This window comes from Frondihabitans sp. PhB161 (assembly GCF_003814635.1).
Taxonomy (GTDB): domain Bacteria; phylum Actinomycetota; class Actinomycetes; order Actinomycetales; family Microbacteriaceae; genus Frondihabitans.
Map to the genome: position 1 here is coordinate 389,818 of NZ_RKQW01000001.1, position 115,343 is coordinate 505,160.

At 63.0% G+C, this 115,343-nt stretch carries 97 protein-coding genes, 2 tRNA genes and 1 pseudogene (1 of these 100 running past the window's edge); 58 read left to right on the plus strand and 42 right to left on the minus strand.

What is annotated here, in order from left to right; all coding sequences use genetic code 11:
• The first annotated feature begins 58 nt into the window (after window positions 1-58).
• Entirely contained in the window at window positions 59-322 is a 264-nt protein-coding gene (locus tag EDF39_RS02050) for a cell division protein CrgA (RefSeq protein ID WP_123940056.1), read from the plus strand.
• Between the two features lie 230 nt (window positions 323-552).
• On the opposite strand, the gene EDF39_RS02055 is transcribed toward EDF39_RS02050, so the two are convergent.
• Both EDF39_RS02055 and EDF39_RS02060 read right to left on the minus strand, forming a co-directional pair.
• The gene (locus EDF39_RS02055) at window positions 553-1,233 is read right to left on the minus strand and encodes a rhomboid family intramembrane serine protease (protein ID WP_123940057.1); all 681 of its coding nucleotides are present in this window, start codon (window positions 1,231-1,233) and stop codon (window positions 553-555) included.
• A 172-nt stretch (window positions 1,234-1,405) separates the two neighbouring features.
• A complete protein-coding gene (locus EDF39_RS02060; RefSeq protein ID WP_055964294.1) occupies window positions 1,406-1,945 on the minus strand; it encodes a peptidylprolyl isomerase in 540 nt (179 codons plus the stop codon).
• Between the two features lie 121 nt (window positions 1,946-2,066).
• Here EDF39_RS02060 and EDF39_RS02065 point away from each other — a divergent pair, with 121 nt between their 5' ends.
• On the plus strand, window positions 2,067-2,690 hold the full coding sequence (locus tag EDF39_RS02065) for a hypothetical protein (RefSeq protein WP_055964291.1): 624 nt from the start codon (window positions 2,067-2,069) through the stop codon (window positions 2,688-2,690).
• A gap of 347 nt (window positions 2,691-3,037) precedes the next feature.
• Here the strand turns inward: EDF39_RS02065 and EDF39_RS02070 are convergent.
• From EDF39_RS02070 to dnaA, 10 genes are all read right to left on the minus strand, one after another.
• Window positions 3,038-3,110 (minus strand) — tRNA-Ala (locus EDF39_RS02070).
• Window positions 3,111-3,184: 74 nt separating this feature from the next.
• Window positions 3,185-3,258 (minus strand) — tRNA-Ile (locus tag EDF39_RS02075).
• Between the two features lie 73 nt (window positions 3,259-3,331).
• Window positions 3,332-3,739 (minus strand): DUF3566 domain-containing protein, encoded by a 408-nt coding sequence (locus EDF39_RS02080; RefSeq protein ID WP_055964288.1) that lies wholly within the window; start codon window positions 3,737-3,739, stop codon window positions 3,332-3,334.
• Window positions 3,736-6,423, minus strand: a complete 2,688-nt coding sequence (gene gyrA / locus EDF39_RS02085) for a DNA gyrase subunit A (protein ID WP_084816301.1) — start codon at window positions 6,421-6,423, stop codon at window positions 3,736-3,738. The genes EDF39_RS02080 and gyrA overlap by 4 nt, the downstream gene beginning before the upstream one ends.
• A 106-nt stretch (window positions 6,424-6,529) precedes the next feature.
• Window positions 6,530-8,536 (minus strand): DNA topoisomerase (ATP-hydrolyzing) subunit B, encoded by a 2,007-nt coding sequence (gene gyrB / locus EDF39_RS02090; protein ID WP_123940059.1) that lies wholly within the window; start codon window positions 8,534-8,536, stop codon window positions 6,530-6,532.
• A gap of 158 nt (window positions 8,537-8,694) precedes the next feature.
• A complete protein-coding gene (locus EDF39_RS02095; RefSeq protein ID WP_055964282.1) occupies window positions 8,695-9,204 on the minus strand; it encodes a DUF721 domain-containing protein in 510 nt (169 codons plus the stop codon).
• Window positions 9,201-10,397, minus strand: a complete 1,197-nt coding sequence (gene recF / locus EDF39_RS02100) for a DNA replication/repair protein RecF (RefSeq protein ID WP_123940061.1) — start codon at window positions 10,395-10,397, stop codon at window positions 9,201-9,203. Before recF ends, EDF39_RS02095 begins: the two co-directional genes overlap by 4 nt.
• A gap of 46 nt (window positions 10,398-10,443) precedes the next feature.
• The gene (gnd, locus tag EDF39_RS02105) at window positions 10,444-11,334 is read right to left on the minus strand and encodes a phosphogluconate dehydrogenase (NAD(+)-dependent, decarboxylating) (RefSeq protein ID WP_055964276.1); all 891 of its coding nucleotides are present in this window, start codon (window positions 11,332-11,334) and stop codon (window positions 10,444-10,446) included.
• Between the two features lie 62 nt (window positions 11,335-11,396).
• A complete protein-coding gene (gene dnaN, locus EDF39_RS02110) occupies window positions 11,397-12,545 on the minus strand; it encodes a DNA polymerase III subunit beta (protein ID WP_055964273.1) in 1,149 nt (382 codons plus the stop codon).
• Between the two features lie 743 nt (window positions 12,546-13,288).
• Window positions 13,289-14,704, minus strand: coding sequence for a chromosomal replication initiator protein DnaA (gene dnaA / locus EDF39_RS02115; RefSeq protein WP_233572933.1), 1,416 nt, complete (start codon window positions 14,702-14,704; stop codon window positions 13,289-13,291).
• Window positions 14,705-15,085: 381 nt separating this feature from the next.
• Here dnaA and rpmH point away from each other — a divergent pair, with 381 nt between their 5' ends.
• The 9 genes from rpmH (at window position 15,086) to EDF39_RS02160 (ending at window position 21,003) form a co-directional block, all read left to right on the plus strand.
• Window positions 15,086-15,223, plus strand: coding sequence for a 50S ribosomal protein L34 (gene rpmH / locus EDF39_RS02120; RefSeq protein WP_043595303.1), 138 nt, complete (start codon window positions 15,086-15,088; stop codon window positions 15,221-15,223).
• Between the two features lie 43 nt (window positions 15,224-15,266).
• Window positions 15,267-15,635, plus strand: coding sequence for a ribonuclease P protein component (locus EDF39_RS02125; RefSeq protein WP_123940065.1), 369 nt, complete (start codon window positions 15,267-15,269; stop codon window positions 15,633-15,635).
• Window positions 15,632-16,054 carry a membrane protein insertion efficiency factor YidD gene (gene yidD / locus EDF39_RS02130; protein WP_123940067.1) on the plus strand — a complete coding sequence of 141 codons (423 nt, stop codon included), beginning with the start codon at window positions 15,632-15,634 and terminating at the stop codon, window positions 16,052-16,054. Before EDF39_RS02125 ends, yidD begins: the two co-directional genes overlap by 4 nt.
• 5 nt (window positions 16,055-16,059) lie before the next feature.
• Window positions 16,060-17,043: a membrane protein insertase YidC gene (gene yidC / locus EDF39_RS02135; protein ID WP_055964265.1), complete on the plus strand. Its 984-nt coding sequence runs from the start codon at window positions 16,060-16,062 to the stop codon at window positions 17,041-17,043.
• A 110-nt stretch (window positions 17,044-17,153) separates the two neighbouring features.
• Window positions 17,154-17,702, plus strand: a complete 549-nt coding sequence (locus tag EDF39_RS02140) for a R3H domain-containing nucleic acid-binding protein (RefSeq protein ID WP_233573026.1) — start codon at window positions 17,154-17,156, stop codon at window positions 17,700-17,702.
• Window positions 17,703-17,757: 55 nt separating this feature from the next.
• Window positions 17,758-18,396: a 16S rRNA (guanine(527)-N(7))-methyltransferase RsmG gene (gene rsmG / locus EDF39_RS02145; RefSeq protein WP_123940071.1), complete on the plus strand. Its 639-nt coding sequence runs from the start codon at window positions 17,758-17,760 to the stop codon at window positions 18,394-18,396.
• Window positions 18,397-18,477: 81 nt separating this feature from the next.
• Window positions 18,478-19,407 carry a ParA family protein gene (locus EDF39_RS02150; protein WP_123942212.1) on the plus strand — a complete coding sequence of 310 codons (930 nt, stop codon included), beginning with the start codon at window positions 18,478-18,480 and terminating at the stop codon, window positions 19,405-19,407.
• Window positions 19,407-20,357 (plus strand): ParB/RepB/Spo0J family partition protein, encoded by a 951-nt coding sequence (locus tag EDF39_RS02155; RefSeq protein WP_123940073.1) that lies wholly within the window; start codon window positions 19,407-19,409, stop codon window positions 20,355-20,357. Before EDF39_RS02150 ends, EDF39_RS02155 begins: the two co-directional genes overlap by 1 nt.
• Window positions 20,358-20,418: 61 nt before the next feature.
• Window positions 20,419-21,003, plus strand: coding sequence for a GNAT family N-acetyltransferase (locus EDF39_RS02160; RefSeq protein ID WP_123940075.1), 585 nt, complete (start codon window positions 20,419-20,421; stop codon window positions 21,001-21,003).
• Between the two features lie 390 nt (window positions 21,004-21,393).
• Here EDF39_RS02160 and EDF39_RS02165 read toward each other — a convergent pair whose 3' ends face one another.
• From EDF39_RS02165 to EDF39_RS02190, 6 genes are all read right to left on the minus strand, one after another.
• Window positions 21,394-22,368 carry a D-alanine--D-alanine ligase gene (locus EDF39_RS02165; RefSeq protein WP_123940077.1) on the minus strand — a complete coding sequence of 325 codons (975 nt, stop codon included), beginning with the start codon at window positions 22,366-22,368 and terminating at the stop codon, window positions 21,394-21,396.
• A 53-nt stretch (window positions 22,369-22,421) separates the two neighbouring features.
• Complete coding sequence (locus tag EDF39_RS02170) at window positions 22,422-23,726, minus strand: PLP-dependent aminotransferase family protein (protein WP_123940079.1); 1,305 nt, start codon at window positions 23,724-23,726, stop codon at window positions 22,422-22,424.
• Between the two features lie 99 nt (window positions 23,727-23,825).
• Window positions 23,826-24,152 (minus strand): thioredoxin, encoded by a 327-nt coding sequence (gene trxA, locus EDF39_RS02175; RefSeq protein ID WP_055964244.1) that lies wholly within the window; start codon window positions 24,150-24,152, stop codon window positions 23,826-23,828.
• Window positions 24,153-24,211: 59 nt separating this feature from the next.
• Window positions 24,212-25,195, minus strand: a complete 984-nt coding sequence (gene trxB / locus EDF39_RS02180) for a thioredoxin-disulfide reductase (protein ID WP_055964242.1) — start codon at window positions 25,193-25,195, stop codon at window positions 24,212-24,214.
• A gap of 170 nt (window positions 25,196-25,365) precedes the next feature.
• A complete protein-coding gene (gene murJ, locus EDF39_RS02185) occupies window positions 25,366-27,090 on the minus strand; it encodes a murein biosynthesis integral membrane protein MurJ (protein ID WP_123940081.1) in 1,725 nt (574 codons plus the stop codon).
• Entirely contained in the window at window positions 27,087-29,318 is a 2,232-nt protein-coding gene (locus EDF39_RS02190) for a DUF6049 family protein (protein WP_123940083.1), read from the minus strand. The genes murJ and EDF39_RS02190 overlap by 4 nt, the downstream gene beginning before the upstream one ends.
• Window positions 29,319-29,426: 108 nt before the next feature.
• On the opposite strand from EDF39_RS02190, the gene EDF39_RS02195 reads away from it, so the two are divergent.
• The 7 genes from EDF39_RS02195 to EDF39_RS02225 all read left to right on the plus strand — a co-directional run bounded on the left by EDF39_RS02195 (window position 29,427) and on the right by EDF39_RS02225 (window position 36,298).
• Window positions 29,427-30,851: a CCA tRNA nucleotidyltransferase gene (locus EDF39_RS02195; protein WP_123940085.1), complete on the plus strand. Its 1,425-nt coding sequence runs from the start codon at window positions 29,427-29,429 to the stop codon at window positions 30,849-30,851.
• A gap of 126 nt (window positions 30,852-30,977) precedes the next feature.
• Window positions 30,978-31,367, plus strand: a complete 390-nt coding sequence (gene rpsF, locus EDF39_RS02200) for a 30S ribosomal protein S6 (protein ID WP_055964237.1) — start codon at window positions 30,978-30,980, stop codon at window positions 31,365-31,367.
• A 2-nt stretch (window positions 31,368-31,369) separates the two neighbouring features.
• Window positions 31,370-31,942 carry a single-stranded DNA-binding protein gene (locus EDF39_RS02205; protein WP_123940088.1) on the plus strand — a complete coding sequence of 191 codons (573 nt, stop codon included), beginning with the start codon at window positions 31,370-31,372 and terminating at the stop codon, window positions 31,940-31,942.
• Between the two features lie 43 nt (window positions 31,943-31,985).
• Window positions 31,986-32,246 carry a 30S ribosomal protein S18 gene (gene rpsR, locus EDF39_RS02210; protein WP_055964231.1) on the plus strand — a complete coding sequence of 87 codons (261 nt, stop codon included), beginning with the start codon at window positions 31,986-31,988 and terminating at the stop codon, window positions 32,244-32,246.
• Window positions 32,247-32,264: 18 nt separating this feature from the next.
• Entirely contained in the window at window positions 32,265-32,717 is a 453-nt protein-coding gene (gene rplI, locus EDF39_RS02215; RefSeq protein WP_055964228.1) for a 50S ribosomal protein L9, read from the plus strand.
• A 563-nt stretch (window positions 32,718-33,280) separates the two neighbouring features.
• On the plus strand, window positions 33,281-34,690 hold the full coding sequence (gene dnaB / locus EDF39_RS02220; protein WP_255410104.1) for a replicative DNA helicase: 1,410 nt from the start codon (window positions 33,281-33,283) through the stop codon (window positions 34,688-34,690).
• A 147-nt stretch (window positions 34,691-34,837) separates the two neighbouring features.
• Window positions 34,838-36,298 carry a restriction endonuclease gene (locus tag EDF39_RS02225; protein WP_158613124.1) on the plus strand — a complete coding sequence of 487 codons (1,461 nt, stop codon included), beginning with the start codon at window positions 34,838-34,840 and terminating at the stop codon, window positions 36,296-36,298.
• A gap of 49 nt (window positions 36,299-36,347) precedes the next feature.
• Here the strand turns inward: EDF39_RS02225 and EDF39_RS02230 are convergent, their stop codons facing one another.
• Window positions 36,348-36,668: a hypothetical protein gene (locus EDF39_RS02230; protein WP_123940092.1), complete on the minus strand. Its 321-nt coding sequence runs from the start codon at window positions 36,666-36,668 to the stop codon at window positions 36,348-36,350.
• 342 nt (window positions 36,669-37,010) lie between these two features.
• Here EDF39_RS02230 and EDF39_RS02235 point away from each other — a divergent pair, with 342 nt between their 5' ends.
• The 5 genes from EDF39_RS02235 (at window position 37,011) to EDF39_RS02255 (ending at window position 44,708) form a co-directional block, all read left to right on the plus strand.
• Window positions 37,011-38,018, plus strand: coding sequence for a TnsA-like heteromeric transposase endonuclease subunit (locus tag EDF39_RS02235; RefSeq protein ID WP_158613125.1), 1,008 nt, complete (start codon window positions 37,011-37,013; stop codon window positions 38,016-38,018).
• Between the two features lie 422 nt (window positions 38,019-38,440).
• On the plus strand, window positions 38,441-40,633 hold the full coding sequence (locus EDF39_RS02240; protein ID WP_123940096.1) for a DDE-type integrase/transposase/recombinase: 2,193 nt from the start codon (window positions 38,441-38,443) through the stop codon (window positions 40,631-40,633).
• A 9-nt stretch (window positions 40,634-40,642) separates the two neighbouring features.
• Window positions 40,643-41,944, plus strand: coding sequence for an ATP-binding protein (locus EDF39_RS02245; RefSeq protein ID WP_123940098.1), 1,302 nt, complete (start codon window positions 40,643-40,645; stop codon window positions 41,942-41,944).
• Window positions 41,941-43,974, plus strand: coding sequence for a TniQ family protein (locus EDF39_RS02250; protein ID WP_123940100.1), 2,034 nt, complete (start codon window positions 41,941-41,943; stop codon window positions 43,972-43,974). Before EDF39_RS02245 ends, EDF39_RS02250 begins: the two co-directional genes overlap by 4 nt.
• Before the next feature lie 20 nt (window positions 43,975-43,994).
• The gene (locus EDF39_RS02255) at window positions 43,995-44,708 is read left to right on the plus strand and encodes a hypothetical protein (protein WP_123940102.1); all 714 of its coding nucleotides are present in this window, start codon (window positions 43,995-43,997) and stop codon (window positions 44,706-44,708) included.
• 151 nt (window positions 44,709-44,859) lie between these two features.
• On the opposite strand, the gene EDF39_RS02260 is transcribed toward EDF39_RS02255, so the two are convergent.
• From EDF39_RS02260 to EDF39_RS02270, 4 genes are all read right to left on the minus strand, one after another.
• On the minus strand, window positions 44,860-45,819 hold the full coding sequence (locus tag EDF39_RS02260) for an FRG domain-containing protein (protein WP_123940104.1): 960 nt from the start codon (window positions 45,817-45,819) through the stop codon (window positions 44,860-44,862).
• Between the two features lie 1,243 nt (window positions 45,820-47,062).
• Complete coding sequence (locus EDF39_RS17410; RefSeq protein WP_158613126.1) at window positions 47,063-47,203, minus strand: hypothetical protein; 141 nt, start codon at window positions 47,201-47,203, stop codon at window positions 47,063-47,065.
• A gap of 109 nt (window positions 47,204-47,312) precedes the next feature.
• Complete coding sequence (locus tag EDF39_RS02265; RefSeq protein WP_123940106.1) at window positions 47,313-47,885, minus strand: hypothetical protein; 573 nt, start codon at window positions 47,883-47,885, stop codon at window positions 47,313-47,315.
• Between the two features lie 10 nt (window positions 47,886-47,895).
• The gene (locus tag EDF39_RS02270; RefSeq protein WP_158613127.1) at window positions 47,896-48,987 is read right to left on the minus strand and encodes an ImmA/IrrE family metallo-endopeptidase; all 1,092 of its coding nucleotides are present in this window, start codon (window positions 48,985-48,987) and stop codon (window positions 47,896-47,898) included.
• Window positions 48,988-49,602: 615 nt separating this feature from the next.
• Here EDF39_RS02270 and EDF39_RS02275 point away from each other — a divergent pair.
• Together EDF39_RS02275 and EDF39_RS02280 are read left to right on the plus strand one after the other, a co-directional pair.
• Window positions 49,603-50,196 carry a hypothetical protein gene (locus EDF39_RS02275; protein WP_123940110.1) on the plus strand — a complete coding sequence of 198 codons (594 nt, stop codon included), beginning with the start codon at window positions 49,603-49,605 and terminating at the stop codon, window positions 50,194-50,196.
• A complete protein-coding gene (locus EDF39_RS02280; RefSeq protein WP_123940112.1) occupies window positions 50,193-50,660 on the plus strand; it encodes a hypothetical protein in 468 nt (155 codons plus the stop codon). The genes EDF39_RS02275 and EDF39_RS02280 overlap by 4 nt, the downstream gene beginning before the upstream one ends.
• A gap of 75 nt (window positions 50,661-50,735) precedes the next feature.
• Here the strand turns inward: EDF39_RS02280 and EDF39_RS17760 are convergent, their stop codons facing one another.
• Both EDF39_RS17760 and EDF39_RS02285 read right to left on the minus strand, forming a co-directional pair.
• The gene (locus tag EDF39_RS17760) at window positions 50,736-50,858 is read right to left on the minus strand and encodes a hypothetical protein (protein ID WP_255410105.1); all 123 of its coding nucleotides are present in this window, start codon (window positions 50,856-50,858) and stop codon (window positions 50,736-50,738) included.
• A gap of 185 nt (window positions 50,859-51,043) precedes the next feature.
• Window positions 51,044-51,685 carry a TetR/AcrR family transcriptional regulator gene (locus EDF39_RS02285; protein WP_123940117.1) on the minus strand — a complete coding sequence of 214 codons (642 nt, stop codon included), beginning with the start codon at window positions 51,683-51,685 and terminating at the stop codon, window positions 51,044-51,046.
• 183 nt (window positions 51,686-51,868) lie between these two features.
• Here EDF39_RS02285 and EDF39_RS02290 point away from each other — a divergent pair, with 183 nt between their 5' ends.
• From EDF39_RS02290 to EDF39_RS02325, 8 genes are all read left to right on the plus strand, one after another.
• Complete coding sequence (locus tag EDF39_RS02290) at window positions 51,869-53,269, plus strand: MFS transporter (protein ID WP_123940119.1); 1,401 nt, start codon at window positions 51,869-51,871, stop codon at window positions 53,267-53,269.
• A gap of 73 nt (window positions 53,270-53,342) precedes the next feature.
• Window positions 53,343-55,820, plus strand: a complete 2,478-nt coding sequence (locus EDF39_RS02295; protein ID WP_123940121.1) for a glycoside hydrolase family 2 TIM barrel-domain containing protein — start codon at window positions 53,343-53,345, stop codon at window positions 55,818-55,820.
• Window positions 55,817-57,958, plus strand: a complete 2,142-nt coding sequence (locus tag EDF39_RS02300) for a hypothetical protein (protein WP_123940123.1) — start codon at window positions 55,817-55,819, stop codon at window positions 57,956-57,958. The genes EDF39_RS02295 and EDF39_RS02300 overlap by 4 nt, the downstream gene beginning before the upstream one ends.
• The gene (locus EDF39_RS02305; protein ID WP_123940125.1) at window positions 57,951-59,048 is read left to right on the plus strand and encodes a family 43 glycosylhydrolase; all 1,098 of its coding nucleotides are present in this window, start codon (window positions 57,951-57,953) and stop codon (window positions 59,046-59,048) included. The genes EDF39_RS02300 and EDF39_RS02305 overlap by 8 nt, the downstream gene beginning before the upstream one ends.
• 110 nt (window positions 59,049-59,158) lie before the next feature.
• A complete protein-coding gene (locus EDF39_RS02310; RefSeq protein ID WP_123940127.1) occupies window positions 59,159-60,184 on the plus strand; it encodes an SDR family NAD(P)-dependent oxidoreductase in 1,026 nt (341 codons plus the stop codon).
• Window positions 60,185-60,218: 34 nt separating this feature from the next.
• Window positions 60,219-60,461, plus strand: coding sequence for a LacI family DNA-binding transcriptional regulator (locus EDF39_RS02315; RefSeq protein ID WP_123942216.1), 243 nt, complete (start codon window positions 60,219-60,221; stop codon window positions 60,459-60,461).
• Window positions 60,462-61,132: 671 nt separating this feature from the next.
• Window positions 61,133-62,308 carry a sensor histidine kinase gene (locus EDF39_RS02320; RefSeq protein ID WP_158613128.1) on the plus strand — a complete coding sequence of 392 codons (1,176 nt, stop codon included), beginning with the start codon at window positions 61,133-61,135 and terminating at the stop codon, window positions 62,306-62,308.
• Window positions 62,305-62,967, plus strand: coding sequence for a response regulator transcription factor (locus EDF39_RS02325; protein ID WP_123940131.1), 663 nt, complete (start codon window positions 62,305-62,307; stop codon window positions 62,965-62,967). The genes EDF39_RS02320 and EDF39_RS02325 overlap by 4 nt, the downstream gene beginning before the upstream one ends.
• 102 nt (window positions 62,968-63,069) lie before the next feature.
• Here EDF39_RS02325 and EDF39_RS02330 read toward each other — a convergent pair whose 3' ends face one another.
• Entirely contained in the window at window positions 63,070-63,477 is a 408-nt protein-coding gene (locus EDF39_RS02330) for a helix-turn-helix domain-containing protein (protein WP_123940133.1), read from the minus strand.
• 110 nt (window positions 63,478-63,587) lie between these two features.
• Between EDF39_RS02330 and EDF39_RS02335 the strand changes: the two genes are divergently transcribed.
• Window positions 63,588-64,454: an SDR family oxidoreductase gene (locus EDF39_RS02335; protein ID WP_123940135.1), complete on the plus strand. Its 867-nt coding sequence runs from the start codon at window positions 63,588-63,590 to the stop codon at window positions 64,452-64,454.
• Between the two features lie 238 nt (window positions 64,455-64,692).
• On the opposite strand, the gene EDF39_RS02340 is transcribed toward EDF39_RS02335, so the two are convergent.
• Both EDF39_RS02340 and EDF39_RS02345 read right to left on the minus strand, forming a co-directional pair.
• Window positions 64,693-66,912, minus strand: a complete 2,220-nt coding sequence (locus EDF39_RS02340; protein ID WP_123940137.1) for an MMPL family transporter — start codon at window positions 66,910-66,912, stop codon at window positions 64,693-64,695.
• A 394-nt stretch (window positions 66,913-67,306) separates the two neighbouring features.
• The gene (locus EDF39_RS02345) at window positions 67,307-67,981 is read right to left on the minus strand and encodes a TetR/AcrR family transcriptional regulator (RefSeq protein ID WP_123940139.1); all 675 of its coding nucleotides are present in this window, start codon (window positions 67,979-67,981) and stop codon (window positions 67,307-67,309) included.
• Between the two features lie 87 nt (window positions 67,982-68,068).
• On the opposite strand from EDF39_RS02345, the gene EDF39_RS02350 reads away from it, so the two are divergent.
• From EDF39_RS02350 to EDF39_RS02360, 3 genes are all read left to right on the plus strand, one after another.
• Window positions 68,069-69,634, plus strand: a complete 1,566-nt coding sequence (locus EDF39_RS02350; protein ID WP_123940141.1) for an MFS transporter — start codon at window positions 68,069-68,071, stop codon at window positions 69,632-69,634.
• Window positions 69,635-69,683: 49 nt separating this feature from the next.
• On the plus strand, window positions 69,684-71,726 hold the full coding sequence (locus tag EDF39_RS02355) for a hypothetical protein (RefSeq protein WP_199726117.1): 2,043 nt from the start codon (window positions 69,684-69,686) through the stop codon (window positions 71,724-71,726).
• 448 nt (window positions 71,727-72,174) lie between these two features.
• Entirely contained in the window at window positions 72,175-72,501 is a 327-nt protein-coding gene (locus tag EDF39_RS02360; protein WP_123940143.1) for an ATP-dependent DNA ligase, read from the plus strand.
• 325 nt (window positions 72,502-72,826) lie between these two features.
• Here the strand turns inward: EDF39_RS02360 and EDF39_RS02365 are convergent, their stop codons facing one another.
• A complete protein-coding gene (locus EDF39_RS02365; RefSeq protein ID WP_123940145.1) occupies window positions 72,827-73,858 on the minus strand; it encodes a LacI family DNA-binding transcriptional regulator in 1,032 nt (343 codons plus the stop codon).
• Between the two features lie 297 nt (window positions 73,859-74,155).
• On the opposite strand from EDF39_RS02365, the gene EDF39_RS02370 reads away from it, so the two are divergent.
• The 9 genes from EDF39_RS02370 to EDF39_RS02410 all read left to right on the plus strand — a co-directional run bounded on the left by EDF39_RS02370 (window position 74,156) and on the right by EDF39_RS02410 (window position 87,164).
• The gene (locus tag EDF39_RS02370; RefSeq protein ID WP_158613129.1) at window positions 74,156-75,421 is read left to right on the plus strand and encodes an ABC transporter substrate-binding protein; all 1,266 of its coding nucleotides are present in this window, start codon (window positions 74,156-74,158) and stop codon (window positions 75,419-75,421) included.
• An 88-nt stretch (window positions 75,422-75,509) separates the two neighbouring features.
• The gene (locus EDF39_RS02375; protein ID WP_123940149.1) at window positions 75,510-76,439 is read left to right on the plus strand and encodes a carbohydrate ABC transporter permease; all 930 of its coding nucleotides are present in this window, start codon (window positions 75,510-75,512) and stop codon (window positions 76,437-76,439) included.
• Window position 76,440: 1 nt separating this feature from the next.
• A complete protein-coding gene (locus EDF39_RS02380; RefSeq protein WP_123940151.1) occupies window positions 76,441-77,262 on the plus strand; it encodes a carbohydrate ABC transporter permease in 822 nt (273 codons plus the stop codon).
• A 78-nt stretch (window positions 77,263-77,340) separates the two neighbouring features.
• Window positions 77,341-79,734: an alpha-L-rhamnosidase C-terminal domain-containing protein gene (locus tag EDF39_RS02385; RefSeq protein ID WP_123940153.1), complete on the plus strand. Its 2,394-nt coding sequence runs from the start codon at window positions 77,341-77,343 to the stop codon at window positions 79,732-79,734.
• A complete protein-coding gene (locus EDF39_RS02390) occupies window positions 79,731-82,028 on the plus strand; it encodes a glycoside hydrolase family 3 N-terminal domain-containing protein (RefSeq protein ID WP_233572934.1) in 2,298 nt (765 codons plus the stop codon). Before EDF39_RS02385 ends, EDF39_RS02390 begins: the two co-directional genes overlap by 4 nt.
• 208 nt (window positions 82,029-82,236) lie before the next feature.
• Entirely contained in the window at window positions 82,237-83,403 is a 1,167-nt protein-coding gene (rhaI, locus tag EDF39_RS02395) for an L-rhamnose isomerase (RefSeq protein ID WP_123940155.1), read from the plus strand.
• 71 nt (window positions 83,404-83,474) lie between these two features.
• Window positions 83,475-83,636, plus strand: a complete 162-nt coding sequence (locus tag EDF39_RS17870) for a LacI family DNA-binding transcriptional regulator (protein WP_370275169.1) — start codon at window positions 83,475-83,477, stop codon at window positions 83,634-83,636.
• Window positions 83,569-85,653, plus strand: coding sequence for a bifunctional aldolase/short-chain dehydrogenase (locus EDF39_RS02405; RefSeq protein ID WP_123942222.1), 2,085 nt, complete (start codon window positions 83,569-83,571; stop codon window positions 85,651-85,653). Before EDF39_RS17870 ends, EDF39_RS02405 begins: the two co-directional genes overlap by 68 nt.
• Before the next feature lie 29 nt (window positions 85,654-85,682).
• A complete protein-coding gene (locus tag EDF39_RS02410) occupies window positions 85,683-87,164 on the plus strand; it encodes a rhamnulokinase family protein (RefSeq protein ID WP_123940157.1) in 1,482 nt (493 codons plus the stop codon).
• A 345-nt stretch (window positions 87,165-87,509) separates the two neighbouring features.
• On the opposite strand, the gene EDF39_RS02415 is transcribed toward EDF39_RS02410, so the two are convergent.
• Window positions 87,510-88,748 (minus strand): alpha-hydroxy acid oxidase, encoded by a 1,239-nt coding sequence (locus tag EDF39_RS02415; RefSeq protein WP_123940159.1) that lies wholly within the window; start codon window positions 88,746-88,748, stop codon window positions 87,510-87,512.
• Between the two features lie 352 nt (window positions 88,749-89,100).
• On the opposite strand from EDF39_RS02415, the gene EDF39_RS02420 reads away from it, so the two are divergent.
• On the plus strand, window positions 89,101-91,233 hold the full coding sequence (locus EDF39_RS02420) for a beta-glucosidase (protein WP_123940161.1): 2,133 nt from the start codon (window positions 89,101-89,103) through the stop codon (window positions 91,231-91,233).
• A gap of 406 nt (window positions 91,234-91,639) precedes the next feature.
• On the opposite strand, the gene EDF39_RS02425 is transcribed toward EDF39_RS02420, so the two are convergent.
• The 4 genes from EDF39_RS02425 to EDF39_RS02445 all read right to left on the minus strand — a co-directional run bounded on the left by EDF39_RS02425 (window position 91,640) and on the right by EDF39_RS02445 (window position 96,143).
• Complete coding sequence (locus tag EDF39_RS02425) at window positions 91,640-92,230, minus strand: hypothetical protein (protein WP_123940163.1); 591 nt, start codon at window positions 92,228-92,230, stop codon at window positions 91,640-91,642.
• 1,121 nt (window positions 92,231-93,351) lie between these two features.
• The gene (locus EDF39_RS02435; protein WP_199726169.1) at window positions 93,352-94,203 is read right to left on the minus strand and encodes an alpha/beta fold hydrolase; all 852 of its coding nucleotides are present in this window, start codon (window positions 94,201-94,203) and stop codon (window positions 93,352-93,354) included.
• Between the two features lie 59 nt (window positions 94,204-94,262).
• On the minus strand, window positions 94,263-95,258 hold the full coding sequence (locus EDF39_RS02440; RefSeq protein ID WP_123940169.1) for an NADP-dependent oxidoreductase: 996 nt from the start codon (window positions 95,256-95,258) through the stop codon (window positions 94,263-94,265).
• A 39-nt stretch (window positions 95,259-95,297) separates the two neighbouring features.
• Window positions 95,298-96,143, minus strand: a complete 846-nt coding sequence (locus EDF39_RS02445) for an alpha/beta fold hydrolase (protein ID WP_199726118.1) — start codon at window positions 96,141-96,143, stop codon at window positions 95,298-95,300.
• Window positions 96,144-96,295: 152 nt separating this feature from the next.
• Here EDF39_RS02445 and EDF39_RS17875 point away from each other — a divergent pair, with 152 nt between their 5' ends.
• The 4 genes and pseudogenes from EDF39_RS17875 to EDF39_RS02455 all read left to right on the plus strand — a co-directional run bounded on the left by EDF39_RS17875 (window position 96,296) and on the right by EDF39_RS02455 (window position 98,273).
• Window positions 96,296-96,643, plus strand: a complete 348-nt coding sequence (locus EDF39_RS17875) for a helix-turn-helix domain-containing protein (RefSeq protein ID WP_123940171.1) — start codon at window positions 96,296-96,298, stop codon at window positions 96,641-96,643.
• Window positions 96,541-96,906, plus strand: coding sequence for a hypothetical protein (locus tag EDF39_RS17595; protein WP_199726183.1), 366 nt, complete (start codon window positions 96,541-96,543; stop codon window positions 96,904-96,906). The genes EDF39_RS17875 and EDF39_RS17595 overlap by 103 nt, the downstream gene beginning before the upstream one ends.
• Window positions 96,890-97,075 (plus strand): FAD-dependent oxidoreductase, encoded by a 186-nt coding sequence (locus EDF39_RS17880; protein ID WP_370275152.1) that lies wholly within the window; start codon window positions 96,890-96,892, stop codon window positions 97,073-97,075. The genes EDF39_RS17595 and EDF39_RS17880 overlap by 17 nt, the downstream gene beginning before the upstream one ends.
• Before the next feature lie 228 nt (window positions 97,076-97,303).
• Window positions 97,304-98,273: pseudogene (locus tag EDF39_RS02455) on the plus strand (FAD-dependent oxidoreductase).
• A gap of 111 nt (window positions 98,274-98,384) precedes the next feature.
• Here EDF39_RS02455 and EDF39_RS02460 read toward each other — a convergent pair.
• The 3 genes from EDF39_RS02460 to EDF39_RS02470 all read right to left on the minus strand — a co-directional run bounded on the left by EDF39_RS02460 (window position 98,385) and on the right by EDF39_RS02470 (window position 101,019).
• Entirely contained in the window at window positions 98,385-99,095 is a 711-nt protein-coding gene (locus EDF39_RS02460) for an SDR family oxidoreductase (RefSeq protein ID WP_123940173.1), read from the minus strand.
• 97 nt (window positions 99,096-99,192) lie between these two features.
• Window positions 99,193-99,906 carry an SDR family oxidoreductase gene (locus EDF39_RS02465; protein WP_123940175.1) on the minus strand — a complete coding sequence of 238 codons (714 nt, stop codon included), beginning with the start codon at window positions 99,904-99,906 and terminating at the stop codon, window positions 99,193-99,195.
• A 33-nt stretch (window positions 99,907-99,939) separates the two neighbouring features.
• Complete coding sequence (locus EDF39_RS02470) at window positions 99,940-101,019, minus strand: alkene reductase (protein WP_123940177.1); 1,080 nt, start codon at window positions 101,017-101,019, stop codon at window positions 99,940-99,942.
• 144 nt (window positions 101,020-101,163) lie between these two features.
• Between EDF39_RS02470 and EDF39_RS02475 the strand changes: the two genes are divergently transcribed.
• From EDF39_RS02475 to EDF39_RS02490, 4 genes are all read left to right on the plus strand, one after another.
• The gene (locus EDF39_RS02475; protein WP_123940179.1) at window positions 101,164-101,778 is read left to right on the plus strand and encodes a TetR/AcrR family transcriptional regulator; all 615 of its coding nucleotides are present in this window, start codon (window positions 101,164-101,166) and stop codon (window positions 101,776-101,778) included.
• Window positions 101,779-102,190: 412 nt separating this feature from the next.
• A complete protein-coding gene (locus tag EDF39_RS02480; protein WP_158613131.1) occupies window positions 102,191-102,880 on the plus strand; it encodes an HAD hydrolase-like protein in 690 nt (229 codons plus the stop codon).
• 620 nt (window positions 102,881-103,500) lie between these two features.
• Window positions 103,501-104,496, plus strand: a complete 996-nt coding sequence (locus tag EDF39_RS02485; protein ID WP_123940183.1) for an alcohol dehydrogenase catalytic domain-containing protein — start codon at window positions 103,501-103,503, stop codon at window positions 104,494-104,496.
• 35 nt (window positions 104,497-104,531) lie between these two features.
• Complete coding sequence (locus EDF39_RS02490; protein ID WP_123940185.1) at window positions 104,532-105,896, plus strand: MFS transporter; 1,365 nt, start codon at window positions 104,532-104,534, stop codon at window positions 105,894-105,896.
• Between the two features lie 82 nt (window positions 105,897-105,978).
• Here EDF39_RS02490 and EDF39_RS02495 read toward each other — a convergent pair whose 3' ends face one another.
• Window positions 105,979-106,761: a GntR family transcriptional regulator gene (locus tag EDF39_RS02495; RefSeq protein WP_123940187.1), complete on the minus strand. Its 783-nt coding sequence runs from the start codon at window positions 106,759-106,761 to the stop codon at window positions 105,979-105,981.
• Between the two features lie 339 nt (window positions 106,762-107,100).
• Here EDF39_RS02495 and EDF39_RS02500 point away from each other — a divergent pair, with 339 nt between their 5' ends.
• Entirely contained in the window at window positions 107,101-108,453 is a 1,353-nt protein-coding gene (locus EDF39_RS02500; RefSeq protein WP_158613132.1) for an L-fuculokinase, read from the plus strand.
• A gap of 18 nt (window positions 108,454-108,471) precedes the next feature.
• Here EDF39_RS02500 and EDF39_RS02505 read toward each other — a convergent pair whose 3' ends face one another.
• From EDF39_RS02505 to EDF39_RS02515, 3 genes are read right to left on the minus strand one after another with little or no spacing between them, the layout of a single operon-like run.
• A complete protein-coding gene (locus tag EDF39_RS02505) occupies window positions 108,472-109,953 on the minus strand; it encodes an FGGY family carbohydrate kinase (RefSeq protein WP_123940191.1) in 1,482 nt (493 codons plus the stop codon).
• A gap of 52 nt (window positions 109,954-110,005) precedes the next feature.
• A complete protein-coding gene (locus EDF39_RS02510; protein WP_123940193.1) occupies window positions 110,006-111,451 on the minus strand; it encodes an L-fuculokinase in 1,446 nt (481 codons plus the stop codon).
• 14 nt (window positions 111,452-111,465) lie between these two features.
• Window positions 111,466-112,305, minus strand: coding sequence for a class II fructose-bisphosphate aldolase (locus EDF39_RS02515; RefSeq protein ID WP_123940195.1), 840 nt, complete (start codon window positions 112,303-112,305; stop codon window positions 111,466-111,468).
• Window positions 112,306-112,597: 292 nt separating this feature from the next.
• Between EDF39_RS02515 and glpX the strand changes: the two genes are divergently transcribed.
• Together glpX and fbaA are read left to right on the plus strand one after the other, a co-directional pair.
• The gene (gene glpX, locus EDF39_RS02520) at window positions 112,598-113,584 is read left to right on the plus strand and encodes a class II fructose-bisphosphatase (protein ID WP_123940197.1); all 987 of its coding nucleotides are present in this window, start codon (window positions 112,598-112,600) and stop codon (window positions 113,582-113,584) included.
• A gap of 51 nt (window positions 113,585-113,635) precedes the next feature.
• Window positions 113,636-114,664: a class II fructose-bisphosphate aldolase gene (fbaA, locus tag EDF39_RS02525; RefSeq protein WP_123940199.1), complete on the plus strand. Its 1,029-nt coding sequence runs from the start codon at window positions 113,636-113,638 to the stop codon at window positions 114,662-114,664.
• A 204-nt stretch (window positions 114,665-114,868) separates the two neighbouring features.
• Here the strand turns inward: fbaA and EDF39_RS02530 are convergent, their stop codons facing one another.
• Window positions 114,869-115,343: the final stretch of a cytochrome P450 gene (locus EDF39_RS02530; RefSeq protein WP_123940201.1), read on the minus strand. Its footprint extends 788 nt past the window's final position; only the last 475 of its 1,263 coding nucleotides appear in the window; its start codon lies off the right edge, out of view — the gene reads right to left on this strand; it ends in the stop codon at window positions 114,869-114,871.

Here is a 115,343-nt window from a genome sequence, read left to right on the forward strand (position 1 = left end):
GGCGCGAAGTTGCAACGCAGAGGCTATCCACAGACCCCCTACCGGTACACTTCTGCCCATGGCCAGAGAGAAGAAGACCACCGCGAGCACCTCGCGAGCCGTCGGCACGACCGCAACCGACTCCCAGTCGAACGCCAACCAGCCGAATGCCGTCTGGTTCAAGCCCGTCATGTTCGGCTTCATGCTGCTCGGTCTCGCCTGGATCATCGTCTACTACGTCAGCCAGACCGTCTACCCCGTGCCGTCGCTCGGCACCTGGAACATCCTCGTCGGCTTCGGCATCATGTTCATCGGCTTCCTGATGACGACCCGCTGGCGCTGACCTACCGCCCAAAGTCTGACCAGTTCGGCCGGGTTCGGCCCGACGCGAAGCCGGCCCTGTGGCCGGTGCGATCGCGGTTTTGCCCGGATCCTTGTCATTCATAACGGGGTGTCTTACACCGGTGTAACTATCCCCAATGTGGATGAACCTGTGGATAACTCTGCCAAGCACCCTGCGAACAAGAAACGCCCCGCTCCTCATTGAGGAGCGGGGCGTTTTCGCGTGACGACTTAGGCGGCCAGGCCGACCAGTGACGCCGAACGGACCAGCAGGATCGCGAGCAGGGCGACCGCCAGCCCACCGGCAAGCAGGCGTTGCTGCATCGCCTGCGACCGGTGCTGAGTACGCATGTAGATGAGGGCCGTCAGGGCCCCGATCGCGGCGGCACCGATGTAGTTCTGCCACGGAGTACCGAAGAAGATGCCAATGACGACGTTGAGGGCGATGATCACCAGAATCTGAACCGCCTGCTCGCCGCGAGACCGCAGAATCACGTAGAACGCCCCGAAGAGGCCGAACATGGCCGCTCCGCTAATCAACACGGGCTGATACGGGAAGAACAAGGAGGCCGCGACCTCGGCGCCCAAAGCACCGAGCAGGTAGAGCCCGATGTAGCGAACCCGGCCGAGCTGCTGCTCGATCATCTGGCCGAACGCCCACAGCATGTAGACGTTAAAGGCCAGCTGGATGATCGAACTCAGACCGCCGTAGACGAAGATGCCCGTGAGCATCCGCCACGGTTCGGTGAGAGCGCCCGCTCCATAGAAGAGCAGAGCGCCCTGGGCCGACGGGACGAGGCTCACCAGGAACCCGAGCACCGACAACCCCATCAGCGCATACGTCGCCGTAGGGCCGCCCGAGGTGGCGAGGCTGTTCATGCGGGTGACGACCTGCGGCCTCACCTTGGGCATGTTGCCGCGTGCCTCGCGGACGCACTCCGGGCAGTGCACTCCCACTGCGGCTGGCGTCTGGCACTGCGTGCAGATCGTCCGGCCGCACCGCTGGCAGAGAATGAAGCTCTGCCGATCGGGGTGGCGATAGCAGAAGTTATCGGAGTTGCGCGGGATGTTCGTCACCGAAGGGTCAGACCTCGTCGATCGTGACGCTCTCGATCACGACGTCTTTCAGCGGCTTGTCGCGCGCGTCGGTGTCGACGGCCTGGATGGCATCGACGACCTTCTTCGACTCGGGGTCGGAGACCACGCCGAAGATGGTGTGCTTGCCCTGGAGCCACGGGGTCGCGACGGTGGTGATGAAGAACTGCGAGCCGTTGGTGCCCTTGCCGCCGCGGGTGCCCGCGTTGGCCATGGCGAGGATGTAGGGCTCCTTGAAGGTGAGCTCGGGGTGGATCTCGTCGTCGAAGTTGTAGCCGGGGCCGCCGGTGCCCTGGCCGAGCGGGTCGCCGCCCTGGATCATGAAGTCAGGGATGATGCGGTGGAAGACGACGCCGTCGTAGAGGTTGTCTTTCGACACCTTGCCCGTGCTCGGGTGAGTCCACTCGATGGTGCCGGTGGCGAGGCCGGTGAAGTTGGCGACGGTCTTGGGGGCGTGGTTGCCGTACAGATCGACCTTGATGGGGCCGAGGGTGGTGGTGATGGTGGCGACAGCGGTGTGCGTAGACATGTGTCCGATTCTTTCACAGCGACATGATGATTCAGTCGTCCCCCAGACATCATCCTGTGACCTATCAGGGGAGCCCGTGCCAAGATAGGCGCAACGCCGCAGGAACCATAAGGGAGAGCACATGGCCACGTCACGCAAGAGCACACGCGAACTGAAGAAGCTCCGGAGCGACGCCGCCGGCATCTGGGGTGAGCAGCGCGAGCTTCTCGGCCACGCCGGTGAATTCTGGAAGGCCGCAGGCGCCGAAGCCGCCGAGCGCGCTAAGAACGACCTGGCACCCCGAGTCAAGGCCGCCTACGACGCTCAGGTCAAGCCTGCCGTGTCGACCGGTGTCGCCAACGCCTCCGTGGCAGCCACGCACGCCAAAGACCGTCTGAAGAACGACGTGGCTCCGGCTGTGTCGGCCGCCGTGGCCTCGAGCCCGCTGGCCGAGCACATCGACCTCGACGAGCTCCTCAAGAGCGGCAAGAAGCTCAGCAAGAAGGCCAAGCGCAAGGCCCTGAAGAAGGCCGCGCAGCAGGCTCGCAAGCACCCCAAGGCCACGAAGAACATCGCGAAGACGGTTCTCAAGGCCAAGAAGCTTCAGAAGAAGACGCAGAAGAAGAAGGGCCTGGGCAAGGGTGGGGTCTTCCTCATCATCCTGGGCGTGGTCGGCCTCGGCGCCGTCATCTATGCGGCAGCTCAGACGCTCCGCGCCGACGACGAGCTGTGGGTTGCCGACGACGAAGACAGCCCCAAGGCCTGATCGTCGCGTCACCGCATCGAAGGCTCGCATCCTCACAGGGGTGCGGGCCTTCGTCGTTCCCAGGGCAGTCTCCGACCTCAGGATCCGGCGGCCCCGCCCCCAGGCCTCTGCCCGCCGGGCGCTGCCCCGGGACTGCCACCCCGCCCCCGCCTCGCCTCGCCTCGCCTACGCCCCGCGCCTCTGCCCGCCAGGCCGCGAGAGTGCGCAATGGGGCCCTCCGGCGCTCCCTGGGCCCCCATCTATGTACTCTCGCCCGCACGAGCGAAGCGAGTGCGGCGGCGAAGCCGCCAGACCAGCACAGAACCTACTGCGAGCCCGAGCGAAGCGAGGGCGAGTAGAACAAACTGTGGAGCCTGGGAGAATCGAACTCCCGACATCCTGCTTGCAAAGCAGGCGCTCTACCAACTGAGCTAAGGCCCCGGTCACTGACCAGGAGCGGCACCGAATGGTGCCTGGTCTTGGGGGTGTTTCTTCAGTGTCGTGAAGAGACACCGTGGGGCTAATAGGACTTGAACCTATGACCTCTTCGTTATCAGCGAAGCGCTCTAACCGCCTGAGCTATAGCCCCCTGGACCGAATAAGACAGTACCTTATTCGGCCCGATTCACTAAATCGAGCGGGGCCTCTGAGTCCCGGCTGGATCAGTTGTTCGTGAAACCGACGAGCAGACCGCCGGTGATGCGCACGCTCAGGTTGTACAGGAGCGCGGCGATGGCACCGAGGACGGTGCCGATCACGATGTTGAGGATCGCGACGACGATCGCGAACAGCATGACCTGCCCGATCGAGAGGGTGTCTTGGAGCGTGAAGCCCTTGTCGCCGAGAACCTCTTGGAGCAGCTTGTCGACGGTGTCGAAGATGCCGAGACGCGTGAGGATCACGTACACGAGGAACGTGGCGACGACGGTGATGATGCCGAGGGCGACGGCGATCAGGAACGACAGCTTCACGGTCGACCAGAAGTCGATGTAAACGAGCTTCAGTCGCACCTGCTTTGTTCCGACTGGCTTCTTGGCTTTGCTCTGCAGTTTTTCTGCGACGCTAGTCATGCTTCGGTCGTGTCCTCTCCGGCGGTCTCACCCGTGGTGTCGGGCGATGTGTCGGTGCCCTCGACGCTGTCGGCGTCGGAGGACACTGTATCTACAGTGTCACCTTCCGCGCTGGCAGCGCCTCCGTCTACGGTCGCATCTTCGATCGCCGTCTCGTCGTCGGGCCCCTCGAGGTTTCGCTCGGTGTTGCGCGCGACGGCGATGATCCGGTCGTCGGCGGCGAACCGCGCGAAGACGACTCCCATGGTGTCGCGGCCCTTGGCCGGCACCTCAGAGACCGCCGAGCGGACGACCTTGCCGCCCGACAGAACGACCAGCACCTCGTCGTCTTCGGAGACGATCATGGCTCCGGCCAGGTCGCCACGCGCCTCGGCCAGCTTGGCGACCTTGATGCCCAGCCCACCGCGGTTCTGGATGCGGTACTGGTCGGCGGCAGTGCGCTTGGCGTAGCCGCCCTCGGTCACGACGAACACGAATCCTTCTTCGCCGACCACCGATGCGGAGAGCAGCGAGTCGTCGTCGCGGAAGGTCATGCCCTTGACGCCGGAGGTCGAACGACCCATCGGCCGGAGTGACTCGTTCGTCGCGGTGAAGCGGAGCGACATGCCGTGACGCGAGACAAGGAGGAGGTCGTCGTGCTCGTCGACCAGCAGCGCGGACACGAGCTCGTCACCCTCGCGGAGGTTGATGGCGATGATGCCGCCGGTGCGGTTGGTGTCGTACTCGGTGAGGGCCGTCTTCTTGATGAGACCCTCGCGCGTCGCGAGCACGAGGTAGTCTGCGACCTCGTAGTCGGGGATGTCGAGCACCTGCGAGATCTCTTCGTCGGGCTGCATGGCGAGGAAGTTTGCCACGTGCTGGCCCTTAGCGTCGCGGCCGGCCTCCTGCAGCTCGTAGGCCTTGGCGCGGTAGACGCGGCCCTTGGTCGTCAGGAACAGCAGCCAGTGGTGCGTGGTCGTGACGAAGAAGTGCTCCACGACGTCGTCTGCGCGCAGCTGGGCACCCTTGACGCCCTTGCCACCGCGGTGCTGCGAGCGGTAGCTGTCGCTCTTGGTGCGCTTGACGTAGCCGCCGCGCGTGAGCGTGACCACCATCTCCTCTTCGGGGATGAGGTCTTCGACGCTCATGTCGCCGTCGAACCCGAACATGATCTCGGTGCGACGGTCGTCGCCGAACTTGTCGGTGATGGCCTTGAGCTCGTCGCCGATGATGGTGCGCTGACGCTCCGGCTTGGCGAGGATGTCTTTGAAGTCGAGGATCTTGCGCTCGAGCTCGTCGTGCTCGTCTTGGATCTTCTGGCGTTCGAGAGCCGCGAGGCGACGGAGCTGCATGGCGAGGACGGCGTTCGCCTGGAGCTCGTCGATGTCGAGCAACTCGATGAGGCCGGTGCGGGCCTCGTCGACAGTCGGCGAACGACGGATCAGGGCGATGACCTCGTCGAGGGCATCGAGCGCCTTGATGTAACCGCGGAGGATGTGCGCGTCGGCCTCGGCCTTGCGGAGTCGGAACGAGGTACGACGCACGATGACCTCGACCTGGTGGTCGACCCACGCCGAGATGAAGCCGTCGAGCGGAAGCGTGCGGGGCACGCCGTCGACGATGGCGAGCATGTTCGCGCCGAAGTTCTCTTGGAGCGAGGTGTGCTTGTAGAGGTTGTTCAGCACAACCTTCGCGACGGCGTCGCGCTTGAGCACGATCACCAGACGCTGGCCGGTGCGACCGGAGGTCTCGTCGCGGATGTCGGCGATTCCGGCGACACGACCCTCGCGAACGAGGTCGGCGATCTTGATCGCGAGGTTGTCGGGGTTGACCTGGTACGGCAGCTCGGTGACGACGAGGCAGGTGCGACCCTGGATCTCTTCGACGCTGACGACCGCGCGCATGGTGATCGAACCACGACCCGTGCGGTAGGCGTCGTGGATGCCGCGAACGCCGAGGATCTGCGCTCCGGTCGGGAAGTCGGGGCCCTTGATGCGCTGCATGAGCGCCTCGAGGAGCTCTTCGCGCGTGGCCTCGGGGTTGTCGAGGTACCACTGCGCTCCCGCGGCGACCTCACGGAGGTTGTGCGGAGGGATGTTCGTCGCCATGCCGACGGCGATGCCGACCGAGCCGTTGACGAGGAGGTTCGGGAACCGTGCCGGGAGAATGGCGGGCTCTTGCGTGCGACCGTCGTAGTTGTCTTGGAAGTCGACGGTGTCTTCGTCGATGTCGCGGACCATCTCGAGCGCGAGCGGGGCCATGCGCGTCTCGGTGTATCGCGGAGCCGCGGCGCCGTCGTTTCCCGGCGATCCGAAGTTGCCCTGGCCGTGGGCGAGCGGGTAGCGGAGGCTCCACGGCTGAACGAGACGCACCAGCGCGTCGTAGATCGCCGAGTCACCGTGCGGGTGGAAGTTGCCCATCACGTCGCCGACGACGCGGGCGCACTTCGAGAAGGCGCGATCGGGGCGGTAGCCGCCGTCGAACATCGCGTAGATCACACGGCGGTGAACCGGCTTGAGGCCGTCGCGCACCTCGGGGAGCGCTCGCCCCACGATCACGCTCATCGCGTAGTCGAGGTAAGAGCGCTGCATCTCGAGCTGGAGGTCGACCGCTTCGATGCTGTCGCGCTTCAGCTGCGCCGCGAACTGTGCCGGCTCGACACCCTCGGGGATGCCGCCGGTGGTGTCGTCTGTCTCGTCTGCCATCAGGTGTTTTCTTTCGGTAGCCGGCCCATCGGATCCTTCGATCGGCCTGAGCGCCCCGCCCGGGGTCGCGCGTCAGTCAGAGACGCGACCCCGCTCGGGGAGCGAATCAGATATCGAGGAAGCGAACGTCTTTCGCGTTCTGCTGGATGAAGTTGCGTCGGAGCTCGACGTCTTCGCCCATGAGGGTGTTGAAGATGGTGTCGGCCGCGACGGCGTCGTCGAGAGTGACCTGACGGAGGGTGCGGGTGTCGGGATCCATGGTGGTCTCCCACAGCTCTTTGTAGTCCATCTCGCCGAGGCCCTTGTAGCGCTGGATTCCGTTGTCTTTCGGAATCCGCTTGCCCTCGGCCTTGCCTGCGACCAGAAGAGCATCGCGCTCGAGGTCGCTGTAGACGTACTCGTGCGGCGCGTTCGACCACTTGATCTTGAACAGCGGCGGCATGGCCAGGTAGACGTAGCCCAGGTCGATGAGCGGACGCATGTAGCGGAAGAGCAGCGTCAGCAGCAGCGTCGTGATGTGCTGACCGTCGACGTCGGCATCGGCCATCAGCACGATCTTGTGGTACCGAGCCTTCTCGGGGTCGAAGTCGTCGCCGATGTCGGCGCCGAACGCCTTGATCATCGCCTGGACCTCGTTGTTGCCGAGGGCCCGATCGAGCCGCGCCTTCTCGACGTTGAGGATCTTGCCGCGGAGGGGCAGGATCGCCTGCGTCTCGGGGTTGCGGCCCTGAACGGCCGAGCCACCGGCCGAGTCGCCCTCGACGATGAAGATCTCGCTGAGCGCCGGGTCTTTCGACTGGCAGTCTTTGAGCTTGCCGGGCATGCCGTTCGACTCGAGCACGCCCTTGCGGCGGGTCGAATCGCGGGCCTTGCGAGCGGCCATCCGGGCCTGCTGCGCCTGAATGCCCTTCTTGATGATCTCTTTGGCCTGCACGGGGTTCTTGTCGAACCAGTCGTTCAGCTGGTCGTACGCGACCTTCTGCGTGAACGACTTTGCCTCGGTGTTGCCGAGCTTCGTCTTGGTCTGACCCTCGAACTGCGGCTCGCCGAGCTTGATCGAGATGACGGCGGTGAGGCCCTCACGCACGTCGTCACCGGTGAGACGCGCCTCTTTGTCTTTCTCTTTGTCTTTGTCGTTCGTCTTGATGAGGCCCTTGGCGATGCCGTACGAGTTGACCACCGTCGTCAGCGCGGCGCGGAAGCCCTCTTCGTGCGTGCCGCCCTCGTGCGTGTTGATGGTGTTCGCGTAGGTGTGGACGCTCTCTTGGTACGAGTAGTTCCACTGCATCGCCACCTCGAGGGCGATCTTCTTCTCGGTGTCTTCGGATTCGAACGAGATGATGTCGGGGTGAACGACGTCGACCTTCTTCGACGCGTTGAGGTACTCGACGTAGTCTTCGAGCCCATTCTCGTACATGAAGTCGTCGCTCTTGGCCTTGGTGCCATCGGGGGCGTCGTCAGCCACGGGGCGCTCATCGACGAGCGTGATACGCAGGCCCTTGTTCAAGAAGGCCATCTGCTGGAAGCGCGCCCGCAGGGTCTCGTAGTCGAACTCGACGATCTCGAAGATCTCGGCGTTCGGCCAGAAGGTGATCGTGGTGCCGGTGTCGGAGGCGTCTTCGCCCTGGGCGAGCGGGGCCACCGGAACACCGTTGGTGAAGCTCTGACGCCAGACCGATCCCTGACGGTGCACCTCGACGTCGAGCTCGGTCGACAGCGCGTTGACGACCGACGAGCCGACACCGTGAAGGCCACCGGAGACCGCGTAGCCGCCGCCGCCGAACTTGCCACCGGCGTGCAGCACGGTGAGGACGACCTCGACGGTCGACTTCTTCTCGACGGGGTGGATGTCGACGGGAATGCCGCGGCCGTTGTCGACGACGCGGATGCCGCCGTCTTCGCGCATGGTGACGTGGATCGTGTCGCAGTAGCCGGCGAGTGCCTCGTCGACGGCGTTGTCGACGATCTCGTAGACCAGGTGGTGGAGGCCGCGGGGGCCCGTGGAGCCGATGTACATGCCGGGGCGCTTGCGAACGGCCTCGAGGCCCTCGAGTACCTGGATGTCGCTTGCTTCGTAAGAGTGGTCGGTACCGTCAGGCGAATTCGGTGACATGCTTTGTGGGGCTCCTGCCGTTTTTCTCGTGACGCCTCCGTCACCTGCGCGAAACAGGCCTCCGGACGACCTTCCGAGTCTACCGCAGGAGGCCCTCCTCCGGGGCGAAATCGGCCCTCAGAGCGATTTTCACGAGTGGGTTGACCGATTGAGCCCTGTCAACCGTAAGTATCGCGAGGACCACGCCCTGGAACAGATCTGGGACCGCGTTTCCAGGTGGGGGCGTTCGGGCCGAGAAAACGCATTGACTGGATGCCAGCCTCGGGGTAGGTGCCCATGATCGACGTGGTGATCTGAGCGCGCATCAGACGCAGCTGCGTGGCCCACGCCGTCGAGTCGCACTGGACGGTCAGCGTGCCGTCTTCGATACCGACCGGAACGGAGTGGTCGGCGAGCTCGACCCCCACCATGTCGGGCCAGGCCGTCATCAGGTCGGACTGCGCCAGGGTGCTGTTCCAGCCGAGCTCGGTGGTCACGCCCAGGATCACGTCGGCAATCCCCTTGGGGTCGCGCCCCGACGAGAACGGCTGGCTCGGCGCACCCGCCCGCGCGATACGCCGGCGGGCATCTCGGGAGCGGGTCGACGGATCGCCGAAGACCTTGCGAAACCGGAGGTAGACGCGCTGCGCTTCGTTATCGTCTTTCGGCCCGGTGGGCCGCGGGCTCACGACGAGACCTCGGGAACGACTTCAGGATCCGACCCGGTCACCTGGTCGACGATGGTGCCCTTCGAGATCCGCACGGTGTGTGCAGCGAGACGCTCAGGCACGTCCTCCTCGACCGCCGCCGTGATCAGCACCTGCTCGTAGTCGGCGACCGCATCGGCCAGACGCTCGCGCCTCGACCGGTCGAGCTCGGCGAACACGTCGTCGAGCACGATCACCGGATCGCCCGTGGACGAGTCGCGGCGGAGGACGGCGGCGGATGCAAGCTTGAGCGCCAGTGCGAACGACCACGATTCGCCGTGACTGGCGTAGCCGCGGGCGGGAAGGCCGTTGAGCGCCAAGAAGAGATCGTCACGGTGCGGGCCGACGAGCGTCACCCCGCGATCGAGCTCCGATCGCCGGACACGCGCGAGCGCCTCCTGGAAGACCGGCTGGATCTCCGCGGCCGGAACGGCCGCGTCGGGCTGCTCCACCGGGTCGTCATCGTCGCGAACCGTGCCGCGAATACTCAGGACGGAACCGAGGTCGGCCGCGTGGTCGTCGCCGGCGACTGCACGGTAGGCCGCACGCACCTCCGGCCGCAGCAGCTCGACGAGGTGTTCTCGAGACGCGATGATCTCGGATCCTAGAGTCACCAGCCGTTCGTCCCAGATGTCGAGGGTCGAGAGCTTGTCGCCCTTGAGCCCGGAGGCCCGGGCCGACTTGAGCAGGGTGTTGCGCTGGCGGAGCACCCGGTCGTAGTCGGAGAGGACTCCGGCGAGGCGAGGGTTGCGGGCGACGAGAAGCTCGTCGAGGAACCGCCGCCGGCCGCCGGGATCGCCGCGCACCAGCGCGAGATCTTCGGGGGCGAACAGGATGCTCGAGAAATAGCGGGGCAACTCGCGAGGCTTGATCGCCCCGCGGTTGATCTGGGCCCGGTTCGGTGACGAGCGGTTGATCTGCACCTCGGCGAGCAGCTCACGGTCGCCGCTCTCGATGCGGGCACGCACGATGGCCGAGTCGCGGCCGGCCCGAATGAGTGCCGCATCGCTCGACACCCGATGGGAACCGAGGGTGGCCAGATATCCGAGACTCTCGACCAGGTTGGTCTTGCCCTGGCCGTTGCGGCCGACAAAGAGATTGGGCCCACGCGCGAGGGTCAATTCAGCCGACTCGTAATTGCGGAAGTCGGTCAAACTGAGGTGGAGTACTCGCACGCGGGCCCATCCGGCGCAGCTGCGCCTGCTCAAAATCGAGCGGTGGCTAGTCGGCCTTCTTGACCGCGTGGCCGCCGAACTGGTTGCGGAGGGCTGCGACGGCCTTCATCGTCGGCGATCCGTCGCCCTGGCGGGAGACGAAGCGGGCGAAGATCGAGGCGGAAATGGTCGGCATCGGAACGGCGAGCTCGATGGCGTCGGCCAGAGTCCAGCGGCCCTCGCCCGAGTCTTCGACGTAGCCCGAAATCTCGTCGAACTTCGGGTCGGCCTCGAGGCCGACGACCAGGAGCTCGAGGAGCCAGGAGCGCACGACGGTGCCGCGCTGCCAGGCCTTGAAGGTGCCGGGAACGTCTTTGACGAGGTCTTTCTTCGCCTCGAGCAGCTCGAAGCCCTCGCCGTACGCCTGCATGATGGCGTACTCGATGCCGTTGTGCACCATCTTCGTGTAGTGACCGGCACCGACGGGGCCGGCGTGCACGAAGCCCTCGGCCTTGGGGCCCTCGGGGCGGAGCGCATCGAAGATCGGCATGGCCAGCTCGATGTTCTCGTCGGAACCGCCGACCATGAGGCCGTAGCCGTTCTTCAGGCCCCAGACGCCACCGGAGACACCGGCGTCGACGTACTTGATGCCCTTTTCGCCGAGCAGCTTCTCGTTGTCGAAGTCGCTGGTCCACTTGGAGTTGCCACCGTCGATAACCATGTCGCCCTCGGAGAGGACTTCGGAGAGCTCTTTGACGACGCCCGCGGTGATGGCGCCCGACGGGACCATGGCCCAGACGATGCGGGGAGCGGGGAGTGCGGCGGCAAGCTCTTTGAGGCTGGCGACGTCGGAGACATCGGGGTTGTGGTCGTACCCGGTCACCTCGATGTCGTGCTCGCGCAGGCGGGTGCGCATGTTGTTGCCCATTTTGCCGAGACCGATGAGGCCGATGTGCATGAGAATCCTTCGTTCAGGTGACGCGCGGCCGGTGTTCGGGAGCGCGGCGGTGGAGTGCGCGGCTAGCGCAGCAGGAGATTGGGCTGGAGGAGGTACTTGTAGCTGTCCGCACCGGGCTGATCTTTCGAGGATTGGCTCGTGATCAGTACGGGCCCCGGTTTGTTGGGGTTCTCGGTCTTGGTGAACGAGATGCGGACGAACTCCGAGTGAACGGCTCCCAGTCCGTCCAGGAGGAACTGCGGTTTCAACGAAACCACGGTGTCTTCTCCGGTCAGGAGCGCGTCGATCGACTCTGACGCCTGCGCTTGCTCGCTACCGATCGCCTCGAGGGTGAGGCCATCGATCGTGAACGTGAATCTCAAAGCTGCTTCGCGCTCGAGGACGAGCGACACACGACGGGTCGCCTCCACGAGATCGGCGGTGTTCATCACCGCGTAGTTCTCGACCGTCTCGGGGAACAGTCGCTTGACCGGGGGGAAGTTGCCCTTGATCAGGAGCGAGGTGACAATCTTGTTGTCGGCCTGGAAGGCAATCAGCTCTCGGTCGTCGGAACCCGTGATTGCCACGGAGAGCGTGGACGCGTTGCCGAAGGTCTTGCCGACCTCCTGAAGGGTGCGAGCCGGCACAAGGGCGGTGAGCGTCTGGGTCGAGGCGGCAGTGCCGGGATCCCAGTCGATGCCGCGGACGGCGACGCGGTAGCGGTCGGTGGCGACGAGCGACAGGGCGTTCTCGGTGACCTCGAGCTGCACGCCCGTGATGACCGGTGTGACGTCGTCGCGGCTCGCCGCGACAGCGACCTGCGCGATGGCCAGCGAGAAAGCATCGCCGGGAACGACGCCCGACTGCTCACCCGGTGCCGGCAGTGTGGGGTACTCCTCGACGGGCATGCTCAGCAGCGAGAAGTTGGCCGAGCCGCACGAGACGCTGATGCGCGTGTCTTCGGTGGTGAATGTGACGGGTGCGTTCGGAAGGCGGTTGGCGATGTCGGCCAAGAGCCGGCCGGAGACGAGGATCGTGCCGGGTTCGTCGACCTCGGCCGCGATGCTCGTCTGAGACGAGACCTCGTAGTCGAACGACGAGAGCGTGAGGCCACCCTCGTGAGCCTCGATGAGCACACCACTGAGGATCGGCAGGGTGGTTCGCTGAGGCAGCAGCTTCACAGCGAACGAGACGGCGTCGCTGAAGACGTCGCGGTTGACCTGGAACTTCACGCGGTGACCCCTATTCGAAAACTGCAGTCGATGCCCGACAGAGCAAGGGCCCTGCGAGTGCAGGGCTCCGCCCGTGCAAACCGTGCCCGTGCAGAGCGCTGCCCGGCGGTTAATACTGGCACAGCAATTCTCCAGGTGGTTTCGGTGACTCCCAGGCTGCTCCGGGGTGCCGACTCATCCACAAGGTTGCTTTCTCCCTCATTCATTTCTAAGTAGGAGTAACAGTCTTAACCGTTGTGCACAGTGTGGATAACTTGTTAATAACCGCCTGGCCACTGGGAACTACATCCGTGTGACTTGTTGATGGATTGTGGGATCGAGGCCCCCTACCTGTGAGCGCGACCGACTGACAAATTCGTGTCATTCACACCCGAGGCGTCGGAGTGAACAATCCGTCCCCCGATTCTCCCCAAGTTTCCACAAGTTATCCACACTGGGGGAAACGCCCGAAACCGTGGGGGCGCGTCAGTGGCGCGTGGAGGGGGCGTGGGGCCTCCAGGAGGAGGCGCTCAGGCAGGGGTTAACACTCGAGCGCGAGGCCGGGACGTCGGATCCTGGGGCTTCGGCTCGAGTGTTTCAGTTCGGGGGCCTCGCCGAATTTGAAGGAGAAACCTCGGCCCGGCGACGGATTCATCGCGATCGGGCGGGGTCGACCGGCGGTTTTTCCTTCGAATTCGGGGCCGGGCGGGGCCGGGGCAGGGCTAGAGCGGGGCGGGGCCAGGCGCCGCCGGGGCTAGGACGGCCTACTTGTAGCGGTGATCCTGCTTGATGCGGCTGGTGAGCTCGGTGACCTGGTTGTAGATCGACCGGCGCTCCTTCATCAGCTCGGAGATCTTCTTGTTCGCGTACATGACCGTGGTGTGGTCGCGATTGCCGAACAGCTGCCCGATCTTGGGCAGCGAGAGGTTGGTGAGCTCGCGGCAGAGGTACATCGCGATCTGTCGTGCGGTGGCGATTGCCTGAGAGCGCGACGACCCGTAGAGGTCGTCGACCGAGAGCTTGAAGTAGTCGGCCGTGTGATTGATGATGTCTACCGGCGCGATGACGTTGTCTTCGTCGAGGGTGATCAGGTCTTTCAGGACCGTCTGAACCAGAGCCATGTCGACGGCCGTGCGGTTGAGGCTGGCGAACGCGGTGACGCGGATGAGGGTGCCCTCGAGCTCGCGGATGTTGCTCGACACCTTCGAGGCCATGTACTCGAGGATCTCGTCGCGCACCTGCAGCTTCTCGCTCTGCGCCTTCTTACGGAGGATCGCGATTCGAGTCTCGAGGTCGGGCGCCTGCACATCGGTGATGAGACCCCACTCGAAGCGCGACCGCATTCGGTCTTCAAAGCCGGTGAGATGCTTCGGCGGCAGGTCGGAGGTGATCACGAGCTGCTTGTCGTGGTCGTGCAGGGTGTTGAAGGTGTGGAAGAACGCTTCTTGGGTGGAGTCTTTGCCCTGCAAGAACTGGATGTCGTCGATCAGCAGGATGTCGATCTCGCGGTAGCGCTGTTGAAACTGGCTCGACCGGTTGTTCGCGATCGAGTTGATGAAGTCGTTGGTGAACTCCTCGCTCGAGACGTACCGGACGCGGATGCCCGGATACATGCTCTCGGCGTAGTGACCGATGGCGTGGAGGAGGTGGGTTTTGCCGAGGCCGGATTCGCCGTAGATGAAGAGCGGGTTGTACGCCTTGGCCGGTGCCTCGCTGACCGCGACCGCGGCGGCATGGGCAAAACGGTTGGAGGCGCCGATGACGAAGTTGTCGAAGCTGTACTTCGGGTTCAGCCGCGAGTCGGTGCGTTTGCCAGCGGAGGTCTTCTGGACGGGCGCCGGCACGAAGGGCGCTTCGACGTACTGGGCCGGCTCGGCGATCTCGTGCGGCTGGCTGAGCGTGTCGGGCGTGATGTCGGGGTTCACCGTGATGGCGAAGCTGGCGACCGGGGAATCGTCGAGGGTCGCGATCGCGTCGAGGAGGGGCTCGCGAATACGCTGCTCGAGCATTCCGCGCGTGAGTTCGTTCGGCACCTCGAGGTACAGGGTGTCGCCGAGCACGCCCTTCGGCTCGACCAGACTCATGAACCCGTGCAGCTGCGGCGTGATCCGGTCGTCGGTGGTCAGGCGCGCGAGAACCGTTCTCCAGAGGCCCTGAACCGGGTCGATGGTGCTGGTCACTGTGTTCTCGCTTCGTGTCTGGGGGTGACGGGGGCGTGGTCGCGCGGGTGGAGTTCTCCACAGGGTTTTCCACCGGTGGCAAAAAGACCCGAGGATCCGCGCCCACCGACTGCCACCCCTGATGTTCCGCGGCGGAATACGCATTTACAGAGCCCCCGCCGCTGCGGCTCCCCCACCTTAGTTCGACACGGCGGGCCGAACACAACCCAGGTTTTCCACACTGTGGATAATGAGTGTTTTGCTCGTCGTTTGACCCCGAGGCCCCGCTCGCGTAGTTTTAACCAGTTGATTTCAGTCACTTTGGGCTGACAAGACTTCTCGGACTGCGGCACGTGTCTCCGGCGCGTTCAGCTCGGTCCCTTTCCTTCTGGAGACAAAACCATGAGCAAGCGCACCTTCCAGCCGAACAACCGTCGTCGTGCCAAGAAGCACGGCTTCCGTGCCCGCATGCGCACGCGTGCCGGTCGCGCCATCCTCGCCGCGCGTCGTGGCAAGGGCCGCACCGAGCTCAGCGCGTAAATCGACACGGTCTAATCGACCGGTCTGAGCCGGACGGGACCTCATGTTGGCTAAAGCCAATCGGATCGTCCGCGCTGACGACTACCGCAACACTGTGCGCCGTGGCCGCAAGTCGGCTACGGCGCACTGTGTCGTGTACCTGAGGGTGGTTTCCGCGGATCCTTCTCTTTCGGGGGCGTCGGCGCCTAGTCGTTTCGGCTTCATCGTCGCGAAGAACGTCGGCAACGCTGTGGTGCGCAATACCGTGCGGCGACGTCTCAAGGCAGTCGCCCACACGCTGCTCGGTGACGACGCGTTCCCCCTCGAGCGAACGGACATCGTGATCCGCGCACTGCCAGGGTCGGATGCAGTTCAGTGGTCTACCCTGCTCGAAGAGATCACCGGAGCGGTGAACAAGGGTGTGAGAGCGTGAAGATCGTCCAATTCGTGGCACTTCTCCCGCGCAACGTCTGCGTGGCGCTTCTTCGTGCCTACCGCGCGGTCATCTCGCCGCTGTACGGCGATGTCTGCCGCTACTACCCCTCGTGCTCGACCTATACGCTCCAGGCGATCCAGAGTCACGGAGCCCTCAAGGGGATCGCCCTTGGTTCCTGGCGAATCGCGCGATGTAATCCGTGGGCGGCAGGCGGGATCGACGATGTTCCCGAGCGTCACGCGGCTCATGGGCACGACATCAGCGTCTTGACCAGCGGTTTCGTTGTAGCCGCTGACAAAGAGTCGTCCTCTGGTGCGACCAGCCCGCTCCCCCTTAGTCCCCGGCTGCGCTTCGGCAGCGAAAGGCTGCACTTCAGCAGCGACAGGCTGCACTTGCGCAGCGAAAGAAAGGCCTGACCCGCATGCTCGATTTCATAGGCACGATCCTCTGGCCGATCCGCTGGGTCGTCGAAGCGATCCTCGTCGGGTGGCACTACGTGCTCACCTCTGTCGGCCTCGACGCCGACGCCGGTGTGACCTGGGTGCTGTCGATCGTGCTGCTCACGATCGTCGTTCGCGTCTGCCTCATCCCCATCTTCGTGCGCCAGATCAAGAATCAGCGCCGAATGATGGAGGTAGCGCCCCAGCTCAAGAAGATCCAAGACAAGTACAAGGGCAAGAAAGACCAGTTCTCCCGCGAAGCCATGTCTCGCGAGACGATGGCTCTGTACAAGGAGACGGGCACCAACCCTCTCTCGTCGTGCCTTCCGCTGCTGATTCAAATGCCCGTGTTCTTCAGCCTTTACACGGTGCTCCACAATGCTCAGCTCGACAAGGTCGGCATCGGCCTCCTCAACCGTGACCTCAGCAACGCGTTCGCGACGTCCACCCTGTTCGGCGCTCCCCTCAAAGAGACCTTCACCAACTCCGACGTCATCTCGGTCAAGATCATCGCTGGCGCGATGATCGTGCTCATGACGGCCTCGCAGTTCTTCACGCAGCTGCAGCTCACGACGAAGAACATGTCGCCCGAGACCAAGGCGAGCCCCATGTACAAGCAGCAGAAGATGCTTCTGTACGTGCTCCCGCTGGTCTTCCTCTTCTCCGGTCTTTCGTTCCCCCTCGGCGTCATGTTCTACTGGCTGACCTCCAACTTCTGGACCATGGGCCAGCAGTACGTCGTCATCCGCAACAGCCCGACGCCTGGCTCCGATGCCGCTCTCGCGCGTGAAGCGCGGCTTGCCAAGAAGCAGCAGGACCGCGAGGCGCGGGGCAAGGGAAACCCCCTCAAGTCGCTCACCGAGATAACGGTGACCGAGATCGAGACCCCCAAGCGAGTGACCACCCAGCGCAGCCAGCCCGTGGGCAAGGCGCGCTCCAAGAAGCAGAACGGCCAAGCACGATGACTTCCGCTCCCCTCCCCGCTGACGAGTCAGCCGACGACCGCCTCGCCGCGGCATCTCAGACCACCGACGAGGCGATTGCTTCGAATGGGGCGCTTGAGGTCGCGTCGGTTGTGTCAGACGCCGAATCCTCGACCGGCGACGTGTCAGATGCCTCCGAGGGCCAGAGCGACGTGCGCGACGACGATGATGTCGACGCGGGCGACGATGCAGGGCCTGACGAGGGCGACATCGCTGCCGACTACATCGAAGAGCTGCTCGACATCCTCGATCTCGATGGCGACATCGACATTGAGACCCGCGGTGGGCGTTCCTACATCTCCGTCGACTCATCGGGTGAGAACGACCTCCGCGTTCTGTCCAAGCCGGAGACGGTCACAGCTCTCCAGGAGTTGACGCGTATCGCCGTCCAGGCCAAGACCGGCGAATTCTCCCGCTTGATCCTCGACGTCGGCGGCTCTCGCGCGACACGTGAACAGGAGCTCGCCGCCCTTGTGGAGCGGGCTGCTGAACGCCTCGAAGAGGGAGCCACGTCGGCGTCCCTGCCTCCCATGTCGTCGTACGAGCGCAAGCTCGTCCATGACATCGTGGCCGCGCGAGGTTTCACCTCGGAGTCAGAGGGCGAAGGCCGCGACCGGCACACTGTCGTGACCCGCCCGTGATCGCAGCTTTCACGCTAATAAGCGTCACCTCCGCTCGCATGTTCCACGTGAAACGATGACCGCCGTCCTTCCCGATCTTGAGCCTGAGCCGGCATTCGCGGCTGATCTCTTTGGCGACCGCATTGACGTCGTTCGGCAGTTCACCGCGGACCTCGCTCAGTACGGCGAGGAGCTAGGGCTCATCGGGCCCCTGGAGCTCCCCCGGCTGTGGACTCGTCATGTGATCAACAGTGGCCTCCTGGCGCCTCTTCTCGTCGCCGGGCGAGTGGGAGATATTGGTTCTGGGGCAGGCTTGCCCGGTCTCGTGTTGGCCGCGGCACGACCGGATTCGACGTTGATCCTTATCGAACCGATGGAACGCCGCACGGACTGGCTGCGCGCCGAGGCGGATCGCCTCGGGCTCACCAATGTGGAAGTCGTTCGCGCTCGCGCCGAAGAGGCCGAGATCTCTCCGTGGCTCGATCAGGCAACCGCCCGCGCTGTGAGCGCCCTCTCGAAGCTCATCCCGCTCACTGTTCCATTGGTAAAGACGGGCGGTCAGTTGCTCTTCCTCAAGGGTGCTCGAGTGGCTGACGAAGTGACAGCAGCGCGCAAAGTAATCGCCAAGAACCACCTCAGTGACGTCGAGGTACTGGAGCTTGGGGTCGGTGTACTCGACGAAACCACGAGAGTCTTTCGGGCTACAGTTGACTGACTTGCGGTAACGAGCTGGCTGTTTTTGCGCCACTCTCAATGACCGTTTCACGTGAAACACAGCGATTCGGAGACGCATCCGGTGACTACTGCCTCCACCCCTTCTGAGCCCAAAGGGCCGGTCGCTTTTGACGCCACCACTCCCCTGGCTCGTGAGTTGGCCGATTTGTCGCGACGCCGTGAGGCCCTGCGGGCGGATCACCTCCCCCGGCCCGAGCGCACGCGTGTGATGACGATCTCGAATCAGAAGGGCGGCGTTGGTAAGACGACGTCAACCGTGAACTTGGCCGCGGGTCTGGCGCGCGGAGGAGCTCGAGTCCTTGTGATCGACCTCGATCCGCAGGGTAACGCCTCTACTGCACTGGGAGTGGAGCATCGCGCTGAGACCGCGAGCGTCTACGACGTTGTGGTGGGCGAATCCGCCATTGCCGACGTGATTCAAAAGAGCCCCGAGTTCGATCTCCTCTTCTGCGTGCCCTCCACAATTCACCTCGCGGGAGCGGAGATCGAACTTGTCTCGCTCGTGGCGCGTGAGCAGCGACTTCGCACGGCTCTAGATGCCTTCCTGGCGGCCACCGAGGAGGCCGGAGAGCGCTTCGACTACGTTTTCATCGACTGTCCGCCGTCGCTAGGTCTCCTGACGATCAACGCCTTTGTTGCCGCTCAAGAGGTTCTGATCCCCATCCAGTGCGAGTACTACGCCCTCGAGGGCTTGAGCCAGTTGCTCCGTAACATCCAGCTCATCGAGAAGCACCTGAACCCGACGCTCACGGTCTCGAGCATCCTGCTGACCATGTACGACGGTCGTACCAACCTGTCGCAGCAGGTTGCTGCTGATGTGCGCGAGCACTTCCCGAGAGAGGTGTTGAAGACCATGATTCCGAGGTCCGTGCGCATCTCTGAGGCACCGGGATACGGCCAGACAGTAATCAGCTACGACACCAACTCCCCCGGCTCGCTCTCGTATCTCGAAGCCGCCGCTGAAATCGCACACCGAGGAGCACCCGCCTGATGGCAACAAAGAGAACTGGGCTCGGCCGCGGAATCGGCGCCCTCATTCCCGTTACCGATGAGACTCAGGGTCGCCCCGTCGACGTGTTCTTTCCGACGCGTGAGCAGACGGCCGAAGAGCTGGTAGCCGTTCCCGGAGCCCGTCTTGCGAACCTCAACCCGCTCGACATCGTGCCGAACGCGCAGCAGCCCCGGACGGAGTTTCGCGACGAAGAATTACGCGAACTCGTGGCGTCGATCCGCGAAGTCGGCGTTCTCCAGCCGATCGTTGTTCGAGCCATCAAGGATCCGGCACAAGGTTCTGCCCCCTATGAGCTCGTCATGGGTGAGCGGCGCCTGCGAGCCACCAAGGAGCTCGGCCTTGCGACGATTCCCGCGATCGTCAAAGACACGGCCGACGACGCAATGCTCCGTGATGCCCTTCTGGAGAACCTGCACCGTGCACAGCTGAACCCTCTGGAAGAAGCATCCGCATACCAGCAGCTACTGGCTGACTTCGGGATTACCCAGGAGGAACTGGCCGGTCGCATCGGCCGAAGCCGACCGCAGATCACCAACACCATTCGTTTGCTTCGACTCCCCTCCCCCGTGCAGCGCCGGGTGGCGTCGGGTGTTCTCTCGGCCGGTCACGCTCGGGCAATTCTCTCGGTCGGGGATGCTGCCGGCATGGATCGGCTGGCCGACAAGATCGTCAACGAAGATCTCTCCGTTCGAGCGGCAGAGGCGGCCGCAGCCGGAATCTCGACCAAGCCGAAGAAGGCCAGTTCGACGTCGGGGGCAACGCAGGGTCATCTGAACGAGGTCGCTGACCGACTCGGCGACCGACTCGACACGCGAGTAAAGGTGACCCTGGGTGCTCGAAAGGGCTCGATCACGATCGACTTCGCTTCAGTGGGAGACCTCAACCGAATTCTGAGTGAAATCGGGCAAGACCCCTTTGGTGTGGCTTAGTCAAGTTGCCGTTGATCAGGGTTTTTACCCACTTCGTAGCCCTGCGTCGATCTGAGGGTCGATGACTCAGACCGAGACTGTGCTTTACGGCTCGAGCCGGCACGACGAGCTCGTCGAAAGCGGATTTCTTCCCGTGGGCGAGTCATGGGGTGCGCGACTCGAGGTGAGCTTGTCGGTCTTGTCGCTGTGCAGAGAGATTGTGATTGGAGCCGAGGACAGCGGCTTCGTGTGCGGAGAGCTCGGGCGGTCTGATCTCGGGGATGTCGTTCATCTCGAATCACTCGTTGCGGGAGACTACCCGAGTACTCCCGCAACAGTTCACGAGGTACCGAGTCTTCTTGACTTGGAGGCGATGGGCGATCGAGGTGTTCGGTCCTTTGGAATTCGCCACGAGGGATCCTTGGTGGCTGTCACTCTCGTCGGCTCGGTCGCAGATCGCGCGGAGACCGAGTTTACGTCTGTGCACCCCGAGTACAGACGCCGAGGTCTAGCCAAGGCCGTGAAGGCGTCGTCGATCTTGGCCTTGGCGGTCGAGGGTGCGGAACTCTTTGGAACCGGGGGTGCGGCGGTGAACGAGGCCAGTATCCGGATGAACGAGGCCTTGGGCTATCGCATCACGGAGCGTTGGATGAGTCTCGAGCGCTAGGCGCGGCAGTGTTTCACGTGAAACAACTGCGAGGCGGTGGGGTAGGCGGGCGGCGGTGCTGGCGCCGAACCTCGATAACGACTGGGGCCCGCGGTAGCGGCGCAGGGCCGCTAGATCGGCAGACACCCGCTGGGCCGGGACAGACCCGTAGGCCGGGACAGACCCGCGATGTCGGCACAGACCCGCTAGGCCGGCATAGACCCGCGGTGCCGGCACAGACCCGCAAAGGCGGCGTAGACACCGAGCCTAGGGCGGGTGTTTAGGCCGGTTGTGCGGGTTTGGGCCGAGTGGGCGTGTCTAGGCCGGGCGCCTGGGTTAAGGTCGAAGGGGCGAACCCAACGTCAACACAGAAGGCAGCGCCACTACCAGCGCCACCCCCAGCACCGAACCTCAAGCGCTGTGGTCGGCGATCGCCTTCTGCGCCAGCTCGGCGTAGACCCATCCAAGGTCGTAGCCGGCCGCCTCGAGGGCCTGTGGCACCAACGATGTCTCGGTGAGCCCGGGCAGCACGTTGACCTCGAGGAACCACGGCGTCCCGGCCGCGTCGACGATGATGTCGATGCGTGACAGGTGGCGAAGCCCGAGGGCCGCGTGCGCGGCCACCGCAGCCGCGGCGGCAGCCTCGGCAACCGAGGACGACAGGCGGGCGGGCGTGAAGAAGCGGGTCTCCCCCGCGTTGTACCGCGCCTCGAAGCCGTAGAACCCCGACGTCGGCACGATCTCGACGGCAGGCAGGGCTACGGGGCCATCGCCCGTGTCGATCACTCCGATGGCGATCTCGGTGCCGACGATCTTCTGTTCGACGATGACATCTTCGCAGTACGTGTAGGCATCGACCATGGCGCGGGGCAGACCGGCGGCGGTGTCGACGACCGTTACACCCTGCGCTGATCCGCCGCGGGCCGGCTTCACGACGACGGGCACCGGGTGCTCCTCGGCAATCGCCTCGAGCACGCCGGCGGCGCCAAGCTCGCGGAATGAGTCGTGCGACAGGGTGATGCTTCGCGGCGTGTGAATGCCGGCGCGGGCGACGAGGGCCTTGGCTGTCGGCTTGTCCCAGGCCAGCCGCGCTGCCGTCGCGCGAGATCCGACGAACGGGATGTCGACGGCCTCGAGCAGGCCTCGCAGTGCACCGTCTTCGCCGCTCGCCCCATGCAAGACCGGCCACACCACGTCAGGGCGGGTCGTGCGGAGGTGCTCGAGCAGGGAGGCGTCGGGGTCACGCAGCTCGACCTTCACCCCGTGCGACACCAGGCTGTCGGCAACGCGTCGGCCGGAGCGGAGCGAGACGTCGCGTTCGTGGCTGATTCCGCCCGCCAGGACGGTCACGGTGCGGAGTGAGGCGGGGACGAGGGGCGTGGTCATGAGAGTGGCGCCTTCATTTCGGTGCGTGGGGCTGGATCCTGCGTTTTTGCTGGTCAGAGGGTGTTCGGTGGCGGGTTGCCGACGCTCTGACGCGTAGGAGTCTGCGTGGTCATCGACGCACCCGAGAAAGTGCGCAGCAAATCGAGCTCGCCATTGATGACGGTGGCGAGTCGAGAGACTCCGAGGCGGATCGACTCGGGCGTCGGGTAGCAGAACGAGAGACGGATGTTGTTGCGACCCTGACCGTCGGAGAAGAATGCCGTGCCGGGCGTGTACGCGACCAGCTCTTTCACCGCGCGCGGCAGCATTGCCTTCGCGTCGAGCTCGTCGGGCAGGGTGACCCAGACGAAGAAGCCGCCGTCGGGTTTGGTCCACGAGAGGCTCGGCAGGTACTCCCCCAGCGCCGAGAGCATCGCGTCACGACGTTCGGCGTAGATTCCGCGGAAGGTGTCGATCTGGCCCTTCCAGTCGGTCTGGTCGAGGTACTCGGTGATCACGAACTGACCGAACGACGACGGCGAGAGTGTGGCCGACTCGTTGGCGAGAATCAGCTTCTCGCGGATGGCGTGGGGGGCGAGTGCCCAGCCGACCCGGAAGCCCGGCGCGAGCGTCTTCGAGAACGAGCCGAGGTAGATGACTCCCTCGTCGTCGACCGAGCGCATCGCCTGGGGTGCCGGCTGGTCGAAGTAGAGCAGACCGTACGGGTTGTCTTCGAGCACGAGGATGCCGTGCGAGCGGCAGATGTCGAGGATCTCGAGGCGACGAGCCCAGGTCAGAGTGACGCCAGCGGGGTTATGGAAGTTGGGGATCGTGTACAGGAACTTGATCGGCTTGCCCGCGGCTTCGAGGGCGGTGATCGCTTGGCGAAGGGCTTCAGGATCCAGCCCCTCGTCGTCCATCTCGACGTGAACGACGTCCGCTTGATAGGCGCGGAACACGCCCAGCGCACCGACGTAGCTCGGAGACTCGGCCAGCACCACGTCACCGGGGTTGATGAACAGTCGCGTGACGAGGTCGAGGGCCTGCTGCGAGCCGGTGGTGACGACGACGTTGTCGGCACTCCCCCGGATGCCCTCCATGGCCATGATCTCCATGATGTGCTCGCGGATCGCCGGGGTGCCCTGGCCGGAGCCGTACTGCAGGGCCATGGCGCCGTTGTCGCGCATGACCTTCTCGATCGAACCCATCACCATCTCTTTGGGCAGGGCCGAGACGAAGGGCATTCCGCCGGCCAGGGAGACGACCTCGGGGCGGGAGGCGACGGCGAACAGGGCCCGGACCTCAGAGGCGCTGAGGCCTGCGGTGCGGTCGGCGTAGCTGTCGTACCACGGATCGAGGTTGGTGCCCTGGTTGGTCATGCGATGCCCTGTCTGTGTGAGGGGTTTCGGTCAAGGTTAGTGAGTTAACAAAAGAAAGCCCGCCCAGCGTGGTTGCTGGGCGGGCTTTCTGACGGTTGTCTACGCCAGGAAGTCCGCCAGGTCGGCCTCGAGGGCCGGCTTGGGCTTGGCGCCGATGACGGTCTTGACGACCTCGCCACCGCGGTAGACCTTCATCGCGGGGATGGAGGTGATCTGGTACTTCATCGCGGTCTGCGGGTTGTCGTCGACGTTGAGCTTGACGATCTTGATCTTGTCGGAGTGCTCCGACGCGATCTGGTCGAGGATCGGCGAGACGGCGCGGCACGGGCCACACCATTCGGCCCAGAAGTCGACGAGGATCGTCTCGTCGGAGTTGAGGACTTCGGCCTCGAAGTTGGCGTCGGTGACTGCTGTTGCGGTGCTCATAGTGTTCCCCTTTCGTGGAGAGTCAAAGATGGTGAAACGAGAGGGTCAGGCGGCCTGAATCAGGCGCTGACGGTGACGGGCTCGGCGGGCTGCTCACCCAGGGCCTGGGCCACGAGCTGCTGGTCGAGACCGGCAAGGTAGTGCTCGACGTCGAGGGCGGCCACGGTACCCGAACCGGCGGCAGTGATCGCCTGACGGTAGGTGATGTCGATCACGTCGCCCGCGGCGAAGACGCCGGGGAGGTTGGTCTTCGACGAGCGACCCTGGACCGCGATCGTGCCGTCTTCGGTGAGGTCGAGCTGGCCGTGCACGAGGTGCGTGCGAGGGTCGTTGCCGATCGCGATGAAGAGGCCCTCGAGGTCGAGGTGCGATTCGGTGCCGTCGACGGTGTCGGTCAGCGTGACGCCGGCCGCCTTCTCGTCACCCGTGATCGCCGTGACCGTTTTGTTCCAGAGGAACTCGATCTTGTCGTTGGCAAACGCGCGGTCTTGCATGATCTTGGAAGCACGGAGGGTGTCGCCGCGGTGGATGACGTAGACCTTGGTCGCGAAGCGCGTGAGGAACGTCGCCTCCTCCATAGCCGAGTCGCCGCCGCCGACGACCGCGATCTCTTTCTGCTTGAAGAAGAATCCGTCGCAGGTGGCGCACCACGAGACACCGCGGCCCGACAGACGCTCTTCGTCGGCGAGACCGAGCTTGCGGTAGGCCGACCCGGTCGCGTAGATGACGGTGAGCGCCTCTTCGACGGCTCCGGAGCCCAGCGTGACCTTCTTGACGTCACCGGACAGGTCGACGCTGACGACGTCGTCGAGCAGAACCTCGGCGCCGAACTTCTCCGCCTGCTCCTGCATCTTGAACATGAGCTCGGGGCCCTGCAGACCGTCGGGGAAACCGGGGAAGTTCTCGATCTCGGTGGTCTTCATGAGCTCACCACCCGCCTCGACGGAGCTGGCGACCACGAGGGGCGCGAGACCGGCTCGACCGGCGTAGATCGCAGCGGTGTAACCGGCTGGGCCGGAACCGATGATGATGACCTGGCGCATTCGGAACCTTTCGATTGGGTGGCAGATCGAATTGGCCGATCGCCTGTGCGGTGAAACCCATCCTAACTTCCGGTTATTCCGCGCGTCCGCGCGCTCACAGGCGGCGTCAAGACAGCGGGCCAGGGCGCAGGATCCGGGGAACGCCGCGGGTGGTCAGCGCGAGGAGCCGCTCAGCGCCGCAGCAGCCGCCGAGCCTTACGGAACACCGGCTGCGTCATGGCCGACAGCTCGGGAATCCGGGCGCCGGTCAGCAGGAGGAAGTACACGAACGCCATGATGAAGCCGGCGACCAGCATCGTGATCAGGGCACTGGCCGGGTTGGATTGCCCGAATCCGTCTGGGCTGTAACCCCCCATACCGGATACGACGACGAAGCCGATCGCGCCGGCGATGAGCGAGAACAGCAGGAACTGCACGTGGCGGCGCAGCACCCAGCGGCCGTCCATGCCACCGAGCTTGCGGCTGACCAGGCGGAGCGCCACGACCGTCTGCGCGCTGCCGGCGATCGAGGTGGCGACGGCGATCGCGACGGCGATGCGATCGGCCGGCACCGTGACCGAGCAGACCACCACGATCGCGACGAAGACGCCCGACTGGATGAGCTGCAAGAAGAAGACGGTGCGCTGATCGTGGAACGCGAAGAAGACCCGCTGCACCAAGAACAGGATGCTGAAGAGGATGAGCCCGGGCATGAACGCCAGGATGACGTGGGCCATCGACTCGACGTTCGCGAACTCCGACTCGTAGATGCGAGCGAAGGGGAAGGCGACGACCGAGATGGCCACGGTCGCGAAGACGATGAAGAGGCCGATGGTGCGCATCGAGTCGGAGAGGTTGTTGCGGACCGCCCGACGGTCGCCCCGATCGGCATGCTTCGTCATGCTCGTGAAGTAGGCCGTGGCGATCGACACGGTGACGATGCCGTGCGGCAGGAAGAAGATCAACCACGACGCCGCGAGGGTCGCGTTGGACGCGCCGACGTCGGTGCCGAGCGACGCGACGCGACTCTGGATGATGCCGGCGAGCTGGGTGACCAGGATCAACGCGAACATCCAGCCGGCTGCCCGACCGGTGTCGCGGAGGCCCACCCCGCGCCAGTGGAAGTCGGGCGAGAACGTCAGGCCGGCCTTCTTCCAGAAGAAGAGGAGGAACCCCGCCTGAGCCGCGACTCCGAGGGTCGCCGTGCCCGCGAGCACGACGGTCTTGGCGACCGTCCAGTCGTCGACGAGGGTGTTGCGCGATCCGAACAGCACGATGAAGACGACGAGCCCGAGGATCGCGACGACGTTGTTGACCACGGGAGCCCAGGTGAAGGGGCCGAAGACCTGGCGGGCGTTGAGGATCTCGCTGAGCAGCGAGAAGACCGCGTAGAAGAGGATCTGTGGCAGACACCAGTAGGCGAAAGCCGTGGCCAGGACGATGCCGCGCTCGGTGAAGCCTGCTCCCCCGTCGGCCCCTCTCGACGAGGCGTAGAGGTTCACTAAGAAGGGCGCTGCCAGGGTGGCTATCAGCGCGACGGCGACGAAGGCGGCGAGACCAAGCGTGACTATCTTGTTGATATACGTCTGACCACCGTCGGCGCCCTTGCTCGCGCGGACGATCTGCGGGATCAGGACTGCGCTCAGGAGGCCACCCGCGACCAACGCGTAGATGGTGTTCGGCAGCTGGTTCGAGACGGCGAAGGCGTCTGCCACGCTGCTCCCGCCCTGGCCGATCGCGACGGCGAGCACGGCCGTCTTCGCGAAGCCGAGCACACGCGAGATGATCGTGCCCGAGGCGAGCAGGGCGCTCGCGCTGCCGAGGCTGCGCGGAGCGGGCGTGCGGATGACGGGGATGACGCCGGTCGAGGGGTCAGGATCCGACGCGGACGCGCTGGTGGGATCGATGGCGGTCACTCGTCGGTCACTTTCGCCGTGGGATCCTTCGTGTCTGCTTGTGCGGGTGCCTCGGCGGCGCCGGCGTTAGCGCCGCGCCCGCGGCGACGCCGGCGGATGTTGCGGTAGATGCCGCCGCCGAACAGGGCGATGACGGCGGCTGCGAAGACAAGGGTGATCAGGGTCTCCCAGCCGGCACGCACATTGATCTCGACCTGCGAGGGCGTGGAGATGGTGGTTCCGTCGCTGCTCGACAGCGTGAGCGTGAGAGTGACCTTGCCGTTGGCGACCGACTGAACCGGCACGGTCACGCTCGTGCGCGACTTGGCCTGGATGGTCACGGCGACGTCGTTCTTCTCGACGTTGAGGTAGCCGTTCGAGGGGACGACGCGGAGCTTTACGACCGCTGCCGAGTCGGTGTCGTTCTGCAGCGAGATCGGGAGCGACGACCGGTCGCCGAGCACATTGATGGGGCTGCCGTCGACGACCGAGATCTGGCGGGTGATCGCATCGGCCCGCGTGACGGCCTTGGTGATCTCGGTCTTCAGGCCGCTGATGTTGCCGCTCCACGCGTTCGACGACAGCGCGAGCATGCGCAGGCGCTCTTTCGCGGTGACGACGGCGGGCTCTTTCAGAGCGGAGGCGAATTCGGCGACGTCTCTGTCGGCCTCGATGAGAGGACGGAGGGCGTCGACCCGGGCCTTGGCAGCCGACTTCGACTGGAGCGACGCGCTGGAGGACGTCGCACTCAGGGCTCGGGTCAGCGTGTTCGGCTTCGTCCAGGTCAGCTTCGACAGCGCGCGGAGCGTCGACTCGAGGCGGGAGCCGGTCGTGGCCCAGTCGCGACCGACCGTCGCGAAGAGCGCGCGGGCGTCGCTCGGCCGCTCGTGCGTGAGGGTGGCGAGCTCTGCCGACAACTCGGCGATGTCGCCGCGCCACTCCGGGGTCGTCTCGGCCGAGACGGCGTCGCGCAGGAGGCCCGAGAGAGTGGAGTCGGACACGAGCGTCGAACGCCCGCCGATCGTCGTGGCCGCGTTCTCGGTCGCAGTGCCACGCGACTTGACGTTCGCGCTGGAGAGGATCGTCGTCGAGTAGCCGCTGGAGGAGAAGACGGGGAGGTCGTCGGATGAGACGGTGCCCTCGATCGGCCAGGCGACGCCGTCCTGGGTGTAGTCGAAGGCGAGGAGCGAGTCGGTAGTGGGCACCTCGGAGGTCGGCGGGATCGTGGTCGCGGTGGGGTCGGGCGTCGCGGTGCTGCCGGTGCCGGTGGAGTCGGGGGCGGTTGTGCCGGATCCTGAGGTCGCTGTGGCGGAGGGAGTGTCGGACGCCGGGCTCGCCGACTGCTCGGAGGTATAGGAGTCGGGCTCGCTCTTCTGCTGCGCGGCGATCTCGGCGTCGAAGTCGATGGGAGTGGCGAGGGTGGTGGCTCCGGCCTGGCGCGTGCCCGAGATGTCGGAGTCGGCGTAGGCGAGGGCGAACGTCTGATTGGGAGAGGTCTCGAGCCGGTGCAGCCACTCGACGGCCGACGGCGGAGCGACGTTGCCGAGGATCCGGATGGAGGCGAGGATCATCGGGTCGATGCCGAGGGCCACCGTGCGGCCGCGGACGGCATCGAGCTCCTGCGTCAGGATGCCGTTGCGCGAGGTGTACGACGCCAGAGCCTCGGCCGAGATGAGCCCGCTGGTCGACTCGGGCACCGTGATCGGCACGGCGATCGCCAGACCCGTCGGCTCGAAGCTGTCGTTCGGGTAGTAGACGACGCTGGAGTGCGCCTCGGTGATGTCGATGCCGTCGGCGCTGTACCGTGCGCCGAACGCCTTCGCGCCCCAGTCGGATCCGGCGAACGACAGCGTCGACTCGGGGATCGTGACAGGAATCGAGGCGCTGGTGCTGCCGGCAGAGAGAGCGGGAACGGTGACGGTCGTCATGAACGAGCCGAGGGCATCGGTCACGTCAGAGGGTGAGCGGTCGAACCACGACTCGATCTGATCGCGGCTGGCAAAGGTCGCCCGGTCGAGATAGAGACGAACCGCCCCCTCGCCCAGATCGTCGTCGGTGCTGTTGGTCACGGTGATCGTGGCCTTGAGGTCGTCGCCCTCTTCGATCACGCCGCTGGCCGCGGGCGCGACCGACACCGTGACGTCGTCGCCGGTTGCCGCGTCGGCAGGGCTCGACGACATGCCCGGCAGACCGGCCACGAGGGCGACGGCGGCCAGGAATGTGACGGCGGCGGCGGCAATTTTTCTCATAGATAAGGAGTGCGCCCTGCGAGCGGTGGATCTCGTGCGGGCAGGCACGAGTCTAGAGAAAGACTCCAAGGAACCCTGGGCGCCGTGCCTATGGCAAGCTTGGTCGTCATGGATTCCGTCGCGGAAGCACTCGAACGACTCGGCCAGCTCGCCGAGACGAGCCGTGTCGACCGCCTCGCTTGGGCCTTCCACAAGGCCGGTCACGAACTGGCCCTCGTCGGCGGACCGGTGCGCGACGCCTTTCTCGGTCGCCGGGTCAACGACCTCGACTTCACCACCTCCGCGACCCCCGACGAGATCCTCGCGATCGTCGTGCCGATCGCCGAGGCCCACTGGGATGTCGGTCGAGCTTTCGGCACCATCGCCGCCCGCATTGAGGGCGAGACCGTCGAGATAACGACCTACCGCAGCGACGTCTACGACGGCGAGACGCGCAAGCCCGAGGTCGAGTTCGGCGACACCCTCGAGGGCGACCTGATCCGCCGCGACTTCACCGTCAACTCGATGGCGCTGCGCCTGCCCGAGCGGGTGCTGGTCGACCCGTCGGGCGGCGTCGAGCACCTCCTCGCACGCACCCTCGAGACCCCGGGCACCGCGGTCGACTCGTTCCGCGACGATCCCCTGCGCATGATGCGCGCGGCTCGCTTCACCTCGCAGCTCGGCTTCACCGTCTCCCCCGCCGTGCTCGCGGCGATGATCGACCGCGCTTCGACCCTGTCGATCGTGTCGATCGAGCGGGTCAACGACGAGCTGTCGAAACTCCTCAAGACGAAGGATCCCGTGCCCGGCGTCCGCCTGCTCGTCGAATCGGGCATAGCCGACCTCGTTCTCCCCGAACTCCCCGCGATGATCCTCGAGCGCGATGAGCACCACCACCACAAAGACGTCTTCGAGCACAGCCTCACCGTGTTGACCCAGGCGATCGGCTACGAGGCCGAGCGCCACCCGGGCGACGCCCCCGACCTCACCCTCCGCCTCGCGGCCCTGCTGCACGACTGCGGCAAGCCGGCCACCCGCCGCCTCGAGCCGGGCGGAGTGGTCACCTTCCACCACCACGACGTCGTCGGGGCGAAGCTCGCCAAGAAGCGCCTGAAGGCGCTCCGCTTCGACAACGACACGATCGCGGCCGTCTACCGGCTGATCGAGCTGCACCTCCGCTTCTTCGGCTACACCGAGGGCGCCTGGACCGACTCGGCCGTGCGGCGCTACGTGCGCGACGCCGGCGATCAGCTCGAACGCCTGCACATGCTGACCCGCGCCGACGTCACCACGCGCAACCGTCGCAAGGCCGACCGCCTCGGCTTCGCCTACGACGACCTCGAGACGCGGATCGCCGAGTTGCGGGAGCAGGAGGAGCTCGACTCCCTCCGCCCCGACCTCGACGGCGTGCAGATCCAAGAGATCCTCGGCATCAAGCCGTCGCGCGAGGTGGGCGAGGCGTACCGCTACCTGCTCGAGCTGCGCACGGAGGAGGGGCCGCTCGGCGCCGAAGAGGCCACGAGGCGGTTGCTCACCTGGTGGTCAGAGCGCTGACCCGGTAGGCTGTCAAGGTTGCTTACGGTGGCCGCGGATCCTTCGCGCCTTGCCCGAGCAGCTATGCAACTACCCTCCTGCCACAGAAATACTGTGGCCGTTAAGTCCGAAGGAGGTGGGTTAGACATGCATCAGTACGAATTGATGGTGATCCTTGACCCCGAGATCGACGAGCGCACTGTCGCTCCGAGCTTGGACAAGTTCCTCAACGTCATCCGCAACGACGGTGGATCGATCGACAACATCGACATCTGGGGCCGTCGTCGCCTGGCCTACGAGATCGCGAAGAAGACCGAGGGCATCTACGCCGTCGTCAACCTGACCGCGAACCCCGACGCCACCAAAGAGCTCGACCGTCAGCTCGGTCTCTCCGAGGCCGTTCTGCGCACCAAGGTCCTCCGCGCTGAAGAGGGCATCGAGATGGTCGCCAAGGCCAAGAAGCTCGCCGACGAGAAGGCCGCCCGCAAGGCTGCCGCTCCCGCCAAGGCGCCCGCCGCAGCTACGGCTGCCGAGTAGTCATGGCCGGCGAAACCGTCATCACCGTCGTGGGCAACCTGACTTCCGACCCCGAACTGCGCTACACGCAGAACGGTCTCGCAGTCGCGAATTTCACGATCGCGTCGACCCCTCGCACGTTCGACCGCGCGTCGAACGAGTGGAAGGACGGCGAGGCGCTCTTCCTGCGTGCCAGTGTGTGGCGCGAGTTCGCCGAGCACGTCGCCTCCTCGCTGACGAAGGGCTCCCGCGTCATGGCGCAGGGTCGCCTGAAGCAGCGCTCGTACGAGACCAAAGAGGGCGAAAAGCGCACCTCGATGGAGCTCGAGATCGACGAGATCGGCCCCTCGCTCCGCTACGCCACCGCTCAGGTGACTCGTGCCTCGTCGTCTCGCGACGGCGCCGGCGGCGGGTCGTTCGGCGGCGGTCGTCCGCAGGGCCAGGGTGCAGTCGGCGGAGGCCAGCAGGCCCCGGCCGGCGAGCCGTGGGGTCAGCCCGCGGGTGCCGGTGCGTCACAGGGCGGCAACACATCGTCCGGTGATGTCTGGAACACCCCCGGCGGTGGCGGCACCTACAACGACGAGACGCCTTTCTAGGCCCTCGATCCTCTTCACTTCTTAAGACTGAAAGCAGAACACAATGGCTGGAAAGAGCAGCGGCGACCGCCGCAAGCCCCTCCGCGGAAAGGGCGGCAAGAACGCCGCTCCCGCGAAGGCGATCCGCGTCGGCGTCATCGACTACAAAGATGTCGCGACCCTTCGCAAGTTCATCTCCGAGCGCGGAAAAATCCGTGCCCGCCGCATCACCGGCGTCTCCGTCCAGGAGCAGCGCCTCATCGCCCGTGCCGTGAAGAACGCCCGTGAAATGGCGCTCCTCCCCTACGCCGGCTCCGGCCGCTGATCCGCTAGGGAGTAGCGAATGTCCAAGGTAATCCTCATCCACGAGGTCTCCGGCCTCGGTTCGGCCGGCGATGTCGTCGACGTCAAGAACGGTTACGCCCGCAACTACCTCGTGCCCCAGGGCTTCGGTGTCGTGTGGACCCGTGGCGGCGAGAAGCAGGTCGAGCAGATCAAGTCGGCCCGCGCCTCGCGCGAGCTCAAGACGATCGAGGAGGCGAAAGACATGAAGGCCCGCCTCGAGGCCGTCAAGATCACGCTTCCTGTCAAGACCGGTACCGGCGGGCGCCTCTTCGGCTCCGTCAAGCCGGCTGACGTCGCCAACGCCGTCTCGGCGCAGGGCGTCGGTACGATCGACAAGCGCAAGGTCGAGATCCCCAACGCCATCAAGCTGACCGGTGAGCACGAAGCCACCATCCGTCTGCGTGAAGACGTTGTCGCCACGATCGCCCTTCTGGTCGTCGCAGCGAAGTAACACCTCCTCTGCGCCTCGCAGAGACCCAGTAGCGGCAGACACTCCGGTGTCTACCGCTACTGGCGTTTAAGGGCCCTGCCACCCGGTCTGATCGACGGGTACAGACGTGCTGGAGCTACCCCCGCAGGGGACAGGCTGTCAAGTGTTTTGTGCACAGGGGCGTCTTGTTTCCGCAACCTTCAACCCCGCATTCACACAACTTTGCGCACAGCCTCTGTGGAAATAGAAACCCCAGGTCAGGATCCTAAATGGTCACCAATATTCTTTTTTCTCCACAGGTCTGTCCACAGTTCTCCCCAGGTTGCCCCGGCGTTTCTCCCACATTTTCCACAGAGTTATCCACAGGGGCATTTGGTCTCGCGGGGGCCAAGTCTCTAGTGTGTGACAGCGCCCCTCAGCGGGCCAGCGATCATCGCCCGACACGATGGCTCAGGGGTGTTTTCTGCCTGTTATCTCGGGGAGTTCTGCCGTGCCCGGCGGCGTGGTCGTCGTGCTCTCCGGCTGTGGTGTCGGAGGGTGGCGGTAGAACGGTTTTTGTTACTCAACGTTTGCAGGAGGCCCCCGTGTCGATAGCCCATCTTGGTCTCGCGCCCAACGCTTCCGGCGACGGTCGAGGCGACAAGCCGGGTTACGACGGCGGCAACGGAGGCGGCTACGACCGCCGCACTCCCCCGCACGACCTCCTCGCCGAGCAGAGCACCATCGGTGGCATGCTGCTGTCGAAAGACGCCACCGCCGACGTGATCGAGACGGTGCGCTCGGCCGACTTCTACCTGCCGAAGCACGAGGTCATCTTCAACGCGCTGCTCGGGCTGTACTCGCACGGCGAGCCGACCGACGTGATCGCGGTCACCGACGAGCTCACCAAGGCCGGCGAGATCAGCCGCGCCGGCGGGGCCGAATACCTGCACACGCTCACCGGGCTTGTGCCGACCGCGGCGAACGCCGGGTACTACGCGTCGATCGTCGCCGAGAAGGCCGTGCTGCGCCGCCTCGTGGAGGCCGGCACGCGCATCGTGCAGATGGGCTACGCCAGCGAAGGCGAGGTCATCGACCTCGTCAACAACGCGCAGGCCGAGGTCTACAACGTCGCCGGTGGCGTGCAGACCGAAGACTATGTGCCGCTCACCGACGCCGTCACGGTCGCCATCGACGAGATCGAGGCCGCCAAGGGCCGCGACGGGCAGATGACGGGCGTGCCGACCGGCTTCGCCCAGCTCGACGCCCTCACCAACGGCCTGCACCCCGGGCAGCTGATCATCGTCGCCGCGCGCCCCGCCCTCGGTAAGTCGACGCTCGCCCTCGACCTGTGCCGTGCCGCATCGATCAAGTACGACCAGCCCTCCGTCTTCTTCTCGCTCGAGATGGGGCGCTCCGAGATCGCGATGCGCCTGCTCTCAGCCGAGTCGAGCGTGCCCCTGCAAAACATGCGCAAGGGCACCGTCGACGCCCGCGACTGGACGACCATCGCCCAGACCCGCGGCCGCATCAACGACGCCCCCTTCTACATCGACGACTCCCCCAACATGACGCTCGTCGAGATCCGCGCAAAATGCCGTCGCCTCAAGCAGCAGGTCGGCCTCAAGCTCGTCGTGATCGACTACCTCCAGCTGATGACCTCGGGCAAGAAGGTCGAGAGCCGCCAGCAGGAGGTCTCGGAGTTCTCGCGTGCCCTCAAGCTGATGGCGAAAGAGCTGCAGGTGCCCGTCATCGCCCTCTCGCAGCTCAACCGTGGCCCCGAGCAGCGTGCCGACAAGAAGCCCGCGATCAGCGACCTCCGCGAGTCGGGCTCGCTCGAGCAAGACGCCGACATGGTCATCCTGCTCCACCGCGAGTCGGCCTACGAGAAAGACAACCCGCGCCAGGGCGAGGCCGACTTCATCGTCGCCAAGCACCGCAACGGCCCGACCGACACCATCACCGTGGCCTTCCACGGCATGTTCTCGCGGTTTGTGGATATGCCTAGCGCTTAGTTAGTTTGTCCGATCTAAGCGGGCATGTCCACTTCCAGTCAGACGTGTCCTCCGCCTCAGTAATTGTCGGGCGGACCGGTCTTTGTGATCGTCCATTGCGGGGACGGGAATGGCCGGCCTCAAGCGTCGACTGAAAGGGAACGTAGCTTGCTGATTCTGGGAAAGACCGCTGATGACAAAGGATCGCAGCTTGAGGCGCTGGTTCACACCACGCTCGCGGCTGATGGTTATCGGAACATTGCGCGCAATCGGATCACCTCGGGCGGCAACGAACTGGACGTTGTAGCCGAGCGCGTCTCGAAGGTGCTCGGGCAGGATCAAAACACGCCAGTTCTCTGCGAGGCCAAGGCTTATGCGGACGCGGTCTCCATGCCCGTTTGGCAGAAGTTTCTGGGCAAAGTGTTCTTAGGGCGTCTGGACGATTCGAGCACAGTTGGTGTGCTGATCGCGCTGAACGGGCTGAATGGCAACGCTGCCGGAAGCTATGACGCCCTGAAGAAGCGCGACAAGGGCGTCGTAGTTGTGGATGGAACGATGCTTGAGGTCCGCGCTGCCGAGACGGGCGAGCTGGCTGATGAACAGACTGTGTTGGAGACCGTTGCAGCTCTGTTTCAACGGCATCCGCAAAGGATCGAGTCTGCTTACTATGGCGGCGCGTACTTGTGGATCGTTCGCTGGCAGGGAGATGACTACTCGGTCGTAAACGGCCAGGGTGGCCTTATTCCGTTGAACGCGATAGAAAATCTTCGACTTGCCATGAACGAGTCGGTAGGAGGACACCTCCTCGAGGCTGATGAAGCTCGAGTCCGGGCCGAAGCTCGCCACGCAACGCGGATGCAAGTGTTCAATAGATTGTTCGGTGGGGAGGTCATTGCGCTTCATTCCTCGGACAACGAAGTTGACGCCATCGTCGATGAGATGACCAGAGTTCCGTTCTGCAAAGTCGGGTACGAGGGGCTCGCGTTGAGGCTCGCCGAAGAGCTTGACGCTGTGGGCATTGCGGAGCTGTTTCAGAGTCTGTTCCAATCCACTGTCCGAGTGGGTGCCCTTCATTTCATCGCCGAGAGCTTCCACGAACCGTACGTCGCCCGAATGCTCGACCTGCTGCCGGAGCTGCAGCCTGGAGTGGTTCTCGGCGACTCGCACGAGGCGACTCTGCGGCTGATCGCGCCGAACTTTCCGAGCCTGTGGGTTCTAGTGACTCGCCCCATGGAGTTCATTGCATCCCACCAGTCTGATGAGGGTGATTTGCCAGACTTGACGGCGACGGACCGGAATGCATTCCTGGAAGAAGTGGCAAGAAGCATTCGTGCGGACTTCGCCAATCCGTTCTTGCGTGGCTTCCTATTCGATCATCTCGGCGTTGTCGAGATCGAAGAGCGCCGAGAAATCACCGTGAAGTCCAATCAGTCTTCTCTTGGGACGATTCGTCTCGAAACTCGCGACTCCATTGGCCAGCTCTCGGATGAATTGGCTGGCGACGGCGATCTCCGGCACATCCTTATTCGTGTGTACGAAAGTGCCCCACAGCCTTGGGACCAACCACAGCCCGAGCCTGTTGTTGAACTCGATAGCCTGATTTTGGCCGGAGATGAACCGGGCGACTGAGGTGCGATCAAGCAGTTACAAGTGGGAGGTTTGCCAACTTGGGGCGGACCTATGACTCCTTGACCTTCTCCTGGCGGGGCCGAATCCAAAAACCCACTGTCGAGTGGACGGCACGGACATTGGCAGCGATCTCCCGCTGTGTCCATCCGTTCTCACTGGCGCGTCGGGCAACGATACGGCGCAGCGCATCGGTCTCGCGGTTCAGGTCGTCGAGCATCCTGATGATGCGGAGCAGCTCGGGATTTCTTGAGTCGCCACTCGCACCCTCGTCAACCCTTGCCGTGGCAGAGGCTGCTACAAGATCCTTTGCCTGCCTGTACAGCTCGACCACATTGGTGACGAAGCGTTCAGGCGGGGCAATAATGCTCATTTCTGTCCTTCCCGGCTACCGACAACGACTACATAGCTAAAACGTTATCACCTGGGTGTGTACGTCAGAGCGTCCGTGCTACAGTACACGCAAGTAACTTTTGCGTCTCTATGGCCGAGAATCATCCAAGATTGCATATGTCTGTCCCCATCCAAAGCATGAACTATAAAAGTGTTACTTGATGCACTCGGAAAAAAATGCAAAAAAGGTTGAGGACGAACCAGCACCACGTTATGGTTCACGTGTGACTTCCAGCCGGAAGGCGCCGGCGAGTCGAATAGGCATACGATTTGGCTGCTGCAGGTCTCAGCTCGCAAGGCGAGCTTGTTATCAGGAATGAATATGATCATCCGCCGCCACAAGGCGGCACCTGTCCTGGGAAACGAAAAACGCCCACCCGGAGTTCGTACCTCCGTTGAGTGGGCGCATCTCGCAGCCGTACAACTGACTTATCGCGAGAATACCCCGTCTCTCTCCGCCGAGCAACGCTCGACGGCAGTGCAGCGTGTCGCTGACACCATTTCCACGCCCTATATCCCCAGTCGCCGCCGTCGTCGACTGGTCGACATCAGCGTCCTCAAAAGGAACCGCTCGAGAACAACGGCTACTCCGCCGCTCATCACGAAGTCTGATCTCGCCAACGGTCCGGTCGTTGCTGTGAAGGTCGGCGACAGGGTGGAATTGTCGCCGCTGATTGATGTCAGCAGCGATCTTCTTCTCAAAGGCGTGCCAATTCGGCACCTCGCTCGTCGAAGGGAGATGCCGCACCGCAATGGCGCTTACTTCTCCATCACGGATGACGACCTGGTTGTCTACGAATCGCAGCTGGAGCTTCAACAACTGATGCTGGCCGACTTTGATCCGACGGTGACTGCCATCCGTGCGCAACCATTCCGGCTCTACGCACTCCACGATGGCCTCGTCCGCCGACACGTCCCGGACTACTGCCTCTTCCACGGCGACGGTTCCATGCGCATCGTCAATGTCAAGAACCCTCAAATGGCGGCCACTCCCGACGTCATCGCATTCCACGCGTGGGTCGCGGAGCAGCTCGCGCTCGGCGGATTCCCTCACGAAGAGTTCACGGGCGTCCCTCGAGTGGTCGAGCAGAACCTTCGGAATCTCGCGGGGTGCCGGTCACGACTGTGGCTTCACCGATACCCGTTAGCGGACTCCTACCTTGCGTGGGAGGAAGGCGACACCATCGGGTCCCTCGAATGGCGCCTGAAACGTGAATGGCCTAAGTCCCTCCTTCGGCCCGCGATCCGCCACCTCATCTGGCACGGATGGCTCACGACAGATCTCACCGTGACACTCTCGGATCGGTCCGTCCTGGAGCGCGTGGCATGAGACACCCACCCCCTGTCCCCGCGTCGACGCGCGAGTGCTAGCCAGTCTGCACGGCATCGAGATGGAGCAATTCCACAGATCGACAGGCCAGCGCACGCTCATGCGACTCGTCGCCCTCGATCTCCAATACTCGACGGCAGTGATCCCCAGGACTTTCACCCTTCGTTGACTGTTCCACCACCTTTACGGGGAACCGACCGATTCCTCGTGGCAATGCGACGCACTCGCCTCAAGCCGACGTCGCGCTAACACGTTCCGATTGCCCCTTGAACACCTGAGGGTGCTCTCGAAACGCCAGGGTCGGCCCACCAAGCCGGTCCTTCAGACGACCCCAAACGCTGACGCCATACGGCAGCCGCCCTGGCTGCCGATCCTCCGGCGCTAACTGCGCCCCGAACACACCAAACTCAAGGAGTTCCACCATGAGCACCATCGAGAAGACCCGCCCCACGTCCAAGCCCGCGGAAAAACCGGCACAGCCGAGACACCGTTCCACGGGACGCAACTGGCTCCGAAGCGGCTTCCGCTTCGTCCGACTGTTGCGAGGCCGAGCCAAGGGCCAGCACGTGGAAGGCTTCCGCGGCGAGACCGTCGTCATCCGCGACCAGTTCGGGAACACCACCGAACAGCACATCGTCGACTTCGTCCTCGACGAGTCAACAAAACTCCCCGAACGGCTGGACCTCTCCAGGTCCGCATCGCCGCGCATCCTGGAACTCCTGCCACCAGAGCAGCAAGCAGCGCTCCAGCAACTGGTCGACGACACAGAAGAGGTACTCAACGGACACCCCTCCGGAGACCGCAGCCTCCCCACCCGAAAGGGCTACGAACGGCACCTTCCCCTCGGCATCCGCCAGGCGAACAAAGCGAAAGAACGACACTGCGACCCGCGCACCATCCGTCGCAACTGCAAGGCCTACACCGAGGACGGGCGGGAAGGGCTAATCAACAAGAAGTATCTCCGCCCACGCTCCCGGTTCCAGTCAGTCGACTACCGACTTCGCGACGCCCTCATGTCCGAAATTGCGGCTAAGCGCATCGAGGGAACGACCACTTCCAAGCTCGTGCTGAAGACCCTTGCAGAGGCCCGACTCGAACGGGACATCGGGTTGGGGGTCGTGCCCCTGGTGAGTTATTCGCTGGTCTGCCAAGTCATCGACGAACTTCAGGCCGGCAACCCAGTGACTCGCGGTTCAGCGAAGACACGCAAGTCGATCACGGGCCGGCCAAGTGAACGGTTCGCACCCAGAGAAGTGACCCGCCCAGGCGAGTTCGTCCAGTTCGACAGCACTGTCCTGGACATCTTCTGCCGCGACCGTGTCTCCGGCCGCGTCTTCCGCCCGGAACTCACCGTCGCCATGGATCGCTACACCCGCTGCATCGTCGGCCTCATCGTCACAGAACACACCCGCAAGGAAGACGTGGCTGCAGTGATCTCGGAGATCATCCGGCCCGTGAAAGTGAATCCGGAATGGGGACCGAAAGCACGATGGCCGTACCACGGGCTCGTCGAGCGCATCCAAGGACCCACGAACCCGCGCTTTCCCATGCAGCTCGACACACCCAACGCGCCTGTTATCAATCCCGAAACCTTCATCGTGGACAACGGTGCACCCTTCATCAGCCACCACGTCCGAAGCATCTGCGCCCAACTCGGGGTCTCAATCGAACCCACTCGCCCGTACCGGGGAACCGACAAGGCACAGATCGAAAGATTCTTCGGAACCCTCAGCCGAGGTCTGCTTGCCTACCTTCCCGGCTACACCACGGGCAGCGTCGCGGGCAAAGGCGACGGCGCCATGGGTGACGCCTACTTCTTCGTCGACGAGATCAGCGACGTCATCCGCGAATGGATCGCCCGCGTGTACCACGTACGCCCCCACCTCGGAACCAACGTTCCCGAGGCCGGCGTCAGCAAGCTGTCGCCCTACGAGATGTACTGCGTCGGAGTCGAAAAGGCCGGCCTGATCGTGCCCCAGGCAAACCCGGATCTCTGGATGCGACTACTGCCCCACGTCGCCCGAAAGATCACGGCCAAACCCCTCGAGATCCGAGGGCTCCTCTACGACGCGCCCATCCTGAAGGACTACGCAAACCTCTCCAGCGCCGAACCCGACGGCAAATACACGTTCCATTACGACCCCAATGACCGACGGCAGGTGTACTTCTCCACCGGGCCGGGCGTCTGGCACGAGATCCCGTGGATCCTCCGGGAACGCGTCGATGTGCCTTTCGGTGACGACGCCCTCGACATGGTCCGACGGCTCAACCTCGACAACCGCGTCAAAAAGAAGGTCCTCGACCGCACGATGCTTGACCTGGTCCAAAAGTTCAGGCTCGGCAACGCCACCACCGAACACGAGCGAGCTGCCGCCACCCGGATGGACCTCTACCTCCGCAAGCTCTGGAACGAGAACAAGGGCCTCGAGTCCACACCCGTATCGACCGTCGCCAGCGATGCCCTGCACGCTCGGACAGGATCAGACGACCTGAACGCGATCGACCTCGAGGACCAGCCGGCACCAGAGGACGACATCATCGTCGACGCCGAGCACGACCCCGACGGTTTTGACGACCTGAAGTACGAGATCAGCGAATTCCTGCACACCGCTTAGGAGCACATCATGACCACCGAACTGGCCTTCCTCGCCCCGACCATTTCACTCGACGACGTCGACACCAGCTGGCTCAACGACCCCGACCCCATCCGCGCCATCCTCCCGGGACCCGCGCCTCAGCGCCTAGCGCCCCAAGAAGAGAGTGTTCCTGGCGACTTCGACGAACGAGTGCCGTCGGTCTGGTCAGAATGGCTCGAACTCTCCATCCCACGCCGCCTGACGAAACCGGAGCAACTCACCCTGGCCCAACTCGACGACCTGAGCGACCGGGATTTTGACGCATACAACCAACGCCGAAACCGCTGGCACGCCAACCCCGGAATCATCCCCACACCCCAGATGACCTACATCAAGGACAACCTGCGCGACATCGTCAACACGAATCACCACACCGGCGAGAAGGTCCGTGGAGCGATCGCGATCGATGGCCCTCCCGGTCATGGAAAATCCACCATCGTCAACTCCTATCTCATGGACTTCCAGGCGACCGAGCTTGTGAAAGGAGCACGCACGCCGGACGGCAGCGAACGTGTGCCAATCATCCGGATCTCACTGAAAGAACGTTCAACAGACAAGGAGATCGGGCAGAAAATGTGCACCTTCCTGGGCCTGCCCACCAACGGAAGCTCCAAAGAGATCCACGACAGGCTTCTCCGCGCGGTCAAGGCCTGCCGAACCCGCATCATCTTCATCGACGAGATCCAGTTCCTGTCCATGGAGGGTGCATCAGGCAGGCGAATGCAGAACTACTTCAAGTTTCTCGCCAACGAGTTCCCCGTGACGCTCGTCTTCGCAGGCCACGGCGTGCGAGCCGCCAACTCGATGCTGGAGGGGGGAGCACGAGACGCCGCCAGGGAACAGACGGAGAGTCGCTGGACCTACCTCGACGTCGCCCCGTTCCGCATCGACACCGAAGAGAACCGGCTTGCCTGGTGGGAGCTTTTGCTCAACCTCGAAGACCGCCTCGTCCTCTCGGACAAATACCGAGGGATGCTGTCCGAGGAGTTCGCAGACTACGTCTTCGCACGCACCCAAGGGCGCATCCAGAGCGTGTTCACGCTAGTCAACCGGGCCGCCGGACGAGCGATCTACACCGGCGAAGAACGATTCAGCCGCGCGCTGTTGGACGCCGTCAAAATCGAAGCGGTCGTCGAGAAGAACCGCGAGGCTCACCTTCACGGGCTCCGCGCTGGCATGTTCGAGTCCAAGCCATCCCAGGCAACCCGGGCCGCGGTTGCCGCAGCACGCCGAGCTGAACGCGAACGGCCCGCGCGCCGCTCTGCCTCGCTTGAACGGCGCAGCGCATGACCGCATCACTGATGGCCACCCGGTCCACAGCGCCGGCGATCGAACCCGCCAAGACGGTCCAACCCTCGGCGTTGCGTCTCGACCCCGCTGCTGGCGAGTCCCTCGAGAGTTGGCTGACGCGCTTCGCGCATCACCTTTTCGCGAGCCGGCAAAGCCTGTTCGAGCACTTCCAACTAACGGCTGATGAAGCAAAGGAAAGCCGCACCTGGGGCGACTACCTCCCGGAGAGAGCCGCTGAGAAAATCAGCACCGTCAGTGGCATTTCCGTCGCCTCACTGCGGCACATGACGCTGGCCCGGCACGATGGCCGCGTGGTGCAGTTCGACGAGAACCACCGCATCAGGAGACTCCGCTGGTGGGCACGTGCTGACGGCACCCGTTACTGCCCCGACTGCCTCAAGGAGAACCGTGGCGCATACAAGCTGGACTGGAGACTGAGCTGGAGCTTCGCGTGCACCACACATCGATGCCTTCTGCGAGATGCCTGCCCCAGCTGCCAAGAGCCAGCCAAGTCCCGCGAGGGACGCAACAGGTACCTTCTCGCTCCGGGCTCCTGCACGACACGTGTGCCCGCCAACGTCGACAAGATCTGCGGCTTCGACCTATCCACGACAGAGGCGGAATACCTTCCGGAGGGCCACCCGATCCTCCGCACCCAGAGCCTCCTCGACGACGTCATCGGCGTGATGCCCAACGCCGAAGTCACCGGTGTTCTTGGAGATCTTCGTTCCACAGGCAAAGGCATCATTGCAGCCAAACTCTCCGACGACCTCGAGGACAACTCAGGCCTCGAGCGGGCCATCCTCCGAGGATTGGAACCTACAGAAGAACGCATCGGCGCGACAGCCCCCAAAGATGCGCTCTACATGGCCGCCATGACCACCTGGGCGCTCCGACTCATCGCCGCGCCCTATGCGGAGGTACACCAAGATCTGCGCCGAGTGATCCTGAGCTACAGAGAGGGTGACAACCCGACGAACAACTCCAATGGGCTCGGCAGCCCACTCGAACTCATAGAGCGCTGGGGAGACTGCTCACGCGAGCTTCGTCACCGAATGCTCTGCTCCCTTGACCGGGACTTCAAAACCAGCGATCGGCTTGCCCTTGGAACCGCAGTGCACCGACAGACCGACCAGCAACCGCGCCGCGAGACGCTCGACGAGAATGAGGTCCCTGTTGTCCTTTGGCCGGAGTGGACGGCAGCTGTCGACTTTGGCGGGCACTACAACTTGGACGCTTTTCGAGTCGCGATGTCCGTCGGCACCAAGCTTGCGAACAATGACAAACTGCTGACCCGCCCAGGACCGAGCTTCGTCAGAGACCGGCCATGGCGCACAATGCGCCCCGAATTCTTCGGAAACGAGGCCCAAACACGCGGCGTTCTCACCACCCTCACCCTGCTGAACGACCTACTCCGCCAGCACCCTTCAGCCATCGATTACGCCCGCCGCCGCCGCATCGCCTCAGACAGTCGATTCATGCACCCCGAGCACTGGCGGCGGATCAGCGAACACGTCGGCATCAACCCCGGAGGCGGCACGCGCGCCCTCATGGCCTACCGGTACGCCTACATGCGATTCGTCGGGACCAACGACGTCGACATTCCGAGGGAATGGATGCGCGGTAGTCGCCGAGACGACGCAGCCCTCTATACAGCCTTCACTCTTTCCATCACCGCGCCACTTGCCGAGGAGATCGACAACTACCTGTCGAGCTGGCTGGCACACAGCGGAGTCAATGAGCCAGTCACATGGTCGCCCCCGATCTCGGAAGTCGAATCCGCCTCCTTTCCGGGACGGCCTCTCGATGACATCGACACCGCCCTGCTCCACGAATCGATCTCCCTTGGCGTATCGACTTTGGGCTCCCTCGCGAAGAAGGTCAACCGCAGCATCCGCCACGTCCGCCTGGCTATCGAGAGGTACCCGCTACCGGCGCCTGGGCCCACCCGTCCACTTGACTGGACCCAGGCCCTCGGCCGAGTGCCCAGCGCCGCCAGCAACCAGACAAGTGCGAATTGGAACGAGTGACGCGGACGTCGATCCTGCTGGTGGATCACGAGAACATGTACCGCCACGGCACGGAACTGTTCACCGCCCCGGCCGCCGGAGCCCCGCGTGGGTTCCTCGACCCAAACATCCTGGGCACGATCATCGACGAGCGAAACCTCCAGCTTGGCCGTCGGCTCCGCCCTGTGGACCAGACAGTGGTCTACGCGGGGCTCCCCGGAGGCAGCCGAGAACCCGACGCGAACGCTCGCGCCAAGTCTGTGGCCTCCGGGTGGACCAAAAGAACGGCCACCACCACGGTCCACAGCCCCCTCGACTACTCGCGGAGCTGGCCGAGCCAGCCGCCCCACGACCATCGCTCCACCATCAAGCTCGGAGTCGACTTGATCGAGGCGGTCCTCAGTCGGCGGTACGACACGATCTACCTAGCCTCCGCCTCCACGGCACTGCAACCCGCGTTGACGCTCGCCGCGCGGCACCACTCCGGCCACTTCCAGATCGTCAACTTTGCCGCCCAGCGCCTGAGAATTGCGGGGCACGTTGAAGGACTCTCCACATCGACGCTCTCCCTGTGGGACGACGATTACGCACTCGCGCTCATGGCAAGCCCCGATGCCTCCTGTACCCGGTTAAGGAAAAAGCCCCACCAGGCCCGGAGGACGGTGGGGATCAATAGGACAAAGGTATGGGTACCCGAGGAACCTGGCCTTATTCGACACACGGTTGATCGGATTCAAATCGACGTTCTCGATTGAGGGCATGTCAAGGACAGAGGATCGAGTTCCACGGAACCCACTTTCCTGCGTCGCGTTTGACGCAGGAGGCAATCGCTAAGGAAAGCCGGCTGGAGCATCAAGGTCAGGTTCAGCGAGGCCCGGTCGAATGAACGCTCTTGCCGGGATTTGGTTAGGCGTGCGCCGCGGATGCTTGCATCACGATGTGCCTGGCGAGTCTTGCAGTTTCGGTGAAGGCGGGATAGATCGTGTCGGAGGAGATGTCCCGTTCCGCCTTCAGCCTGCGCAACAAGCCTCGCTTCCAATCGCCGGGGATACGGATGACCCAGCCAGCGCCACCCCATTCTTTACCAAGCTGAGTTGGCCGGTTGATGAGGAATTTGAGCGCGAGATTGGAGACATCCGATCTCAAATCGGCGGGCACCACGTCGTCTGCCGTGACAAAAACGAGTCCCGGATAGGAGCGGAACAATCCGCCGGCTAAGAACGTACCGTCCTGAGCGCGCATCCGCGGATCCAAAGCGTCATGTTGCATCAGAGCGACGTGATTTGTCCACCGACTATCGCCATTGACCTTGCCGGTGCGGAAGTGGGCCCATGGCAGCCCCTTACCTTCGAAGTCAAGCGCCTTTGCGCCAAAAGGATTTATGAGGAACAGAATTCCATCGACGCTGTGATTGTTCTCGACTGCGAAGAACAGGCTTTCCCAGGGACTGCGGGAAACGTCGATAAGACGGGTGGGCATGAGGTGGTGCTGCAGGACTGTCACCAACTCGAAGTCTGAGAGGTTGCGCCCAAGCCCCTCATCTCGCACCGCCTTAATCAGCGCCGTTTCGGCCTCACGTAGATCTTTCTCCGTGATCGCACCCGTGCGCTTGGCCGCTCGGACCTGCCGGTACAAGCTCGACGTCAGGCCGTAGGAGATATCCGACTGACCACGGAAAAAAAGATTGTCGCCCGCGGAAAGGGGCCAGGTTGCCAGATCCTCGAACTCTCTGGCTTCAAGCCAATCCCAAAGGGCCTTGGCATCGTCGATTCCGAGACGCTCGTTGTTCTCGTGGCGTCGCCAGACGCTCTCACGAACATCATTCTGAACTTCAGTCGTATTCGCTTCCGTTGTGGCTATAGTCACGCGCGGCCCCCCGTTTTGCGTATGTCGCGGGTCTCAACCCCGCTCAGCAATGCTAGGCCGGCTGCAGATGTCTTTGCGACCCGCAAGAGGGGGGCCGTAGTTTCGACAATGCCAGGCATTTCATGGGCGAACTCCTGACGAGAAAGTCGGTTGCGAGACGCGTTGGCTCGCTGCAAGACCTCACTGGCGGGTGCCTCCGCTTCGGACCGGCGAACGGTCGTGTGTCGCATTCAGGAAACGATTCAGTCGTTCCTTGATCTTCCTGTCTGTGAAATGGTCGATCCACCACGTGATCGCCCTTCTCTCGGCAGGGCTTCTACCTGAGTATCTCGATCAGTCCTGGTGGAACAACACCCTCGGCTGCATGAGGCAGGTCCGGCAATCGGACGCGCACAAGTCAGTCGAGTCGGCAGCAGTCCCAAGCCTCTAGGCTCGTTCTCTGATTCTGCGGGCACTCTGGTCGTAAGCCCGGCCTGGTGGGATCTGGGCAGAACACCAGACCGGGAGCAAGTGGGAGCCGAACGTCTCACGACGGTCGACTACGGCAATAGAGCCCTGACTCCCGGTTAGAGAGTTTGACAACCTGCCGGTATGTAGGAACCTACATCGAGAGGCAAATCGAGGCTCACCCCCCTTTCGGGGGCGTCGTGGGGCGAAGCCGAGGGCTCCCTAAAAGAGTTGCGCCAACCCGACTTGCTCGCCGGCCTCGGCGGCAACGGCGATCCTGCGAGCCGGTCGGATGCCCATGTTCTGGTCAAGCCGTCAGGATCGTTGACGAGGCGGAGGCCGATGTCGGTGACTCGCATTCAAGAATCTGAAGACGGCGTCAGACTCAGGCAGCCGTGCGCCCTGAGCTAGGGCCAGGCATCTGAAAGGCGCTCGATCAGCGTTGAGAGATCCGGTTCATCCCGCAAGTTCTCCAAGGCCATGATGAGCGAATTCGATGGTTAAGCGGTCCCGATTCCGTTCGCGCGGAGGACGAGGAGGGCAAGTTCTGGCGTGGCACTCGACCGTCATCTCCGCTGTGATGGGCCCCTCGTGTGTCATTTCCTCAGCGTAATTGGCCGGATTTCGTGATGCGGATGCGCCCGACGCCCTGCGAGTCTCGATGCCGTTTGCCCCGCATAAGTCCGGGCTCGCCTGTCGCAGCATCGACAAGATTTCTGCCGCTTCTGGAACTCCCATCCGGCGCCACTCACGAAGCGCTATCGGGCCGCGACGGTTATCTACTCGTCGATCTGTCTCAGTCGAGCGTTGAGTTCTTCGTGGCCACGCTCAGGGCGATCTGAGCAATGGCATCCTTGCCGTCCGGATCACTTGGACTGCGGACATCAAATCCTTGGTCACCCGAGGGAAGGTTATCTTCGGGCGTCGTGTCAGCCATCATCTCGTAGCCATGGTTGTAGGCAGGGTCCAGGTGGCGACGCGAGGGCGGGAGGACGCCACTTCGTCGCTTGGCCAGGAACTTGGGAGGCTGTACGAACGCGGCGCATCTACGACGCCTTGGAGTCCTCTTGTCGGCCGTGTTCTGTTCGCCGGCGATTAAGAACGGCACGGAAGCGGTTGAGGCTGATTCGTTTGCGCTTCTGTGCGACGAGCGTGGCGATGTGTTCAATAGCCGTGGCTTCATCGAGCATCTTGGCGTTCACGGCAAGAGCGAGGATGTCCGTGGTTGAAAAGACCTGGATGGGCAGATCCTGCTCTTCGATGTAGTCGACCGCCCCGCCGTCGTCGGTGATGAAGACGGCGGGAGAGATGCGGCGGTTGGTGATTACGGCGATGGTCTCGGCCTCGCCGAGGCTCTTGGTGGGTTTGTCGGTGGGGTCGGCGATGTATTGCTGCATGTGGCGGGCTTCACGGCGCTCGAAAGTGGTCAGCATGATGGGGTCCAGCATGAAGTCGAAGGCCGCCTCGATGCCGGGGTAATAACCCTTGTCGCTCGACTCTTCGCATTCGGCGTGGACCGCGCCGACCCACGTTCCGCGCCCTTGCAGGAGAGTTTTGAGGAGTTCCATCTCGCCGATGATGGCGAAGTTGATCAGGACTGTGTTGTCGGGAAAGTACACGAGATCGCCGTCACTCGGTCTTCATCCCGAACGCGGCGGCGACATCGTCGATGGCGGGCCAGTCGTCGGACTCGTGCTCGTCGTCACTGTCGATTCCTGACTCAAAGGGCGCACCAAGCAGCCATTCGAGTGTGCGGGCGGTATTTGGGTTTGCTTCGTGCGCTGCGATCAAACGGGCGGGGAATCGGCGAGAGGCGGCATCCTGCATGCGCTCGGCAAAGGGGTTTTCGAACACGGTCTCGCCCGTGATGTGCTTTCTGACCAGCCACGTCGTCTTGGACAGAGCGGGCGGGTTCTGGATTCTGAGGTACGAGAATCTGTTAGCCAGAGCCTCGGTCGACGCTCCGGAGCGCCACAGGTACGCGGCAAGATCTGCTTCGGAGACGTGGGCCCAGTCAATCGACTTGATCTCCTCTGCGGGCAACAGTAGCTCTGCCGCGAAATTGTTCGCCGCATTCTCCTGCGCCTTCGTCAGGTCACCGTCGTGGGAGAACGCTCCGGAGGCGATGTGCTCCAGCTCGTGCGCGATGGTCCAGTTCTGACGCGCCCAGAACGCCTCCATGGGCACGACGATGACGATAGCGTTCGGCAGTCGCAGAGTCAGGCCGGACTTGTGGGGAAGGGTCACTCGGACGACGTCGATGCCGAACGTGCGCTCCACTGCTTCGGCGAAGTGGCGCTGCCAGCCTGCGCCGTATTCCTGCTCCAGGAGCTGGCGTGCTGCTGCGGGGTCCTTGGGGACTGCCCGCTTGGTCGGCCACTCCTGAAGGTCGGTGGCTTGTTCATAGGCGACGGCAATGCCTCGGACAGTCGAATCCTCGTCGTCGGACTTGTCGAGGAAGTAAATGCCATTTCCGAGGTAGTTGTGCCGCGCCGCGATCTCGACCGGGAACGGCTCCTCGCCGAGAAGGATCCAGTCCGTGCTGGTGCGCAGCTCCTTCGCGAGGGCGATCAACTCGCGCTCCGAGAGGCCCCGCTTGCCGTTCATGACGCGCGAAAGGGCACCGCGGTCCATATCAACTCTGCGGGCGAGTTCGTTCTGGGAGACGCCGGGATGGACGTCTTCCAGGCGCTGGAAAAGGCGGTCGCCAAGTTCGGACATGCTCTCACCGTACATGAGTGTTGTGATTTTCACATCAGTTCAAGTATTGTTCGCCTCCGCGGGAAGCGAACACTCTTCCGCATGACCGACCTCCCGTCGGCGACCTTTTCACACGACTCGCGGTGTAGTTGATGCTGACCGGTGCGGGGCACCGAGGGTCCTGAAGGTTACGTAGAGGTCGCCGGTAAACTTGCGGGACGATCACGATTTGCCGTTGCGGGGCGGCCAGGAGGAACACATGGGGGGCTATCCCCAAGACGCAGATGCCAAGAAGGCGATCAAAGCGCTCCGCAAGGATTTCCAGTGGATCTACGACGACAACGTTGGGTCGAGCGCACACATCTGCGGATGGTTGCTCTGCCGAGATGGCTGCCGTATGAGGGTCTTCTCTACGGCTCGCAACTCGGCCCGTGCCATCTGGTCCGGTGCCCGGAAATGCACGCACGGACACGCGCCCACTCGTCCGCATTGGTAGTCAGGAATTGCCACCCTCGAACTGGTGTTACACCACCAGGTGCCACGAGGTTGGCAATTGCCAACTCCGGCGTGTAACCTCGATAAGCACTCGATCAGAGGAACAAAGTGGAGTTCACCTTTAGCGTGCGGTCTTCTGGGTTGGACATCTCCAACGATGCCCAGGTCGATCGCCTGTTCAATCCCGACATCAGCATTCTCATCGCCGAGCGCGACTCGGAGATCTGGCTGTCCGTCGACCTCGACGCATCATCCGAAGCCGACGCGTTCCAGCAGCTCGTCACCCATATCGATGTCGCCGTACCCGGCGTTCACATCGACCGTATCGACCTCGACCTCGTCACCGTCACCGAAATCGCGACCCGCCTCGACATCAGCCGCGAAACCGTGCGTCTATGGACGACCGGTAAACGACGTCAGGACTTCCCCGTGTCGTTCGGTCAGGCGGGCGACTCCCGCATCTGGGCGTGGGCCGACGTCTATGAGTGGGTCCTAGAACAGGGCATTGTCTTTCCCGACGTGTACGCGCTTCGTCCACTGGGCCTTCGCTTCACAGAGGCGAAGAACGTCTCTCTTGCGAAGGCGCGCGATGCAAAGCGTCACGGCTGGATCATCCAGACGCAGACGGTGAAGCCCGTGGCCGCTCAGGCCTCGGGCTTTGCCGCTGTCGTCGCCAGCCTCGAAGACCGCGTGTACCCGGCGGAGTCCCGTCGCGTCCGGGAGTTCGCGGCGTGAGCGACAGTACGGCAGAAGCAGAACCCAAAGTCATCGCGGACATCCACGAGATGCTCGCCACCCTCGAACTCGTCGGCATCAAATTCTTCGAGATGAGCGCCAAGGTCGACGAAGACCCCATCGAGGGCGAGCCGCTTCCAGAAGCGAGCCCGTCGTATTCGCTAAAGCTGATGGGCGACCTCGACTCCCTCACCGTGCGCCTGCGCGCTGAGATGTTTACGCCGGAAGGACGCATTGTCGCAGACGCCGGTGCGCAGTACCGATCCCAGGTGCCCTACACGGCCGAGGAATCCATTCGCCTGGAGTTCGCGAACAGAGTCGGCATCATGGCCCTAGCACCGTTCCTCCGCGAAGCAATCGCGACGACGTCGCTGCGCGTGCTGGACAAGAGCTATTTGCTGCCGCTCCTGCGCGCCGGCGACTTGGAATTCCTCGCAGGCCCCGACGACTCCACAGAGGGCTAGTCAGGCCTCGTCAGCTCCGGCCGGAAGCCCTGCCGTCCTGACGATCGTCTGCAAGGTCCATAAATACCCATCGGGTTACGCGAAGAGGGCGTAGGAGATACCGTCTCCGATGGAGTACGGTTCGTTGATTTTGACCCCTCGCCCCGCCAACTCGTCACGGGCGGCGACGTCGTCGACGACGAGGTGGATGCCTTGCACGGGTGACGCATCGCCTGGAAGCACCCCCGTGCCGACGACGATCGAGCATCAGGATCCCTGCGGAGTGAGCTTCACCACCGCATCCCGTTTCCCCGGGGACACGTCGTGGTCGAGACCGAAGCCGACCTGGTCGACGTAGTGCCGTCATGAGGTCGGCATCTCCTCCGACCAAGTCCCTGCATTGGTCAGGCGGGAAAGGCGACTGCCTTCTTGCTCAGCAGAGCAAAGTCTGGGATGACCGCCTCGAGGAAAGCGCGAAGGATCACGTCGATGCGGATCGCGTCCGGGTTGTAGAGCCACTGCACCTGGAGCCCTTCGAGGAGTCCCACAAAGCCAGACGCCAATGAACTCGAGTCGAGTTCTGAGTTGAGGTCCCCCGACTCCCGGAGCTGGTCGAACGCCGTTGCGAAGTAGTGGCGCAAGCCGTCGTACCGCTCTTGGTAGTGCTCGTGCGCTGGGTGCTCGCTTGACGCGCCTTCCGCAACCAAAAGACTGTTCAGCTCGATCAAGCCCGGCCGTTCGCTGTCGTGGGCAAGAACAGCAAGCATGCTTACGAAAGATCCGATCGCGTCGCCCAGTGGAGCCATGACGGGCGCGAGTTCCGCTTCGCGAGCTTCGATGACGGCGGCCAGGAGTTCTTCCTTTGAACCGAAGTGGTGAACGAGGCCACGCTGGCTAATTTCGGCGCGCTCCGCTATTTCCTTCATAGTCGTCGCCCGGTAGCCAGATTCGGCGAATACCCCTGTGCAGGCTTCGATGATCCGTGCACGGACGGCAGCCGTCTTGGCGTAGGGACCCCGCATGTTCCCTACTTTGGCGTCGGCCATAGCGGCTCCTTACTCCGGTCTCGCAAGTTCAACAAAACTACCACCAGCGCGCGAAATTCGTGTTACTGTCATCGAAACTCGCGCTGCGAAGGCAAATTGAGGCGTTGCGGCCCCCAAGCGGTCAACCAGCCACGCACGTATCGGCGTGAGTTCCCCCACTTGCGAAACGACAAAGGAGTCAGCATGAAAGCTTCTGAACCCCAACCGCCCAGCGGTCCGACGCCCGGCACAGTTCGGGGCGCCGCCGACGTACCCCTAGGAGTGCCTAGCGCGCTCGAGACCGAGGCCGAGTTGATCGGCTCGCAAATCCGGACCACTGGTGAGCCGCTCAAGAAGATCAGCAAGCGCTACATAGTGGGCCTAGTCGCGGCCAACTTGGCGCTTTACGTTGCTTGGGTCACTCCGATCGGCTACTCACTTTCCATTCGGGTCGAGCAGATCGACCCCGCGGGCAAAAACGGTGCCATCGCGTTAGCCATCGCCATCCCAGGCATCATCGTCCTCATCACCAGCCCCCTTGCCGGCGTGCTCAGTGACCGCACCAGGTCCCGCTTCGGGAGGCGCCGCCCCTGGTTCATCGGGGGAATCGTTCTCGGCCTCGTCGGGTCCGCAATCGTTGGCCTCGCTCCGAGCATCCTGGTGCTGATCGTCGGCTGGTCCATCGCGTACGTGGGCTTCTCGATCTCCGGAGCGATGCTTCTCACACACCAGAGCGAGATCCTCCCTGAAGAACAGCGCGGTCGAGTTGCCGGTCTCGGAGGTGCGGTCACTCAGATTGGTCCCATCGTCGGCATCGTCTTCGCCGGCGCATTCGTTCACATTCCCCTCGTGATGTTCCTTGCACCGGCTCTTCTAGCTCTGGTCGTCGCGCTCATCTTTGTCGCAGTCATGAACGACAAGGCGGTAACTGAAACTCCCGGCCCCATCGACTTCAAAACCCTCTCACGCGGCTTCTACTTCAACCCTCGCAAGTTCCCCAATGTCGGATGGGTGTGGATCAGCCGAGCACTGGTGTTCCTCGCTCTTTCGTTCTCCACCACGTACGGCGTTTACCTAGTTAGTCAGCGCCTTTCGACATCACCTGCGGAGACAGCAGGGATCGTCGCCACGGCGGGCGGCCTTGGAATCATCACGGCGATCCTTGGTGCCGTTCTCAGCGGGTACATCTCCGACAAGCTCCACAGTCGTAAGCCCTTCCTCGTCGGCGCCGGCATCATCCTCGCTGCGGGAATGCTCACGGTCGCATTCATGCAGAGCGAACTTCAATACCTCATCGGAAGCGCTATCAGCACGCTCGCCGTCGGAATCTATGGCGCGGTGGACCAGGCCATTCAGCTGGACGTTCTCCCGAGCGAGGAGAACCAGAACGGTCGCTTCATGAGCATCATCCAGCTCGCAAACCAGGTTCCGCAGGCGTTCGGTCCGCTTATCGCTGGTGGAATCATCGCAATTGCCGCCGGCGGGTACACCGCCGTCTACGTCGTCGGAGCGATCATCGGCGTCGTCGGTGCTGCCGCGATCATTCCGATCGCCGTCGGCCGGCGCAGCCAAGATTCGACAACGAGCATTCACGTTCCCCGCTAGCCCGATTCCCGCAGCGCCCGACGCATGGCACGGGCGTTGCGGACAAGTCCAGCCGAATAGAAAGTCGTCTTTCATGACCACGCTCGCCTTTAACGAGAACTGGACCGTCCGTCCGAAAAAAAGCATCTTCGCCCAGATCGGCGGCGGGGGAGAGCCGGCTATCCCCGTCACGCTCCCGCATGACGCCCTCATCTCGCAACCGAGAGTGGCAGACGGCCAGGGTAAATCTGCCTACTTCCCGGCGGCGGCGTCGTTCGAATACGCCAAAGATCTCGACGTACCCGAGGACTACCGCAACAAGAAGATCACCCTCGAGATTCAAGGGGCCTACCGCGACGCCGTGGTGTACGTCAACGGAAACTACGCCGGGCAGCGGCCCTACGGGTATTCCAGCTTCACCGTCCCTCTCAACGATTTCTTGAACTACGGAGACACCAACTCGATCCGCGTCGACGTACGCGCGTTCGACGACTCGCGTTGGTACACCGGCGTGGGAATCACCAGAGACGTCCTGCTGCACGTCACCGACCTAACTCATCTCGACTCCGTGCACGTCACCACGCCCACGATCGACGACGACCTCGCCGTTGTCGAGCTGGACATCCAAAGCAGCAATGACGGCCTGCAGTCGACGACCGTCTCCATCGACAGCAACCTCACGGATGCAGATGGAAACTCCGTTGCGCACGAGTCATCGCTAGTGACTCTCAGGTCACGGGGCTCAGCGACCTCGCGACACCGCATCTATCTCGAGAACCCGCACCGGTGGAACGTCGACGACCCGTACCTGTACACCGCCAGGGTCACGGTTCGCTACGGCGACGACGTCATCGACGAAACCAGCACAACAGTCGGCGTCCGGGACCTTCGCCTCGACCCGCACAACGGTCTTCGGATCAACGGCCAAAGCATCAAGCTCCGTGGTGCCTGCATTCACCACGACAACGGACTGCTGGGGGCAGCCACCATCGGCCGGGCAGAAGAGCGCCGAGTGGAGCTTTTGAAGGAAGCCGGCTTCAACGCCATCCGTAGTGCCCACAACCCCCTCAGTACCGCCATGCTCGACGCGTGTGACCGGCTCGGAATGTTGGTCATGGACGAGACCTTTGACATGTGGACCGAAGGTAAGTCTTCGTTCGACTACTCGTTGTCGTTCCCCGAGTGGTGGGAACGTGACGTGGAAGCCATGGTTGAGAAGGACTTCAATCACCCGAGCGTCATCTTCTACTCGATCGGGAACGAGATCCCCGAGACCGGCCAGGGCCTCGGGTCCGAAATGGGTCGCCGCCTCGCTGAGAAAGTCCGCCAGTTGGACAGCACTCGGTTTGTCACCAACGGCATCAACGGGTTCGTGTCCGCGCTGACGGACGTGATGGCCATGATGCCCGCAAGAGACGGCGGCGCCGAGGGCGTCAACGACGCCATGGCCTCCTTCGGCGACATGATGAACCGCATCAGCGCCTCCCCGCTCGTCACATCCAAGACCGCCGAGTCGTTCTCGGTGCTCGACGTCGCCGGCATCAACTACGGCGACGGTCGCTACGAGGTCGACCGGGAGCTGAACCCGAACCGCATCATCGTCGGCACCGAAACTTTCCCCAGCCACATTGACGTCCTCTGGGACCTCGTCGAGAGCAACTCCCGCGTCATCGGGGACTTCACCTGGTCCGGCTGGGACTACCTCGGCGAGGTCGGCATCGGACGCACCCGCTACCAGGGCGAGCCCCCGGAGTTTGAAGCGCCTTTCCCCTGGCGGACCGCCTGGTGCGGTGACCTCGACATCACCGGCCGCCGACGCACCATCTCCTACTATCGCGAGACGATATTCGGCCTCCGCAGTGCGCCCTACATCGCCGTAATCCGGCCGAAGCTTCACGGTAAGACCGCCATCACCGGCGGTTGGGCCTGGTCCGACTCGGTCAGCTCCTGGACCTGGTCCGCCGAGGCTGGCGCGCCTGTCACCGTCGAGGTCTACAGCGACGCCGACGAAGTTGAGCTTCAGCTCAACGGCGAATGCATTGCACGCACCCCGACGGGGCTTGCTAAGAAGTTCTTGGCGACGTTCGACGTGACGTACAAACCGGGTGAGCTGGTTGCTGTCGCGATCCGGAACGGCGAACCTGCAGAGAGCACGCGCCTAGTCACTGCTCGAGGGCAAGTGCTCCTGAAGGTGGAGTGCGATCGCCATGAGATCAGCAACGACACGTCGGCCTTGGGTTTCGTGACCATCGAATTCCGTGATGAGAACGGCGTCCTGTTCACCGACTCCGACCGTCAGGTCTCCGTCACCGTTAGCGGTCCCGGTGTTCTCGTGGGTCTGGGGACGGGTCAACCGGATTCGGCCGAACCATTCGACGGCACCACGTGCACGACATTCGACGGGACCGCCCTCGCAATCGTCCGGCCCACGGGAACGGGCACGATCACCGTCGAGGTCACCGCTGACGGACTCGCGACGAGCCGCACCACCATCGCAGTCACCGGCGACACCGAACAACTGAGCGCTGACTTCGACGATATGACCAAACTCGAGGAAGAACTCCAGCCGTGACGCACCCCGACCTGCCCGCCACGACTCCGATTGACCGGGAGGCGCTCGTCCGCCGGCACAATGTCGTCCTCCACGAACCGAACCCCGAGCATGTCCTGACGGTGGGCAATGGCAACTTCGCCTACACCGCCGACGTCTCGGGCATGCAGACCTTCGCGGGCTACTACGACCAGCTGTCGGCTGTCATGGAAGGCCGGACGGCGATTAACACCGCGACCATGAGCAGCTGGGGCTGGCACGAGATGCCTAACCCTGAGGGCTACGTTCTTGAGGACGCCATGTCCGCACACGCCACCCGACGCGGGTCCGTCCGCTACCCCGACCGTCACGATCTCGAGGGTGCCATGCGTGGCCAGATCAGCGACGAGAACCTGCCTGGAGCCTGGCTGAACGCCAACCCGCAACGCCTCGACCTCGGACGCATCGGATTACTCTTCCGCGACGCTGACGGTGCCGCACTCCCGGTCTCTCCGGCGGACTTGAGCGAGATCGACCAGCGACTCGACCTCTGGACCGGCACCATCGAGACGCGGTACGTCTACGCCGGCGAGAACATGCGAGTCACCACGGTTGCGTCGCCCGACGCCGCCACCGTGGCCTTCCGGATCGAGAGCAACCTGCTCACCTCCGGTCGGCTCGCGGTCGGCTTGAAGTTCCCTTACGCGCACCAGGGCTTCTTCCAGACCTCCGACTGGACGCGACCCCAGAGACACAGCTCCACGCTGACAACGACGCCCGGTTCCGCCACCATCCACCGCGTCGTCGACACCACCACGTACGACGTCGACCTCGCTTTCAACGGAGGAGAGATCACGTCGGCGCAGCCGCACGAGTTCGAGCTTTCTGGCACCGAGTCAAGCCTCGAACTCGTCGTCAGCTTCCGGCACAATCAGACGCAGATCGAAGTGACGTCGTTCACGGAGGTGTCCCACAACGCCGCTGACTACTGGAGCGCTTTCTGGGCCTCGGGTGCAGCAATCGATTTTGGAGGCACCGCTGACCCTCGCGCGGCGGAGCTGGAGCGGCGCATCGTCTTGTCGCAGTACCTCACCACCGTCAACTCGGCCGGCGACATGCCGCCTCAGGAGACTGGGCTCATAACGAACTCTTGGTCGGGAAAGTCGCACCTGGAGATGCACTTCTGGCACGCCGCGCACTTTGCAGCGTGGGGACGTCCTGAGCTTCTCCGTCGGAGCCTGTCCTGGTACAACGCGATCCTGCCCCAGGCCCTCAGCACCGCGAAACACCAGGGCTACCCCGGCGGACGCTGGCCCAAGCAGGTCGGACCCGAAGGGCGAGAAAGCCCCGACCCGATCGGGTCGTTCCTGATCTGGCAACAGCCGCACATCCTGTACCTGCTCCAACTCGTCTTCGAAGCTTCGACGGCCACAGACCGGGCCGCCCTGGTCGATGAGTTCGCCGATGTCGTAACCGCGACCGCCGAGTTCATGGCCGCTTTCGCCGAAGAACGCGACGGTACGTTCCACCTTCTGCCGCCCGTGATGCCCGCGCAAGAGTTCTACGACGTCAGCGTCACCGAGGACCCCACCTATGAACTCGCCTACTGGTGGTGGGGATTGGAAATCGCTCAACGATGGAACGAGCATCAAGGTAAGCCTCGAAACTCTTCCTGGGCGGCGGTACAGCGCGGCCTCGCCGCTCCCCATGTCGAGGACGGCCACTACACCGCCATCGCGACGGAGCCGTACCTCCGTCGAGACGACCACCCGGCGTTGCTCGCGGCGTACGGCGTCGTTCCGCCGACCCCGATCGTTGACACCGACCTGATGACGGCCACCCTCCTGGACGTCCTCGAGAACTGGGATTGGGCCTCCGCCTGGGGGTGGGACTTCCCGGTCATGGCCATGACTGCGGCCCGTCTGGGACGCCCCGACATCGCCATCGACGCTCTCATGAAGGACGAGGTCAAAAACCGCTTCACCGCGGTGGGTCACAACCCGCAGATCCACTCGATCCTGCCGATCTACCTCCCCGGCAACGGCTCCCTCCTCGCTGCCGTCTCCCTTCTCGCCACCACCGGCGAGGGGCACACCCCCGCCTTCCCCGAAGCGTGGACCGTCCAGGCAGAAGGCTTCATCCCGTGGCCGACCACCCAACTAGGAAAAGTTGATGACTGACACCATCGACACCCATACCTCCATCCGCCCCGGCCTGGTGTGGCTCGATACTAACGGCAACCGAATCCAGGCCCACGGCGGCTCGGTCCACTATGAGGACGGCGTTTACTACTGGTACGGCGAAAACAAGGAGAAGACCGTCCCAGGCAGCGGCATCTGGCACTGGGGCGTCCGCGCCTACTCATCAACCGACCTCTACAACTGGGAAGACCGCGGCCTCATCATCCCGCCCGTGGAAGACGACCCCGAGTCCCCGCTGCACCCGACCCAGGGTATGGACCGCCCGCACATCATCTTCAACGAGCTGACTCAGAAGTACGTCTGCTGGATCAAGGTGATGGGCAAAGACAACCAGCAGACGCAGGCGTCCACGATCCTGACTGCTGACTCCTTCCTCGGCCCCTACGACATCGTCCGTACCGGCCTCCTCCCGCTCGAGATGAACGCCGGCGACTTCGACCTCACGGTCGACCCCGAGACGAAGAAGGCGTACTACTACTTCGAGAAGGTCCACACCGACCTCGTTTGCGCTGAGCTGACCGACGACTACACCGACGTCAACGGAAAGCACTCGACCCACATGCACCACCCCGGACCGCCCTTCACCCGCGAGGCCCCGGCCTACTTCTCACGCGATGGCGTCCATTACCTGGTCACGTCGGGTACCACCGGCTACTTCCCGAACTTCTCCGAGTTCGCCAACGCCCCCGACTATCACGGCCCCTGGACCGTGCTCGGAGACGCACACCCGACAGACCCCACACGGACGTCGTTCCGGTCGCAGATCACCTCTGTCTTCAAGCACCCGGACAAGTCGGACCTGTACATCGCCCTGGCCGACCGCTGGCTGCCACAGCTGCCGGAAAATATGCCCAACGTCTTCGACTCCGTCGCCACCATGGCCTCTGGCGCCGAGCGCCCCGACCCTGCCACGCAGGCACCAACCGACGTGGACATGGGCGCGGTCATGGCCGCCGGCCGAGGTGAGAACACCGCCATCGCCGACTACGTCTGGCTGCCTATCCGATTCGACGGAGACATCCCCGAGATCGAGTGGCTTGAGGAATGGCGCGTCGAGGACTACTCGTAACGCACCTCCAAGGCGCCCCTGACGCCGCCACCAAATGACCCCAACGTCTGGGCCGTCGCCCACACCGGGAAGGGCCTGAGCCCTGGCCATGATGAGCAAAGGAACCCTGAATGTCTGCTACCAACACACCCCTCACCGGCCGTTCAACAATCGGCCGCTGGCTCGACGACGCCTCCGGCGGGCCAATCTTGAAAAAAGCCCTTTCAACAACAGGAATTGACACCGACTCGTTGTCGCCTGCCCGCCAGCTTCCCCTGGAGCAGCTCGCCGCTATGTCGCAGGGACGCGTGACGGAGTTGCTCATCGACCAGGTGGTCCGAGATGCCAACGGCGGAGAACTGCCCGACGACATCGAAGACGAGTCGGACGCCCACAGCTGGAAAGAGAAAATCACTTCCAACCGGTTCCAGGGCAAGACCGTCATCGTCACTGGCGCTGGCTCCGGAATTGGCCGAGCAACAGCCCTTCGCGTCGCCAAGGAGGGCGGTCGCGTTATCGCCGCCGACATCAGCGGGGACCGCCTTGATGCGCTCGTGGCAGAGCACCCCGACCTGGACCTCATCGCGGCAGCAGGAGACATCGCCGACGACGCCGACGTAGCAAACATCATTGCCCTGGCCGGGCCCAGGATCGACGGGCTGGCCAACGTCGCCGGAATCATGGACAACATGACACCGCTTCACGAGGTGTCCGACGCTGTCTGGGAACGCGTCTTCCGCGTCAACGTCACGGGCCTGTTCAAGCTCTCCCGTGCGGTCATCCCTATCATGCTCGCTGCGAGCCGAGGCGCGATCGTCAACGTCGCCTCCGAGGCTGGCCTCCGCGGATCTTCGGCCGGCCTTGCGTACACCGCATCGAAGCATGCAGTCGTCGGCATTACAAAAAGCTCGGCATTCATGTACGGGCCAAGTGGACTCCGGGTCAACACCGTCGCCCCAGGCAGCACAATCACTAATATCCAGGCATCATTCGATTCCACCCTTGGCGAGGGCCGAATCAAGCCGCTGCTTGCACTCATCCCGGCACCCGTCGAGGCCGCACGCCTGGCAGCGTCCATCACTTTCTTACTTAGCGACGACGCGGTCAACCTCAACGGCGTCATTCTTCCTTCCGACGGCGGCCAATCGGTCATGTGACCATGAGAACAAGGAGAAGGACATGGGCATTTCCATGAGATCAGGCGCATCCTCTGCGAGACCACGGGGTCTGGTCACGATCTACGAGGTAGCAGCTCGCGCAGGTGTTTCCACGCAGACCGTCTCTCGAGTAATCAACGACCAGCCCCACGTCAGACCCGCCCTTCGCATACGGGTCTTAGAAGCTTGCGAGGCTCTGAGCTATGTCCCTGATGCAGGGGCCAGAGCCCTTGCGCAGCACCCAAGACGCCACCACAAAGGAGGAAGCGAGACCTAGGAGTGCGTTTCCATGGCCGCTGCTTGGGGGGAACGTCCCAGGGCGTTGTTGGGGTCTACGACAGTCACGCCGCTATCTGCTGACCCTCAAATCTTTTGCGCCGCTCTGAGCGGAACGGTTCCCGAAACGTCGGCTGCGTCTTCAACCACCCGCCCGCGGTAAAACAGTTGCATCGATCATTGGCGGATCAACGCAAGCAAGGGGAAGCACGGCGGTCGTCAATCTGGCAGATCCGATTCGACAACCAGCGAGTCGACAAGCGAGGTGATATCGATCGGCTCGGTACTCGGGAGTTCGATGTCATCGGGTCGAATTGGGCGGAGCGTCATCGCGAGCCTCTTTCGAGTGCCACGTTGGCCCCGATCTGCAGGCCCCAGGACGCCGCAAGGGCAATTCCTGCCGCGCACTGGGTCGCAATGCTCAGGGTGAGAAGCGTTCCGCCCAGAGCTGCGCGAGGAATCTCGGCCAGGGATATACGTGATCGCACGGGGCGTGACGTTTGCGGGAGAGTCGTTGGAGTAGCCATGGTCTTCGTCCTTCAGGGGTGTCGTCGGAGAGTGCAATGATGCAATCCTTCGCGGGCCCGGTCGTTAGAACGTCCATCAGCTGAATCGATGCTTCTACTGCATCCGGAGTACACGCTGGCCTTGTAGATGCCGCATTCTAGGGAGATGAACGAGCCAGGCGATGATGTCCTGCGGTCGAGCCCGATGTGGCTACGCCGACCTGAGGTGCTGGTCACCGGTTCCCTCGCGGTCAGCATGCTTGCAGCGCTCGTCGAGGCTGCCAGAGTTTTCGCTCTCGGAGCAGGGGTCTTCGCAGTCATTGGACTGCTCGTCACGGTTGCTGGGGCGATCCTCGCGCGGCGCCTGTTCTGGGTCGGTCTGGGCGCGACGATCCTTGGGAGCGCCGCCGCCGCCGCCGCGGGGTGGAACCCCATTGTGGAATGGACGATTGTCGTCTTCACCCTTTTCGCGGGAACATTCCGCGGGGCTTCCCCTCTCCGCGCGGTCCCGCTAGCCGCGCTTCCTTTATTCGTCATAGTGGCTCTCGAGGCGCATTCCGGGCCACTAAGTCCTGATGTGCTCGCGGCCGTCTTCGCCTGTATTGCCGGCGGAGCAGCAGGAGCAGGACTCCATAGTCAACGTCAGTACTGGAATTCACTTCTGACACGCGCTCAAGATGCGCTAGCGACGCGGGAGGAGGAGGCGCGTCGCCGGGTTAGCGAGGAGCGTCTCCGAATTGCTCGCGACTTGCACGACATTGTCGGTCATCAGGTGGCAGTGGCGAGCATGCATCTCGGTGCCGTGGAAGTGACAATTCATCGCGAGCCGGACGTCGCGGCGAAGGCCGCCGAGGACGCCCGCGTCGCGCTTCGCGCGGTGACCACCGAGACGCAGCAGATCCTCGAACTCCTCCGCTCGGGAGATGGGACAGTTCAAGCGGACTATACGGTCGCGGGCTTCGCAACCATCGTCGATCTCGTGGCGTCCTATGAAGGTTCGGGGCTGCGGGTGGATTTCACAATGGTCGACCCCTTGCCCGAGGCCGATCCTGCCATTGGGATGACTGCCTACCGGATCGTGCAGGAAGCTCTAACGAATGCATACCGTTACGGCAGCGGAACCGCCAGAGTTCAGCTTGTCATTGAGGCCAACACCTTGGTCATCACAGTGACCAACCCGATTCCGGGTAAGTCGTCTCAAAGAAGCGGAAGTGGATTCGGACTCCTCGGCATGCGTGAACGGGTGAGTGCAGCAGGCGGAAAGGTCGACGCGTATGACGGCGACGGTAGCCTCTTCACGGTCCGCGCTAGCCTGCCCCTGGACGGAAGAAGGACACTGTGACGACGTCGCTGTTGCTGGTGGATGACCAACCCATGATCCGAATGGGCTTACGGACGATCCTCGATTCCCAGCCCGAATTTCAGGTGGTCGGAGAGGCTGGCGACGGCCTAGAAGCTGTGGCTTTCACCCGCGAGAATTCGGTCGATGTCATTCTCATGGACATCCGCATGCCGGGCGTCGACGGCGTTGAGGCGACGAGGCGCATCCGGGAGTTCTCGACGGCTGAGGCGACGCGCATCATTGTCTTGACGACTTTCGAACATGATGAGGTAGTTGTTGCAGCTCTTCGGGCAGGCGCCAATGGATTCCTAGGCAAAACAGTCGGACCCAAAGAACTCGTCGCAGGCATTCGCGAAGTTGTCGCAGGCGGCGGTGCGTTATCGGCGGCGGCTCAGGCCGCCGTCATCGCAGAGGTGTCGGCACCGGCAACTCGGGTCATTGACCCCAATGTCTTGGCTCAGTTCGACGCATTGACGCCCAAGGAACGCGAGGTGGTGATCGCTATCGCCGGTGGCAGCGACAACGATGCAGTGGGGCGAACGCTTTTCATCTCGCCTTTCACGGTGAAAACACACGCTAACAGAGCGATGCTCAAGCTTGGAGCGCGCGACAGGGCACAGTTAGTCTCTCTTGTCTTCAGGGCCGGATTGGACGCTTAGCTTCAGCGCCTCGTCGATCCTCGCTTCGTCGCTCACATCGTTTCGTCGCTGGACGGGTTGGTTGGGCAAGTGCACGTAAGCGGGACGCTTACGTTGCGTCCTCTAAGCCTGCTTTGCGTGCACGATTCGGACGGCCCTAATATCTGCTGCGTAACGTCCACGCGCCTCTAAGACCTCACTGGCGTGCGCTACAGACCACTCGCGCAGGGCAGTAAGTGTGGTCCTCAGAGTCTGCCCCAGAGGTGTAAGGCCATATTCAACACGGGGCGGGACCTCAGGGAAGATGTCGCGCGTGACGAGTCCGTCCTCTTCGAGATGGCGGAGGGTTTGGGTCAGCATCTTCTCGCTGATTCCCGCGATACCGTTACGGATCCGGGCGTAGCGCCGAGGCTCCCCGTCAGAGAGCTGGCCGAGAATGAGGACGCTCCACTTGTCGCCGATCCGGTCGAGCAGGTCTCGCGAAGGGCAACCGGAGGTGTACGGGTCCCAAGTGTCGTCCCCTGTCGTCATGACATCAGGATACGGCGGTGTGTAGCGCACCAAAAGGTAGGTACTTCCCAGAAGTGCGCTTCTTTGGTTGATTTGCGGTAGAACCTCGAATCACTGAACAGGAGCAACACATGTCGATTATCGTCACCGGCGCCACGGGCCAGCTCGGCCGCCTTGCAGTCCTCTCTCTCCTCGACGCTGGCGTGCCCAGCGCCGACATCGTCGCCACCGGTCGCGATGCCGCCAAACTGGCCGCGTTGCATGCCGAGGTCGGCGTGGCGACCCGAGTGGCCGACTTCGCCGACCCGGAAAGCTTGACCGCGGCGTTTGCCGGCGGCGAGAAACTCCTGCTCGTGTCGACCACCGACGTCGGGCTCCGCATCGGAAACCACACTCGCGCCATTGATGCGGCGCGGGCGGCCGGCATCACACTCATCGCCTACACGAGCGAGTTGAACGCGGACACTGCACGCATGCGCCTGGCCGAAGAGCACCGCCTGACCGAGCAGTACCTGGCGCAGAGCGGGGTCCCGTTCGTCATCCTCCGCAACGGCTGGTACCTCGAGCGCTACACCGACCAGCTTTCCTCCGTCGCCGAGACCGGTACCCTCGTCGGCGGCGCCGGCGCCGGCCGCGTATCAGCTGCAATTCGCCAGGACTATGCCGAGGCCGCGGCGGCGGTGCTCACTTCCTCCGGCCACGAGGGTCGCACCTACGACCTGGGAGGCACCTCCTTCACCCTCGCCGAGATGGCTGCCGTGATGGGCGACGTGATGGGCCAACCCGTCGACTACGAAGATCTCTCTGAAGACAGGTACACGGACTACCTCGTTGGGCTCGGATTCCCGAAGGGTCTCGCTCGGATCCTGGCTGACGCGGACACCGGAATCTCCCGCGACGAACTAATCACCAACTCCGATGACCTCGCCCGGCTCCTTGGACGAAACCCGGTTGGGCCTGCTGAGGCCCTGCAGAAAACTCTCGCCCGGGACGCCTGACGTTCGACCGCGGTTGTTGCGCCCGCCCGTTCGGCAGTAGAGATTTGGAGACTGTCGAGCCTGCCGATCTCGACGCGTAGGAGCTGTCGAGTGGTGACCTCTGCGTTGCGGGCGGCAGCGAGGTAATCATGCGTACTAGAGGTCCCAGTTGAGGGTTCCGACGTCTTCGGGGCCTAAAAAGAGAGCGAGGGCCCGACCATTTTAGGTCGAGCCCTCGCTGTGCGGGATGGTCGGATGTTTAGGCGGAGACCGTCTCGCGTTCACGATCGACAGGCGTAGCCGACGATCGGGCTTCGTGGGCATCGAGGGCGTGGCCCTCGATGTCGATGTTCGGGATGATGCGATCCATCCACTTCGGGAGCCACCAGGCGGACTCGCCGAGGATCGTGAGGAGGGCCGGGATCAGGATGAGTCGGACGAGGAAGACGTCTGCCATGACTCCGACGACGAGGCCGAAGGCGATGGAAGCTGCGACGGCCATCGTGCTGGATGCGAAGCCGGCAAAGACGACGGTCATGATCGAGCCCGCTGCGACGAGGACCGGTGCCGATTTCGTAAAGCCCGTGAGGACGGCTTCCTTCGGTGAGAGTCCTTTACCGTGCGCTTCCTGAATGCGTGAGACGAGGAACACCTGGTAGTCCATGGCGAGTCCGAAGAGGACGCCGACAAGGAGAATCGGCAGGAGGCTGAGCATCGGGTCACCCTGCGGCGCGGCAATGATCGGGTCAAGCCAGCCCCACTGGAACACGGCGACGCTTCCGCCGAATGAGGCGAGCAACGACAGCAGGTATCCGAACGTGGCGGTAAGGGGCACGAGTAGCGACCGGAACATGACGGTCAGCAGTAGGAGCGAGAGGACGGCGATGACGATGACGTACTTGATGAGCGCCTGGTGCAGTTGGGCGTCCTCGTCGATGTAGATTGCGGCCTCGCCGGTGACTTTGAGGTCCACGCCCGATACGGTGCTGTCGCTTCGGATTGCGGACACGAGGTCGACAGTGGTGTCGGAGATCGGGCTGCTTGTCGGGATGACGGTGATAAGTGCCGCGGTGCCGGAGCCGTTGATCTGGGCCGGGGTGACCTGTTGGACGCCCTTGAGGCCCTTCAGCTCGGACTCGATCGAGCTGGTTTTGGAGGCGATTCCGGTGCCTTCTGCGACGACGAGTAGGGGGCTCTGGATGCCGCCGAACTTGTCGAGGACCAGGTTGTACGCGGTTCGCTCGGTCGATTCAGGGTCGGCGCCACCGGGAATGTTGTAGGCGGTCTTCATGCTGAGGGTGGGCACGGCGACCACTGCGAGTACGACGATGGCTCCGATGGCGAACAGGACGGGGCGTTTGACTACTCCGCGACCCCAGGCGGCGAGAATGTTGCGGCGGCCAGGGGTCTGGGCGATGACGGCTCCCTCGCGCAGGTGGCGGTACTTCTTAGGCAGAGCGCGGCGGCCGAGTGTCCGCATGAGGACTGGCAGGAGGGTGAGGGCGATCAAGACGGAGATTGCGACAGCGGCAGCCGCTGCGATTCCCATTTCGGAGATTGCGCGGATGTTGACGACCAGGAGTCCGACGAGGGCAATGATGACGGTCAGGCCCGCGAAGACGACGGCAGTGCCCGCCGTACCGACCGACCTCGCCACAGCGTCCTCGACGCTCCGACCGTCTCGCAATTCGGAGCGGAAGCGGCTGAGGATGAAAAGGCTGTAGTCGATGCCGACGGCGAGGCCAAGCATGGCAGCGAGGATGATGGCGTTGTCGCCCAGAGGGAAGAACGCGCCGTACGTGACTACTCCGATAGCGCCGAGGCCGACACCGAACACGGCTACGAGGAGGTTGGCGCCGGCGGCTAGCAGGGAGCCGAAGGTGAGAACGAGGACGAGGAGGGCGGCGACCACTCCCAAGCCTTCGCCGATTCCGGCCGCGGGCGCGGAGGTCTCGAGCAGGTTGCCGCCAAGGTTCACACCGATGCCCGGGTGGCTCTTCTCTTGGAAAGCCAGGGCCGCGTCGTAGTACTTCGTCTTCTGGTCGAGGTTTCCGGGGTGATCGTAGGTAAGGGTGGATACCGCGACGGTCCCATCAGGAGAGACATACGGGGCGGTTTTCGCAAACGGGTCGGTGAGACTGCTGACGCCGGGGAGATTCTTCGCGCTAGCGAGGAGGTCTGCGATGGCGCTCGTCGTCGCTGGATCGGTGACCTTGTCACCCTTGGGCGCCTGCAGAACAAGCTGGAGGGTGTCGGCAGTCGAGGCGCCGCTTGTCGAGGGGAACTGCTTCTCCATCAGCGTGAGGGTCTCGGAGGCCTCGGTTGAGGAGGACGTCTGCGAGGCTGCGGTGGGGGCGGTACGAGTGGATCCGACGGCGTAGGTTGCGATGAGGGCGACGAAAAGGGCGAGCCAGATACCCGCAACCAGGAGCCGGTGTCGGGCGGAGAAGCGCCCGACTCGTGACAGAAAGATGGACATTCGATCTCCTAAGTGAGCCCAGGGATCGGGGTGATCGTCCGGGGATGATCGATTCTTTCGCCGCAGCACGCGAAGATCGTCGTCCCCTTGAAGCGGCCCGTCTACTGCGGTTGCAGTAGACGCACGCTGACCTTGCGCCTTCGACACGTCTATGAGTGCACCCACATGCCGGGCGGCATTCCGGGCTGCGCCGCCTGGCGTCATTCCGATCGCAAACCTGGAGGCTGACGTGGTCGGTAGGTGTCACCTCGTGAACGACGGCGTACACCAACGTGTGTGACGGTTACATCAAGTGGCTGTATGCGCCGATCCTGTGACGCTTCTGGTCGCTATCCCATGTCGGCACAGTGCCGCACAGGGTCGGCAACCCTGAGCTTTTTCAGTCGAAATGGGCTTACTGCAGGTCTGAGACTTGCCGGACATGCGTACCCGGCGTTTGTGATGATCCAGGCTCCTTACCGCCGAATGCGTTTGGGGCGTCCACGATGCCAAAGGTTTTCAGAAGTACAGATATGTGTTCAACGATGTCGATTGACGGGGCGTACATCCATTGGAGGCGCAAACCATCGATGCTCGCGAAGATGAGGTTTGCCGCAATTTCTGGGTCGATGCCTCGATCCATTCTGCCCTCTGACTGGAGGTGCCTAAGAGCAGCGCCTATGAGCAGTCGAGTCGAATCGAATCGAGACCGAAAAAAGTCATGAGCGGCGTGGCCACTTTCGGTGGCCTCGCCAACGAGCCGAAGCGTGAGTTGAATCATTCCGGGCGCCTCGGTGTCGAGGCGAACGGCATTCAGGATGCCGCGGACAAGGTCGCCCTCGAAGTCGGGGTATTTCGGATTACTGCTGGCTTCAAGCGCCTCGTCTCGACGGCGCAATATCTCGACGAACAGCGTCTCTTTGGTGCCGAAATAACGAAGCACCCCGGTTTGGCTAAGGCCAACTGCGTCCGCGAGTTGCTTCACGGTAGCCGCGCCGTAGCCCTGCTGATCAATGATCGACAGAGCGGCTTCCAGGATCTCCGAACGCTTTGCGATGCCTTTGGCGTACGAACCGCGGGTGTTTGCCATAAAAGTGCACTTTATGCGCTTTTCACCAGCTGAACCGCTGCTCGAGTTCGTTCCAGGTGTCTGTCGTCTGCAAATCGGGGGGCGTTAGTGGCCGAGGCAACTCTGAAGGACCTTGCGCGACAGAATGTGAACGCCATACACTTTTCGCCACCAGACCTGTCGATGATGATTGGACCGACGATGACGTCACCGCTCCTCCCTGAACTACCCGGTCAAAGTGTTCCCGAGGCTTCTGACGAGACCAATCACCCGCTGACTGCCAGCTCGCCCGCTGTCGGCACGTCACGAGAGCTTTTCGGGGGCGTCGAATTGAGGCGTTACCTCGTCTGGTTCGGGATTGCCACGGCTGCCATCACCTCGGTCTGGGGAGGCGTGACGGGGATTATTCTTCCCAATCACGTCCAGCTCCTTGAATTTGGCAGGATCTTCACCGGCGTCGATTCTCGCCTCGATCTGGTGGCTCTGACTGAACTGAAGAATGCCGTGAAGGCTGGAACGACCACACCTACGACCGAACAGATTCGACAGTTGGGCCTTTTGAAAGAATTTGAAGCAGCGCGGGCCCAGGGACTCGCCATCGTCGGGACCGTCGGTACGGTCTTGACCATGATTGCGCAGCCAATCATTGGCGTCTTGTCGGATCGCACCCGTTCCTCCTACGGCCGTCGCACCCCCTGGATTCTCCTGGGCGGCCTGGCTGGTGCATTCTTCCTGGCTGCCATCCGATTCTCACCGTCGATCGCAGTCCTCGTCATCTTGTTTGCGCTCATGAGCATCACGCTTAACTCCGCATCCGGACCGCTCACTGCGACCATCGCGGACCGCGTCACTACCTCGAAGCGAGGCACGGCATCCGCCGTGGGGGGTCTCGGAAACTTTGCCGGAGGAGTCATCGGCGCGATCATCGCCGGTGCGACATTTGCCGCGATCGGCATAAATTCGTACTTCGTCATCGCAGGATTGGTCGCGGTTGGGGTAGTTGGGTTCTACCGATTCGCCAAAGACGAATCTTCACGGGGTCTCCCTCGCCCTAGCGGGAACTGGGCATCGGTGTTTCGGGGGTTCGCGACCCCACTTCGCTCTTCTGACTTTCGGTGGGTGTGGCTGGCTCGCCTGCTTCTTACCTTCGGATACAGCATCACTACCGCGCTCAACCTCTTTATGCTCCAGAGCTACGTCAAACCCGCACTGAGCGCCTCGGCTGCAACGGCTCTGGTTCCGTTGCTCACCGTTATTGGGCTCCCGTTCACCGTTGCCGGACTCGTGATTGCGGGTCGCCTGTCCGACAAGATCGGACGGCGAAAACCGTTCGTCATCGCAGCTTCTGCACTTATGGCCGTCGCATTCGTCGTGCCGGCCGTATGGCCGGCCGTCCCCGCCCTCATGATCACCGGTGCGATCGGCGGTCTTGCCTTCGGTGCCTACCTCTCTGTGGACCAAGCCCTCTTCATCGACGTGCTTCCGGATCCTGAGAGTGCAGGCCGAGACTTGGGAGTCGCAGCCGTTGGCTCAAATCTCGGGCAGGCGTTGGGGCCGATCCTTGCCGCGCAGGTAGTCGTGATTACCGGCGGATATCAAGCAATCTGGCTGATCGCGCTCGTTCTCGTGGGGATTGCAGCCGTCGCGATCATCCCTGTCAAAGGCGCCCGCTGATCTCGTTCTTGCCCAAGTGCCATTGTCATCATCAATAGGAGACGCTTCCATGACTACCGCCGAATCCACCGCGCCCTACTCATCACTGCTCTACGGAATCCCGGATACGACCGACGAGGTCTTTAGGCGCCCGTATGTCGACATCGACGAAGAGCGAACCAAACCGGTTTCACACCGGTACATTCATGGCGGTTTCGAGGGCACGGACACACGTTTTTCGTTCTACCTTCCCGAAGGCGAGGAGTACGAAGGTCGCTTCTACCAACACGTGACACCTGTACCCATCAGCGAGAACCTGGCACAAATCGAGACTGGAGACGGCGACCGGATCGTCTTCTCGATGTCTAGCGGAGCCGCGTTCGTAGAGACGAACGGTGGCGGTCCTGCCGCGGCCAATCCAATGTCAGGCGTGGACCCGACAATCGGCGCATACCGAGCCAACGCAGCTGCAGCCCGTCTGTTCCGAAGCATCGCGCAGGTAGCGTTTGGGGCGCACCGCTCCTACGGGTACCTATTTGGTGGGAGCGGCGGCGCCTTCCGGACGATCGGAGCCGCCGAGAACACCACGGGTGCCTGGGACGGCTTCCTGCCATTTGTCATCGGGAGTCCAATGGCTATGCCAAACGTCTTTAGCGTTCGCATGCACGCACAGCGGATCCTACGAGACCGCTTCCCCGCGATCGTCGACGCACACGACGTTGGCGGAGATCCGGGCTCACTCGAGCTTTCCGCTGAGGAGGCTGGCGCCCTTGAGGAGGTCACCCGACTGGGATTCCCTCCTAGATCGTGGTTCGGATACAAGACCATGGGGATGCACGCTTTCGGAGCGCTCTACCCAGGGGTCATGCACATGGATCCGACCTATGCCGACGATTTCTGGTCCAAGCCTGGGTACCTCGGCGCGGATGCCTCCTCCTCCGTCCATCGAGACATGGTGCACCACACCACTCGTATCGCGGAGTTGTTGACGGAAGCCCAATCGCGACATGGTGCTCCCGACGGCGGGGCCAGCATTCCGGCCAACGCGGGTGGGGTCGATGAGGGATACAAGCACGCGAATCCGGTCACGTCCGAGGTCACAGGCGTCCGGCTTGAGTCAGCGCCAAACGGCTGGCTCCTTGGAGCCCAGCTCACGGTTCACTCGGAGGACCCGGTTAAAGGTGTCTTGCAGGTTGCTGAGATCGATGGCGACATCGTGTGGTTCGAGTCAGGTCAGGATTCGTCGGCGCTGGCTGTCGGGGATGAGGTAACGGTTGATAACGCCAGTTTTCTTGCTGTTCAGACTTACCACCGCCATCAAGTACCCACGGAGGGCTATCCCGCTTGGGACCAGTTCCGGGATTCAGCTGGCCAGCCGCTCCTGCCACAGCGACCCGTGAACGTCGGTCCGCTCATGACTCTTGGCGCCTCGGGTTCGCTGCCGAATGGTCTCATTTCGGGAAAAATGATCGTGATCTCATGTCTCCTCGATCGAGAGGCTTACCCCTGGCAAGCAGACTGGTACAAGAAGCGGGTTGAGGAACATCTAGGAAGTGAACTGCACGAAAGATTCCGCCTGTGGTATATCGATAACGCCCTCCATGGTGACTCGGGAGAGCAGGAGCATCCAACTCGATCGGTCGATTACGGCGGCGCGTTGCAGGCCGGACTTCGACAACTCGCGGCATGGGTGGAGCGCGGCGTCGAGTCGTCTAAGAACACGCGCTATGAAGTCGTCGACTCACAAATCATCGTCCCGGCAAGAGTCGAAGAGCGCGGTGGGGTGCAACCCGTTGGCAGCTTGACTGTAAATGGGAGGGATCACGCCGTGGTTCACCGTGGTGAGCGTGTCATGGTGGCCTTCGAAGCTCACGCGCCTCAGTCGGGTGTGATGGTCGATCTTGCAACCGACCTTGCGGGATCGGGCCGGTTTACATGTTCACAGCCAGGCAGTGGGACGGGCAGTCAGCACTTTTCAGACTCTGTCACGTTTGACCACGTCGGAACCTACTTTCTCTCGGTCCGTTTCACAGCTCAGGTGGCGGGAAACGCCCAGGATCCGCACGAACGAGTCCAGAACCTTGCACGTGCACGAGTGCAAGTGGTCGTCTAGGTTTTTCGACTCAGCACACTGCTCCGCGCCAATTCCATCTCATGGTCAACTTTCGTTTTCCGGAAATCCAGAAGGTCACTCAACGGAAGGCGCCGAGACTGCCCGTTACCGAATCAGCGAATGTGTCGGTACGACATCGCCCCTGGGTCAAGGAACCTGACCGTCGAGAACCGCGGACAGTCTCGTATCTGGGCTCGTCTCGCATGGCGGCTCGTGTCCAGATCAATTCGAGCGATTACACGTGCGGAGGCGCCGTTCGCTCTAGTCGACAGGTGTCCATCTGTCGCTGGTCTCTTGTGATCCGGCTGTCGCGGGCATACCGTCAGGTCTGCTAGGCGAATACGAAGACGAGTTCGGCCCAGTCCCCGCCGAAACCGTAGTGCGAGGGCGGGTTGTTCCCTGATTCGGCAATCCGCCCCCTCACGTCGAATCGGCGAAGGGTTTGCTCATGGGCAGATTGCACTACGGCCAGCTCGAGGTGGCGTTCGACGACCGGACGCTGATCCATCTCCAGATCGCGATTGGCTCGAAGCTGCGCCGTGGCGAGGGCTTTTTCCTGTCATGGATCGGAGCCGAGGACGGCCATGACGCACGGCGCAGCATCTGGCTCGGTCCAACCGTGCCGCTGGGCTTCACACTGGAGTCAGTGAGAACCGGCCCCATCAACAGGAGGTGGCTTCACGATATGGACCTTCACGGGAGCACCGAATCTGGCCTCAGAGTGATGCCCGAGCCGGTCCTGGAGCGAGTTCCCGAAAGGGCCGGCTCACGCTGACCTGCGGCCTTCAGATGGCGCAGACGGGTGATGCGACGGTCGTCGGATTCATCACCCTCGAGCGCACTGGCGCTCTCGACCACCGCGTCTGTGGGCAACCCACCACAAACTATGAGGCCGGGCCCATCGAGGATCGCCGGATCGAACCGCGCCTCTATGGGCGAAGGGGCGAGATGCGGCGTCTAACGGGCTCCTGCTTGTCTATCTGGATGGAAACCATCGGGCCATTCGTATCCACACGCCAGGCCGCGGGCCTCGACTCGCGAGCCCCGTCGACTTGCCACCAAACACGGCCAGGCACGCTTAATAGAAACCAAACCCGTCTTTACCTCGATAAACGTCGGGACGACGACGTCCGGACACGTAGCTCAGGGCCAATCGAGTGATGGCGTGATTCCGTACGACCTTGAACAATTCGTTCCATGAGCAATTGAACGGCCATGCGTCCCGACTGCGTGCCAAACTGATCCACCGTTGTGAGAGAGACGAACGGTTGGCTAGCCAGGGCGATGTCGTCGTAGCCCACGATCGACAACTCAGCCGACGAGAGGCCGAGTTCTGAACGGGCGCGCAGAGCACCGATTGCAAGAGTGTCGTTGCCCGCGAAGATCGCGGTGGGAGGATCATCAACTTGCAGCAGACGCATGCTCGCCGCGTAGGCCTCGGGCTCGAGGGGCCCGCCGAAGACTACTTGAGGCGTGAACCCTCGAGCAATCATCGCCGAGTTGTAGACCTCACGTCGAATTGCGTGCGGAAAGAGCCGCTCAGGCACCTCCGGGGCACTACCGACTGAGACGTGAGCTATCCGTTCGTGACCTAGACCAAACAAGTGATCCATAGCCAGCCCTGCGCCAGCGCGGTCGTCATTCGTCAAAGTGTCGTAGCTATGAGACTCGTCATGCCGGCCAAGAAGAACGATCGGCACTTCCTCGCCGAGGCGCTCAAGCCAGAGAGGAGCGACCTCCGGCGAGATAGCGATAAGGCCATCCACCTGGCGATCCACCAAGGCATTGAGCACGGGTGCGCCTCGGAGGTCACCCACTCCAGGGGCAATAATCAGCTGGTAGCCCGTCTCGGCTAGAGCATCCGCGGCACCCTGCATGATCTGCGTGAAGAATTCGTTGCCCAGCTGGGGAATTTCGAATCCTAGGGTGAAGCTCTGGCCACGCATCACCCGAGCCGCAAGGCGAGGGCGGTAGCCCAGTTCACCTATTGCAAGCTCCACGCGCTCACGCATCGCTGGACTCACGCCATATGCATTTCTGATGACCTTGGAGACCGCGGCTTTTGAAACGCCGGCCCGCGACGCGACGTCAGTCAGTGAAGGGCGTCGGCGGCTCGTTTCTACCTCGGTCAATGACCAGCTCCCTCGACTTGGCGGCTCATAAACGCGAGCCCTCGAGAAGAGCCTACGCGTCAACCGATTTACGACTTGAGAGCAGCTCACACGAATGACGGCGATCCTCGCTGATTCATGACGATACGCCCGGGTCGTAAACCGGTCTACAGAAAAAGTGTAAACCGGTTGACACAGTCGACATTTCTGCCTATCTTCGGATCACGTCGTCGCTGACTGGCTCGCAATCCCCAGCCGGCGACAACTGCCCAGCCTCTCAGTTCGGGTACACCCCCTTGAAGTCCAATGGAGCATTTCATGCGCAAAAAGCACGCAGCACTGCCCGTCGCCGCCCTCGTGGTGGCGATGGGCCTGGCCGGATGCACGTCCGGCCCGCAGTCCGCCAACGGCGGTGGCGATGGCAAGACGATCACTTGGGAAGGCTTCAGCGGCGACAAGACCGTTCAGCCGATCATCGACGAGTTCGAGAAGGAGAATCCGGGTACGACCGTTAAGTTCACGGGCCTGCCTTACCCGCAGATTCTGACCCAGATCAACACGCAGCTTGTGTCTAAAACGGCTGGCGATATCGTCACGGTTTTCCCTGGCGAGGGCAACCCGATCGCAGTCCAGACTCTGGCGAAGAACAAATATCTCGCTGATCTTTCTTCGCAGAGCTGGACCAAAAGCTTCACGAGCGCTCAGAAGCAGGTCATGGGAACCGACGGCAAGGTTTACCTTGCGGCGAACAACTACACGATCATTCCGGCGATCTACAACAGCCAAGCGCTCACCGCCGTCGGAGCCAAGGCGCCGACCACCTTCAGCGACGTTCTCGCGCTTTGCGCCGCAGCTAAGTCCAAGGGCAAGGTGGCTTACGCCATGGCGGGGGCGACCGGTGGTACCGCCCTCTACCTGCCATACGCCCTGACCAGCACCCTGGTGTACGGACCCGACTCCAAGTTCTCGGAGGACCAGGCCGACGGCAAGGCAACCTTCAGCGACTCGAAGTGGACCGACGCTCTGGACCAGGTCACGCAGATGAACAAGGCGGGCTGCTTCAGCAAGAGCCCGAATGGTGTCAGCCTCGACACAGCTCAGACTCAGGTCGCAAAAGGTGACGCCGTCGGCATCGTTACTGTCGGCAATCAGATCGCCACCATTCAGGGTAAGGCCGCATCGGGCACGACCTTCGAGACGGCTGCGTTCCCGGCAACGGACAACTCCTCAGACACTTACCTTCCGGTGGCCCTTGGCGCCGGCTACGGGGTCAACGCAAATTCGAAGAACCAAGCGCTTGCGAAGAAGTTCATCGAGTTCTTCATGTCAAAGAACGGTATCGACTCCGCCATCAAGAGCGGGTCGATCTTCCCGAGCATCTCGAATGGAACGTTCACGCACGACAAGGTCCTCGACGGCGTCCTCGAGCAGGCTGCGGGAACCAAGACAACGGCATTCCCCGATCAGCTGTGGCCCAATTCGAACGTGCAGCAGGTGACCACCAACCAGCTACAGAACATCCTGGGCGGAACCACCTCCTCGAGCGCCGCGCTGGAACAGATGGACAAGGCCTACAACCAGTAGCCAAAGCCGATCCGCGGGGCGGTGTGCAAACCCGCAGGGTGCGCACCCCGCCCCACCCCTCAACATCTCTAGCAAGGAAGAACTCCAGATGGCGATCGCCGCTGAACGACACAAGAAAATAGGGCCCGCCACGGCCACGAAGGCGCGGAAGAAACGTTCAACGACCGCACGTATCTGGTGGTTCCTGGTCCCCGCGGCGGCCTTCTACGCATTCTCAGTCATCGTCCCGAGCATCCAAGGAAGCCTGTTTGCCTTCACTGACTGGGACGGCATCTCCGCCGCAAAGAACTGGGTCGGATTCAAAGAATTCGGCGCGATCTTCTCCGACCCCGACGCCCTGACTGCCATTCGCAACACGATCCTCGTCGGCATCGCCGTCACCATCGTGCAGAACGCATTGGGCCTCCTCGTGGCACTCGGCGTGAACAGCCGCATCAAATCCAAAAACGTCCTGCGGGTCCTGATCTTCGCACCGGTCGTGATCACCTCCGTCGCCGTCGGATTCTTGTGGCAAAACCTGCTCGCCCCCGATGGTGGCGTGAACCAGGGCTTGAAGGCAGTCGGTTTGGGGGGCCTTCAGCAGGACTGGCTCGGAAGCTCCCATCTCGCCATTTGGTCCATCATCTTCGTCGTCATCTGGCAGTTCGTCGGCTACTCAATGGTCATTTTTCTGGCCGGCCTCCAGGGCATTCCGGATGAAATTCTCGAAGCCGCCTCAATCGACGGCGCAGGAGCCATCCGCCGTTTTTGGTCGATCATCCGCCCGATGCTTGCACCGGCCATCACGATCAACCTCATGCTCTCGATCATCGGCGGCCTCAAACTATTTGACCAAGTCATCACGATGACCCAGGGCGGTCCCGGCGGATCCTCGAACACCATCTCCACGCTGATCTACCAGAACGCTTTCCAACTCGGACGCTTTGGCTACGGGTCTGCCCTTGCTGTACTCCTGACAATCTTCGTCGCAATCGTTTCGGCCGTGCAGTACGGCCTCCTGAGCCGACAGGGCCGCTGACATGTTCCGCTACACCTGGCGCACCGGCGTCCTCGAAGCCGTGATGATTCTCGTCGCGTTGCTGTTCCTCTTCCCGATCTACGTCCTTCTCGAGTTGGCCTTCAAGGCCCCCAACGATCAGACCGCGACTCTGGTCCCTACGCTTCACCCGACGTTTGACAACTTCGTCAATGCCTGGCAGCAAGGTGGGTTGGGCGGGGCACTCCTGAACAGCGCAACCGTCACAGTCGTATCCATCGCTCTGACCGTCATCATCGCGTCGACAGCGGCCTACCCGCTGGCGCGGATCACAGCCAAATGGTCGAAGGCCACGTACCTGGTCTTCCTCGTGGGCCTTCTAATCCCGGCCCAGCTCGGCCTGCTTCCCCTCTATCAGACCATCCGGGATCTCGGTCTCCTGGGCACCCTATGGGGCTTGATCGCTGTCTACGTCGGCGCCCAAATGCCCTTTTCAATCTTCCTCTACGTCGGGTTCTTGAGGGCCCTCCCTATCGACTACGAGGAAGCAGCCTCACTCGACGGAGCGGGATCATTCCGCACCTTCTGGTCGGTCGTGTTTCCTCTCGTTCGGCCCATCACCGGCACCGTCATCATCCTCAACGCCGTCTTCACGTGGAACGATTTCTTGTCCCCATTGCTGTACTTGTCCGGTTCGTCGCACCAAACCGTCACCGTGGCCATCTACGGCTTCGTCGGACAGTACGGAGCGCAGTGGAGCCTGATCTTCGCGGGAATCATCATCAGCATCGCGCCAATTCTGCTGGCCTACTTCCTCATGCAGAAATACATCGTCCAGGGATTCGCCGGAGGGCTAAAGGGCTAACGGCCGGCGGCTCCCCCGAGCAACTAGGAGGGGTTCTGCTGTCGCGCCTTCTCGTACTCGCTCACCTCTGATTTACGGATGCAGGAAACGAAGATGCCAACAACATGGATGTGGGCGGGCGACTCAACCGCGCCTGCGCGAAACGGCGTCGCGGAGCTTGTTAGATTCCGAGCAACGTTGGTTCTGCCAGGCAATGAGCACTACGTAGACGCACTGGAAATCGCCGCCGATAGCAGATACCGACTGTTCGTGAACGGCACGCTCACGGCCGTGGGCCCAGCGAAACCGACAGACAAGAATTGGTTCGTCGACACAATCGACATCAACAGCTTCCTACGGGCTGGCGTCAATGTCATCAACATCGAGGCACTCGCCTACCCCGATGGCACGGCCGGAAATGTTTCTGTTCGTCGGAGCGACGAGCCCAGCCTTTCCATAAGCGGCCCCGAAGCTCTTACAAGTCTCGAGTCCTGGAAATGCCACCGAGCGAACGGAAGGACCTTCTTACAAGGAACCAACACCCTGTTCCTAGGTCTGCAGGAACTCGTCGACGCTAACGTCGAGCCGCATGGTTGGCTCGACCAAGAGTTCGACGACAGCACGTGGCAGAACCCGGTTGCCGTCCAGAGGGCCTCCCCGGACCCACTGGGCATCCTTGAGCCCCGACCAATTCCGCACATGACGCTGGAACCGTCAACGTTTACGGGAGTCACACGTCACCGGGGTGAAGGTTCCGACTGGACATCACTGTTGAAAGGTGAACCAGTCACGGTTGGGCCGCGACAAAGAGTCGATGTTGACTTGGACGCCGGTGAGCTTCTCACTGCCTACATCGCCCTTGAGACCCTGGGGGGCCAGGGCTCTGTGGTGCGCCTCGTGGCAGCTGAGTGCTACGAGGGAGTCCCCATTGACATCCCCTGGCTCCGCCGCAAAGGTGACCGGACCGACGCTGTCAACGGTGACCTCTTCGGTGACCCCGACGTCGTCCAGATAGCGGGACTGGGCACCCCCGGTCATCCCGAGTCATTCCAGCCGTTCTGGTTTCGAACTGTCCGATATCTGCGCATTTCCGTTGAGACGGCTAACGAGCCACTCACGCTCCTGCCCGTGAAGCTCACGAAAACGCACTACCCGCTAGCCATCACCGGCTCCTTTCAATCGTCGTCCGACATGGACACGCGCCTTTGGGAAACGAGCGTACGTACGCTCCGCAACTGCATGCACGAAACGTTCGAAGACTGTCCGTTCTACGAACAGCTGCAGTACGTAATGGACACCAGATCCCAGGCCCTCTTCTCGCTCCACCTCTCCACGGACGACCGCCTCATCCGACGCGCCATCCAGGATTTCGCCGTCTCCGGCGATGCGGATGGGCTTACTGAAAGCCGAGCGCCTAGCGTCCGCCCGCAGTACATCCCCGGTTTCTCCTTGTTCTGGATCTTCATGGTCGCGGAGCATCTGGAATACTCCGGCGACCGCGACTTCACTCGACAATTCAGAGATCGAATGCGGTCGGTCCTGGCGTTCTTTGACAGGTCGCTCGCGGACGACGGCTTCATCACGACACCACCCGACAGCCCCGAGGCGGCGGGGAACGCGGAGATGTGGAACTTCGTCGACTGGACAGCGGCGTGGCAATCACGGCGAGGGGTCCCCCAACTCGGCGCAAGGCGAACAAGCACCATCCTGACCTTCCAATACGTAGCAGCCCTCAAGAGTGCAGCGAAGACCGCCGCCTGGTGCGGAGACACCCAAGACGCTGACGACTATCTGACACGAGCAGCAGCTGTGCTCGCGGCCCTCGACTCAAGCACGGCATGGGACTCGGAGGCGCGCTACTACAGAGACTCCGACACTGGAAAGCCGGGAAGCCAGCATGCGCAAGTCTGGGCGGTGCTGGCTGGAGCCATAGAAGGTGCGGCCGCTCATGACCTGCTTAAGCGAGCCGTCCGAGACCCGTCGCTGGCGCCCTGCTCTTATGCGATGTCGCACAGCCTCTTCGACGCTCTCCGCATGGCCGGGGTCCATGATCTCGTCGACTGGCAGCCCTGGATCGACATGCTCCGAGTAGGCCTAACGACCTGGGCAGAGGACACCGTTAGTAACAGAAGCGACTGCCATGCATGGGGAAGCGTTCCCCTGCAGCATTTCCCCCGCTGGGTTCTCGGCGTGCGACCCCTTAGCCCCGGCTTTTCACAAGTCGCCATCGAACCTGCACCGAACCGCCTTGACTACGCCAGTGGAACCGTCCCCACACCCCGGGGAGATCTTCACGTGCGTTGGGAACAGGACTCGAGTGGTGTCCTTCGGGTGACTGCGTCTCTCCCCGCGGGGGTCGAGTTCGTGGCGTCACCGTTGCATTCGAAGGTCAGCCGATCGAAAAACGAGGAGACCACCATTGTGACCTTTGAATACGCAGCCGGAAAAGTCGTCTCCACCCTCGACCCTCGAGAAAGCGTGGCCCACCTGTGAACAACGAGAAAGAGCAGCGCCCCGGGGGCGGCGCGCTATTCCGCAACCCGGCGGCCCCGACGACTGAGCGCGTCGACGACCTCCTCGCGGTCATGACCCTGTCCGAGAAGATCGGTCAGATGCTCCAACTTGACGCACGCGGCAACCTCGAAGGTCTCATCCTCGAGAAGCTCGGCGGGTCGCTCTTGCACGCGTCGCCATTGCGCATGATCGAATCGCAAGCCCTCGTGCAGAAGACACGTCTGCAAATTCCCCTGCTCATGGCAGACGACTGTATTCATGGCCACTCCTTCTGGCCCGGCGCCACCATCTTCCCCACCCAACTGGGCATGGCTTCAACATGGAACGCCGACCTTATCGAGAAAGGCGCGCGTGCCGCCGCTTTGGAAATCGCGGCCACTGGACTCCACTGGACATTCTCACCAGTTCTTTGCATCAGTCGCGACCTTCGGTGGGGACGGGTAGATGAGACCTTCGGCGAGGACCCCCACCTCATCGGGGAATTTGGGGCCGCCATGATCCGCGGCTATCAGGGCAATGGGCTTGATGACCCCACGGCGGTCCTCGCAACGGCCAAACATTTCGCCGGCTATTCGGAAACTCAAGGCGGTAGGGACGCAAGTGAGGCTGACATCAGCCCGCGGAAGCTTCGTTCATGGTTCCTTCCGCCCTTCGAGCGAGCGGTCCAGGAAGGCTGCGCCACATTCATGCTCGGCTATCAGGCCATTGACGGAGTTCCAGTCACCGCCAACTCGTGGCTGCTCAACGACGTCCTAAAGGGCGAATGGAGATTCACGGGCACGCTTGTCACGGATTGGGACAACGTCGGACGCATGGTGTGGGAACAGAAGGTAGCCGCGAACGACGTCGATGCCGCGACAACGGCCGTCCTGGCGGGGAATGACCTTGTTATGAACACACCCCAGTTCTTCGAGGCCGCGCAGGAAGCTGTCGCGTCGGGAACTCTCTCCGAAGACGCTATTGATGACGCCGTACGTCGTATCCTCACTCTCAAATTCGATCTTGGTCTCTTCGAAGATCCACGCCTTCCGGACGAAGACGCGCAGCGTCTCCTCATCGGAAACCCAGAACACACCAGACTCAATCTTGAGATGGCACGACGATCACTCGTCCTCCTCGCCAACGACGGCACACTCCCGCTTCTCCAAAGCGAACCTGAAGACCGCGCCGGGCAGACCGCACAAAAGGCAATCCTGGTTGTCGGGCCCAACGCCCACGATCAGCACGCACAGCTCGGTGACTGGGCGGGAGCGTCGGGCCAGGTCGATTGGATGGACGGCGGCCACCCGCGCCACCTCACCTCAACGGTCCTCGACGGATTCCAGGCAACCGCCCCAGAGGGGTGGACCGTCAAGCACGCACGGGGTGCCGATATCGGCTCCTTAACTCCGGATCCGGAAGGGGAGACATTCCCCGATGGCCAGCCTCGCCCGCCGCTGTTCGTGGCCGCGGAAACCAACGAATCCCTGCTTACCGAGGCCGTAGCTGCCGCTCGGGATGCTGACTACATCGTCGCCGTCCTCGGAGACGACATCAGCCTCACGGGTGAGGGTCGCTCGACAGCCACTCTTGACCTGCAAGGTGGGCAGATCGCTCTTCTCGACGCTCTCGTGGACACAGGAACCCCGGTGGTGCTCGTCCTGATTCAGTCAAAACCGTCAACTCTGCCAGCTTCGGCCATGCGGGCGGCGGCCATCGTCGAGGCCTTCAACCCTGGCATGCAAGGCGGGCTTGCTATCGCTGAGCTGATCTTCGGGCTTATCGAGCCGTCCGGCCGGCTGCCCATTTCGTTTGCCCGTCATGCAGGCCAACTGCCCGTGTACTACAACCAGCTCCGAGGACAACACGGTAACCGCTATGCGGACCTCACCCAGGACCCCCTGTTCGCCTTCGGAGAGGGACTCAGTTACACGAGCGTCCGCTATTCGAATCTCCGCATCGCAACCCCTGTCCTTCAATCTGACGGAGAAATCAAGGCAACGATCACCTTGTCCAATGTCGGACGCCGACCGGCCCTCGAGACGGTACAGGTGTACATCGCTGACCAGGTGACGAGTGTCACCTGGGCTGAAAAGGAACTCAAAGCGTTCGTCCAAGTAGACCTCCGTCCCGGAGAAAAAATCGACGTCGATATTTCGTTACCTGCATCGAGCTGCACCTTGGTCGACGCGACGGGACACCGGATTCTCGAGCCCGGCGACTTTGAACTTCTCGTCGGTTCCAGTTCGCGGGGCCGAGACCTTCAGCGCGCCACCTTCAAAATCGAAGCTTGAGCCCGTTGTGACGCTCGGTGCGATTCTCGCTCTTGAACACCTCGGCGGCGGGATGGCCTTCAACCTTCGCGTGTACCGGCCGAGGACTCCGAGTGGCGACCTTCTCAGTCGGGCGCACGGGGTTCTTGTGCGGATTTTGAGATAAGCGGCAACCGGCAACTAACCGCTGAGCTTTCTCATTGATCAGAAACACGAAAGGAACGACCGAATGACAACCTTCGCCGACATCACCCCGACCCTGGAGCGCCAGGGCATCGAGCTGCCCAGCTGGGCGTTCGGCAACTCGGGCACCCGGTTCAAGGTCTTCGGCACGCCGGGCACGCCCCGGAGCCCCGAGGAGAAGATCGCTGACGCCGCCAAGGTCAACGAGCTGACAGGGCTCGCACCCGCAGTCGCGCTCCACATCCCGTGGGACCTCGTCGACGACTGGTCGGCCCTCGCGTCGTACGCGGAGGGGCTCGGCGTGAAGCTCGGCACCGTCAACTCCAACACCTTCCAGGACGACGACTACAAGTTCGGCAGCCTCGCCCACTCCGACGCGGCCGTCCGCCGCAAGGCCATCGACCACCACCTCCGCTGCCTCGAGATCATGACCGAGACCGGATCGCGGGACCTCAAGATCTGGCTAGCCGACGGCACCAACTACCCCGGGCAGGACTCGCTCCGCCAGCGTCAGGACCACCTGGCCGACTCTCTCGCCGAGATCTACGCAGGGCTCGGCGACGAGCAACGCCTCGTGCTCGAGTACAAGTTCTTCGAGCCGGCTTTCTATCACACCGACGTTCCCGACTGGGGAACCAGCTTCGCGCAGGTGAGCGCCCTCGGGCCCAAGGCCATGACCTGCCTCGACACCGGGCACCACGCGCCGGGCACCAACATCGAGTTCATCGTCATGCAGCTGCTCCGCCTCGGCAAGCTCGGCTCGTTCGACTTCAACTCCCGCTTCTACGCCGACGACGACCTCATCGTGGGTGCGGCGGATCCTTTCCAACTCTTCCGGATCCTCTTCGAGGTGATCAACGGAGGCGGCCTCGAGGTCGACTCGCCGGTGCAGTTCATGCTCGACCAGTGCCACAACGTCGAGGACAAGATCCCCGGTCAGATGCGGTCGGTGCTGAACGTGCAGGAGATGACCGCGCGCGCCCTGCTCGTCGACCGCCCGGCCCTCGCCGCAGCGCAGGCCGACCACGACGTGCTCGGCGCCAACCAGGTGCTGATGGACGCCTTCTACACCGACGTCCGCCCCGCCCTCGCCGACCGGCGCGAGACGCGCGGCCTGCCCCGCGACCCGTTGAAGGCGTACGCCGAGTCGGGCCACCAGGAGAAGATCGCCGCCGAGCGAGTCGGCGGCCAGCAAGCAAGCTGGGGCGCGTGATTGTGATCGACGCTGACCGTCCCACAACGATTCGCGACGTTGCGCTTACGGCTGGCGTCTCTATTGGCACGGTGTCCAACGTTCTCAACCATCCAGAGAAGGTCAGGGCCACTCGCAAAGAGCGCGTTCTAGCCGTCATCCAGGAACTCCAATTTGTCCCCAACGATGCTGCTCGTGCGCTACGAGTGGGATCCCCCAACACAGGAAGTACTCAACGTGACGGCATCGCCTAACGAACTCATTGCCCGTTCCAACCGCCTGGGCTCCGACCCGGCGAACACCAACTACGCCGGCGGAAACACCTCCGCCAAGGGCAGCGCCATCGACCCGGTGACGGGCGAGCCGGTCGAGCTGCTCTGGGTCAAGGGCTCGGGTGGCGACCTCGGCACCCTCACCGAGAAGGGCCTGGCGGTGCTCCGCCTCGACCGCCTGCGCTCGCTCCGCTCCGTCTACCGAGGAGTCGACTCCGAAGACGACATGGTCGCGGCTTTCGACTACGCCCTCCACGGCAAGGGCGGCGCGGCGCCGTCGATCGACACGGCCATGCACGGTCTCGTCGACGCGGCGCACGTCGACCACCTCCACCCCGACTCGGGGATCGCCATCGCGACCTCCGCCGACGGCGAAGCGCTCACGAAGCAGATCTTCGGCGACAGGGTCGTCTGGGTGCCGTGGCGCCGTCCGGGCTGGCAGCTCGGCGAAGACATCGCCGCTATCAGGGAGGCCAATCCGCAGGCGATCGGCACGATCCTCGGCGGCCACGGCATCACGGCCTGGGGAGACACCTCCGACGAGGCCGAGGCGAACTCGCTCTGGATCATCGGAACGGCGCAGGCATACATCGATCAGCATGGAAGGCCCGACCCATTCGGTGCTGCGCTAGAGGGCTACGGTCCGCTCGCCCCTGTCGAGCGTCGAGTAAGGGCTGCAGCGCTCGCGCCAGTACTCCGTGCTCTCGTATCATCGGATCACGTACAGGTCGGGCACTTCAGCGACGACCCGCGCATTTTGGATTTCCTCGAGTCAGCGAACCATCCGCGTCTCGCCGCCCTTGGTACGAGCTGTCCCGACCACTTCCTGCGCACCAAGGTCAAACCAATGGTGCTCGACTTGCCCCCGACGGCGACCGTCGAGGAGTCGCTCGAGCGATTGGCGGCCCTGCACGACGAGTATCGGGCCGAGTATCAGGCCTACTACGACCGCCATGCAACGGCCGATTCGCCCGCGATCCGCGGGCAGGATCCGGCCATCGTGCTGATTCCTGGCGTCGGCATGTTCAGCTACGGCGCCGATAAGCAGACCGCCCGCGTCGCCGGGGAGTTCTATCTCAACGCGATCAACGTCATGCGCGGGGCCGAGGCGATCTCGACGTACACCCCGATCGACGAGTCCGAGAAGTTCCGCATCGAGTACTGGGCCCTCGAGGAGGCAAAGCTGCAGCGCCGCCCGGCCCCCAAGCCGCTGGCCACGCGCATCGCACTGGTAACCGGTGCCGCTTCCGGCATTGGCAAGGCAATCGCCACCCGCCTGGCTAAGGAGGGTGCGTGCGTCGTCATCGCCGACCTCGACCTCGCCAAGGCCCAAGCTGCGGCCGCCGAACTCGGTTCCACGGATGTCGCGATCGGTGTGCAGGCAAACGTCACCTCGGAAGACGAGGTCGCCGCGGCGGTCGGTGAGGCCATTTTGGCTTTCGGCGGCCTTGACCTCGTCGTGAACAACGCTGGTCTCTCGCTGTCGAAGTCGCTGCTCGAGACGACCGTCGCGGACTGGGACCTCCAGCACAACGTGATGGCCAAGGGGTCGTTCCTAGTGTCGCGCGCAGCGGCGAAGGTGCTCATCGACCAGCAGCTCGGCGGTGACATCGTCTACATCTCGTCGAAGAATTCCGTCTTCGCGGGGCCGAACAACATCGCGTACTCGGCGACAAAGGCGGACCAGGCGCATCAGGTGCGGCTGCTCGCGGCCGAGCTTGGCGAGTACGGGATCAAGGTCAACGGCATCAACCCTGATGGCGTCGTCCGCGGCTCTGGGATCTTCGCCGGCGGCTGGGGCGCCAAACGCGCAGCCGTCTATGGTGTGCCCGAAGACGAGCTTGGCGCCTACTACGCGCAGCGCACCCTGCTCAAGCGCGAGGTCCTGCCCGAGCATGTCGCCAACGCCGTGTTCGTGCTGACCGCCGGCGACCTCTCGCACACGACGGGACTGCACGTCCCGGTCGACGCGGGCGTGGCAGCCGCGTTCCTGCGGTAGCGGCAGTGTCGAGCAGGGGAGGTAGCTCAGTGCGTGGCAACACGGCTGGCGCAGTCGCGGCCGTCGATCTGGGCGCGACAAGTGGGCGCGTAATCCTCGGCCACGTCGGCCCAAACGAACTGAGGCTGCAGCATGTTGCACGGTTCGCGAACAGGCCTGTCGGCGTACCCGAAGGTGAGGGCCGGGAGGGCCTGCATTGGGACGTACTAGGTCTCTGGCAGGCCATTCGCGATGGGCTCACCCAGGCGACCCGGTTACATTCTGGTGTTGCCTCTATAGGTGTGGACTCTTGGGCCGTCGATTACGGGCTCCTGCGAAATGGGCGGCTGGTCGGGTTGCCCTACCACTACCGTGATGCCCGCAACGCGGCCTCAGTGAATGCTGTGCACGCGGCAGTCCCAGCAACAGCTCTGTATGAGCGCAACGGGTTGGCGCACCTGCCGTTTAACACGATCTATCAACTTGCTGCCGACAGGGCGGCGGGAACGCTTGCACTCGCCGACCGTGCGTTGCTCGTGCCCGATCTCATCGGACGCTGGCTCACCGGGGTTGAAGTCACAGAGCGGACGAATGCCTCTACTACGGGGCTCCTGTCGCCGAAGACGGGTAGGTGGGATCCCGACCTTTTCTCAGTTCTCGGCCTGCAAGAATCATTCTTCGCTCCGCTCGTCTCCCCGGGGGACAGGGTAGGTGCTTTGCTGCCTTCCTTTGCCGGATCGATCGGTAACGGACGGGAAATACCGGTGACCGCGGTTGGATCGCACGACACCGCGTCGGCGGTGGTCGGAGTACCCCTCGTTGACGAGCATGCCGCTTTCATCTCGTCCGGCACTTGGTCGCTCGTCGGGCTCGAACTCGACGCGCCGGTTGTCACCGACGCGTCGCGGGCGGCCAACTTTACGAACGAGGGTGGCGCCTTTGGCCGCGTGAGGTTCCTAAAAAATATCTCGGGCCTTTGGCTACTTTCCGAGTCGATGCGTACCTGGGACGCCGCAAGTACAGAAGCGGTTCGCTCCAGCGACCTTGCGTCCCTGCTAAGCGCCGCCGCCGCCATCGACAACCCCGTGCCGATATTTGACGCGGCTGACGAGCGTTTCTCTCCGCCGGGAGACATGCCGGGGAGAATTCGAGATTGGTGTCTCGAGCGTGACGTCCGGCCGCCATTAAGTCCAGCCGAGACGGTGCGTAGCATCCTTGAGTCGCTCGCAGTCGCTTATGCGGAGACTCTCGACGAGGCTGAGGTTCTATCAGGCCGGCAGATCACGACGGTGCATGTCGTCGGGGGAGGCTCACAGAACGAGCTGCTCTGCCAGCTCACGGCCGACCGGACTGGCCGGACGGTCCTCGCCGGGCCGGTCGAGGCCACTGCCATCGGCAACGTTCTCGTTCAGGCGAGAGCCACTGGACTCGTGTCCGGTGCGTCATCTTTAGAGTCCCTCCGTGCCTTGGTGCGCGCAACGTACCCACCCATCCGCTACGAGCCGTCCGTCCCCCGATCATTTCGTCACTGATAGCCTCGCGGTTGGTTTTCTTCGGTCGCAACCCTGTCGGGCATGGGCGCGGTGGGCGACAGCGAATCGACTGCAGGAAAGCCTGGCTCGGCGAGGCCGTCAGGCGCTGGATAAACGGCCCGGATGATCGCCCACGTTGACTTGGGCGTTGATTCGAGAAGGTTCGAGGCCACCGGGTCGAGTCATCTTCCGCTGGCGATCGGCGGTTGCCCAAGAAGCCCGGCAAAGTCGAGACTGTCGCCGCCACTCCTCGCTTGCCCGGTGTCTCGCCTGGGAGTGGCGAACGCCTCCCCGAGTGCCAATCGAGCGTTTGCGATGATTGTCGTCCCTCTGGCGTGAGTGGGTCTAACTGCGGGCGCGTGGGGCTAGGCGCTCGAGCTGGGTCACGTGCGCGGGGGTCAGCTCCTCGAGAGAGTGCGCGCCTAGCAGTTTCATTGTGCGGCGGATCTCGTCGGAGAGGATCGCGATCATGCGGTCGACCCCGGCGCGTCCGCCGGCCATCAGGCCGTACAGGTAGGCCCGGCCGACGAGGGTGAAGCTGGCGCCGAGCGCGATCGACGCGACGATGTCGGCGCCGTTCATGATGCCGGTGTCGACGACGACCTCGACGTCGCCTCCGACCTCCTTCACGACCTCGGGCAGGAGGTGGAACGGGATCGGCGCGCGGTCGAGCTGGCGCCCGCCGTGGTTCGAGAGAACGATCCCGTCGACTCCGAAGTCGGCGAACTTCTTCGCGTCCTCCACGCTCTGCACGCCCTTAATCGCGAGCTTGCCCGGCCACATGTCGCGGATGACCTTGAGGTCGTCGAAGTCGATGGTCGGGTCCATTGCCGAGTCGAGCAGCTCGCCGACGGTGCCGCCGGTGGAGGCGAGCGAGGCGAACTCCAGCTTGGGAGTGGTCAGGAAGTCGAACCACCACCAGGGGCGCGGTATCGCGTTGAGCACGGTGCCGGGGGTGAGCTGCGGCGGGATCGAGAATCCGTTGCGCTTGTCGCGGAGGCGCGCGCCGGCGACGGGGGTGTCGACGGTGAAGAAGAGGGTGCCGAAGCCGGAGGCCGCGGCGCGCTCGACCAGGCCGTACGAGATCTCGCGCTGGCGCATCACGTAGAGCTGGAACCAGTTCGTGCCCGACGGGTTGGCCGCCTTGACGTTCTCGATCGAGGTCGTGCCGAGGGTCGACAGCGTGAAGGGGATGCCCGCGGCGCCCGCAGCGCCAGCACCGGCGGTTTCGCCTTCGGTCTGCATCAGGCGCGTGAACCCGGTCGGGGCGATGCCGAACGGCAGCGCCGAGGCGGCGCCGAAGGCGGTGGTCGACGTGTCGACCTCGGCCACGTCGCGGAGCACCTGCGGGTGGAACTCGACGTCTTCGAAAGCCTGGCGTGCGCGGCCGATCGAGATCTCGCCCTCGGCCGACCCGTCCGTGTAGTCGAACGCGGCCTTCGGGGTGCGGCGCTTGGCGATCATCCGGAGGTCCGCGATCGTGAGCGCCGACTGGAGCCGGCTGCGCTTGAAGTCGACGTCGGGCTTCTTGAACTGCATGTACTCGAGAAGCTCTTTGGGTTTTGGGAACTGTCGTTGGGGCATGGTTCTCCCTTGCGTGTGACGGCGTTGCTCGTGCGCGCGATAGCAGACCCTTGCCCTTGCTCAGCAGTGGCCCGCGAGTGCGGTGTCTCGAAAAATGTAGACCGGTTGACGTCCGGGCTTCTTGGACCTTATTGTGCAGACATCGTGTTCGTCAATCGGTTTACGAGACGCGGCGCTTCTCGCCATTTACAAGGAGGTAAATGCAGTGATTCACGCTATTTCCAAGGTTCACAGGCTTCGGTCCACGCTTGCGATAGTCCTACCCCTGGCCATCCTCGTCGGAACCGGTGTGACCGTAGCGGCGTCCCCCGAGTCGGCCCAGGCCGATTCAACAAGCAAAGCCTGCCCCTGGATGAACAAATCAAAGTCGCCGGGGCAAAGGGCGAATCTCCTGCTTGACGCTTCCACTCTGGAACAGCAGATGCGATGGCTCAACGAGGCCTCCGCAAACGAAACGAACCTGACGGTCTTCGGGTCGACGACCTACCCGGCCCAGGTTGCCTGCGCCCCGTTTACCGCGGATACCGACGGGCCGATGGGCATCGCCTACACCCCCGGTGTGACCGCTTTCCCGATTCCGATGGCGCAAGCCGCGAGTTGGGATGAACGATTGACCAGGGCAAAGGGCAAAGCCGAGGCCGATGAAGCCTTCCGGAAGCGCTATGACCAACTTCTAGGCCCGGCGGTCGACATCGTGCGATCACCATGGGCCGGGCGCAATGGTGAGTACCTCGGTGAGGATCCCCTGCTGTCGGGAACGCTAGCGGGGGACTGGATCAACGCCCTTCGCAATGGGAACCCGGGCGAGCCCGTGGCTGCCGTCGTGAAGCACTATCTCGGAAACAATCAGGAAATAGACCGTTCCACCAGCTCGTCCAACATCGACGACCGGACCCTTCACGAGGTCTACAGCCTGCCATTCGCCATCGCTAACTCCATCGGCCACCCAGCCGGCGTGATGTGCAGCTACAACCAGGTCAACGGGAAATACGCGTGTGAGAACCCGGAATTGCTGAATGGCCTTCTCAAAAAAGAAATCGGATTTAAAGGATTCGTTGTCACGGACAACGGCTCACAGCACTCAACTGCCGCATCGCTGAATGCCGGCTTGGATCAGGAACTGAGCCTGCCGAAGTACTTCGCCCCGGACAAACTCCACGCCGCTCTTGATGCCGGCGAGATCACCAAGGCGCAAATTCGGGCCGCCGCGTTCCGCGTCATCCGAGCGAAGATAGCCAACGGCCTCTTCGATAACCCGCTCCCCGCGGTAGCCCAGGACAACGTCCGGACGGATGCCCATGACGCCGTGGCCCTAAAGATGGCAGAAGAAGGTTCCGTTCTTTTGCAGAACCGCAACCAGATCCTGCCGCTCACGCTCCGCAACAAGACCATTGCCATCATCGGACCGACAGCCTCGAACACACCCACGGCCGGAGTAAGCGCGAGCACAGTCTGCACGTCACCGCTCTACGGAGATCCGAGCGCCCCCAACGCCGTGCAGTGCCCCAACCCCGTCGCGCCCCTGGACGCCTTGACGGCCAGGGCTGCTAGGAACCACGACACGGTCATCTACGACGACGGAAGCGACGTCAAGCGCGCCGCCCGAACAGCCGCGCAAGCTGATACTGCAATCGTGTTTGGCTACAACGTCGCCGGCGAGTACTTCGATCTACCGTCCCTCAACGTGGCGAACAACGGGGACGCTCTTATCGAGGCTGTCGCAGGCGCTAACCGACACACGATTGTGGATTTGGAGACGGCCGGGCCCGTCCTCACACCGTGGGCCGACAAGGTGCAGGGCATTGTGGAGTCCTGGTACCCAGGTGAGGCACAGGGCGACGCCCTAGCGGGGCTGCTCTTCGGAAATGTCAATTTCACTGGAAAACTTCCCGTGACATTCCCGAAGTCGATCGCTGATTTGCCTACTGGAGCGGCACCGAACGCGCAGTACCCGGGGACATTTGCCGGCGGATCTACTACGAGAACCGATCCAGAAGCTATCCGACAGGTCGCCTACAGCGAGGGGTTGAAAGTTGGGTACAAGTGGTACGACGCTCAGCACATCGCCCCCCAATTCGCCTTCGGTTTCGGCTTGTCGTACACGAAATTCGCCTATTCCCGGCTCGCGGTGTCGACTCACTACAGCTCATCCGGCGCGCTCCGCTCGACCGTTTCGTTCAACGTGACGAACACTGGCCGATCGGCGGGGGCGGAGGTGTCCCAGGTTTACCTGACCCTGCCGGGTACCAGTGGGGAGCCGGGAAAGCGGCTGGTGAGTTTCAAGAGGCAGAAGCTCACGCCGGGTGAAACCCAACGGGTGCGCGTCGTCATCGACTCGTCTAGTAGCAACAGACCATTTTCGGTTTGGGATAGCGATACGAAGGCGTGGAGGATCCCTGGCGGAAAATATGCAGTGTCGGTGGGCTCGTCGTCTCGCGATCTCCCCCTGAGTCGGACATGGCGCATCGGCGGTCACTCAAAGTAGGACGCGGCGCAGGCCACGATCGCGCGCTGAAGCTACCGGTCTGCAGGAATGTCGACCGATAGGGCTCTGCCCGCACGGCCGTGGTGGATGAGATATGGAATTGATGATCGTGATCCACCACCCCGCGATCGATGTTTACTAGCTGCTAGATCCCAATGGTTCTACTAGCCGCGAGCACAGGCCAACCGGTGAACCGACTTTTCGCGGAACTCGTTTCGGGACCCGTTGTTCAGGCCGCCCGCCTGTGCGTTCCGATTGGGCCGGGTTTCCTTCGGGACCCTCGCCTTACACACCGAGTGTCCTATTGTGTGGGCCACGGCGAACGTGACCGCGCGTCCGCTCGCCGACGATGCGTCGACCATCCTGTGGGAGCCCTGCCCGATCTTTGACCGATTTCTGCCAGTCCTCAGTCATCAGCTGCCCCAGCAGGTTGCCCTGTCGTTGTGTGCGGGTCAGAGTCGTCGAACTCGGCGCCGGATCCTTCCGCGACGGCCGTGTCCTGGTTGCCCGCACGTTCCGGAGGGCGCGTGACCGTAACTCGCCTGCTCTTCACGGAGACCACTACCTGTGCGGCGATTCCTACAAGACCACCAACGATCGCTGCAATGCCCTGCGGCCCTGTTGTCAACCAACTCCAGACGGGAGGCGCCCAAACCTGCAGGAGGAAAAGAACAGTCGCCACCACTCCAAGAAGGGAGATCACGAATCCTGCCTCGTACTTGAGTGAATTCTTATCGCCTTCTGTCGGCGATAAGGGATCTGGGTAGCGCTTCTTCAGAGCTGCCGCTTCTTCGTCTACATGCAGCCAAATGACTCGAGCAGCTTCGCTTTCATTAGGAAGCAACCCAGCCGTCTCGACGGCTTCGCGTATCGCTTGAATGCGTCGACGAGGGCGACCCTCCTGGCGTGCCATATAAATTCCCCGAACTAGAGCAACCACAAGGGTCGCGCCCGCGCCCGACGCAACGAAAGCAAGAACAACAGAGGCAGGCTGCATGCTCTGAACGATATGCGGTTCTGGCGGCTCAACTGACGAGTCCACGCGCTTGCAGATCCTTCTGCAGAGGCTGTACGGTCCTCCCCGACATGGACAATTTGCCCTCCTCTCGTGCTGGAAGGCGACACCGGGCCCTCATTGCTCAATCCCGCCATGTGATGGCCCCCGGCCGCCAAGGCAACATGACGTGCAAGCCCGGTTTGATTCAAGTCCGTTCGGGGTTGGTGGTCAACGGCGCCGTGTGATCTAGGACCTCGATCAACGCGTCGGACAGCGCCCGAGACCACACGAGGTGGACCGCCGCCCACGAGTACTCGTGCCTTCGCATCTCGGCTACCCCTGGCTGAAGAACCGGAAAAGGAACGAAAACGCAAGCGCCACAGCTGTCCGCAACGATGCGCGTCGCTTCATTTAGACGAACGACCTGATTGCGAATCCTCACCCGGCCTAGACGAGAACTCTGTCTGAAGTCGGCCATGGGAGGGATGCCGGCTAAGACGATCCCGCAGGACGAACCGGCTCGTCCCTGCACCTCTTGGATGAGGGCCATCAGATTGGTGGCCCAATCGGTCGGCCTCGTCATGAGAAGCACGTCCGTGAATCCAATCGCAACTAGTGCGGCATCCGCATCTCCTGCGATTTCTTCTATGCGGGCCGCGGCCTCACGTGCAGACAGGATCGAGACTCCGGTCTGGATCCAGTGGAATTGTTTTCCCCTCTGCGCCGATACCGACACGGAGACGCGTGACAGCGTCGTGAGTCCTTCGACGGTGACGCCGAACCGAGCTGAGGCCGTGCTTCCCACGAAGAGGACGCGATCCGCCTCACACGGTGCCGGTCCAACAGGCGCTGGCGGTGGATAAATTCCTTCGGAGACCAGCTTGCGAAACAACCGGAGCCTTAACATCAGAATCGGCCTGAGTAAGGTCCACGTCCACGCCGAGCGTGGGTCTCGGACTCCAGCGTGACTTGCCATGGCTTAGTGTCCTCCTGTCTCGAACAGGCCGACCTAACGACTCGCAAGGCAATCTGACGCACTCCAAATTGCGGAAGGGACGAGTCCTGGTCGCCTTGTTTTCTCGATTGCAATGCGAGTCCAGGTGAGCATTCCTTGGCGGCGGCTAGCTGTTCAAGAAGTTGACGGCGATCGGTGCGAATCGGTCGTGATACTGGAAGATGGCGCCGTGGCCCGAATCCGGGTAGATGATCAGCTCGGAACCCTTGATACGTCGATGCAGGTCATGGGAGAGAGTCGACGGCACCATGCGATCGTTGTCGCCATTTGCGATCAAAGTGGGTTGGCTGATCATCGACAGATCCGAAGGCGTCGAACGTCCGAAGCGCTGAATTGCCTTGAGTTGCGTCTGAAAGGCCGAGACCTTGATGGCCTTATCCCGATCTGATGCGCGTTCCTTGAGCCGTTCAACGAATGCTTTCGCTGCCTTTCTGCCTGGCACATTTCTGTTGAAGAAGAGAAATTCCTTAGGGTCGGAGCGGGTCAGCGTGGCGCGGAGCATGTCGTAGTAAGTGGCGCCAACGACCTTGTCCATGTCTTTACCTCCTCGAGGCCCGGTACCGGTGAGGATGAGCTTGCGGATGAGGTTCGGGTGCTTGACGATGAGGTCCTGGGCGATCATGCCGCCCATGGAGAACGAGAACACGTCGATCGTCTCGTGGCCCAGCGCCTGGATGAAGTCATAGGCCTGGTCGGCGGCATCCGCGAGATCGCGAGGAAAAGCTCCCGTGGAGGCACCGACGCCGGGCTGGTCGAACGTGATGACGTGCCGGGTTGCGGCGATGGGGTCGATGATTCGCGGGTCCCAGTTGTCGAGGGTGGCAGCGAGGTGCACGAAGAAGACGACGGGGATGTCGCCCTTGGGTCCCAGCTCTCGGTAAGCGTATGTGGTCCCGCCGATCGAGAGTTTCTTGGCCGGTGCATGTGCGTAGGACGTGTTTGTGGGTTCGTTATCTATGGTGCTCACGATGTTTTTCCCTGTCGGTCGTTGGTTCTTGGGGGGTGTAGTGCTCGACGTCACGGAAGCGTGACAACGGCCTTACCGCGGAAGCCGCCAGCGGAAAGCGCTTTGAGCGCTCCCGGGGTCTGTTCGAAGGGCACGGTCTTTCCAACGACGGGGCGGATGGCGCCCTCGTCGACGAGGGCTGCGATGTCGCGGAGCTGATTCCCGTCGGCCCTCATGAACAGGAATTCATAGGAGACGCCAAGTTTTTTGGCTTGCTTGCGGATCTTGCTGCTCAGGCCCGCGGTGGCAAGCACGACGATGGGGTTGAGGCCGGCTGCTCGGGCGAACGTCGGGTCGGGCGGCCCGGCAATGCCGATCGCTTTACCGCCGCGCTTCAGGACGCGCAAGGACTTCTCGAGATTGTCTCCACCGAGACTGTCGAGGACGAGGTCGTAGCCGCCGAGGAGCTGTTCAAAGTCTTGCGTGCGGTAGTCGACGACGGTGTCGGCACCGAGTTCGCGAACGAATTCCACGTTCTTTGTGCTGGCGGTGGTCGCGACTGTGGCCCCGAGATGCTTCGCGAGTTGGATGGCGATCGTGCCGACGCCGCCGGCTCCTGCGTGGATGAGCACACTCTGACCGGCCTTAAGGTTGCCTTTCTCGACCAGCGCCTGCCAGGCGGTCAGAGCTACCAGTGGCAGCGATCCGGCCTCGTCCATGGTGATGCTGCGCGGGCGATGTGCAAGATCGACGTCGGCCACGGCGACTCTTTCGGCAAACGTTCCTACCTGTCGCATCGCCGGGCGCCCGTAAACCTCGTCACCGGGCTTGAAGTCTCGGACTTTCGGTCCGGTGCGGATGACCGTTCCGGCAACGTCATGCCCCAACGTTTGGGGAAGCTTGTAGGGAAGGATCTGCTTGAACTCGCCCTCGCGGATTTTCTCGTCGAGCTGATTGAGTCCCGCGGCGTGGACTCGAACGAGAACGTCGTGGTCGCCCACGACGGGTTCGGCCACGTCTCGAAGTTCGAGGGGCTGCTTGTACTTGCTTAGAACGAATGCCTTCATGATGCCTTCTGCTTTCTTGTTCGTTTGTTGGAGGGTGTCTCACCGGGACAGCAGGGCGCGTGCCGCCGTGACGAAGTGGTCGGCGTTCTGGAAAACGGCGCCGTGTCCGGAGTCGGGGTAGATGGTCACGGACGCAGTGGGGATCAGGTGGGATAACAGTGCAGCGTTTTTAGGCGGGACCATGCGGTCGCTGTCGCCGTGGACGATCATCGCGGGGCCCCTCCAAAGTGGCGCGACCGGTGCGTCGCGCTGTCCCCACTTCGCGACCGCTGTCAGTTGGGCGCGGTAGACCGCGGAGGTGACGGCTCGGTCTCTCTGGTCGGAACGTCGCTTGAGACGGGCGAGGTAGTCGTGAGCGGCCCGCCTGCCGGACGGAGTGCGCGTGAAGAAAAGGAGTGTCTTCGGGTCGTTGACCGTGGCTAGCGCCAATATGGCGGTGCGAAGTGTGACACCGGTCATGGACGCTAGTCCTGGACCGCCGGCCGGGCCAGATCCGGCAAGGATGAGGCGATCGACAAATTTGGGCTCAAGCTCGATGACCGCCTGGGCGACCATGCCTCCCATTGATAGGCCGAAGAGGTCGATCTTGTCGTAGCCCAATGCCTGGACGACATTCACTACATCGAGGGCCATCTCTGCGAACGAACTCCGCGCAGTACCCGTGGAAAGTCCTACGCCCTGATAGTCAAGCGCGATGACGTGACGGTCTCTGGCGAGCCCATCGACGACCTGGGGGTCCCAGCTGTCGAGGTTGGCGCCGAGATGGGTTAGCAGAACCAGAGGGAACCCCGAACCCAGCCCAAACTCCCGATAGGCGAATTGGACACCCGTGGCGGCAACGGTCGGCGTCCGCACGTCGCGGTAGGGCACTTGCAAGCGGTCCACGATCCGTCCCTTCTTTTCTTGCAACGTCAGTTAATCCGAGTACGCTCAATCATGAGTCCACTCAGACTTCGTGTCAAGGAGGATCTTTGGAAATCCAGCCAGCAGGTCCAGGCCGGCGTGAACGTGCGAAACAGGACAAACGAGACCGCATAATGCGTGCTGCCAGAGGTCTATTCGCCGCGCGGGGCGTTGGTGGGGTCACAACGAAGGAAATAGCAGACCGGGCGGACGTCGCCATCGGCACTCTGTTTCTTTACGCGAAGACGAAGGCCGAACTCCTGATCATGGTGCAGAACGAGAAGTTTGAGACGGCCATCGAGGCCGGGCTTGCAGCTGCTCGCCAGCATAGAACGGGCACTGACAAGCGGCGACAGTCGGCTTGCTCCTTCGTCCGGTCGTGGAGTGCATTCGCGAGCAGGTCGAAAACGGCCGGGAGTACCTCCTCGAGCTTGTCTCGGGAGATCCCGACGAACCCTTCAGGCGTGCCGGCCTTGTTTTAGCGGCTCAATTGGAGGAGGGCATCGCTCTCCTGCTCGAAGCCGACTCCGCCATGGAGCCACCTACGGCGGCCGCGCTCGCCCGGGTATTTACAGCCGTCGTGCATGTCGCAACTACCGCAAGCATCTTCGCCGAGCGAAGCACCGTGAGCGTACTTGGCGACGTCAACATACAGGTCCGTGCCGTTCTCTCGGCACGCATGCCCGTCACCTACAGACCGATCGGACAGCAAGAGAAAGGCATATTGAATGAGTACCCACTTTGACGTCGTCGTTCTTGGCGCTGGCCCCGGTGGCTATGTCGTGGCCATCCGTGCTGCTCAACTTGGCAAGAGCCTTGCCGTCATCGAGCAGCAGTATTGGGCGGTGTGTTTATACGTCGGATGCATTCCATCCAAGGCTCCTTGGAAATGCCGAGCTGGCCCACACCTCTAACCACGAGGCCAAACGGTTCGGCATGATCGGATCCGTCGTGTTCGACTACGGCGTCGCCTTTGATCGAAGCCGGGCGGTTGCCGAGGGCCGCGTCAAGGGTGTCCATTACTTGATGAAGAAGAACGCAATTACCGAGGTGAATGGGCGCGGCCGGTTCTCTGGCTCGGGAAGTATTGAGGTCGCTCTCACGGTAGGGGAACGGCAACTCTCACGTACGGCGACGCGATCATCGCGACTGGCTCCACCGTCAGGTCTTTACCGGGGGTTTACCTCAGTGAGAACGTGGTCACCTACGAGTCGCAGATTCTCTCCCGGGATTTGCCCGAGTCGCTAGTCATCATCGGCGCTGAAGCAATTGGAATGAAGTTCGCGTACGTCTTGGTCAACTATGGCGTGAAGGTGACCATCGTGGAGTACCTCGATCGGGCACTTCCAAATGCGGACATCGGGGTGTCCATCGAAATCGCTCGTCAGTACAGGAAGCTTGGCGTCGACTTGATGACGTCCACCAAGGTCGACCGTGTTACGGACCGGGGGTCCTCTGTGACAGTTTCGTACACCGAGAAGGACGGAAGCTCTGCGAGCATTGTCGCCGACAAGGTGCTCATGTTCGTCGGATTTGCTCCGAGGACTGCCGGCAATGGGCTTGAGAACACCGGCGTTGCCATAAACGAGGGTGGCGCGATCCATGTCGACGAGTTCATGCGAACCACGGCGCCGCATCTTTACGCCATCGGCGATGTGACGGGGAAACTGCAACTTGCGCACGTCGCCGAGGCCCAAGGCGTTGTGGCGGCCGAAACCATGTTCGGAGCAGAAACGATGCCCCTCGGGGATTACCAAATGATGCCGCTGGCTACATTTAGCGAGCCGCAAGTCGCCTCTTATGGACTTACGGAACAACAGGCTCGAGACGAGGGTTACGACGTTCGCGTGGACAAGTTCCCATTCACCGCTGATGGGAAAGCGCAGGGTCTGGGCGAACCCGGTGGCTTCGTCAAGCTTGTCGCCGACTCCCGCTACGGTGAAATCTGGGGCGCACATATGGTGGCGCGCTGACGTAGCCGAATTGCTCCCTGAACTCACGCTCGCCGAGAAGTGGGACCTCACGGCAGACGAACTTGCTCGCAATATCCACGCGCACCCGACTCTCGGCGAGGCTCTCCACGGACTGACCGGACACATGATCAACCTCTAAACGGCGCGCGTCCTCAACTGGCGAGAGTCCCCACAGGAATTTTTCGCGCTGCGCTTAAGCGCTGAGATGGCGCCCTGGGCGCGCCAGTCGTCGGGCTCAACGGGCATGGCCCTACTTCAGACTCGGCAACTCCGGGTACAGGTCTTCTATGCGACCTGCCAGTGCGGCCTTGACCGTCGCGGTCTCCGGGTCGCCGATCACCTCGAGATCGCCGGCCTGAACGGCGTCGAACACCTGCGTAACGAGGTCCTGGGGGCCGAGCTTCTGGCCCGGGGCGTGGGCCGCCATGGCGGTGTCGACGTAGCTCATGTGCACTCCTACGACGTGCACACCCCGCGGCGCCATTTCCAGGCGCAGTGCATTCGTGGCCGCCCAGAGGGCGGCCTTGGCAGCGCTATAGCTGCCGCCGTAACCCAACCAACTGCCGATCGAGTGCACGTCGATCAGGATGGAATGTTCCGCTCGGAAAAGCGCCGGAGAGAAGGCCCGGGTGAGAAAAACTGGTCCGAAGAAGTTGACCTCCATAGTGCGTCGAAAGTCCGGTTCATCGATCTCTAGAAGACTTGCCGTCGGTGGGTTAGCACCGGCGTTGTTGACCAGCACGGTGACGTCGGGGGCAGCCTGCGCTGCAGCCTGAATGGACTTTCTCTCAGTGACGTCCAACTGCAGCGGTACAACGCGAGCGTCATCCCATAATCTCGGGTTTCTAGCCGTTGCGTACACCTTGGCTGCGCCACGGGAGAGGGCATCGTGCACGAAGTGGCTGCCGATGCCGCCGTTCGCGCCGGTCACTAGGACGACGGATCCTTCGAGGGATGTCATGCGTGTTCTGCCTTCTGAGTTGGTTGAGAATCGGGGAGGTGGGAACGTCGGACGCCGCCGACGGGATCCTGGGCGTCCCGTCGGCGGCGTGGTTATTTCAAGACGTCGGGGCCAACTGTGGGTAGAGCGCCTGCAGCGGCGCGGACAGTGCTGACTTGACCTGGATGGAAGTGTCGTCGGCTAGCACCTCGTACTCGCCTGCCTCCGTGGCATCGAGTACCTTGGCGACGAGGATGGCAGGATCGAGCTTTGCATCAGAGGAGTGGGCGGCCATAGGCGTGTCGACGTAGCCGACATGGACTCCAACCACCTGCACGCCAGCAGGCAACAATTCCAGGCGCAATGAGTTCGTGGCGGACCACAGCGCTGCCTTCGTGGCGGAGTAGATGCCGGCGACGGCGAACCATGACAGGGCGGAGTGGATGTCGATGATGGCCGTGTTGCCGCCCCGTGCCGAAAGGACCGGCGCGAATGCGCGCGCGAGGAACAGAGGACCGAGGAAGTTCGTCTCTACGTTTGCTCTGATTTCGTCGTCCGAGTGGCTGAGGATCTCGGGGGTGGAGGGCGAAGCGCCCGCATTGTTAATCAGGATGCTGACATCGGACGCGGCATTGACCGCAGCTTGAATCGACGAGGGATCGGTTACGTCCAGCTGTAAGGGGACGACGCGGCTGTCTTCCCATGTCCGCGGGTTTCGGGCGGTGGCGTAAACCTTGGCTGCGCCCCGGGCGAGGGCTTCGTGAACGAAGTGCGTGCCTATGCCGCCGTTGGCGCCGGTAACGAGGACGGTGGCGCCTGCGAGTGAGGTCATGATTTTTCTGCTTCCGCTAAGGGTGGGTGGTGTTTAGTTCTTGGTCAGTACGGGGTAGTCGGTGTATCCGGAAGCTCCGCCGGCGTAGACCGTGTCCGGGTCGACTTCATTGATCGCGGCGTCGGACCGGAGGCGCTCGACGATGTCCGGATTAGCCAGGGCGAAGCGACCAAGCGGGGCTATGTCTGCATAATCGGCCTCAATGTCTGCGCCAAGCTGCTCGCGGGTGCGCCCATAGCGGACGACGAGGACTGCTGTAGGCCACGCCTTACGGAAAGAGAGGAGCAGATCGTCGTCGCCAAGGTGGTGCACGTGCAGGTAGGCCAAGTTGAGGTCGGCGAGTCGCCCGACCAAGTCGTTGTACTGTGCGTGGACACTTGTCACGTCGCCCTCGTCAATTCCGCCGAGGGGGAATGCTGGGGAGATGCGAATGCCGGTTCGGTCTGCACCAATTTCTTCTGCGACAGCACACGCGACCTCGACGACGAACCGGGAGCGATTTTCGACCGATCCGCCGTACGAGTCTGAACGCTTGTTCGCGTTCGGTGACAGAAATTGATGCAGGAGATAACCGTTTGCCGCGTGGATTTCTACTCCATCAGCACCCGCCTCAATAGCGGACGCGGCAGCGTGGCGGAATTGCCCGATGACGTCGGCAATGTCCCCGGGTGTCATCTGGCGCGGCTCGGGCGTCGCCTGAAGACCGGACGGAGTGAACATGTCCTGGTTGGCGGCGATCGGCGAGGGGGCGATCGGCTGGCGATGGTGGGGCGTGTTGTCCGGATGCGAAATGCGCCCGACGTGCATGAGCTGAATGAACAGGTGCCCGCCGGCAGAGTGGATCGCGTCCGCTACATGGCGCCACCCCGCTGTGTGTCCCGGAGTATAGATGCCGGGGGTATTCAGGTAGCCCTGCCCATCGTCGGACGGCTGAGTTCCCTCCGAGATCAACAATCCCAATGATGCACGCTGACCGTAGTACTCAGCGACGAGGGCGCCGGGCGTCCCGTCGGCCTCGGCACGACTGCGCGTCATTGGGGCTAAAGCAAGTCGATGGTTGAGGCGCAGGCGGCCCAACGTGAACGGCTGCCACAGGGCAGATGATGAGGGCATGGGTGGTTCTCTCTGGCTCATAGGTGCGTAGACGGCACGCGGTCAGCGGCACTCAGTATGGGAAAATGAGATTGAGCATTATCATAAATTGGTGACTGCACTCAAAACTGAGTGCGCTCGAATACTATTCCCTGAGGAGTGGGCATGGCTGTGACCACGGTGGGAACCGGGCGCCGCGAGCGGAACAAGCAAGAAAAGTTGGCTCGCATTACCGAAGCGGCGTCAACTCTCTTTGCGGAACGAGGCGTGGATGAGGTGACGACTCAAGAAATCGCCGACGCCGCCGATATCGGAACCGGCACACTGTTTCTCTACGCGAAAACTAAAGGAGAACTCCTTCTCCTAGTTCAAAACGCGAGCTATCGTGAGGCTCTCGATAGGGGGACACGGGAAGCCGCCAAAGCTCAGTCCCTTGCCGACGCCGTGATGGCCGTCCTCACCCCGATTGTGTTGTGCAACCGTTCCCAGATCGAGAACGGGCGAACCTATCTTCGCGAGATGCTTTTCGGCGACCCAGAGGAACAACACCACCGGGACGCTCTCAAGATCGTTGGGGAAACCGAGCAGGTCGTGGCCGGGTTCTTCGAACGTTTCGACGGGACCTCACCCGAGATCTCAACGCGACTCGCTCGTGCCATTTCGTCAATCATGTTCACCACGATGGGATCCGGCCTTAACGCGTCTCTTGCAGCCGGCGACGTCGTCCATGAAGTCGCCGACCAGCTGGCGGCGGTTCTCCTGCCTATCGGGGATCGCTGAGGCACGATCCAAGAGGTCGCGGTCGGCTCGAGCCTCGAGCCGTCCTCTAGCCTGCCCCTCGCGGATAAGCCACCGCGCTCGTCCAGACGACTAAGGCCCAATGAGGAGCTACCTCCCAGCCCGTATCCAGGGCCATATGTTGTGACGTCTCAGATGGGTGGTCGTCGAAGGCGCACTGGAATACGACGCCTTTGACCACAAAGAACGACGCGCATCGGCTCACGTCAGAAGCGTACGACCACCTGTCGCCTGGACAAGGTTCTCAATGTGGCCGCGTATGCGACTTAGATCGGGAAAATGAGACAGCCGCAGTCAACCCCCAGGTGTTGCACGGAGCGATCTCCAAGTCCTGGCTCGAAGCCCCTTCATCGGCATCTGGCGAATGGCATCGCCAGCGTCTAGCCTGCACTGTATGGACAATCCGTTCCCATTCTCAGTTGTCCTCTTCGATCTTGATGGAACGATTATCGACTCCGCGCCGGGCGTAATCCTCGCTCTACAAGACACGATCCTTGAACTCGGCCGCCCCGCCCCGTCTCCGCAGGAACTGCGTTCGTGGCTAGGGCCGCCCCTGCCGCTTAGCTTCACGACCCACCTTGGGATCAAATCGACCGAGCTTGCTAGCGCCTTGAGGATCTTCGCCGCGAAATACTCGGCTGCTGGTGCGTTCCAGAGTCACGTGTATCCGGGGATGCGCGAGGTGTTACGCGGAGTGTGGGACGCCGGCATCCCCTCTTCCACCGCCACGTCCAAAATTGAGAGCCACGCAAAGCTCGTCCTCGATCACTTTTCGCTGAGCCCTTACTTGAATTTCATTACGGGGGCGAGCGAAGACGAAACTCGAAGCGCCAAGACTTTGGTTGTGCAGGATGCCCTCACGCGTCTGCATGAAAGCGGTGCCGACATATCCCGTCCCGTCTTGATCGGGGATCGCCATCACGACGTCGACGGGGGTTTGGACAATGGTGTTCCGACAATCATGGCCGCTTGGGGCTATGGGTCTCCAAGTGAGCATGCCGGTTCCATCGATGTCGCCGCGCGGCCGGAGGACCTCGTGGGCCTGCTCGGTATTCAGGCGGGACCTCTCGCGCCTGCGTGGTGATGCCTCGCCTGGCCCTAAGCAGTTGAGGCCGCAACTCGATTGAAGCGCCTTCTCGACCCGCGTGCAGCCTCATGCATCTGCGTGCCATCAAAAGTCGAGCGAACGTTGTCGCCACGGTCACCTGCTGGGCAGTGTTTTGAATCGGCCTCGCCGGCTTTGTGCCCCTCGCCGCCCTCGTGCTCTCGATGGTCAAGACGGAAGATCAAAGGCAGCGCTCTCGCTGTCTACACCTTGGCCGCGGGCCTCCCCGCCTTCGTTGGGCCCGTCCTGGTGGGAGCACTTGGGGGCGTCGCAAATATGGCTGTCCTGATCTGGGTCTTTGTCGGCCCCTGGCTTTTGGCGGCCGTCCCGATCGTGGTTCTCAAAACAGATCAGGATCCGGGACAGAGAGGCAAAATGCCGTTTCTTGACGCCCGAGCGGAGGCTGAGGCAGTGCCATCCCGCCAACTGTCCAGATCTTCAGCGAGAACATTGTCTAGACAGTCTGACGCGTCTAGACACGTATTGGTTTTTGTCGTACTGTGTGGAATCGGCACTCATCCGAAGTCCTCAAGGGACGCACATGAGCCTCACGGTCGAGGATCCCTCCTCCACCGAGAACCACGGAGAGGAAATACGCAATGCGCGCAGTCGTACTAGACGGCCGGGGATCCATCGAGATCACCGAGTTGCCAGACCCCGTCGCTGGCGAGGGAGAAATTGTCATAGCCCCCGAAGCCGTTGGAATTTGTGGTACTGACATCCACCTCGCCTCGGGTGACTACCCCACCGGCACTTTCCCCGTTGTTCCCGGCCACGAATTCGCTGGAAAGGTCGTTTCAGTCGGAGGCGGTGTCACCGACTTCGCAATCGGTGATCGCGTCTGCGTGGACCCGAACGTCAACTGCGGGCACTGCGAGCAATGCCTCGCCGGCGCCACCAACCTCTGCGAAAACCTCGTCCCGATTGGCGTCACCAGCAACGGAGCCTGCGCGGAACTGGTCGCAGTCCCCACCAAGGTCGCATACCACTTGCCCGACGGTGTCGACTGGGCAACCGGAGCCCTCATCGAGCCTCTCGCCTGTGTGCTTCACGCCTTCGGACGTGTTGCCCCGGTCAAAGACCAGCGCGTGCTCATCTACGGCGCAGGTTCTATCGGGCTGCTCGCCATCGCGTACGCCAAAGCCAACGGAGCCAGCAGTATCGACGTCATCGAACCGAGCCCGGTGCGACGCCAGGCGGCGCTGGAGTTCGGTGCCGACTCCGCCGTCGAGCCCGGTGCTCGCTCGACCACGAAGGACATCGATCTCGTCGTGGAGGCGAGCGGTCACCCGTCGGCCCCAGCCGATGCCCTCACTCGACTGGCGAACCGGGGGACACTCCTGCAGATGGGCGTTGTCAGCCCGACGGCCCACATCGACCTCTATCCGTACGACCTTTTCGACCGAGAGATCTCAATCATCGGCTCACAGTCTCTCGCCACGTCATACCCCGACGCCGTCGCGGAGATCACAAATCTCGACAACCTGGCCGCGAAGACCGTGACACACACGTTCGGTCTCGCGGACTACGCCAAGGCCCTTGACGCGGCCAAGTCCGAAACTGCCCGCAAAGTGCACATCCTCCCCCAGCAGTAGCGCTGCCCCTCCCACACCTCCGAGAGAAGACACCGATGTCCGCAACCTCTGTTATCCGTACCGGGCCCCAGCCCCGCAACTTGATCGACAAGATGGGCCTTCCCCGCCCTCTCGTCTGGGGCTTTGTCGGCCTCCTCCTGTTCATGATCGGCGACGGCGTCGAATCGGGCTACATCGCCCCGTACCTCGCCGACCACGGCGCCGGGACCGAAACAAACGCCGCCGTCATCATCTCCGTGTACGGACTCATCGTCACAATCGGCTCCTGGCTGTCAGGCGCGTTCTCCGACGTCTGGGGGCCGCGCCGCGTCATGATCATCGGTGCCGTGACCTGGGCGATCCTCGAGGTACTCTTCCTCGCTGTGGCCCTGCCGTCGCAGAACTTCACGCTGATGCTCGTCATCTACGGCCTTCGCGGTATCGGCTACCCGTTCTTCGCCTACGGGTTCCTCGTTTGGATCCTCGCAGCGAGCCCCGCCAACAGGCTCGGTTCCGCTGTGGGCTGGTTCTACTTCGCCTTCACCGGTGGACTCCCGACCCTCGGCTCTCTTCTCGCCAGCGGAACCCAGCCCTTGATCGGCGAATACCTCACCTTCTGGGTTTCCCTCGTCCTCGTCGCAGTCGGCGCCGTGGTGTCCCTGATCGGTATTCGTAAGGCGCGAGGTGGCACTCGCCTCGCTGCCCCCGAGGTCACAACCGGGCGCAGCATGGTCAACAGCATCGCCATTGCCTTCACTAGCCCGCGCGTGGGAATTGGTTGCCTCATCCGAATCGTCAACACGGCACCGCAATTCGGCCTGTTCGTCTTCTTCCCGACCGTGTTCGCCAAGGACCTCGGATTTGGGACTGCCGGCTGGTTGCAGCTCGTCTTCATCCTCGGAGCCGCGAACATCTTCGCGAACCTCTTCTTCGGTGTGCTGAGCGACCGACTCGGCTGGCACCGCACCCTTCGATGGGCAGGCTGCTTCGCATCCGCTGTCGCGGTCCTCTGCTTCTACTTCCTTCCTCAGGCAGTCGGACACCACTACTGGGTCGTGGCCCTGTGCGCCGCATTCTTCGGAGTCACACTGGCCGGCTTCACGCCCATCTCGGTCCTCATGTCCCTGATGGCTCCCGGGCAGAAGGGCAACTCGATCGCCGTCCTGAACCTCGGTGCAGGTGCCGCCACGTTCGTCGGACCGCTCATCGTCGCCATCTTCCTGGTTCCACTGGGGGCCGGCGGAGTGACGATCATCTTCGCAGCGCTTTACATCCTCGCTGGAATCGCAGTTCGCTGGCTCCGCGTCCCCGAGGAGTCCGCAAAGGTCGTCGCCGAAGGACTGTCACTCCAGGACCTCGCTGAAAACCCTGACGTCGCCGCGTCGCACCCGTCCACGAACACCCCTGGGCAACTCAAGTAGCACACCACAATAAGAAGGCCGACTCCGCGTCACGGAGTCGGCCTTCTGCATGTGCAACCAGCAAAACGCGGTCCTTATTCGGTCAGGGCGTCTTCGGTGAGAGATCCACGGTGGACACATTGATCTCGAGAGGGATGACGTCGCTACGCACCCACGTCTCGTAGACGTCGTAGCGCTCACCCGCAGAGGTCCAAGAAACCGACCGGATACGGAGCACCGGAGCCGACTTCGACACCCCGAGGATTGAGGCAATTTCGGCACCCGGAGCCACCGCGTACACAGTTCTTTGCGCGCCGCCGAGAACGTAGCCAGCACCCGCCAGCAGGTCTGACAAGGATGCGTTTCCGGAGAGCACATCGGCGGCCGCTGCCACGACCGGGGCGACAGCAGGAGGGCTGTGGTTGATGCTGTAAAGAGCAGGCGTTCCATCAAGGCTCCTCACGCGAATCAACTCGAAGCCAGTGCTGCCGTCAGGAACGTCGAGTGACCGAGCGGCGAGGTCGGGCAACACGGTCTCACCTGCGCGCAGTACTTCCGTCGTGACAGACCGGTTTTGATGCCCAACGGCATTCTCGAGGAACCCCTGAGGGCCCTGAATCATCCAGCCCCGTTCGGCCGGGCCATCGGCGGCAAACACCCCTCTATTCGCTACGCGTTGAACAAGTCCATGCGACTCGAGAAGTTGAAGAGCCTGTCTGACCGTCGCCCGGGCGAGCCCGAATTGGGCCCCCAACTCATTTTCGCTTGGAAGTTTCTCGCCTTTGGCGATCAGTCCAACGCTCAGGCGACGCTCGAGCACCTCGAATAGTTGCTGGTAGTAAGGCACGGGCGAGGCCCGGTTAATCTCCTCAAGCGTCTCCGCCATACCAACCACCTTCTCGTTATCTACGCCGTCATCGGCGTGAGGAACACCTCAACTCTAGGGCGTCCATCCTGTCCGTACAGCGTGTGCATGTGGCCGGTTTGAAAGGGACAACCTGGCCTCGCCCGAAGGTTCTAACGCACTGTTCTCTACTGTAGAGACAGAATGTACAGTCGAGATCACCTGTACGATCACGCAGAGACAAGGCATGCCAGTAGTTCGTTCGTTCTGGTGCAGGAGTCCTTGTTAGAGCATCGACGTCGCAGCTCCGGCAAAACTCACGAGTGACGGATCGGTGTCGCGGTAGCTTCTGTACCCGATTAGAAATCGAAGGAGATGAGGGTGGTGGTTGCCCCCGAGGCTCGGCGAGCAGTCGTGTGCGGCATCGATGTCGGCACGACGAACTGCAAAGTCGTTGCGATCGACCGTGACGGTGCGGTTGTCTCTCGAGTTGCTCGGGTTACTCCTCGCAGTGAGTCGGATTTATCTATCGATGCGAAGGCGCTGCTCCTCGTACTCGAGGGCATGCTCATTGAGGTCTGTGGCGAGGAGTTCGCCATCGCTGCCTTGGCTGTCGCCGGAATCGGTGAAGACGGAGTCCTCGCCGACACGGATCTCGATCCCGTCGGATCTGCTTTGGCCTGGTTCGATCCACGACGTCGACGGCTCTTCCGCGACTTGAAGGCGGAGCTGCCATCGGATCCTGATGGATTAGGTGTTGGCACGGATTCGTCCCGCACGATCGTCGGGTGGCTGTGGGCCACCTCACAGCCTGGAAATGACCGAGCGGCAACCTGGCTCGCGCTGTCCGATTACGCAGCCGCGGTCTGGTCGTCAAAGCCATTCATGAGTGACACGCTGGCCGCGCGCACGTCGGCATGGTTGCCAGGCTCTCGAACCTGGATCGAGGATCGCGTCGTTCGCACTCTTCATGACGCCAGGCTGTTGCCTGAAGTCATCCGAACGGGAGACATTGTCGGGCCCGTGACTTCATCGAGATTACGAAAAGCCGGCGTGCTACTACCCGAAGCCATGGTGGTCGCGGGCGGTCATGACCACCCGATCGGCGGTTGGGGAGTGAGCCTCCTCCATGATGGAGCGATCCTCGATTCGATGGGAACGGCTGAAGTCATCGTGGCGCAGTCCACGTGCGCAGACTTCGCACTCGACGGCGGGATCGACGTCGAACCGGGTATCCGATCAACAGGGACGACTCTTCTTAGAGTGGAAGAGCTGTCCCGCAACATCGACTGGGCGTCTCAGGATCCAGACGTGTCAGCTGCCCTTGTCTCGCTGATCTCGGGAGAAGTCTCCCCCGACCCCTTCTTCGCGTCGCCAACGTTCATTGCTGGTGCCCGCGGCGGCGAGCGGCCGCGTTACGCGCGCGATGCTCCACGTTCGGCCTTGTCGCGTGCGTCTGCTGTCTTGGGAGCGCTTGCGCGGCTCGGTGATTCGGCGATCGATGCCGTCGCGGAGGTGATGCCGGCCGAGGCTGCCGTCTATGCGGCCGGTGGATGGTCGCGGTCAGAAGGCTGGATGCGCGCCAAACAAGCTGTCTCAAACCGTCAGATCAGGGTCGTTGACGAGCCGGAAGTCACAGCCGTGTCGGTTGCGCTTCTGGCGGGAACCGCCATCGGTTGGCCCGTCCCGGCCGCCGCAGCTCTCAGCGGCACGGGTCAGCAGAAAGCTATTTGATCTAGCTAGAGCCTGCGGTCAGGATGCTCTTGAGGCGTGGAGCACCGAGTCCTGACCGTTGGTGCTAGTCGCGGGACCAGAAGCTTCATAGCCGAGAGTGACCTTGGCGGCGTGGTGTTGCAGAGCGATCGACGGCTCGAACGGCAGTGGTTCCAGATCACGCGAGACGACGTCCCAGTCGGGAAAAGCTCCTTCCAGCGTTGAGGCCGCTTGCATCGCTGCGCCTTTGGTCACGTACTGCTCTGGGTTCGGGACGGAGACCGGAAGGGACACCATCTGCCCCAGTATCTGCTGGACGGCAGGACTCAGTGCTCCGCCTCCGATCAGCACGAGTCGGCGCGCGTCCACACCGCAGTTTCGAAGGAGGTCCAGCATTTCGACCTGGCTCGCAAGGGTCCCCTCGATGACGGAGCGGGCGAAGTTCGGCCTCGTGAGGTTGGACAAAGACGCACCGAGGAGGGAGCCACGTGCATTGGGGAGGTCCGGCGTGCGCTCGCCTTCGAAGTAGGGAAGGAGAGTGAGCCCGTCGGCACCGGGATCCGCCTGTAGGGCGAGATCGGACAGCTCTGCATGGCTGCATCCGAGAAGCGCCGCCCCAACATCGAGGTTGCGGGCCGCATTCAGAGTCGCGACCAAAGGCAGGTGGTCACCGGTCGCGTCGGCATAGCTGCAGACGAAGCCGGAATAGTCGTGGACGGGGCGGGCCGTGCGGGCGTAGACGACGCCCGAGGTTCCGAGAGAGAGAACGGCGTCACCCTCGGCGAGGCCCAGCGCGAGGGCCGCCGCAGCATTGTCTCCGCTGCCCACGCCGATTGGGATCCCGGCGGGCACGCCGGTGATGCCAGAACCCGTGACGCCGGCCTGGTCGAGCGGGCCGAGGATGCGCGGAAGCATGGCGGCCTTGCCGAAGGCGTGCTCGAAGAGGTCCATGGTGTACTCGCCTGTGTCACCCGACCAGTACCCGGTGCCGCTCGCTTCCGAGCGATCCGTCGTGAGCTTGTCGAGTCCTCCCGTTCCCGGGCCGTATCCCATAAGGCGCCAAGTCAGCCAGTCGTGGACGATCGCGACAGCGGCAGTGCGTTCGACGGCTTCCGGATTGGTGTCTTGGAGCCACCGCAGCTTTGTGATGGTGTCGGACAGCGTGATGGGAAGTCCTGTCCGGCGAATCCATTCGTCGCGGCCAAGTTCGTTATTGAGATCCACCATGTGCCGGTGTGACCCTGTGTCGTTCCAGAGGGGGGAGTCGCAGACTGGTCGGCCGGAGGCGTCGAGGAAGATCGGAGTGTGCTGCTGACCGCTCACGCTGATCGCGGCGACGTCCGCGAGACCACCGGCCCGGTTGACTGCGACGAGGAGTGCGTCCCACCAGGCTTCTGGGTCCACGATGGTTTCGGTCGGGTGTGACGCTTTGCCCTCGCGCATCCGCTCGCCCGTCGCGAGGTCGCGGATGGTGACCTTGCAGGCCTGGGTGGAAGAGTCGATTCCGGCGACAAGCGTCATCGCTGTGCTCCTGACATCTCGTGGTTGATGGTGACGGATCCGTGCGGCGCGTTCATGCGGGCGCTGCCTTCAGGTACTCCCAGAGGGGGCGGTGTTGATCGACCCACGTGTTCAGTTGACGGTGACGACGAATGTCGGGGTCAACGTCGAATGGGTGAGTATCGGCCCAGACCGGACTCTCAGCCGAGGCGAGGGCCTGTGCGCCGCTCGAGACCACCTCGGGGAACTCGGATGCGCTGATGCGGGTGTTGAGGAGATCCGCTTTCAGTTGGAGCCAGAGGCGGTTCTTACTGGCGGGACCGATGACCTTGATGCGAGACGCTGGCGTGGGGAACAGTTCGAGGACGTCGCGGAATTGCAACGTCATGCCGAGGAACGTGCCGAACACGAAGTCTTCCAGTGTCGACTTTGAGCCAAGGTCCGCGACTATTCCGCGCGCCGCGGCGTTCTTGGTTGGTGGCGGGCTGCCGCGAAACTGCGGCAATACGAGCGGGATGGAATCCAGGTCGATGGAGTAGGCCACGTATCGGTCGTGCAGGTCGTCGATCAATGTGGATAGCTCGTCCGCACCCACGCCAAGAAGTGATTGCAGCGTGGCAAACGCGGAGCCCCCCGTGGGGATCGACGCGAATAGCGTGAAGTCGTCTGCCGTGCAAGAAACCCCATTTGCGAGTTTCGCTGCTGACGATTGCGCTGTGAGGCTCGGTTTGTCGCCGATGAAGAGGAGTCCTTCGGTGGTGCCCGTGGAGTTGAGAAGTTCACCGGCCCGCAGCTGCGCCCCGACTGCTCCGACAATGTGGTCGTGACCGGCGACATGGACGATTAGGTCGGGGTTCAGGCCCAGATCCTCCGCGATGTCTCTCAAGATGGGAGATCCATCGCTTGCCGCTCGAAGGTCAGGCAAGACGCTCACGTCGACTCCGAGAAGTGACGCTACTTCTTCGGACCAGTCGCGACTTGTGAGGTCAAGCGCCATGGTGCGGCTGGCGAGGGAGTATTCGGACCACCGTTGTCCAGTCATGAATGCCGCGAGGTACTCCGAGACGTTCAACCACTGGGCATCCGCGAGCGGGCCGTCCGAGTTCTTTACCGCCCAAGCGATTTTGGACAGGCCATAGTTCGCGTTGGAAGGCAGCCCCGTCACTGCGTAGAGACGGACCCGGTCGTCGTCGCTCAGCTTCTCGAGTTCCGCACTGCCGCGATGGTCGTGCCACAAGATCATCGGTGATGCCAGAGTCATGTCCGACCGCACCAGGCCACCGGACTCGCCGACACCCGTAAAGGCGATGCGCGTAATTGACTCTCGACGAGTCCCGGAGAGGTCCCTGATGAAGCCGCCAATGGAACCGATCAGCGACTTAACGTCGTAGATCTCGCCCCACGCGTCAGACACGGTCGGCGTGGGTACGCGTGCTACGTCCTTCAGCTGACCTGCGTCGTCGAACACGCACAGCTTGACGCTGGTCGTGCCCACATCGACGGTGATCGTAGGTTGCACGAGAAAATCCTCGACTACTTGACGGACGGGTTGAGGGTGCGGATCCGACGCTCGACGACGTCAGAGATAGCGGCGACGGCCCCTTTCGAGACTCGGATCAGGGATGCCTCTTTGGGATTGGCGGCGAAGGCCTCGCCGAAGGATCGGATCATGGCGTTACGCAGGTCGCTGGCGACATTGACTTTGACCACGTTGAACTCATGGAGACGGGCAAGCTGCTCGTCGGGCAGACCCGAGCCGCCGTGGATAACCAACGGGACGGGGCTGGCGTCGCGAACTTCACCGAGGAGGTCGAAGTCGATCTTTGCATTCGGGACGTATCCGTGCTGGTTTCCGACAGAGACGGCGAGCATGTCGCATCGAACGGCTTCGACGAATTCCTTCGCCTGCACAGGGTCGGTGTGGGCCGCGAACTCGGGAGCCACGTCGTCTTCTTTACCGCCGATGCTGCCCAATTCGGCCTCGAGCGCGAGGGTGTCAGGCGTCATCTCGCGAGCGATTGAAGAGGTCTTGACGTTCTCGTCGTAGGAGGCCTCCGAGTCGTCGATCATGATCGACGTGAACTTCGCCATGAGAGCTGCATGAACTGCGGACAGCGACTTGCCATGGTCCAGGTGCAGGGCGACGGGTACCGAGGAGGTCTCAAGACGCCTGGCGACCATGTCGTAGATGTACTCGTAACCAGAGAGGGAGACGTTGGTCGGGGCTACCTGAATGAACGTGGGAACGCCGACCTTGTCGACAGCGTCGAGGATACCCAGGGTGGTTTCGAGGTTTGTGGTGTTGAACGCGCCCGCGACATAGCCCCGCGAGACGCTTTCGTTGATGACTTCGAGGCCACTGACGAGAGGCATTGATCGTCCTTTCACGTGCCGCGCCGACTCTGAACGGCTGGCTCCTTGATAGGAGGACGTGGCGCTGTTCACGGCTGCACTACCGGCCGAGAATCTCGACCCGCCCGACGCCCGCGCGGCGCGCCATCCCTCCCACTTCTTTGTGGACAGCAGACGCTGCCCTGAAACCGACAGTAGCCCGGCTCGTACGGATTGTCCAGCCTGTATGTACAGTTGGTTATGCGCGACAGCGCGGGCTCTTCACTAGAAGGCGCTCTCAAGCTCGCGACTAGCGTCGCCGGAAGGACACATCATGGTCACCGAGGATGGAACCCTCTTCGCTCACCCCGACCGAAACCTGGGGATGGAGCTGGTCCGAGCGACCGAGGCGGCGGCGATCCGGGCGGCACCGTGGATCGGGCGGGGCGAGAAGAACAAGGCCGACGGTGCCGCGGTCGACGCGATGCGCAAGTTCCTCGGCACGGTCGACTTCGACGGCGTCGTCGTGATCGGCGAGGGCGAGAAAGACGACGCGCCAATGCTGTTCAACGGCGAGCACGTCGGCACCGGCAACGGCGGGTCGTTCGACATCGCCGTCGACCCGATCGACGGCACCTCGCTGACCGCGACCGGCCGCCAGAACGCCGTCTCGGTCATCGCCGTGTCGGACCGCGGCACCATGTACGACCCCTCCGCCGTCTTCTACATGGACAAGATCGTCACCGGACCCGAGGGAAAGGGCGTCATCGACCTCGACCGCCCCATCGGGGAGAACATCGCGGCGCTGGCCGCGGCCAAGGGCATCGCCGTCGACCAGATGATCGTCGCCGTGCTCGACCGGCCTCGGCACAAGCAACTCATCGCCGACATCCGCGCGGCGGGCGCCTCCACGCGCCTGCTGCTCGACGGTGACGTCGCCGGCGGCATCAACGCCGCTCGACCGGGCTCGCGCATCGACATGTGCGTCGGCGTCGGGGGCACCCCGGAGGGCATCATCACTGCCTGCGCCGTCAAAGCTCTCGGCGGCCTCATTCAGGGCAAGCTCGCCCCGCGCGACGACGCGGAGCGTCAGAAGGCGATCGACGCCGGGCACGACCTCGACCGGGTCCTCGACCAGGATGTCCTGGTCACCGGTGACAACACCTACTTCGTCGCCACTGGCGTCACCGACGGCGGCCTCGTCGCTGGAGTTTCGCGCAAGCACGGCATGATCCGCACCGAATCACTCGTGCTCCGCTCCCACTCCGGCACTGCGCGTCGCGTGGTCGCCGACCACCTCGAGAGCAAGTGGCTGGACTGACCACTAGTCCCGTGACAAGTCCATCCGCTTCATGAATAGCAAGGAGTAATCATGCCCGTCGCCACCCCAGAGCAGTACGCCGAGATGCTCGACCGAGCGAAGACGCAGGGGTTCGCCTACCCGGCGATCAACGTCTCGTCGTCGCAGACCATCAACGCGGTGCTGCAGGGTCTCACCGAGGCCGGGTCCGACGGCATCATCCAGGTCACGACCGGCGGCGCCGACTACTTCGCCGGCCAGACTGTCAAGAACCGCGCCGCGGGCGCCATAGCGTTCGCGAAGTTCGCCACCGAGGCGGCCAAGAACTACCCCGTCACTGTCGCCCTCCACACCGACCACTGCCCGAAGGACGCCCTCGACGGTTTCGTCATGCCCCTCATCGCGGCCTCCGAAGAGGAGGTCAAGGCCGGCCGCAACCCGATCTTCCAGTCGCACATGTGGGACGGCAGCGCAGTGCCCCTCGACGAGAACATCTCCATCGCCGAAGACATGCTCAAGCGCACCAAGGCGATCAACGCCATCCTCGAGGTCGAGATCGGCGTCGTCGGCGGCGAAGAAGACGGCGTCGAGCACGAGGGCACCAACGACGCGCTCTACACGACCGTCGGCGACGTGACCCGCGTGGTCGAGGCGCTCGGCCTCGGCGACAAGGGCCGCTACATCGCCGCTCTCACCTTCGGCAACGTGCACGGCGTCTACAAGCCCGGCAACGTCAAGCTGCGCCCGGAGCTGCTCGGTGAGATCCAGGCCGGCATCGCCGAGAAGTTCGGCACCGCGGCCAAGCCGCTCGAGCTGGTCTTCCACGGCGGCTCCGGCTCGACCGACGCCGAGATCACCGAGGCCGTGTCCAACGGCGTCGTCAAGATGAACCTCGACACCGACACCCAGTACGCGTTCTCGCGCTCGATCGCCGACACCGTGCTCAAGAACTACGACGGGTTCCTCAAGGTCGACGGCGAGGTCGGCAACAAGAAGACCTACGACCCGCGCTCCTGGGGCAAGATCGCCGAGTCGGCCATGGCCGCCCGCGTCCTGGAGGCGACGAAGCAGCTCGGCTCGCACGGCCAGTCGCAGGGCTGAATCCCTGAAGGGCTCTGCCAGCTCTCACGGGCCGGGCGCTCGCGGATCAGCCGTCGTTCGTGAGTCGCGATGGTGAGTGCGACTGTCTTTCGCTTGGGCGCGCGACACCTGAAGTTCCCCCTCGATGCCTGGATGTTCAGTAACCGTGTCAGGCTTCCGCTGGTTGATCGCCGGAGGGCCGGACACTCGCGTGCGTATGGTCGATCAAGCCCGCGCGACCGAGTCGAAAGAGATCTCGAGCCGACTCGGCCCTCTGAGCAGAGGGTTGCGTCGGTACGGTGGCGGGTCGGTCACGAGGCGCGGATTCTCGAGACGGGAGAACAGCTCGGCCAGTGCGATCTGAGTCTCGAGGCGGGCGAGGGGCGCTCCGAAACAGGCGTGGATCCCGGCACCGAATCCGAGGTGGTCCCGGCTGTCTCGTTCGGGGTCGAACCGGTCGGGCTCAGCGAAGTGGCGGGGGTCCCGGTTGCCGGCCGCCCAGGCAATCCACACTGGCGATCCTTTCGTGATCGTGACGGTACCGACCTGCACGTCTTCCAATGCCACGTACTTTGGCGTCACTTGCGCGGGCGGTTCGAGCCGGAGGAGTTCCTCGAAGACGCCCGGCATTGTCTCCGGCCGGGCGATCAGTTGTTCGAGGGCTTCCGGGTTACGGAGCAGTGTCAAGGCGCCATTGGCG

Coding starts and splice junctions, on each gene's coding strand:
- EDF39_RS02050 (WP_123940056.1), top strand. CDS start 59: ATGGCCAGAGAGAAGAAGACCACCGCGAGCACCTCGCGAGCCGTCGGC.
- EDF39_RS02055 (WP_123940057.1), bottom strand. CDS start 1,233: ATGCCCAAGGTGAGGCCGCAGGTCGTCACCCGCATGAACAGCCTCGCC.
- EDF39_RS02060 (WP_055964294.1), bottom strand. CDS start 1,945: ATGTCTACGCACACCGCTGTCGCCACCATCACCACCACCCTCGGCCCC.
- EDF39_RS02065 (WP_055964291.1), top strand. CDS start 2,067: ATGGCCACGTCACGCAAGAGCACACGCGAACTGAAGAAGCTCCGGAGC.
- EDF39_RS02080 (WP_055964288.1), bottom strand. CDS start 3,739: ATGACTAGCGTCGCAGAAAAACTGCAGAGCAAAGCCAAGAAGCCAGTC.
- gyrA (WP_084816301.1), bottom strand. CDS start 6,423: ATGGCAGACGAGACAGACGACACCACCGGCGGCATCCCCGAGGGTGTC.
- gyrB (WP_123940059.1), bottom strand. CDS start 8,536: ATGTCACCGAATTCGCCTGACGGTACCGACCACTCTTACGAAGCAAGC.
- gnd (WP_055964276.1), bottom strand. CDS start 11,334: ATGCACATCGGCCTCATCGGTCTCGGCAAAATGGGCAACAACATGCGC.
- rpmH (WP_043595303.1), top strand. CDS start 15,086: ATGAGCAAGCGCACCTTCCAGCCGAACAACCGTCGTCGTGCCAAGAAG.
- EDF39_RS02125 (WP_123940065.1), top strand. CDS start 15,267: ATGTTGGCTAAAGCCAATCGGATCGTCCGCGCTGACGACTACCGCAAC.
- yidC (WP_055964265.1), top strand. CDS start 16,060: ATGCTCGATTTCATAGGCACGATCCTCTGGCCGATCCGCTGGGTCGTC.
- rsmG (WP_123940071.1), top strand. CDS start 17,758: ATGACCGCCGTCCTTCCCGATCTTGAGCCTGAGCCGGCATTCGCGGCT.
- EDF39_RS02155 (WP_123940073.1), top strand. CDS start 19,407: ATGGCAACAAAGAGAACTGGGCTCGGCCGCGGAATCGGCGCCCTCATT.
- EDF39_RS02160 (WP_123940075.1), top strand. CDS start 20,419: ATGACTCAGACCGAGACTGTGCTTTACGGCTCGAGCCGGCACGACGAG.
- EDF39_RS02165 (WP_123940077.1), bottom strand. CDS start 22,368: ATGACCACGCCCCTCGTCCCCGCCTCACTCCGCACCGTGACCGTCCTG.
- EDF39_RS02170 (WP_123940079.1), bottom strand. CDS start 23,726: ATGACCAACCAGGGCACCAACCTCGATCCGTGGTACGACAGCTACGCC.
- trxA (WP_055964244.1), bottom strand. CDS start 24,152: ATGAGCACCGCAACAGCAGTCACCGACGCCAACTTCGAGGCCGAAGTC.
- trxB (WP_055964242.1), bottom strand. CDS start 25,195: ATGCGCCAGGTCATCATCATCGGTTCCGGCCCAGCCGGTTACACCGCT.
- EDF39_RS02190 (WP_123940083.1), bottom strand. CDS start 29,318: ATGAGAAAAATTGCCGCCGCCGCCGTCACATTCCTGGCCGCCGTCGCC.
- EDF39_RS02195 (WP_123940085.1), top strand. CDS start 29,427: ATGGATTCCGTCGCGGAAGCACTCGAACGACTCGGCCAGCTCGCCGAG.
- rpsF (WP_055964237.1), top strand. CDS start 30,978: ATGCATCAGTACGAATTGATGGTGATCCTTGACCCCGAGATCGACGAG.
- EDF39_RS02205 (WP_123940088.1), top strand. CDS start 31,370: ATGGCCGGCGAAACCGTCATCACCGTCGTGGGCAACCTGACTTCCGAC.
- rpsR (WP_055964231.1), top strand. CDS start 31,986: ATGGCTGGAAAGAGCAGCGGCGACCGCCGCAAGCCCCTCCGCGGAAAG.
- rplI (WP_055964228.1), top strand. CDS start 32,265: ATGTCCAAGGTAATCCTCATCCACGAGGTCTCCGGCCTCGGTTCGGCC.
- EDF39_RS02230 (WP_123940092.1), bottom strand. CDS start 36,668: ATGAGCATTATTGCCCCGCCTGAACGCTTCGTCACCAATGTGGTCGAG.
- EDF39_RS02235 (WP_158613125.1), top strand. CDS start 37,011: ATGATCATCCGCCGCCACAAGGCGGCACCTGTCCTGGGAAACGAAAAA.
- EDF39_RS02240 (WP_123940096.1), top strand. CDS start 38,441: ATGAGCACCATCGAGAAGACCCGCCCCACGTCCAAGCCCGCGGAAAAA.
- EDF39_RS02245 (WP_123940098.1), top strand. CDS start 40,643: ATGACCACCGAACTGGCCTTCCTCGCCCCGACCATTTCACTCGACGAC.
- EDF39_RS02250 (WP_123940100.1), top strand. CDS start 41,941: ATGACCGCATCACTGATGGCCACCCGGTCCACAGCGCCGGCGATCGAA.
- EDF39_RS17410 (WP_158613126.1), bottom strand. CDS start 47,203: ATGGCTGACACGACGCCCGAAGATAACCTTCCCTCGGGTGACCAAGGA.
- EDF39_RS02270 (WP_158613127.1), bottom strand. CDS start 48,987: ATGTCCGAACTTGGCGACCGCCTTTTCCAGCGCCTGGAAGACGTCCAT.
- EDF39_RS02285 (WP_123940117.1), bottom strand. CDS start 51,685: ATGGCCGACGCCAAAGTAGGGAACATGCGGGGTCCCTACGCCAAGACG.
- EDF39_RS02290 (WP_123940119.1), top strand. CDS start 51,869: ATGAAAGCTTCTGAACCCCAACCGCCCAGCGGTCCGACGCCCGGCACA.
- EDF39_RS02295 (WP_123940121.1), top strand. CDS start 53,343: ATGACCACGCTCGCCTTTAACGAGAACTGGACCGTCCGTCCGAAAAAA.
- EDF39_RS02305 (WP_123940125.1), top strand. CDS start 57,951: ATGACTGACACCATCGACACCCATACCTCCATCCGCCCCGGCCTGGTG.
- EDF39_RS02310 (WP_123940127.1), top strand. CDS start 59,159: ATGTCTGCTACCAACACACCCCTCACCGGCCGTTCAACAATCGGCCGC.
- EDF39_RS02315 (WP_123942216.1), top strand. CDS start 60,219: ATGAGATCAGGCGCATCCTCTGCGAGACCACGGGGTCTGGTCACGATC.
- EDF39_RS02320 (WP_158613128.1), top strand. CDS start 61,133: ATGAACGAGCCAGGCGATGATGTCCTGCGGTCGAGCCCGATGTGGCTA.
- EDF39_RS02330 (WP_123940133.1), bottom strand. CDS start 63,477: ATGACGACAGGGGACGACACTTGGGACCCGTACACCTCCGGTTGCCCT.
- EDF39_RS02335 (WP_123940135.1), top strand. CDS start 63,588: ATGTCGATTATCGTCACCGGCGCCACGGGCCAGCTCGGCCGCCTTGCA.
- EDF39_RS02340 (WP_123940137.1), bottom strand. CDS start 66,912: ATGTCCATCTTTCTGTCACGAGTCGGGCGCTTCTCCGCCCGACACCGG.
- EDF39_RS02345 (WP_123940139.1), bottom strand. CDS start 67,981: ATGGCAAACACCCGCGGTTCGTACGCCAAAGGCATCGCAAAGCGTTCG.
- EDF39_RS02355 (WP_199726117.1), top strand. CDS start 69,684: ATGACTACCGCCGAATCCACCGCGCCCTACTCATCACTGCTCTACGGA.
- EDF39_RS02360 (WP_123940143.1), top strand. CDS start 72,175: ATGGGCAGATTGCACTACGGCCAGCTCGAGGTGGCGTTCGACGACCGG.
- EDF39_RS02370 (WP_158613129.1), top strand. CDS start 74,156: ATGCGCAAAAAGCACGCAGCACTGCCCGTCGCCGCCCTCGTGGTGGCG.
- EDF39_RS02375 (WP_123940149.1), top strand. CDS start 75,510: ATGGCGATCGCCGCTGAACGACACAAGAAAATAGGGCCCGCCACGGCC.
- EDF39_RS02380 (WP_123940151.1), top strand. CDS start 76,441: ATGTTCCGCTACACCTGGCGCACCGGCGTCCTCGAAGCCGTGATGATT.
- EDF39_RS02385 (WP_123940153.1), top strand. CDS start 77,341: ATGCAGGAAACGAAGATGCCAACAACATGGATGTGGGCGGGCGACTCA.
- rhaI (WP_123940155.1), top strand. CDS start 82,237: ATGACAACCTTCGCCGACATCACCCCGACCCTGGAGCGCCAGGGCATC.
- EDF39_RS02405 (WP_123942222.1), top strand. CDS start 83,569: ATGCTGCTCGTGCGCTACGAGTGGGATCCCCCAACACAGGAAGTACTC.
- EDF39_RS02415 (WP_123940159.1), bottom strand. CDS start 88,748: ATGCCCCAACGACAGTTCCCAAAACCCAAAGAGCTTCTCGAGTACATG.
- EDF39_RS02420 (WP_123940161.1), top strand. CDS start 89,101: ATGAACAAATCAAAGTCGCCGGGGCAAAGGGCGAATCTCCTGCTTGAC.
- EDF39_RS02425 (WP_123940163.1), bottom strand. CDS start 92,230: ATGCAGCCTGCCTCTGTTGTTCTTGCTTTCGTTGCGTCGGGCGCGGGC.
- EDF39_RS02440 (WP_123940169.1), bottom strand. CDS start 95,258: ATGAAGGCATTCGTTCTAAGCAAGTACAAGCAGCCCCTCGAACTTCGA.
- EDF39_RS17875 (WP_123940171.1), top strand. CDS start 96,296: ATGCGTGCTGCCAGAGGTCTATTCGCCGCGCGGGGCGTTGGTGGGGTC.
- EDF39_RS17880 (WP_370275152.1), top strand. CDS start 96,890: ATGAGTACCCACTTTGACGTCGTCGTTCTTGGCGCTGGCCCCGGTGGC.
- EDF39_RS02460 (WP_123940173.1), bottom strand. CDS start 99,095: ATGACATCCCTCGAAGGATCCGTCGTCCTAGTGACCGGCGCGAACGGC.
- EDF39_RS02465 (WP_123940175.1), bottom strand. CDS start 99,906: ATGACCTCACTCGCAGGCGCCACCGTCCTCGTTACCGGCGCCAACGGC.
- EDF39_RS02470 (WP_123940177.1), bottom strand. CDS start 101,019: ATGCCCTCATCATCTGCCCTGTGGCAGCCGTTCACGTTGGGCCGCCTG.
- EDF39_RS02475 (WP_123940179.1), top strand. CDS start 101,164: ATGGCTGTGACCACGGTGGGAACCGGGCGCCGCGAGCGGAACAAGCAA.
- EDF39_RS02480 (WP_158613131.1), top strand. CDS start 102,191: ATGGACAATCCGTTCCCATTCTCAGTTGTCCTCTTCGATCTTGATGGA.
- EDF39_RS02485 (WP_123940183.1), top strand. CDS start 103,501: ATGCGCGCAGTCGTACTAGACGGCCGGGGATCCATCGAGATCACCGAG.
- EDF39_RS02490 (WP_123940185.1), top strand. CDS start 104,532: ATGTCCGCAACCTCTGTTATCCGTACCGGGCCCCAGCCCCGCAACTTG.
- EDF39_RS02495 (WP_123940187.1), bottom strand. CDS start 106,761: ATGGCGGAGACGCTTGAGGAGATTAACCGGGCCTCGCCCGTGCCTTAC.
- EDF39_RS02505 (WP_123940191.1), bottom strand. CDS start 109,953: ATGACGCTTGTCGCCGGAATCGACTCTTCCACCCAGGCCTGCAAGGTC.
- EDF39_RS02515 (WP_123940195.1), bottom strand. CDS start 112,305: ATGCCTCTCGTCAGTGGCCTCGAAGTCATCAACGAAAGCGTCTCGCGG.
- glpX (WP_123940197.1), top strand. CDS start 112,598: ATGGTCACCGAGGATGGAACCCTCTTCGCTCACCCCGACCGAAACCTG.
- fbaA (WP_123940199.1), top strand. CDS start 113,636: ATGCCCGTCGCCACCCCAGAGCAGTACGCCGAGATGCTCGACCGAGCG.